Annotated in this window: 106 protein-coding genes, 2 tRNA genes and 1 other annotated feature (2 of these 109 cut by a window edge); of the genes, 85 read left to right on the forward strand and 23 right to left on the reverse strand. The window is 54.5% G+C overall.

The genetic code is table 11. The features are described from left to right. From MKY58_RS05720 to MKY58_RS05740, 5 genes are all read left to right on the forward strand, one after another. Positions 1-835, forward strand: the 3' portion of a protein-coding gene (locus tag MKY58_RS05720) for an NAD-dependent epimerase/dehydratase family protein (RefSeq protein ID WP_339323809.1). It extends 98 nt beyond the left edge of the window; only the last 835 of its 933 coding nucleotides appear in the window; its start codon lies off the left edge, out of view; its stop codon occupies positions 833-835. Then, positions 832-1,545 carry a glycosyltransferase gene (locus MKY58_RS05725; RefSeq protein ID WP_339323810.1) on the forward strand — a complete coding sequence of 238 codons (714 nt, stop codon included), beginning with the start codon at positions 832-834 and terminating at the stop codon, positions 1,543-1,545. The genes MKY58_RS05720 and MKY58_RS05725 overlap by 4 nt, the downstream gene beginning before the upstream one ends. A gap of 117 nt (positions 1,546-1,662) precedes the next feature. Further along, a complete protein-coding gene (locus MKY58_RS05730; protein WP_339323811.1) occupies positions 1,663-2,100 on the forward strand; it encodes a hypothetical protein in 438 nt (145 codons plus the stop codon). A 204-nt stretch (positions 2,101-2,304) separates the two neighbouring features. Beyond that, the gene (locus MKY58_RS05735) at positions 2,305-3,528 is read left to right on the forward strand and encodes a glycosyltransferase family 4 protein (RefSeq protein ID WP_339323812.1); all 1,224 of its coding nucleotides are present in this window, start codon (positions 2,305-2,307) and stop codon (positions 3,526-3,528) included. A gap of 37 nt (positions 3,529-3,565) precedes the next feature. Beyond that, a complete protein-coding gene (locus MKY58_RS05740) occupies positions 3,566-3,727 on the forward strand; it encodes a hypothetical protein (RefSeq protein ID WP_339323813.1) in 162 nt (53 codons plus the stop codon). 89 nt (positions 3,728-3,816) lie between these two features. On the opposite strand, the gene MKY58_RS05745 is transcribed toward MKY58_RS05740, so the two are convergent. Continuing rightward, positions 3,817-4,446, reverse strand: a complete 630-nt coding sequence (locus MKY58_RS05745) for a DUF1796 family putative cysteine peptidase (protein WP_339323814.1) — start codon at positions 4,444-4,446, stop codon at positions 3,817-3,819. 182 nt (positions 4,447-4,628) lie between these two features. Here MKY58_RS05745 and MKY58_RS05750 point away from each other — a divergent pair, with 182 nt between their 5' ends. From MKY58_RS05750 to MKY58_RS05760, 3 genes are read left to right on the forward strand one after another with little or no spacing between them, the layout of a single operon-like run. After that, positions 4,629-4,964, forward strand: coding sequence for a hypothetical protein (locus MKY58_RS05750; RefSeq protein ID WP_036714372.1), 336 nt, complete (start codon positions 4,629-4,631; stop codon positions 4,962-4,964). Positions 4,965-4,991: 27 nt separating this feature from the next. Next, the gene (locus MKY58_RS05755) at positions 4,992-6,053 is read left to right on the forward strand and encodes a glycosyltransferase family 4 protein (RefSeq protein WP_339323815.1); all 1,062 of its coding nucleotides are present in this window, start codon (positions 4,992-4,994) and stop codon (positions 6,051-6,053) included. 14 nt (positions 6,054-6,067) lie between these two features. Further along, a complete protein-coding gene (locus tag MKY58_RS05760; RefSeq protein ID WP_339323816.1) occupies positions 6,068-6,451 on the forward strand; it encodes a hypothetical protein in 384 nt (127 codons plus the stop codon). Between the two features lie 74 nt (positions 6,452-6,525). Here MKY58_RS05760 and MKY58_RS05765 read toward each other — a convergent pair whose 3' ends face one another. After that, entirely contained in the window at positions 6,526-7,440 is a 915-nt protein-coding gene (locus tag MKY58_RS05765; RefSeq protein ID WP_339323817.1) for an NAD-dependent epimerase/dehydratase family protein, read from the reverse strand. A gap of 215 nt (positions 7,441-7,655) precedes the next feature. On the opposite strand from MKY58_RS05765, the gene MKY58_RS05770 reads away from it, so the two are divergent. After that, positions 7,656-8,219, forward strand: a complete 564-nt coding sequence (locus tag MKY58_RS05770; protein ID WP_339323818.1) for a hypothetical protein — start codon at positions 7,656-7,658, stop codon at positions 8,217-8,219. 109 nt (positions 8,220-8,328) lie between these two features. After that, positions 8,329-9,324 carry a YhcN/YlaJ family sporulation lipoprotein gene (locus MKY58_RS05775; RefSeq protein WP_339323819.1) on the forward strand — a complete coding sequence of 332 codons (996 nt, stop codon included), beginning with the start codon at positions 8,329-8,331 and terminating at the stop codon, positions 9,322-9,324. 121 nt (positions 9,325-9,445) lie between these two features. Here the strand turns inward: MKY58_RS05775 and nagA are convergent, their stop codons facing one another. From nagA to MKY58_RS05810, 7 genes are all read right to left on the reverse strand, one after another. Then, positions 9,446-10,621 carry an N-acetylglucosamine-6-phosphate deacetylase gene (nagA, locus tag MKY58_RS05780; RefSeq protein WP_339323820.1) on the reverse strand — a complete coding sequence of 392 codons (1,176 nt, stop codon included), beginning with the start codon at positions 10,619-10,621 and terminating at the stop codon, positions 9,446-9,448. Next, complete coding sequence (gene nagB / locus MKY58_RS05785) at positions 10,618-11,343, reverse strand: glucosamine-6-phosphate deaminase (RefSeq protein WP_339323821.1); 726 nt, start codon at positions 11,341-11,343, stop codon at positions 10,618-10,620. Before nagB ends, nagA begins: the two co-directional genes overlap by 4 nt. Next, positions 11,340-12,224, reverse strand: coding sequence for a MurR/RpiR family transcriptional regulator (locus MKY58_RS05790; protein WP_339323822.1), 885 nt, complete (start codon positions 12,222-12,224; stop codon positions 11,340-11,342). The genes nagB and MKY58_RS05790 overlap by 4 nt, the downstream gene beginning before the upstream one ends. Positions 12,225-12,450: 226 nt before the next feature. After that, positions 12,451-14,307, reverse strand: coding sequence for an FTR1 family protein (locus MKY58_RS05795; RefSeq protein ID WP_339323823.1), 1,857 nt, complete (start codon positions 14,305-14,307; stop codon positions 12,451-12,453). 28 nt (positions 14,308-14,335) lie between these two features. Then, positions 14,336-15,628 (reverse strand): iron uptake transporter deferrochelatase/peroxidase subunit, encoded by a 1,293-nt coding sequence (gene efeB / locus MKY58_RS05800; RefSeq protein ID WP_339323824.1) that lies wholly within the window; start codon positions 15,626-15,628, stop codon positions 14,336-14,338. Between the two features lie 4 nt (positions 15,629-15,632). Next, a complete protein-coding gene (efeO, locus tag MKY58_RS05805; protein WP_339323825.1) occupies positions 15,633-16,505 on the reverse strand; it encodes an iron uptake system protein EfeO in 873 nt (290 codons plus the stop codon). Positions 16,506-16,695: 190 nt separating this feature from the next. Continuing rightward, positions 16,696-16,992, reverse strand: a complete 297-nt coding sequence (locus MKY58_RS05810) for a transposase (RefSeq protein WP_339323826.1) — start codon at positions 16,990-16,992, stop codon at positions 16,696-16,698. 213 nt (positions 16,993-17,205) lie between these two features. Here MKY58_RS05810 and MKY58_RS05815 point away from each other — a divergent pair, with 213 nt between their 5' ends. Beyond that, the gene (locus tag MKY58_RS05815) at positions 17,206-17,580 is read left to right on the forward strand and encodes a hypothetical protein (RefSeq protein ID WP_339323827.1); all 375 of its coding nucleotides are present in this window, start codon (positions 17,206-17,208) and stop codon (positions 17,578-17,580) included. Between the two features lie 262 nt (positions 17,581-17,842). Here the strand turns inward: MKY58_RS05815 and MKY58_RS05820 are convergent, their stop codons facing one another. Further along, a complete protein-coding gene (locus tag MKY58_RS05820; protein ID WP_036649309.1) occupies positions 17,843-18,067 on the reverse strand; it encodes a LuxR C-terminal-related transcriptional regulator in 225 nt (74 codons plus the stop codon). A gap of 358 nt (positions 18,068-18,425) precedes the next feature. Then, complete coding sequence (locus MKY58_RS05825) at positions 18,426-18,887, reverse strand: DinB family protein (RefSeq protein WP_339323828.1); 462 nt, start codon at positions 18,885-18,887, stop codon at positions 18,426-18,428. A 133-nt stretch (positions 18,888-19,020) separates the two neighbouring features. Here MKY58_RS05825 and MKY58_RS05830 point away from each other — a divergent pair, with 133 nt between their 5' ends. The 4 genes from MKY58_RS05830 (at position 19,021) to MKY58_RS05845 (ending at position 21,731) form a co-directional block, all read left to right on the forward strand. Further along, on the forward strand, positions 19,021-19,380 hold the full coding sequence (locus MKY58_RS05830; RefSeq protein WP_339323829.1) for a hypothetical protein: 360 nt from the start codon (positions 19,021-19,023) through the stop codon (positions 19,378-19,380). Positions 19,381-19,455: 75 nt separating this feature from the next. Next, on the forward strand, positions 19,456-20,205 hold the full coding sequence (gpmA, locus tag MKY58_RS05835) for a 2,3-diphosphoglycerate-dependent phosphoglycerate mutase (RefSeq protein WP_339323830.1): 750 nt from the start codon (positions 19,456-19,458) through the stop codon (positions 20,203-20,205). A gap of 113 nt (positions 20,206-20,318) precedes the next feature. Continuing rightward, a complete protein-coding gene (locus MKY58_RS05840; protein ID WP_339323831.1) occupies positions 20,319-20,663 on the forward strand; it encodes a DUF1904 family protein in 345 nt (114 codons plus the stop codon). A gap of 138 nt (positions 20,664-20,801) precedes the next feature. Beyond that, on the forward strand, positions 20,802-21,731 hold the full coding sequence (locus MKY58_RS05845; RefSeq protein WP_339323832.1) for a manganese-dependent inorganic pyrophosphatase: 930 nt from the start codon (positions 20,802-20,804) through the stop codon (positions 21,729-21,731). A gap of 202 nt (positions 21,732-21,933) precedes the next feature. Here the strand turns inward: MKY58_RS05845 and MKY58_RS05850 are convergent, their stop codons facing one another. Next, positions 21,934-22,116, reverse strand: a complete 183-nt coding sequence (locus MKY58_RS05850; protein WP_339323833.1) for a hypothetical protein — start codon at positions 22,114-22,116, stop codon at positions 21,934-21,936. Between the two features lie 280 nt (positions 22,117-22,396). On the opposite strand from MKY58_RS05850, the gene MKY58_RS05855 reads away from it, so the two are divergent. Both MKY58_RS05855 and MKY58_RS05860 read left to right on the forward strand, forming a co-directional pair. After that, entirely contained in the window at positions 22,397-23,293 is an 897-nt protein-coding gene (locus MKY58_RS05855; protein ID WP_339323834.1) for a TetR/AcrR family transcriptional regulator, read from the forward strand. 58 nt (positions 23,294-23,351) lie between these two features. Next, the gene (locus MKY58_RS05860; RefSeq protein ID WP_339323835.1) at positions 23,352-24,581 is read left to right on the forward strand and encodes an MFS transporter; all 1,230 of its coding nucleotides are present in this window, start codon (positions 23,352-23,354) and stop codon (positions 24,579-24,581) included. Positions 24,582-24,649: 68 nt separating this feature from the next. Here MKY58_RS05860 and MKY58_RS05865 read toward each other — a convergent pair whose 3' ends face one another. Beyond that, positions 24,650-25,111, reverse strand: coding sequence for a hypothetical protein (locus tag MKY58_RS05865; RefSeq protein WP_339323836.1), 462 nt, complete (start codon positions 25,109-25,111; stop codon positions 24,650-24,652). 313 nt (positions 25,112-25,424) lie between these two features. Between MKY58_RS05865 and MKY58_RS05870 the strand changes: the two genes are divergently transcribed. Continuing rightward, a complete protein-coding gene (locus tag MKY58_RS05870; protein WP_339325065.1) occupies positions 25,425-26,183 on the forward strand; it encodes a methyltransferase domain-containing protein in 759 nt (252 codons plus the stop codon). Positions 26,184-26,207: 24 nt separating this feature from the next. After that, a complete protein-coding gene (locus MKY58_RS05875) occupies positions 26,208-27,185 on the forward strand; it encodes an MBL fold metallo-hydrolase (RefSeq protein WP_339325066.1) in 978 nt (325 codons plus the stop codon). Between the two features lie 87 nt (positions 27,186-27,272). Here MKY58_RS05875 and MKY58_RS05880 read toward each other — a convergent pair whose 3' ends face one another. After that, positions 27,273-27,839 (reverse strand): phosphatidylglycerophosphatase A, encoded by a 567-nt coding sequence (locus MKY58_RS05880; protein ID WP_036713556.1) that lies wholly within the window; start codon positions 27,837-27,839, stop codon positions 27,273-27,275. A 259-nt stretch (positions 27,840-28,098) separates the two neighbouring features. On the opposite strand from MKY58_RS05880, the gene MKY58_RS05885 reads away from it, so the two are divergent. From MKY58_RS05885 to MKY58_RS05905, 5 genes are all read left to right on the forward strand, one after another. Next, complete coding sequence (locus tag MKY58_RS05885; RefSeq protein WP_339323837.1) at positions 28,099-29,169, forward strand: GerMN domain-containing protein; 1,071 nt, start codon at positions 28,099-28,101, stop codon at positions 29,167-29,169. 139 nt (positions 29,170-29,308) lie between these two features. Continuing rightward, positions 29,309-30,067 carry a ribonuclease PH gene (gene rph, locus MKY58_RS05890; protein WP_036713558.1) on the forward strand — a complete coding sequence of 253 codons (759 nt, stop codon included), beginning with the start codon at positions 29,309-29,311 and terminating at the stop codon, positions 30,065-30,067. 2 nt (positions 30,068-30,069) lie between these two features. Beyond that, positions 30,070-30,708 (forward strand): XTP/dITP diphosphatase, encoded by a 639-nt coding sequence (locus tag MKY58_RS05895; protein WP_339323838.1) that lies wholly within the window; start codon positions 30,070-30,072, stop codon positions 30,706-30,708. Between the two features lie 142 nt (positions 30,709-30,850). After that, on the forward strand, positions 30,851-31,303 hold the full coding sequence (locus MKY58_RS05900; RefSeq protein ID WP_339323839.1) for an ASCH domain-containing protein: 453 nt from the start codon (positions 30,851-30,853) through the stop codon (positions 31,301-31,303). A 57-nt stretch (positions 31,304-31,360) separates the two neighbouring features. After that, entirely contained in the window at positions 31,361-32,236 is an 876-nt protein-coding gene (locus MKY58_RS05905; RefSeq protein ID WP_339323840.1) for an endonuclease/exonuclease/phosphatase family protein, read from the forward strand. 53 nt (positions 32,237-32,289) lie between these two features. On the opposite strand, the gene MKY58_RS05910 is transcribed toward MKY58_RS05905, so the two are convergent. After that, complete coding sequence (locus MKY58_RS05910; RefSeq protein ID WP_339323841.1) at positions 32,290-33,087, reverse strand: histidinol-phosphatase; 798 nt, start codon at positions 33,085-33,087, stop codon at positions 32,290-32,292. Between the two features lie 144 nt (positions 33,088-33,231). On the opposite strand from MKY58_RS05910, the gene MKY58_RS05915 reads away from it, so the two are divergent. Continuing rightward, positions 33,232-34,092 carry an AraC family transcriptional regulator gene (locus MKY58_RS05915; RefSeq protein WP_339323842.1) on the forward strand — a complete coding sequence of 287 codons (861 nt, stop codon included), beginning with the start codon at positions 33,232-33,234 and terminating at the stop codon, positions 34,090-34,092. Between the two features lie 43 nt (positions 34,093-34,135). Beyond that, positions 34,136-34,561, forward strand: coding sequence for an L-fucose mutarotase (fucU, locus tag MKY58_RS05920; RefSeq protein ID WP_339323843.1), 426 nt, complete (start codon positions 34,136-34,138; stop codon positions 34,559-34,561). A gap of 171 nt (positions 34,562-34,732) precedes the next feature. Here fucU and asnB read toward each other — a convergent pair whose 3' ends face one another. Beyond that, positions 34,733-36,577: an asparagine synthase (glutamine-hydrolyzing) gene (asnB, locus tag MKY58_RS05925; protein ID WP_339323844.1), complete on the reverse strand. Its 1,845-nt coding sequence runs from the start codon at positions 36,575-36,577 to the stop codon at positions 34,733-34,735. 469 nt (positions 36,578-37,046) lie between these two features. Next, positions 37,047-37,343: a DUF4870 domain-containing protein gene (locus MKY58_RS05930; protein WP_036713566.1), complete on the reverse strand. Its 297-nt coding sequence runs from the start codon at positions 37,341-37,343 to the stop codon at positions 37,047-37,049. Between the two features lie 141 nt (positions 37,344-37,484). Here MKY58_RS05930 and MKY58_RS05935 point away from each other — a divergent pair. Further along, positions 37,485-37,558: transfer RNA gene (locus tag MKY58_RS05935), tRNA-Arg, on the forward strand. A gap of 1,305 nt (positions 37,559-38,863) precedes the next feature. On the opposite strand, the gene MKY58_RS05940 is transcribed toward MKY58_RS05935, so the two are convergent. Then, the gene (locus MKY58_RS05940; protein ID WP_339323845.1) at positions 38,864-39,775 is read right to left on the reverse strand and encodes a serine hydrolase; all 912 of its coding nucleotides are present in this window, start codon (positions 39,773-39,775) and stop codon (positions 38,864-38,866) included. A gap of 495 nt (positions 39,776-40,270) precedes the next feature. Between MKY58_RS05940 and MKY58_RS05945 the strand changes: the two genes are divergently transcribed. The 7 genes from MKY58_RS05945 to MKY58_RS05975 all read left to right on the forward strand — a co-directional run bounded on the left by MKY58_RS05945 (position 40,271) and on the right by MKY58_RS05975 (position 51,776). Beyond that, positions 40,271-41,038, forward strand: a complete 768-nt coding sequence (locus tag MKY58_RS05945; protein WP_339323846.1) for an alpha/beta hydrolase family protein — start codon at positions 40,271-40,273, stop codon at positions 41,036-41,038. An 11-nt stretch (positions 41,039-41,049) separates the two neighbouring features. Next, positions 41,050-42,006 (forward strand): ABC transporter permease subunit, encoded by a 957-nt coding sequence (locus MKY58_RS05950; protein ID WP_339323847.1) that lies wholly within the window; start codon positions 41,050-41,052, stop codon positions 42,004-42,006. A gap of 18 nt (positions 42,007-42,024) precedes the next feature. Continuing rightward, positions 42,025-42,927: a carbohydrate ABC transporter permease gene (locus tag MKY58_RS05955; protein ID WP_212948027.1), complete on the forward strand. Its 903-nt coding sequence runs from the start codon at positions 42,025-42,027 to the stop codon at positions 42,925-42,927. Between the two features lie 51 nt (positions 42,928-42,978). Beyond that, a complete protein-coding gene (locus MKY58_RS05960) occupies positions 42,979-44,577 on the forward strand; it encodes an ABC transporter substrate-binding protein (RefSeq protein WP_339323848.1) in 1,599 nt (532 codons plus the stop codon). 428 nt (positions 44,578-45,005) lie between these two features. Next, positions 45,006-47,165 carry a glycoside hydrolase family 3 N-terminal domain-containing protein gene (locus MKY58_RS05965; protein ID WP_339323849.1) on the forward strand — a complete coding sequence of 720 codons (2,160 nt, stop codon included), beginning with the start codon at positions 45,006-45,008 and terminating at the stop codon, positions 47,163-47,165. A gap of 118 nt (positions 47,166-47,283) precedes the next feature. Beyond that, entirely contained in the window at positions 47,284-50,646 is a 3,363-nt protein-coding gene (locus MKY58_RS05970) for a cellobiose phosphorylase (protein WP_339323850.1), read from the forward strand. A 143-nt stretch (positions 50,647-50,789) separates the two neighbouring features. Continuing rightward, entirely contained in the window at positions 50,790-51,776 is a 987-nt protein-coding gene (locus tag MKY58_RS05975) for a LacI family DNA-binding transcriptional regulator (RefSeq protein ID WP_339323851.1), read from the forward strand. A 73-nt stretch (positions 51,777-51,849) separates the two neighbouring features. Here the strand turns inward: MKY58_RS05975 and MKY58_RS05980 are convergent, their stop codons facing one another. Continuing rightward, positions 51,850-52,722 carry a TetR/AcrR family transcriptional regulator gene (locus MKY58_RS05980; RefSeq protein WP_339323852.1) on the reverse strand — a complete coding sequence of 291 codons (873 nt, stop codon included), beginning with the start codon at positions 52,720-52,722 and terminating at the stop codon, positions 51,850-51,852. Positions 52,723-52,894: 172 nt separating this feature from the next. On the opposite strand from MKY58_RS05980, the gene MKY58_RS05985 reads away from it, so the two are divergent. Together MKY58_RS05985 and MKY58_RS05990 are read left to right on the forward strand one after the other, a co-directional pair. Further along, complete coding sequence (locus MKY58_RS05985) at positions 52,895-53,608, forward strand: MBL fold metallo-hydrolase (RefSeq protein ID WP_339323853.1); 714 nt, start codon at positions 52,895-52,897, stop codon at positions 53,606-53,608. Continuing rightward, complete coding sequence (locus MKY58_RS05990) at positions 53,598-54,686, forward strand: AbrB family transcriptional regulator (protein WP_339323854.1); 1,089 nt, start codon at positions 53,598-53,600, stop codon at positions 54,684-54,686. The genes MKY58_RS05985 and MKY58_RS05990 overlap by 11 nt, the downstream gene beginning before the upstream one ends. 49 nt (positions 54,687-54,735) lie before the next feature. Here the strand turns inward: MKY58_RS05990 and MKY58_RS05995 are convergent, their stop codons facing one another. Further along, positions 54,736-55,704, reverse strand: a complete 969-nt coding sequence (locus tag MKY58_RS05995; protein WP_339325067.1) for an MraY family glycosyltransferase — start codon at positions 55,702-55,704, stop codon at positions 54,736-54,738. A 211-nt stretch (positions 55,705-55,915) separates the two neighbouring features. Between MKY58_RS05995 and MKY58_RS06000 the strand changes: the two genes are divergently transcribed. The 10 genes from MKY58_RS06000 (at position 55,916) to MKY58_RS06045 (ending at position 68,144) form a co-directional block, all read left to right on the forward strand. Next, entirely contained in the window at positions 55,916-57,364 is a 1,449-nt protein-coding gene (locus MKY58_RS06000; protein ID WP_339323855.1) for a stalk domain-containing protein, read from the forward strand. Positions 57,365-57,394: 30 nt separating this feature from the next. After that, positions 57,395-58,249: a phosphate ABC transporter substrate-binding protein gene (locus MKY58_RS06005; protein ID WP_339323856.1), complete on the forward strand. Its 855-nt coding sequence runs from the start codon at positions 57,395-57,397 to the stop codon at positions 58,247-58,249. A gap of 121 nt (positions 58,250-58,370) precedes the next feature. Beyond that, a complete protein-coding gene (gene pstC, locus MKY58_RS06010) occupies positions 58,371-59,300 on the forward strand; it encodes a phosphate ABC transporter permease subunit PstC (protein WP_339325068.1) in 930 nt (309 codons plus the stop codon). Beyond that, complete coding sequence (gene pstA / locus MKY58_RS06015; protein ID WP_339323857.1) at positions 59,297-60,178, forward strand: phosphate ABC transporter permease PstA; 882 nt, start codon at positions 59,297-59,299, stop codon at positions 60,176-60,178. The genes pstC and pstA overlap by 4 nt, the downstream gene beginning before the upstream one ends. A 256-nt stretch (positions 60,179-60,434) precedes the next feature. Further along, on the forward strand, positions 60,435-61,070 hold the full coding sequence (locus MKY58_RS06020) for a phosphatase PAP2 family protein (protein WP_339323858.1): 636 nt from the start codon (positions 60,435-60,437) through the stop codon (positions 61,068-61,070). Positions 61,071-61,221: 151 nt separating this feature from the next. Further along, positions 61,222-61,935: a FadR/GntR family transcriptional regulator gene (locus tag MKY58_RS06025; RefSeq protein WP_339323859.1), complete on the forward strand. Its 714-nt coding sequence runs from the start codon at positions 61,222-61,224 to the stop codon at positions 61,933-61,935. After that, on the forward strand, positions 61,928-63,148 hold the full coding sequence (locus MKY58_RS06030; RefSeq protein WP_339323860.1) for an MFS transporter: 1,221 nt from the start codon (positions 61,928-61,930) through the stop codon (positions 63,146-63,148). The genes MKY58_RS06025 and MKY58_RS06030 overlap by 8 nt, the downstream gene beginning before the upstream one ends. Before the next feature lie 165 nt (positions 63,149-63,313). Beyond that, positions 63,314-64,195: an AraC family transcriptional regulator gene (locus tag MKY58_RS06035; RefSeq protein WP_339323861.1), complete on the forward strand. Its 882-nt coding sequence runs from the start codon at positions 63,314-63,316 to the stop codon at positions 64,193-64,195. A 393-nt stretch (positions 64,196-64,588) separates the two neighbouring features. Then, positions 64,589-66,334 (forward strand): ABC transporter ATP-binding protein, encoded by a 1,746-nt coding sequence (locus MKY58_RS06040; RefSeq protein WP_339323862.1) that lies wholly within the window; start codon positions 64,589-64,591, stop codon positions 66,332-66,334. Then, the gene (locus MKY58_RS06045; RefSeq protein WP_339323863.1) at positions 66,327-68,144 is read left to right on the forward strand and encodes an ABC transporter ATP-binding protein; all 1,818 of its coding nucleotides are present in this window, start codon (positions 66,327-66,329) and stop codon (positions 68,142-68,144) included. The genes MKY58_RS06040 and MKY58_RS06045 overlap by 8 nt, the downstream gene beginning before the upstream one ends. 145 nt (positions 68,145-68,289) lie before the next feature. On the opposite strand, the gene MKY58_RS06050 is transcribed toward MKY58_RS06045, so the two are convergent. The 3 genes from MKY58_RS06050 to MKY58_RS06060 all read right to left on the reverse strand — a co-directional run bounded on the left by MKY58_RS06050 (position 68,290) and on the right by MKY58_RS06060 (position 71,520). Further along, complete coding sequence (locus MKY58_RS06050) at positions 68,290-69,414, reverse strand: glycosyltransferase family 8 protein (protein ID WP_339323864.1); 1,125 nt, start codon at positions 69,412-69,414, stop codon at positions 68,290-68,292. Positions 69,415-69,467: 53 nt separating this feature from the next. Beyond that, positions 69,468-70,346 (reverse strand): UTP--glucose-1-phosphate uridylyltransferase GalU, encoded by an 879-nt coding sequence (galU, locus tag MKY58_RS06055; RefSeq protein WP_339323865.1) that lies wholly within the window; start codon positions 70,344-70,346, stop codon positions 69,468-69,470. Positions 70,347-71,446: 1,100 nt separating this feature from the next. After that, positions 71,447-71,520, reverse strand: a tRNA-Arg gene (locus MKY58_RS06060). Positions 71,521-71,947: 427 nt separating this feature from the next. On the opposite strand from MKY58_RS06060, the gene MKY58_RS06065 reads away from it, so the two are divergent. From MKY58_RS06065 to MKY58_RS06255, 39 genes are all read left to right on the forward strand, one after another. Further along, entirely contained in the window at positions 71,948-72,793 is an 846-nt protein-coding gene (locus MKY58_RS06065) for a hypothetical protein (protein WP_339323866.1), read from the forward strand. 141 nt (positions 72,794-72,934) lie between these two features. Continuing rightward, entirely contained in the window at positions 72,935-74,260 is a 1,326-nt protein-coding gene (gene tig / locus MKY58_RS06070) for a trigger factor (RefSeq protein WP_339323867.1), read from the forward strand. 387 nt (positions 74,261-74,647) lie between these two features. Then, complete coding sequence (gene clpP / locus MKY58_RS06075; protein WP_036712979.1) at positions 74,648-75,238, forward strand: ATP-dependent Clp endopeptidase proteolytic subunit ClpP; 591 nt, start codon at positions 74,648-74,650, stop codon at positions 75,236-75,238. 12 nt (positions 75,239-75,250) lie between these two features. Further along, on the forward strand, positions 75,251-76,507 hold the full coding sequence (clpX, locus tag MKY58_RS06080; protein WP_160045113.1) for an ATP-dependent protease ATP-binding subunit ClpX: 1,257 nt from the start codon (positions 75,251-75,253) through the stop codon (positions 76,505-76,507). 122 nt (positions 76,508-76,629) lie between these two features. Continuing rightward, positions 76,630-77,727: a flavodoxin-dependent (E)-4-hydroxy-3-methylbut-2-enyl-diphosphate synthase gene (ispG, locus tag MKY58_RS06085; RefSeq protein ID WP_339323868.1), complete on the forward strand. Its 1,098-nt coding sequence runs from the start codon at positions 76,630-76,632 to the stop codon at positions 77,725-77,727. A 214-nt stretch (positions 77,728-77,941) separates the two neighbouring features. Beyond that, complete coding sequence (lonB, locus tag MKY58_RS06090; RefSeq protein WP_339323869.1) at positions 77,942-79,717, forward strand: ATP-dependent protease LonB; 1,776 nt, start codon at positions 77,942-77,944, stop codon at positions 79,715-79,717. Between the two features lie 90 nt (positions 79,718-79,807). Further along, entirely contained in the window at positions 79,808-82,144 is a 2,337-nt protein-coding gene (gene lon / locus MKY58_RS06095; protein ID WP_339323870.1) for an endopeptidase La, read from the forward strand. A 17-nt stretch (positions 82,145-82,161) separates the two neighbouring features. Then, on the forward strand, positions 82,162-82,794 hold the full coding sequence (yihA, locus tag MKY58_RS06100) for a ribosome biogenesis GTP-binding protein YihA/YsxC (protein WP_036712987.1): 633 nt from the start codon (positions 82,162-82,164) through the stop codon (positions 82,792-82,794). A 347-nt stretch (positions 82,795-83,141) separates the two neighbouring features. After that, positions 83,142-83,729 carry a non-ribosomal peptide synthetase module gene (locus MKY58_RS06105; protein ID WP_339323871.1) on the forward strand — a complete coding sequence of 196 codons (588 nt, stop codon included), beginning with the start codon at positions 83,142-83,144 and terminating at the stop codon, positions 83,727-83,729. Between the two features lie 333 nt (positions 83,730-84,062). Further along, positions 84,063-84,461: an adenosylmethionine decarboxylase gene (gene speD / locus MKY58_RS06110; RefSeq protein WP_036712991.1), complete on the forward strand. Its 399-nt coding sequence runs from the start codon at positions 84,063-84,065 to the stop codon at positions 84,459-84,461. 136 nt (positions 84,462-84,597) lie between these two features. Next, positions 84,598-85,122 carry an S-adenosylmethionine decarboxylase gene (locus tag MKY58_RS06115; protein WP_339323872.1) on the forward strand — a complete coding sequence of 175 codons (525 nt, stop codon included), beginning with the start codon at positions 84,598-84,600 and terminating at the stop codon, positions 85,120-85,122. A 265-nt stretch (positions 85,123-85,387) separates the two neighbouring features. Then, positions 85,388-86,782, forward strand: a complete 1,395-nt coding sequence (hemA, locus tag MKY58_RS06120; protein WP_212947994.1) for a glutamyl-tRNA reductase — start codon at positions 85,388-85,390, stop codon at positions 86,780-86,782. Between the two features lie 22 nt (positions 86,783-86,804). Continuing rightward, positions 86,805-87,626 carry a cytochrome c biogenesis protein CcsA gene (ccsA, locus tag MKY58_RS06125; protein WP_339323873.1) on the forward strand — a complete coding sequence of 274 codons (822 nt, stop codon included), beginning with the start codon at positions 86,805-86,807 and terminating at the stop codon, positions 87,624-87,626. A 7-nt stretch (positions 87,627-87,633) separates the two neighbouring features. Continuing rightward, complete coding sequence (locus MKY58_RS06130) at positions 87,634-88,281, forward strand: NAD(P)-dependent oxidoreductase (RefSeq protein ID WP_339323874.1); 648 nt, start codon at positions 87,634-87,636, stop codon at positions 88,279-88,281. A gap of 2 nt (positions 88,282-88,283) precedes the next feature. Further along, complete coding sequence (gene hemC / locus MKY58_RS06135; RefSeq protein WP_339323875.1) at positions 88,284-89,240, forward strand: hydroxymethylbilane synthase; 957 nt, start codon at positions 88,284-88,286, stop codon at positions 89,238-89,240. Between the two features lie 12 nt (positions 89,241-89,252). Then, complete coding sequence (gene cobA, locus MKY58_RS06140; RefSeq protein ID WP_212947981.1) at positions 89,253-90,806, forward strand: uroporphyrinogen-III C-methyltransferase; 1,554 nt, start codon at positions 89,253-89,255, stop codon at positions 90,804-90,806. 35 nt (positions 90,807-90,841) lie between these two features. Further along, on the forward strand, positions 90,842-91,843 hold the full coding sequence (hemB, locus tag MKY58_RS06145; protein ID WP_036712994.1) for a porphobilinogen synthase: 1,002 nt from the start codon (positions 90,842-90,844) through the stop codon (positions 91,841-91,843). 26 nt (positions 91,844-91,869) lie between these two features. Further along, positions 91,870-93,168 (forward strand): glutamate-1-semialdehyde 2,1-aminomutase, encoded by a 1,299-nt coding sequence (hemL, locus tag MKY58_RS06150; RefSeq protein WP_339323876.1) that lies wholly within the window; start codon positions 91,870-91,872, stop codon positions 93,166-93,168. Continuing rightward, positions 93,165-94,070: an RluA family pseudouridine synthase gene (locus tag MKY58_RS06155; RefSeq protein ID WP_339323877.1), complete on the forward strand. Its 906-nt coding sequence runs from the start codon at positions 93,165-93,167 to the stop codon at positions 94,068-94,070. Before hemL ends, MKY58_RS06155 begins: the two co-directional genes overlap by 4 nt. A 136-nt stretch (positions 94,071-94,206) precedes the next feature. Further along, entirely contained in the window at positions 94,207-95,529 is a 1,323-nt protein-coding gene (locus tag MKY58_RS06160) for a LysM peptidoglycan-binding domain-containing protein (RefSeq protein ID WP_339323878.1), read from the forward strand. Positions 95,530-95,721: 192 nt separating this feature from the next. Then, positions 95,722-96,018, forward strand: a binding site (T-box leader). 82 nt (positions 96,019-96,100) lie between these two features. Next, on the forward strand, positions 96,101-98,767 hold the full coding sequence (locus tag MKY58_RS06165; RefSeq protein ID WP_339323879.1) for a valine--tRNA ligase: 2,667 nt from the start codon (positions 96,101-96,103) through the stop codon (positions 98,765-98,767). Positions 98,768-98,841: 74 nt separating this feature from the next. After that, on the forward strand, positions 98,842-100,218 hold the full coding sequence (locus MKY58_RS06170) for a folylpolyglutamate synthase/dihydrofolate synthase family protein (RefSeq protein WP_339323880.1): 1,377 nt from the start codon (positions 98,842-98,844) through the stop codon (positions 100,216-100,218). A gap of 4 nt (positions 100,219-100,222) precedes the next feature. After that, the gene (gene murC / locus MKY58_RS06175) at positions 100,223-101,590 is read left to right on the forward strand and encodes a UDP-N-acetylmuramate--L-alanine ligase (RefSeq protein ID WP_212952652.1); all 1,368 of its coding nucleotides are present in this window, start codon (positions 100,223-100,225) and stop codon (positions 101,588-101,590) included. A gap of 190 nt (positions 101,591-101,780) precedes the next feature. Continuing rightward, positions 101,781-103,016 (forward strand): SPOR domain-containing protein, encoded by a 1,236-nt coding sequence (locus MKY58_RS06180; protein WP_339323881.1) that lies wholly within the window; start codon positions 101,781-101,783, stop codon positions 103,014-103,016. Positions 103,017-103,185: 169 nt separating this feature from the next. Further along, on the forward strand, positions 103,186-103,428 hold the full coding sequence (locus tag MKY58_RS06185; RefSeq protein ID WP_036713008.1) for a DUF4321 domain-containing protein: 243 nt from the start codon (positions 103,186-103,188) through the stop codon (positions 103,426-103,428). Positions 103,429-103,454: 26 nt separating this feature from the next. Then, a complete protein-coding gene (locus MKY58_RS06190) occupies positions 103,455-104,057 on the forward strand; it encodes a Maf family protein (protein ID WP_036713011.1) in 603 nt (200 codons plus the stop codon). Positions 104,058-104,098: 41 nt separating this feature from the next. After that, on the forward strand, positions 104,099-104,788 hold the full coding sequence (gene radC, locus MKY58_RS06195) for a DNA repair protein RadC (protein WP_339323882.1): 690 nt from the start codon (positions 104,099-104,101) through the stop codon (positions 104,786-104,788). A 39-nt stretch (positions 104,789-104,827) separates the two neighbouring features. Beyond that, the gene (locus tag MKY58_RS06200; RefSeq protein WP_036713014.1) at positions 104,828-105,862 is read left to right on the forward strand and encodes a rod shape-determining protein; all 1,035 of its coding nucleotides are present in this window, start codon (positions 104,828-104,830) and stop codon (positions 105,860-105,862) included. Positions 105,863-105,918: 56 nt separating this feature from the next. Further along, the gene (gene mreC / locus MKY58_RS06205) at positions 105,919-106,791 is read left to right on the forward strand and encodes a rod shape-determining protein MreC (RefSeq protein WP_339323883.1); all 873 of its coding nucleotides are present in this window, start codon (positions 105,919-105,921) and stop codon (positions 106,789-106,791) included. Then, positions 106,791-107,321 carry a rod shape-determining protein MreD gene (gene mreD / locus MKY58_RS06210; RefSeq protein ID WP_212952642.1) on the forward strand — a complete coding sequence of 177 codons (531 nt, stop codon included), beginning with the start codon at positions 106,791-106,793 and terminating at the stop codon, positions 107,319-107,321. Before mreC ends, mreD begins: the two co-directional genes overlap by 1 nt. Positions 107,322-107,398: 77 nt before the next feature. Further along, a complete protein-coding gene (minC, locus tag MKY58_RS06215; RefSeq protein WP_339323884.1) occupies positions 107,399-108,055 on the forward strand; it encodes a septum site-determining protein MinC in 657 nt (218 codons plus the stop codon). A gap of 5 nt (positions 108,056-108,060) precedes the next feature. Further along, a complete protein-coding gene (gene minD / locus MKY58_RS06220; RefSeq protein WP_339323885.1) occupies positions 108,061-108,855 on the forward strand; it encodes a septum site-determining protein MinD in 795 nt (264 codons plus the stop codon). A gap of 257 nt (positions 108,856-109,112) precedes the next feature. Then, the gene (locus tag MKY58_RS06225) at positions 109,113-109,628 is read left to right on the forward strand and encodes a DUF2179 domain-containing protein (protein ID WP_036713021.1); all 516 of its coding nucleotides are present in this window, start codon (positions 109,113-109,115) and stop codon (positions 109,626-109,628) included. 504 nt (positions 109,629-110,132) lie between these two features. Next, positions 110,133-111,302 (forward strand): betaine/proline/choline family ABC transporter ATP-binding protein, encoded by a 1,170-nt coding sequence (locus MKY58_RS06230; RefSeq protein WP_212952640.1) that lies wholly within the window; start codon positions 110,133-110,135, stop codon positions 111,300-111,302. 1 nt (position 111,303) lies between these two features. Next, positions 111,304-111,963, forward strand: coding sequence for an ABC transporter permease (locus MKY58_RS06235; RefSeq protein WP_339323886.1), 660 nt, complete (start codon positions 111,304-111,306; stop codon positions 111,961-111,963). A gap of 41 nt (positions 111,964-112,004) precedes the next feature. After that, a complete protein-coding gene (locus MKY58_RS06240) occupies positions 112,005-112,907 on the forward strand; it encodes a glycine betaine ABC transporter substrate-binding protein (RefSeq protein WP_339325069.1) in 903 nt (300 codons plus the stop codon). Between the two features lie 16 nt (positions 112,908-112,923). After that, complete coding sequence (locus tag MKY58_RS06245; protein ID WP_339323887.1) at positions 112,924-113,622, forward strand: ABC transporter permease; 699 nt, start codon at positions 112,924-112,926, stop codon at positions 113,620-113,622. Between the two features lie 188 nt (positions 113,623-113,810). Beyond that, complete coding sequence (locus MKY58_RS06250; RefSeq protein WP_339323888.1) at positions 113,811-114,644, forward strand: M23 family metallopeptidase; 834 nt, start codon at positions 113,811-113,813, stop codon at positions 114,642-114,644. Beyond that, positions 114,637-115,343, forward strand: the 5' portion of a protein-coding gene (locus MKY58_RS06255) for a M50 family metallopeptidase (protein ID WP_339323889.1). 160 nt of this gene lie beyond the right edge of the window; 707 of the gene's 867 nt are visible here — the first part of the coding sequence; the start codon lies at positions 114,637-114,639; its stop codon lies off the right edge, out of view. Before MKY58_RS06250 ends, MKY58_RS06255 begins: the two co-directional genes overlap by 8 nt.

The following is a 115,343-nucleotide window of genomic DNA, read 5'->3' on the forward strand; positions in this document are numbered from 1 at the left end:
CATGCAGGTCGCCGGCATCGTGCGGCAAACCCAGGCACTCCCGGCCATCGACGGGGTAAGATACTATACCTGCGATCTGATGGATAAGGGGAAGCTTGAAGAGCTTGCCCGGCAGATCGCTCCCGACTATGTCCTTCATCTCGGGGGGAAAAACTCGGTCCCCGAATCCTGGGCCGATCCGCTGCTCTACATGGAAACCAACGTGCTTCCGACGCTTTATTTGCTGAATGCCCTTCGCCCGTTTCCGGCGTGCCGGGTACTGATCGCCGGAACGAAAGCCGTGTTCAGCCTCACCCCTCCTTATCGGCCGCCCCATCCGTACAGCTTAAGCAAAAGCCTGCAGAAGGCGGCCGTCATGTCCTGGAGCTGCCTCTTCGGGCAGCCGGTCATGTTGGCGGAGCCGTCGAATTTGATCGGACCCGGGCCGTCGACGGGCTTTTGCGCTTTGCTGGGCCGCTACATTGCGGCATGGGAAAGAGGAGAGGCGATGAAAGCCTTCCGCATTTCGTCGCGAGCCTCGCGGCGGGATTTTCTGGACGTCAGGGATGCCGTCAGGGCTTACGGCATCATGCTTGAAAAGGGAACGCCGGGAGAGGTCTACACCGTCGCGTCGGGCAAAGAACGCACGCTTGAGGAAATAGCCGTTTTGTTCATGAAGGCTTCGGGGAGCGATGTCCCGGTCGAGTGGGGGGATGAGGACGATTCCATCAAGGAGCGGGATTCGCAGGTTCCGATGGGCTTGGAATCGCTCGGCTGGAAGCCGTCCATTCCGATCGAGAGGTCGATAACGGACATTCTTCAATATTTCCGCACCGGAGGGGGAGGATCCAAATGAAACCGCTGGTTACGATCGTCATTCCTTTTTACAACGATCCTTACGTGGATCAAGCGGTGCAAAGCGCGCTTACGCAATCGTACAGGCCGATCGAAATTATCGTCGTCGACGACGGTTCGACGATGCATGCCGACCGGTTAGGTCCGTACATGCCGTATATCCATTATCTAGGAAAGGCCAACGGCGGCACCGCAAGCGCATTAAATCACGGAATCCGGTATGCTTCGGGGGAATATGTCGCATGGCTCAGCTCCGACGATATATTTTACCACGATAAAATCAACCGCCAGATCCAGTTTATGCTGGAACGGGGGGCGTGGATATCCCATACCAACTTCGATTATATCGATAGGCAAAGCCAGATCGTACAGCATCGTGCCGGTTTCGCTTTTCACGGGACGGCGGACTTTTACCGCACTTTTCTGATCAACAATCCGGTCAACGGTTGTACGGTGATCATGAAAAAAGAACTGTTTTACCATATCGGATTGTTTAACGAGTCCCTCCCTTATACGCATGATCTGGATTTATGGATCAGGGCGATCCAGGCAGGCATATCGTTCCCGTACCTCGATGAGGCGCTGGTCGGTTACCGTTGGCACGAAGCGATGGGCACGCTTCGGTATCAGGATCTCATTCGGCAGGAATATGCCATGACGCAGGAACGCGTCCGGAACGCGATCCATCCGATTTTGTCGATTATGGGATAATATCGAATTCTACTGCTTCTCCCTTCTTCCGGTTTTGTATGAATAGACTGGATGGTTCGTCCATGCATGATGCGAAACTCTAGCATAATCTATGGATGAAAGGAGGGAGAATTCCTTATGCCAAACCGTTTGATAGATAGCCAGATTTCCCAAAACGTCTCCACCGCAGGTGCAGTCAGCATCCCTGCCAGCACAACCCCTGCTTTGTTCGGCACGCTTGGCTTGAACACAGCCGCCGCAGGGCCGAATCTTTCCGTTCACTTCACGGCAACCGTTACGTTGAGCGCTGTCGTTGCCGTCCTAGCTCCTGTAACCATTACGATCTTCCGGGTGGTTGACGGGGTATCCACTCTCATCTATTCCGCTACCGAGTCGCTGCCGGTAGGCACGTTGCTTCTGACGACCGACGTCATTACCGTAACGGGCATCGATTTGTTGACGACGAACCCTGGATTTGTCGTCTACCAGGCCTTCGTCAGCATTCCTGGAGGACTGACGGTCATTCCGAACCGGGTAGGGCCCGAAAGCTTCGAAGCCGTGGCCTACTCCGACTAATTCAACGGCGCTTAAACGAACTGGAATCACCGGAAATGATGTTCCGGTGATTTTTTTGTCCGAAATTTCCGAACATTCCGCGTGAGGGGGTTCAAGAGTCGTGTCCCGGCGCATCGTTTTCCAATATAGTATATTGTCGGCATCGTCCATTAAACCATCAATGAGTCCGGCTCCCGTCGCCGGATCCCATGGGAAGGAGAAGGCATGAAGATACTGCTAGCGACATACTGGCTGATTCCCCATGTCGGCGGAGTATGGAAATACATGACGCAAATCCAGCAGCGGCTGGAAGCCATGGGACATCAGGTGGATCTGCTCGGAAACAGCCCGGATTACGCCAAATTCCATATCATTAACCGCGGCCGCGAAATCTCCAAGGAATGGATCCGCCCGCTTGTGGTCACCAAGCTGGCCAGGGAGTACGCGCCCTTGCTGCATGCGGATCCCCTCATTCACTATTATGAGATAGACCGCTATATGCTGGAGCTTTCGGCCGCGTGTTTCGGGCTGGATCAATATGACATCATCCATACCCAAGATATATTTGCGGCCCGCTCGCTCGCCCGGGTGAAGCCTGCACACGTTCCGTTGATTTCGCAGGTTCACGGCTCCGTTACGGGGGAGCTTCACAACCATTTCCGGATGAACCCGCAGCTCGGCATCAACGAGCATTCGCCAGCCTGGAAGTATTTCCCTGCCGTTGAATCTCGCGGCGCTGCGTCCGGAAACGTTACAATCACGTCGACGCAGTGGCAGAAAAACCTGCTCGTCCGCGATTTCGGCATTCCTGAACATCGCATCAGCGTTTTCCAATACGGCCTGGATGCCCAGGAATTTTGGCATAAAGCCCATATGGGAACGGATGTCAGCCGGCCGCCGGATAAAAAGGTGATCATCTGTCCGGCAAGGCTGTCGTTCGTCAAGGGGATCGATGTGCTGATTTCGGCGCTCGGCATCCTGAAAAGCATGAGGCAGCAGGATTGGGTGTGCTGGATCGTCGGAGACGGCGATAAAAGGGAGGAGCTGTGGAACCAAACCCAAGCTCTGGCATTGCAGAACAACGTGGTGTTTTTCGGCGAGCGCCATGATATACCGGCCCTGCTTCTGCAATCGGACATTTTCGTTCATTCCTGCATCCAGGATAATCAGCCGTTTTCAGTGATGGAGGCACAGTTCGCCGGCTTGCCGGCATGCGTGTCGAATGCCGGAGGACTGCCGGAGATGGTGGAACATGGCGCGACCGGCCTGGTTTCCCCGGTGAAAGATCCGCTTACGCTGGCACAGCATCTGAATACGCTGCTAGGAAACGATGAATACCGGCGCATGCTCGGTCAAAATGCGGCGCGCTGGGGACAGCAGCACTGGTCGCTCGATCAGATGATTTCCAGGCTATTGAACGAATATGCGAGGGTAGCTTCAGGAGCATAAACGGCCGAACCATGAGCCAAGGAAGGGAGGAGACGACGTGTCTGAGCCTTATATGGTCATCGGCGATTTGTATAACCGGATTTTTGCCGTGCAATCGTCCCATGTCGATCTGATGGTGAATTATGCGGTGTGGAACCGGATTTTCGAGCAGCTTCCAAAAAATTACACGCTTCCGGATTTGGAGGTTTTGACTTTCTAAACCATTGAACAAACAGGGATCCAGAGCCAAAAAAAGGGCCGCCCAATTCGGCATGTCACGTGTCCGGATCGGCGGCCTTCATCGATTCTTCAGCGAGTGGATATATGAATTCCGCTTAATATTTGTCCCCATAAGTGATCATTTCCCAGCCATTTATCGGCGTTCGGCAATTGGATGGAGCAGACCTTTTCAAGCGGCCAGTCCAGTTCCACGATGTCGTTGACAGGGGTATGGTTAATCAGCAGCACCCGAAAATCATGCGCGACAAGACTCGATAAAACCTCCTGGAGTTCTTTGGCTTGTTCGAACGTGCCTTCCGTGCGAATGAACAAAATTTTACGGCTGGTTAGCATTTTTTCCATGAACCGCTGCACGCGGCGGTCATATTTGGCTTTTACGTAAGGATAAGCTTCAAGATTGGGCGGGAAGTTGTTGTGGGTAAAAAAGTCGTGATTCGACAGAAAATCGTAATACGTGTCGCGCACCAAATAAAGCTGCTCGCTGACTTTATTTTCAACGACGAGGTTGTTGTAGACCATGAAATGGGCGAATCGGTTCCTTAAAAGGCGGTTCACGTCGGATAGGTTGTAAGTCGCCATCCAATCGATCGGACCGGCATAATTTCGCAGGCCGAATTTTTCGAGCTTCATCGCGGCGAGGCATAAGTCTCCCAAACTGAAAATCGCGTCGTAGGATCCTTTGAGATCGGCAACCCTCATATTCTTTCATCCTTTCTTCCTAAATTGCGATTCGCAATATAGTAGATGCGAGATCCGCTTCTTTCGCTTGTATTCTCGCTTATTCCCGGAAGAATAGGTTTGCGGCGGGCGTTAAATGCCCTTCCACTTGGAGCGCAGCCACATAGGATAGGATTAAGACTTGACTTTCAGGAGGAAAGGTTATGTCCATATTACGGCTAGAAGCCGCTCCTTTTGCACCGATCGACTCTACGTATATCCAGTCCGTCGATCTTGAAATATGCAATGTCGGTACGGAAGGTTTTGAGATGCTTGTGCATGGCTACGGCGAACAGGGACTGTTTTACGTTCAGTTGATCCATGTCGGTTCGGGCAGCACGGTTCCCCTTTATCATATGATGACGGAGCATAAGCCTTTTCAGCTGGTGCTGGTGACGAACGTCAACGATTATACGCATACCGCAGTGACCGTTAGAGTCCGCAACCAAGGCAACCTTGTCGCTTTGTTTACCCAGGAGGACATGTTTCGAATGATCTGACCGTTAAGACGCAAAGGAGGGGATGCCATGAACGTGCTGTTTGTGTTTTACGTGCCGAGCGGCGGCATGGATACGTTGAATCGGCTTCGCTGCAAAGCCCTTGCCAGATACGGTATCCATGCTTCCTGCCTTTACTTCCATTGGGGGGCGGGGGTGCAAAATAACGACGGGGTCCCTATGTACATTACGAACAACGATGAAGAGATCCGGGGAATTCTGGCCGCCGGGAATTACGATGTCATCGTCGTCACGACGGATCACAAAAGCTTTCCCCGCTTCAGGCAGCTGGGATATACGGGAAAGCTTGTACTGGAAATTCAGGGGTACGGCGCCAAGGAATATGCCCGCCAGCAGCTGATCGAAGCCATTCCTTACGTGAACACGTACGCAAGTGCGCTGCTGAATCCGAGCACCCCGCATATTGCCGCTTTGTTTCGGGAACTGTTTCCGAATATTCCACAGTATAATTTCCCCAATTTTTTTGATTCCGAGAGCTTTACCTACCGGCCGGGACCGATTCCGGAACGTCCGGTGATCGCATGGCTTGGACGCATGGAAGACAATAAAAACTGGAGGGAATTCCTTCATATCGGCTATCAGATGTCTTTCTACGTTCCCGATTTGAAACTTTGGGTTTTCGAAGACCCCAACTTGTCGATTCCCCATGAACGCGAACAGTTCGATTCCGTGGTGCATCAATTGGGACTTCATTCGCGTTTAATCATGCATTCGAACGTGCCAAACCATCAGATGCAGCATTATTTCTCGGCCATAGGCGATTCGGGCGGTTTCGTGTGCAATACATCCAAGGTGGAAGGCGGCCCGTTATCGGTCCTCGAAGCCATGAGCTGCCGCTGTCCGGTGCTGGCGACGAATTCCGACGGGGTGGCTCTTTGCATCCGTCATAACGAAACCGGCAAAAATTATACGCTTGGCAATATTGCGCAAGCCGTGCAGGAGGGGCTGGACTTGATGCATAACGCTCCGCTGAGGGAAAACATCCGAAGCGGCGCGTTAAAACGGGTGCAAACGGAATTCAACCCGCATCTGTACTGCGTGCGTTTTATTGATATGCTGTATCACATTTGATGGGAGGAATTCGCGTGACGGCAAAATACAACACCAGGGTGGGGGCGGCAGCGGGAACCTTCATGCCGTTTACGGTCGGTCCCGATGAGATTGTCCTGACGGGAGTCACATTGGAAGGAATCGCCGAGGGCGACCGCGTGATTTTGGATATCGACGTATCCTGGCTGAAACCGATGTGCGATCTGGGAGAGCTCGAACTGATGATTCGAAGGGACGCTCCGGACGGACCCATCATCTATTGGACGATGGAAACCTGCTATGCCCAGGCCCGTACGAGGGAAGAATGCGTTTTGGCGGGCGACGGCACCATGCGCCATTTTTTCCTTACGGCCCGCTCGGTCGAACATAAAGCGCAGCTTGCCGCGTATTATTTGGAAGGAACGGTAGATGCTCCGTAAAGACGAATAGAATGATACGGATCAAGCCGACTCCGGCTGCCATCAGCCGGGGATCGGCTTTTTTTGCATTCCCTTTACCGGAAAAAGCTTCGGTACGTCAGCTGGAGTCCTTCCTCGATGCCGTATGCCGGCCGCCAATTTAAATGCGCCAAGGCTCGAGCGTTGGACAAGCGGCTGTGGCGGATGTCTCCTGCCCGGTCCGGACGATGGACGCAAACGGTTTTTTGGCCATGGTGCAGCCGAAGAAGCTCAACCAACCGATTGACGGAGGTCGCTTGGCCGGTGCTGACATGAAGGATTTTCCGTTTCCCTGACGTTTGGGCCGCTGCCAAGGCGGCGACGACATCTTGAACGTAAATAAAATCCCTCGTTTGTTCCCCGTCCCCATTGACCGTTAAGGGCATGCCTTGCCGGAGCTGGTTCAGGAAAATGGACACGACGCCGCCTTCCCCTTTCGAAGTTTGTCCGGGACCGTAGACGTTCGCGAACCGCAGGACGGTCCAATCCAGTTCGAACAATTCGCCGTACAGCCGGACATAATGCCCCGCCGCATATTTGGATAATCCGTAAAACGAGATGGGAACGGCGGGGTCCGTTTCCTCCAGCAAATCCTTTTGCAGATTCCCGTAAACGCCCGAGGTGGATGCAAACACGAATTTTCGGACTCCGCCTTGGCGGCAGGCCTCCAGCATGTTCAGCGTACCGAGCACATTGATTTCGGTGTCTTCCCGCGGATGCTGGATGGAATGCTGCACATCCGCTTGTGCCGCTAAATGAAACACGGTATCCGGCTGAAGCGCAACGATCGCCTCAAAAGCGGCAGGCAAGCGAATATCCTCCTGATGCAAGGTCGCGCCTTGAGGAACGTTCCCCGCCTTGCCAGCCGACAAATCATCGATGACATGTACCCGATGCCCCATATCGATCAAATGACGTACTAGATGCGAGCCGATAAACCCGGCACCGCCCGTCACTACCACCGTCGTCATGTCATGACCTCCTTAAAAGGCTATAATCATGAGATATCGTATGTGGCAGCGGCATCATTGGCATTAGGCATTGTCCCGATTTCGATCTGGCGCCGGGCATCTTGGTGAAAGAGGTAGTAAAAAGCTTCCAACGGGGTAATATGTGAATGACATCTTTTTGCCGGGGCCGAATCGTTCATGCATGCAAAATACGCCATGCGAAAGGGGAAAGTTAGATGAAAAAAAGGGTTTTGGCGCTTATCGTTGCGCTTGCAGCCATTCTGATCGCCGGCATTGCGTATTTCTTTCGCCCCGATCAAACCGAAGCGCCCGGTAAGCCGGATTCTGCGGCCGGACGATCCGATTCCCTTCCGGTCTGGGTAGATCCGCAAGACGTGACGGCGGTCGAATGGGAGGGGAAAAGAACGTCATGGCTGCTGCAGCGTACCGATTCCAACGATGAGGCAGGGGAAGGGGGGTGGTCGCTTAACGGCAAGCCCGCAGCGGAATCCGATGCCATGCGGGTGCTGTCGCAGATGAACTTGCTTTGGGCCAAAGGGGCGGCACAAAAGCAACCGGTTTCTTCATTAAAAGATGAAATAATCGACTCTACCGTGACCGTTGCCGGCATGGCTAAGACGGAAGAAACCGTGTATTTGATCGCCGCAGAACCGTCAGATCCGGACAGGGTATGGATCATTCCGCCGGGGGCATCTTTTGCTTACCCTGTATTTGTCAAGGATTTGGAGTTGCTGGAAGGGGCTGTCGACAGGCTCAAATCTGCAGCTCCTTCGGCCTGATGCTGCCGCCCAAAGGCCTTCAGGATGCCAAATCCTTTCAGCATAGCGCGTTAAGCGCGAGGTCATCCTAAACGATGTTACTACATTAATTATAACGGAGGATGAACTCATGATACGATCCAAAGCCATTAGTCTTTCCGTATCCGCCGCACTGATCGTCAGCATGGCCGGATTGGCCGGCTGCGGCACGAGAGAACCTGCCAATACGAACGTGCGCACCCGCAACGTTCATGACGGGCGGATGCTGGATACCCGGGACGGCAGACTGAACGTCAACTCTTTGAGAAACGGCAACCGTTTTTCCACCTACAATACGGACGGAAACTTCGGCACGCGAAACGCAAGACATGACCTGTCGAACCTGACTTCGGCCCAGGACGTTGCGGATAAAGTGGCTGCCTTGAAGGAAGTGCGCACGGCCAACGTCCTTAAGGCAGGCAACAGCGCGTACGTGGCAGTCTCCCTGGAACACGGCGCACAAGCCAATCATGCCACGGACGGCACCCACGGCCGTTTCCGCAATAACAGCTTCGGCACGATGAACCACGGCGCCAGCGGCAGCAACAGCAGCTTTAACACCGGCGCGGCAGGCGTGAATACCCGCGGTTTCAACGGAGCGGCAGGAACTAACGGCATGGGGACAACCGGCAGGGGCGCAACAGGCGCTGGCACAACCGGTACAGCAGGAACCGGAACCGGCGGCAACTTCCGCGGATATACGACGAGCGCCGGCGAACCGATCACGAGAAACAACGGTTTTAACGCCACTACGCCGGGAACGGCCGGCACAAGCGAAACCTATTCGCAAAATTATAACGTAAGCAACGACGTAAAAGACAAGATCACGAAGATCGTTCAAAAAGCCGATCCAAACATCACCAATGTTTATGTATCTGCTAATCCTGATTTTGTCCAACGCGTCAGCAATTATGCAACCGATGTGAGAAACGGCCATCCGATCGGCGGCATGGTGAATGAGCTTTCGACGATGATCGAACGGATTTTCCCGACGAATACAAGCACGACCGACCATCGCTTAACCCCGATGGGCACGACGCACAACGCTCCCGGCAAAACGCCTGCAGGCAGACACATGACGCAGTAAAAACCAAACACAAAAAGCAGCTTTGCGCATCATTGCGGGCTGCTTTTTGGTGTTTTCGGAAGGGCGGCATAAAAAATGACGCCGGCGATCCAGCGTCATTTTTGTTATGGGATGGAATTCATTAAAAGACCTGGCGTCCGCGTACCCAAACGCCCTGAATGTTCAAACGCTCATCCAGCATCAGCACATCCGCCTGCTTGCCGGCTTCGAGCGTCCCGGTCCGGTCTTCGATGCGAAGGCGTTTCGCCGGGTTGTAGCTGGCGATGCGCGAGGCATGCTCGACGGTCAATCCTACGGTTTCGACGAGGTAACGGAAACCTTTGATCATCGTAAGCGTGCTGCCGGCCAGGCTGTTCGACTCGCCTTTCAATATCGCGATGCCGTCCTTTACTTCTACGGGCAAATCGCCGATCGTATAATCGCCGTCCGGCATGCCCGCTGCGGACATCGCATCCGTAATCAGGATCAAGTTATCGTTTGTTTTCACTTTCGTCAAAATCGAAATGCACGCCGGATGCACATGGATGCCGTCGGCAATGATTTCGGCATGAATCCGGTCGTCGCTGAGCACCGCCCCGGCCGTGCCCGGCTTGCGGTGATGGATCGGCGTCATGGCGTTGAACGTATGGACGGCCTGGCGGAGACCGGCTTCTACCGCCGCTTCGACTTCCTCGTAAGATGCATCGGTATGGCCGAGAGCGGCGTTGATGCCGTGTTCGCTCATCCAGGCGATGGCCTCAAGCGCGCCTTCGCGTTCGGGAGCAAGCGTGACCTGTTTGATAAGTCCCGGATACTGTGCCTCCCAGGCTTCGAGCCATTCGACGTTCGGATGGACGATATGCTCGGGATTTTGGGCTCCGGGCCACTTCGGGCTGATGAAAGGCCCTTCCATGTGAACACCTTCAATCACGGCATAAGGCATATCCTGCTGCCTATACTCGTGGACTTCCTTCAGCACCTTGTCGATGGATGCTTTAGGAGCCGTCATCGTGGTGGCAAGCATGGCGGTCGTTCCTTGGGAACAGTGGAAGGAGGTGATTTTGTCGAGCTCCTCCTTGCCGGAATACATAAAGTCTTCGCCGTTGCCGCCGTGAACGTGGACATCGATGAAACCCGGCACGAGATATCCTTCCGTTTTTTTGCCGGGATTCAGATGATGCAGGTGGTCCGGCAAATGCTGCACCTCGCCGGCATAAAGAATGGTGCCTTCATGGATGGCGACGACGCCGTCCTCGATGACGTTGCCCGGCACGACGACTTTACCGTACAACAATTGTCCTGAAGTTTCGCTCATCATAATAACCCTCCAGCTCCTTGATCCAGCAGCACGACGACGTTCGGATGGCATTGCAGAAGCGATGCCGGGCATTGGGACGTGATCGGCCCTTTCAAGGCGCGTTTGACGATTTCCGCCTTGTCTTCGCCGCGGACCAGCAGCAGGATTTGTTTGGCTTTTAAAATGCTACCGACGCCCATCGTGATCGCTTGCGTCGGCACGTCGGCCAAAGACGGGAAAAAGCGGGCATTGGCCGTGCGCGTTTTTTCCTGGAGCTCGACGACATGGGTGCCGCCGATCAGGCTTTCGCCCGGTTCATTGAACCCGATGTGACCGTTGTGCCCGAGTCCAAGAATCTGCAGATCGACCGGGCCGTTTTCTTCGAGCATGGCGTCGTATTTCCGGCATTCCTCCTCGAGGTCGGCGGCGTTGCCGTCAGGCACGTGCGTATTCTCCATTTTGATGTCGATGTGGTTAAAAAGCTTTTCGTTCATAAAGCTGCGGTAGCTCTCCGGATGCCCTTCAGGCAGGCCGACGTATTCGTCCAGGTTGTAGGTGGACGCTTTGGCGAAGCTGACCAGCCCCTGCCGGTTCATTTCAATCAGGCGCTGGTAGATGCCGATCGGCGAACTGCCCGTCGCCATGCCGAGAACGGACCTTGGTTTCGTATGAAGCAGGCTGGCGATGAGACCCGCACCGGTCGCGTTGAAGTCGGCCTCATGCTTGAAAGTATAGATGTTCATGCTTTTGAATAACCTCCTCTTGTTTTGCGGTAGTTCCGGACGTTGTGATAGGACTGCTCCAGCTTGGGAACGTATTGTCCGAACTGCTCGCTGCTCATGCCCATGAAAAGAATGTCAATGATATGAAGCTGGGCGATCCTCGAAGCCATGTCGCCTCTTCGCATGCCTTCCTCCAGGGAAGAAACGAAGAGGGGGATATCGGCCATGGATGCCAGCGTGTTGCTGCCGTAAGAAGTGAGCGTGATCGTTGCGGCGCCGCTGTCTTTGGCGCAGGACAACGCGCTGATCGTCTCCTCGGTCTCCCCGGAATAGGAGATGGCGATCGCCACGTCCCGGTCCGTCAGGGTCGACGCCGAAGTGATTTGCATGTGGGGATCGGCGAATGCGGTGCAGTTTTTCCCGATCCGGATCAGCTTCTGGTAAAAATCGAGCGCCACGACCGACGACGTCGCCACGCCGTACAAATCGATCCGCTGCGCATCGCACAGCAGCCGAATGGCTTGCGACAGCCGGTTCATGTCCAGAAGCTGCGTCGTATCCCGGATGGAGGTCAAATGATTGGCTTCCATCGCTTCGACGATTTTGGATAACGGATTGTTGGCCACGATGTCCTGGTAAGAGGAAGCCTGGTTTCGTTCCTGCAGTCCCGTGTGGGCGAGTTCCGCCGACAGCTTGACCTTCAAATCGGGGTAGCCCTTCAGATGGAACACCTTGCAGAAACGGGTGACCGTGGCCGGACTGGTTCCGCATTGCTCGGCCAGTTCCTTGATCCCCATATGGACCACCTGGGCCGGGGAAGAGAGAATAAAATCGGCGATCCGGCGTTCCTGCGGGGACAGCTTATCTTTTTCCTGCGCCAGCGCATATAAGAACGGAGCCACGAAAGGACCTCCCTTTTGTACGACTTCATCCGAAGACGAGGTGTGAAAATTATTTTAATATTTATTTTTGATTGCAAGAAAATTATTTTTATCTCCCTCCCATCATAGGTCAAAAGTCTTCCGGTGACAAGGGGGGAACGGGATTTTTCAGGGCCGGTATTTTTTAAGAAAAAGAAAAAACCCGCGTTCGCGTGGAACTCGGGTAATAGGGCGGGTAAAGTTGTTGTTATTGGACGTTTCCGGCGCTGACGCGGGATTTTTTCGATCGGCCGATTTCCTGCCGCAGCACCTGCCAAATGATGTAGGCCAAAATGACCATTTGCGGGATGAACGTTTCCCACGTCGGATACATGCCGAGCCAGGAAACGGAAGGCAGCGACGGATCCGAATGGGCCGACAGTCGGCCTGCCACCTGAAGCGAATGAATGCTGTCCCCAAGGAAGCGGAACACGAGGTAATAAATCAGCAGCGTCGCGACCAGGAAAAAGGCCCGGATCGGCAGCGCAGCGCTGAGCGCGATGATGGCATAACCCAATACCGCGAGAATGGCCAGCGCTATGACGACGCCGAGGATCAGCTGAAACATCGGCATCGACGGTGCCATGCCGACGTAAAAAATCGTCGTTTCGGCACCCTCCCTTACAATGGCCAGCAGGGCTACGGCAAACAGGGACCATAGGCTGCCTTTCGCCAACGCCTGGTCCATTTGCTTGCCGACATAGCGGTTCCAGGCTTTGGTGTTCGATTTGTTGTGCAGCCATTGCCCGACGGTGATCATCATGACGACGGCGACCAGTCCGGTAATGCCTTCGATCAGCTCGCGGGCGCTGCCGGAAGCGGCTTTGGATATCGTATAGGTCAACACGACGGCGAGCAGCAGCGACAGCGCCAAACCGGTTCCCGCGCCCGACCAGATGAATTTCCGCCCTTCGGCGTGGCCGCTTCGTTTCAGGTAGGAAAGCAGCGCGGCAATGACGAGAATGGCTTCCAGCCCTTCCCGGAGCAGCACGAGCGCGGCGTCCCAGGCGGTATAGCTGTGGCTGCCGGCAACCTCCGCCAGGGAGGACTGCATGTTTTCGATAACTTGGAGCGCTTCCTGACTGCGGGGAGGCGTCGAAAGAAGGTAACCGGACACCTCGGACATCTGATTTTCCACTTGGGTATACAAAGATGGGGAAGACACCCGGACCTCGCCTTCCACGGCGGGCCAAGACGCGATGAATTGGTTCATGCTGTCCGCGGCTTGGGCGGTTTGGCCGTCCGCGGTTTGCTTGCGTGCCGTCTCCAGCACGCCCAGCAGGTCGGACAACGAATGGATGCTTTCGTTGCCGTCGCCGGCCAGCTGGACTTTTCCGTTTGCATAATCCGTCAACAGCGCAATCAGCTTGTTCATTTGCTGTACGGCCTGGTCTTCGCGGACGGGATCCGCTTGCAGCGCGATGCGCACCAGGCTGATTTGGGTTTCAAGCTGCCCGTAGACGACAAAGTTGTCGCTGCGGATCGGCGTCTCGCTTTTTGGCCAGGCATCGACGATGTTTTGATAGCTCGACTTGGCTTTGGCCCAATCCTTTTGCTCCATGGCGGCAAGGCTTTCCTTAGCAAAAGGAAGCAGCTTTGCGGCCGATTCCGCACCGCCGGAAGTTGGGCGGCCGCCTTGCCGCTGGCCGGAAGCGGCCTCGACGTAAGCGTTGACGGCTTTGGCTAGCGCCGACAACGCCTGCTTGGCCCCGGCATCCTCCTGCCGGAGCTTCGACTCGGCCTCGGCCAGGGCCGCATCGACCCGTGCCGTCAGGTCGGCCAAATCCTTGCCGCCGTTTTGCTTCAAGGCGGTCCAATCCGTTTTAAACTGTTCCAAATCTGTGGACGCTTCTTTCCACTGTTGTTGACCGCTTTCCACCAGCGCGCTGCCGACGGCGGGGAGGAGCCGGTCCAGGGTGGAGGTTTGACCGGTTTCGGCAAATGCCGGGGCCGCCACCAGATGGAAAAACATCAGGATGGCGAGCGCCAACATGGCCGTCATGCCGGGTTTGCTTCGGCGGCTGCGTTTTATGTTCGTCTGGTCGTCATGGCGTATGGACCGCATTGGCATTAGTCTCCTTCAAAATCAATTGTTAAAACAAGGTATCCCCGATGTACCCTCCTTGGGCGGCTCCGGGGAAGCAGGCAAACGCGGCGCTGCCCACGTGCAAAATGTATTCGTTCAAGCGGTCGCTTTTTGCCAGTTTTTGCTGCAGGGGGACGAATTGCTTGAACAGGTCCCGCTGATAGCTGATAAACAAAAGCCCGGCGTCGAGCTGACCGGTTTTGATGTCCATGCCTCCGGAATAAGAGTAGGAGCGGCGGAGAATTTGAATGGAGCCGTCGCCCCTCGCCAGCGCGACATGGGAATCCCGGGGGATGTACGGTTTGCCGCTTTCGTCCGCGGCATTCAGATCGACCGGATCGAATTCGTTTTTCGCGCCAAGCGGAGCCCCGCTGGAACGGTAACGGCCAAACGTCTCCTCCTGGTCTTTCAAGGTGGATCGGTCCCATACCTCGATGCGCATACGGATCCGGCGGACGGCCATATAACTTCCTCCAGCCATCCATGGGGCTCCGTCGCCGCTTTGCGCCCATACGATCCGGTTCATTTCCTTTTCGTCGGCCACTTGGGGATTGGCGGTTCCGTCCTTGAAGCCGAGCAGGTTGCGCGGCGTGCTTCCCGACGGGTCGGCCTGGTTCGTCCGCTGAAAGCCTTCCTGCACCCAGCGCAGGACCGCTTTTCCGCGCGCGATTCTGGCCAGGTTGCGCACGGCATGGAATGCGACTTGCATATCGTCCGCGCATACCTGCACGCCAATGTCGCCACCGCACCACTCGGGTTCGAGCTGATCCCCGTTGAATGCGGGCAGTTCTTTGAAGGTCGGCGGCTTTTTCGCGGCCAGGCCGAACCGGTCGTCAAACAGCGAAGGCCCTGCGCCGAACGTGATCGTAAGCCGAGAAGGGCTGAGCCCGGCCGATTCGCCGGTGTCGGTCGGCGGAAGGTTGCCATTGCCGCTTTCCTCGCCCACCGGTTGGCCTGCGGCCATCGCCGCGGCGGCGGCGGTCCAGGCCTGGAACAGCTTTTTCAGCGATGGCGCGCCGCTTGTGGTCACGTCAAAGGCTGCAAAGCAGATGAAGTTTTGCGCAGGCGTGATGATGCCGGCTTGGTGCGCTCCGTAAAAAGGAATGGAGTCCTCCTCTGTGGAGACGGATCCAGCGGCTTTCGTCTTGCGCTTGTTCTCCGTCGTCAGCAGCGTTCCGATCGCGCCGCCGCCGAGAAGAAGGCCAAGACCGCCGGTACCCGCCAAACGAAGGACATCGCGGCGGGTCATCGGTTTTTTCAGGATAGAATCGTCGTTTGATGGCTGGTGCTTTTCCGGCATGTCGCTACACTCCCAAAATCTTGCCCATATTGGACAGCGGTTCGGCCAATGCGTCAAGGTTTTGGCTCAGCTTGCGGATTTCGTCCTGCTTCAATGCCGTGTAATCGACGTAACCGTCGCCTTTTTTGAACGCATTCAGCTCTTTCTGCAAGGCGGCAAAACGCGTTTCGATTTCTTTTTCCAGCTCCGCGTCTTTTTTCGCCAGTTCGGGCTTCAATATTTCATAAATTTTCTGCGCCCCTTCAACATTGGCGGCAAAATCGTACAGATCGGTATGCGAATAAAGCTCTTCCTCGCCGGTGACCTTGGAGGAGGACACTTCATTCAGAAGCTCCACCGCGCCGGTGACCATCAGGCTGGCATCCAGATCGATCGTTTCGATTTTGGCGCGCAGCAATTGGGCGTCCTTCAGCAGCTGGTCGGCGAACCCTTCCGTTCCGGCCGTCGTTTTGTCTTCCCACAGCGCCTTTTCGATCCGGTGGAAACCGCGCCAGTCGGCGGCGTCGACGTCATTCACCCGCGCATCGATATTCGGGTCCAAATCGCCGAGCGCTTCGGCTACCGGTTCGATCCGTTCATAATAAGCGCGCGCAGGGGCATACAGCTTTTTCGCCTCTTCCAGCTTGCCGGCTTTGACCGCAGCCGTGAATTTTTCGGTCTCCTTGACGAAAAGATCGCACTGTTCGACCGCAAAAGTCCGGTATTGTTCGACGCTGGCGGAAAAGTCGGCCGCAGGGGCCGTTTTCGTTTCAGCGGCCGCAGGCGCAGCAGGCGTCGCGGACGCGGGATCGGCGTCCTGGTTTTTTTGCTGCCCGCATCCGCTGAAGAGAAGGGAAGCGGCGAGAATGCCGGTTGGAAGAATGACGTTGTACTTCAAGAAAAAGCAGCTCCTTTTATATGGAAGTTTTGATTTTGGTTATAATTGATAATGATTCTCAGTTATATGCATGGATTAATAATATAGAGGCTCGGGATTGCTGTCAATACATATTTTTTGGCTAAACATGCGGCGGGCCCGCAAAAAAGCCCTCGCTGCATACATGCAGCCAGGGCGGGGGGAGAGCCGATCATCGGCGACGCATATGGACCCATAACCCGGCAAGCATCCGGTAGGGGACGTATAACCCGAGGTAAGCACCCGCAACGAGAAACCACGAGTTAAGCAGCAAATGGTGGACGTCCGTGGTCAGAACGGTCCCATGGAGGATGTTCCGGTACACATCGGCCGCGAGGATGGAACCGGTGATATAAAAAGATAGCAGCGCGAGCAAACTCCATATCCAACGGAACCCGCGGTTTAACGCAGCCAGGACCGCCATAACAAACGGAACCGCAATAAAGCCGGCGATCAGCCAAAACAGCAATGCCGTGCACCTCCTTCAAGAGTCTATTCTCGGCAGGCGCGCAGCGGTTTAAACTCCCGGCTCCCGGGAGAGAAGCCCGCTCGATCACGGCATATTCTATGAAAACAGAGGTGAAAATATGAAAAAACCATCATTTTCATTGGATCGTTTGTCTTATACCGATTTATGAAACCCGAATAGAATATATCAATCTTTGAAAAGGAGTTGATATATTTGGCAAACCGTGATGTACGCCTTGCCCTTTGGTCCGGCATCAATTTTTCGGGCCGCAGAATTGTATTGAGACGTGGAGGTGTCGCAGTCCGGGATCTTGGAGCGTTTCGTTTTGACAACGTGCTTTCCAGCTTCCGTCTAAGAAACCGTGTGCAGCCTTCTCAAGTTACGCTTGTTTTGTTCTCGCAGGTGAATTTCCGGGGAGCTTTCCGCGTGTTCCGCGGCAGCCAAAACGTAGCCAACCTGGGTACCTTCAACTTTGATAACGTCACGTCTTCGCTCATTTTGGTCGGCCGCAACCTGACGAACGCCGAGATTGCCGAAATCCAAAGAACAGGCAGACCGCCTCAAGACATTCTCATCGTAAGACAGTAATTGCAGCACAAAAAAAGGGTGCCCTTGCGGCACCCTTCCTTGCGTGAAATGAACCGGATGATGTTCGTTTTCGACGTTTGAGCGGACATCTTTCGGCCCATTTGTGCTTATGGCCGTTCCCATCAAAGGAAATAACGAATCCTGCTTCTGGGCTGGTCCCGCAGCTTTGCAACAAATAGGAACGACAAAATAAAGAACCTCCTGTCATTCCTTCCTCATAAGGAAGACATGCTACAGAAGGCCAAGGCATTTGAGGGCTCGATCAGATCTTTAATTCCCCGAGCTTGATCAGCTCGACGACGGCTTGAGAACGGCCTTTCACGTTCAGTTTCTGCATAACGTTGGAGATATGGTTCCGCACCGTTTTCTCACTGATAAACAGTTGACCGGCGATGTCACGGGTCGTTTTATCCTGAACAAGCAGTTCGAACACTTCACGTTCACGGTGAGTCAATAAAAATTTGCTCTTATGATCGTTCCCCTTCAATGGTGTCACCCCTCCTTGCTCGGGTTTGTATGGTATAACAAGGTAAAGGGATACAGTCAACTCATATTATGTAAGGTCCGGGGCAATGGTGTCGTTGTGGCCAAAAAATGGGCTTGCGCCGTTCAATACCGCCGCAAGCTACGATAAGACGATTCATAATATGTAAAGCAAGATCAGAAATCCCCCGAAACAAAAAGAAAAATAGAAAATACTGTAAAAACCGATTTACTAAAAAGACGTGCTATGTAATAATATGGATACCAAAAATACCCTGCTTTTTGGAAAGCCAGGGTATTTTAGTCTTTTATATGATTTCAGAGGGCGTTGTTCGGATGTCGGCTGGATGGCCGCACGCGAATTACGCAAGCACTCGGAGCATGGCGTTGATCATGCCGTAATGGTAGTTTTCGTGCCCGAGGTTCACGATGAACGCTTCGCGGACGGTTTCGGCTTTGGCGAAATTTTCTTTGACCGCCAGCGGTTCGTCAAGTTTCCCTTCGAAGGTGTCGGCCACAAGCTTGCATTGTGCCGTCAGCTCTTGAATCAGCGTATCCCAAGCGGGAGGTTCGCCGTTCCAATCGGCCGGTTTCGTTCCATTGCCGAAAAAGGATTGGTAATTTTCAGGCACGACGGCATCCTTGCCGGCAAAACGGAACAAAATGCCGCTGGTGACGGTCAGCAGATGCCCGAGCTGCCAATGAATGTTGTTGTTGAAGCCTTGGGGGACAAGCATGCGTTTGTCTTCCGGAAGTTGTTCAACCTTGCTGATGATCGTGTTGCGGTTTTTCTCCATCAGCGCGAATAAGTAAGCGTCTCTCATGTGATGTTCCTCCTTACGATATGTAACCTCCATTCAATTTTACAGTAGACGGGCATGCAGAGCAACCGATGGCCCCGCGGGAGGAAATAACCTTATTTAAGCGGATTTTTTTGGATAGGAAGGAAGAAGCGATTTGGATCAGAAAAACAATGTATTTATGTTGGTATTAAGCGGCATCATGATGATTGTCGTCATTTGCCTGGTCATTATGATCGTCAAGCCGCAGCCGGACGCTGCGTCCCATTTTACGGGAAGCATGGAAACCTACGCGCATGGCATCAACATTCCCAGTTTTCCCGACGAGATGAACATCACGACGAAAGGGGAGCAAATCGTATCCCTCGGCGCCAACCGTTTCGCCGTCATCGACAACAATCCCGATTCGAGCAATCACGGGACGATTCTCATTTACGAATATGACGAAAAGGCGCGCAAGATCCATTTTCTCGCCTCCGAGAATTACGTCGCCCGCATGAATCAAAGAACCGAATAACGGTTAAATAATGAAGATGGCCCATCACGGCCCATTGCAGCGAATAGCTGCGTCAGCAAGGGAGGCATGCTTGAGATGTACAAGGTCGTATTGGTAAGGCACGGGGAGAGCGAATGGAACCGGGAAAACCGGTTCACGGGTTGGACGGACGTCGACCTGACGGAAAAAGGCGTCCGCGAGGCGATCAAAGCGGGGGAACTGCTCAAAGCGCTTCCGTACGAAATCGACATTGCATTTACGTCGGTTCTCAAAAGAGCCATTAAAACGCTGGATTACATACTGGAGGCAAACGATCTGCTTTGGGTTCCCGTCCGCAAAAGCTGGAAGCTCAATGAACGGCATTACGGCGCGCTTCAGGGGTTGAACAAGGACGAAACCGCCCAAAAATACGGGGAGGAGCAGGTGCGGCTGTGGCGCAGAAGTTATGACGTGCCCCCGCTGAAAATCACCGCCGAAGACGAACGCTATCCGAAAAACGACCGGCGATACGGGAAACTCACCGACAAGGAAATTCCGCTCGGAGAAAGCCTCAAGGATACGATCGCCAGGGTCGTGCCCTATTGGGAAGCGGAGATCGTCCCGCGCATCAAAGCCGGTGAACACGTGCTTGTCGTGGCCCACGGCAACAGCCTGCGGGCGCTCATGAAAGTGCTGGAAAACATCGGCGACGAGGAGATCGTCGACCTGAACATCCCGACCGCCGTGCCGATCCTGTATGAGCTGGATGACGATTTAAAGCCGCTGAACCGGACGTTTCTCGGCGACCGTGAACGCGTGCAGGAGAAAATCGACGTGGTGGCCAACCCGTCCAAAATTATGGAATAACGTTGGCAAGGAGGGGTCCCCCGTACGGGAGGTGACTCCTCCGGTGTTTTTGTGTTACGGTATATAGTGCCTAATGCGCAGTAACACCAACTTCAGGAAAGAAGGGAAATGCAGTGCCTTTTGTCAGATTTACGGGGTTCGAAAAAAACGTGGTGGAGGCCGTCTCGCCCGCGATCGTCGAAGAAATGGCAGCCATCGCCAACATTCCGCAGGAGATCGTCAAAATCGAGCTTTTGCATGTGGAAAAAATCACAAACAGCCCGCAGTCGGTTGAAATCTATATGTTTCCGAGAGAACAGGAAAAGCATGACGCCATCGCCAAGATGATCGACGGGCATTTGAAGCGCCACGGCTTCGACCGCGCGCATATATTTTTCGTTTTGCTGCAGCATTCGCTGTATTATAAGGAAGGCGTGCCGTTAAGCGAAATTCCGAAAAAGACCGTTCCCGAAGCCTGACCCGCCGATTTGAAATAAATCTCTGTAAAGGAATTGGAATATTAACGAATTACCGCTATAATCGAAGGTAGAAACGAAGACATTTCTGGAATGTCAGTACTTTATTACATCAATAATCAATAAGGAGCAATGAAACTCATGGCCAAAACTTTGATTTTCGGACATAAAAATCCGGATACGGACACGATTACTTCAGCGATTGTTTACTCCTATTTGAAAAACCAGCTCGGATTCGACACGGAAGCCGTGCGTTTGGGCAATGTAAACGGCGAGACCCAGTACGCGCTGGATACGTTCAAGGTCGAAGCTCCGCGCCTTGTGGACAAAGTGGCGGGCGAAGCCGGCGAAGTCATTCTCGTCGACCATAACGAACGCCAGCAAAGCGCCGACGACATCGACCAAGTACGCGTGACGGAAGTCATCGACCACCACCGCATCGCGAATTTCGAGACAAGCCATCCGCTTTATTACCGCGCGGAGCCTGTCGGCTGCACGGCCACCATCCTGAACAAGCTGTTCAAGGAAAAAAATGTCGCGATTCCGAAAGAAATCGCGGGACTGATGGTATCGGCGATCGTATCCGATACGCTCCTGCTGAAATCGCCGACCTGCACGGACGAAGACGTGGCGGCTGCCCGCGAGCTTGCCGACATCGCCGGCGTCAGACTGGAAGAATACGGCCTTGACATGCTGAAAGCCGGTGCGGACATGAGCAGCAAAACAATTGCCGAACTCATCTCCCTCGATGCGAAAGAATTCCAAATGGGCAGCCACAAGGTGGAAATCGCTCAGGTGAACGTCGTGGACACGAACGATGTCCTTGGCCGCCAAGCCGAGCTGGAAGACGCCCTGAACGGCATCATCGCCCAAAAAGGCCTCGATCTGTTCGTCTTTGTCGTCACCGACATCCTGAACAACGACTCCGTCGCCCTGGCGCTCGGCAAAGCCGCTTCCGCCGTGGAAACGGCATACAACGTGAAGCTGGAAAACAATACGGCCGTGCTGAAAGGCGTCGTATCCCGCAAATCGCAAATCGTGCCGGTTTTGACCGAAACGCTCAGCAAATAATCAAGATTGAATCATGGCAGGCGCTTGTCCCATCGGCGGGACGGGCGCCTTTTTCAAGTGCCCGGGCCCCCGCGCAATGCACCCGCAAAGGGCCGTGGCCAAGATCCTTTATCGGAATTTTTTTCATGAAAAAACCTGTTCATGGCTGAACAGGTTGGTTTGATAAGTTCTGCCGTTCTGGTTGAAGGGATTGGCATTAGGGTTACTGGTCTTCGTCTTCCTCAGAATCTTCCTCGGAATCTTCTTCGGAATCTTCGTCCTCATCGTCGGAATCAAATTCGATTTCGGATTCGTCTTCCTCTTCTTCGTCGTCTTCCTCGACGTCTTCGATTTGAGACTCTACCTCTTCGTCGGACAGCAGCAGTTCTTGTTCAAAGTTTTCCATTGATTAATCCCTCCATTTTATACACTTGAATCGTAAGTGCACTTTCAATATATCATTTGTCTCTCAAAACGTTTGTCGGAAGATGTGGCCGAAAACGGATTATTTTCCGCTATTTTCTGCCAGAAATCGGGTCGCTTTAAACCCTTGTCGAAATTGAAAACTTTCTCTTGACGGGGAGGAAGCGAACGGTTAAAATCTCGATAAAACTATATCGTTCAGTTGCAAAACCATATAGTTTTTTCGAGGGCGGCAAGAAACCAAGAGGAAGTGAAAACAAGCCATGTCCATTGACCGTAAACAGGAGATTATGGATGCAGCCATCCATATTTTCGCCCGGAAGGGATTCAACGGTTCAACCATGCAGGATATCGCCGAGGGTTGCGGCATGTCCAAAGCGACGCTGTACCAGCACTACAAATCGAAAGACCAGCTATTGCTGTCCATTTTCCATATGATCAACGACCGGCTTTACGTCAAACTTCAGGCCAGCATGAACCGCGAACACGGCGATTCGGCGGACAGCCTGAGACAGCAGATCGAGCTGCAGCTTCGCGAATCTTTGGCGAACCGGGATTTGATCCGGATGCTGATCACGGAAAACCCGAATGCGTATACCGAAGAGGTCGTGAAAGCGTCGGGCTCGATGCGCGCGCGGATGATCCGGCACTTCGAGCAGATGTTCAAACAAGTCTACGGGCCGGAGATCGAGCCGTATGCGGTGGAATTGGTTTTTTCGATGTTCGCTCTGCTGGAGCAGTTCAGCGTGCTGATCATCCTGGAAAACGTGGCGATCGACATTACCGAGCTGTCCCGTTATATATTGAAGCTGCTGGGATATATGGCGGAAGGGTTGATGGGCGATAACGGCGTCAAACCGATCCTTGGCGTGCATAACTACCCCGAATATTTGCTGTGCGAAATGCCGGAGCCTGAGACGGACAATGTGGAAAACCTGATTTGCCGGTTGTACCGTAAAGCCGATTGCCTAGGGGAATCGGGAAAAAAAGAGCAGGATATCCGCAATTCGATCCTGATGCTCGACCATGAGCTGAAAAGCTCTTCGCCTCGGCGCATAATCGTGCAGGGGATGCTGCATAACCTGCTGCAGGTCGGGGCGCTCTCGGAGCTTGCCGGCCGCTTGGCCGCGCTGCCCGGCATCAAACGTTATTTAGATTAGAGATGCAAGGATTTAGAGAAAGAAAAATCCGTAACGAGGAAAAGGAGAACTATACTTCATGTCATCCGGTTCAAAAATAAACAGGTCGCTGTACGTACTGATGATTAATATGTTTATAGCCATGCTGGGCATCGGGCTGGTCATTCCGATTTTGCCCAAACTGCTGGAGGATTTCCACGCCGGGGGAACGGCTGCGGGATATTTGATTGCCGCCTCGGGACTCACGCAGTTTCTGTTTTCGCCGCTGGCCGGTGAATGGGCCGACAAATACGGCCGCAAGCTGATGATCGTGTTGGGGCTGGCCTTGTTTACGGTCTCCCAATTTATGTTTGCCGTCGCCAGCGTCATGTGGATGCTTTACGCTTCCCGTTTTTTGGGCGGCATCGGCGCCGCGATGATGATTCCGGCCATGATGGCTTACGTCGCGGACAGCACGACGGAGGAAACGCGCGGCAAAGGTTTGGGGCTGCTTGGGGCAGCGATGTCGCTCGGCTTTGTGATCGGCCCGGGCATCGGCGGTTTTTTGGCGGATCTCGGCCTGCGCGCGCCGTTTTACATTTCGGCTCTCGTGGCGGCGGTCGCCACCGTCCTGTCTTTTTTCATGCTGAAAGAAACGCTGTCGGTGGAACGCCGTCAGGCAGCCAAAGCGTCGCAGCAAAAACGCGAAAGCATCTTGAAACAATTGGTCGCTTCCGTGAAGGCGCCGTATTTTATCTACTTGATTCTCGTATTTACGCTGACCTTCGGTCTCGTCAATTTTGAGGCGGTCTTCAGCTTGTACGTCGACAACAAATATGCGTATACCACGAAGGAAATTTCCGTCATCATCACGGTCGGATCGCTCGTCGGCGTCGTCATTCAAGGCGCGGTGATCAACAAGCTGCTGCTTCGTTTCGGCGAAAACAAGCTGATCAACGTGTCCTTCCTGGTGTCGGCAATGATGATGGTGTTGATGCTGCTTTCGGGCAACTTCTGGTACAACATGCTGCTCATCCTCATCTTCTTCACGTTTACGTCCATCATGAGACCGGCGATCAACACCGCTTTGTCCAAAATGGCCGGGCCTGAGGAGCAGGGATTCGTCATGGGGATGAACAACGCCTACATGAGCCTTGGCAATATTTTTGGGCCGGCGCTCGCCGGCATTTTGTTCGACGTTCATATGAATCTGCCGTATTCCTTCGGGGCCGTCATTTTGGTGCTGAGTCTTGTGTTGTCTCTGACCTGGGGCAAAAAACTTTCGAGCATACGCAAGCAAAAGCTGGAGACGGCCGGCACGCAGGGGTAACATAAAAATAGACTTTATTCATGGCAAAAAAGCCCGGACTGTTCCGGGCTTTTCGTTTTGATATAGGATTAATCCAAGCTTTTGGACTCGATCGTCCGGAATATGGTTGAGTACGTCGTTTTGACGTTGGTTTCGTTTTCGGTGTCATTGTACAATCCGAATCCCCAATGAGTTTCTTCCCCGCCAGGGGGATGATAAATTCCGAAGGCAAATTGGTTGCTAAAAGCATTCGGAACGTCATCATAGCTTAATTCCTCTACGGTGTATGCAGCGATCAATTTATCCAGTTTAATGAAGATAAAAGGAATGTTCTCCGCTTTGAACGCTTTTTTATTTTTCGGTTCCGAGGCCTCGCGAAAATAATCCTTCATAATAAAGACGGCGTCGAACCGCGATGGCAGCTGCTCCGGATTTTTGGCCATCTCCTCCAGCCCTAAAGGCACAAAAGAGACGTTTGTTTCCCTCACTTCAGGCGCTTCTCCGATGATGCCGATGGTTAAGGGCTTTCCTTCGTAAAGCGGTCCGTTCATCGTGTTACGATCGGCGCATCCTCCCAATAGAAACACACAAAGAAGCAGGAGCAGCCAACATTTTTTCGTTTGAATAAATATCCCTCCGCAATTTCATCGATATGTATCTATAACGTTTTTTGTCGCCCGATGTTACGCCTGAACGGCCTGCAGAACGAGCCGTTTTCGCCTTGGCAAGATCGGGAAGATGCATTAAGCTGAATGGTAGGATGCGAGCGGGAGCCATTTTTTGAAGATCCGGCCGCCTGGGTACAATATGATCAACCGCGGTTAAGTAATACATAAACTGCTATCGTCTCAGGAGGCCGCCATGATCAAAGACTGGTATGAAAAAAGTTTCGGAGAAGACTATCTGCTCGTTTATAAACACCGGGATGCGGAGGGCGCGGCCCGGGAGGTCAAAAAAATGATCTCCTGGCTGGATTTGCCTCCAAGCGCCCGGGTGCTTGATTTATGCTGCGGAACCGGCCGCCATGCGCTTGCTTTGGCAGACAGTGGCTACCGCGTGAGCGGCGTCGACCTGTCGGACGTGCTGCTCCGCGAAGCGCGGAAATCCGACGACCGCGGGCGCGTCGAGTGGCATCAGGCCGATATGCGCCGCCTTCCGCTTGACGGAGGCTTTGACGCGGTGCTGAATTTGTTTACGTCCTTCGGCTATTTCCGCGAGGACGGAGAGCAGCTGAAAGTGCTGAGGGAAATTTACCGGATGCTGAAGCCCGGAGGCCGGTTCATCATTGATTTTATGAACTCCCCGTATGTCCGCTCCCATCTGGTGCCGGAATCAGAGAGGGAGGCGGAGGGGCAGCGGATCGTCGAAAAACGCCGCATCGAACGCGATTTCGTCATCAAAGACATTACGATTACTCCCATGCAAGGGGATGGCGCTCAGCGCCAGTATCACGAACGCGTCAAGCTGTATACGCTGGAGCAGATGAAGCAAATGCTCTCGGATGCCGGTCTTGCCGTGGACGAAGTCCATGGCGGATACGACGAAGACGAAGGCTACGAGGAGCACACATCCGAGCGGAAGATCTTCGTCGGACGCCGCCCGCAAAGCTCCAAGCAAGCGTGAAAAGAGGTTTAATCCAAAGTGAACATGCCGGAGATAACGGATCATTTAAACGGAATCATTCAAGTCAAAATAACGATGTCCTTTCCGCTGCGCTGGGTAAACAGCTATTTGTTGCCCGGACCTGATGGGATGACGATCGTCGATCCGGGGCCGCGGACGCCCGGGAACGAGGAAGAATGGAAAAAAGCCTTTGCGGAGCTGGGGATCGGGCCGGCCGACATCCGGCAAATCGTGCTGACGCATCACCATCCGGATCATCTCGGCTGTGCCGGGTGGCTGCAGGAGCAGTCCGGTTGCCGGGTATGGATGTCGGAACGTTCTTACCGGGAGGCGCAGCTGATGTGGGGACCGGGTTCGACGATGAACCGGGATTTGCCGGCGCTGTTCCGCGGCCATGGCATGCCGGAAGAATGGGCCGGCCAGCTGGAAGCCCATCTGAACGGATTTATCCCGCAGGTTACCCCGATGCCCGAGGTCGCTTTTATCGATGCAAATCGGCTTTTGGTTATGGGCGGGCGCCGGTGGCTGCCGATGGAAACGGCGGGCCATGCTCCGGGGCATCTTTCCTTTTACCATCCGGAGACCGGCCATCTTATTTGCGGGGATGCCGTTCTGCCGCAAATTTCTCCCAACGTCAGCCTGATGCCGGGCAGCGATCCGGAGCCGCTTCAATCGTTTATGCAAGGGCTGCTGAAGCTGAAAACATTGGAGGTCTCTACCGCTTACCCGGGGCACCGCAACCCTTTTACGCATTTCGAAGAGCGGCTGGAGGCGCTGCTGCTGCATCATGAAGAGAGGCTTGCCAAGATGGAGCGTCTGCTGGAGGAAGCTCCCGCCACGGGGTTCGGGCTTTGCGTTTCGTTGTTTGGCACGAAGCTCGGCATTCACCAGATGCGTTTTGCGATGTGCGAAACGTTGGCGCATGCCCGGGAGCTTGAACGCAGAGGACGGATCGAATCATGGACGGGCGAAGGCGGCGGAATCTATTTCCGCCTTGCGTGATCCATACATCGAAAAGGAGCCGCCCCGGGGTCCAAGACCTTTCGGGACGGCTCTTTCTAAGTTCGCTCCGGCAGCGCCGGCTTGGTTTTAATCCTCGGGCAGCTCCGGTTCGGGCTCTCCGTTTTGGCGTTCGCGTTCGGCTTGTTTCCGGTGCGCGATCCGGCTGCTTGCCGCCGCGGCAATCGCGCCGACGATGTCATCCAGGAACGTGTTTGTTTCGCCGGTGCTTTTGTCGTTCAAACGTTCCAGGATACCCGGCTTCAGCTTGTCGATGTAACCGTAGTTGGTGAAACCGATGCTGCCGTACACGTTAACGATGGAAAATGCTAATATTTCGTCCACGCCGTACAAACCTTCGTCATTGACCAGCATTTCCTGCAGCGGGGAAATCAGCTTGCCTTCTTCGGCGAGCACGTCCAGCTGGATGCCGGTCAGCACCGCGTTTTGCACCTCGCGTTTGGCAAGAACCTTTTCCACGTTGTCCAAGCATTCCTGCATCGTCAGATCCGGATAATATTTGTTTTGCAGGAGCATGACAAGCTCCGCGATTTCTTCCACTTTGACGCCCCTTTTATGCAGCCATTCCCGGGTAGCGCTGGCTACCTTCCGGCTGTTCAGGCTGTAAGGTATTTTTTCGTTGTTCGGATCACTCATCTTATCCCCCCGCTGTATGCTTATCGTAATAGTACGATTGTACGTCCCTCCCTAGGGTTTGTCCAGTTTTAACCAATTATGTATTCGGTCCGGGCTTTTTTTATACTTTTCCGGCCTTTGTCGGGGCACCGCGCAAATCCTTAAAGGAAGGCCCTGTTTTGCCGCGGATTTTTATTTGGACCGGCTGTTATTTTTTGCGGCAGGGGCTCGTATACATGGTAGTACAAACTGTACAAAATGATTAGGAGGAACCATCAATATGACGAAGGCTAAAAAAATTCGCGGCATTTCGGTTGCCGGATTGCTGGCTGTACCTGTGTTGTTGTCCGGATGCAGCCTCTTTGGTTCACAATCTTCCATGGACATCGACAAGCCGCCGGTCGACATCGAGCAGCAAATGCTGAACATGGCGAACGGCCCGGCCTCGACGAACAACGGGGAGCAAACAGGTCCCAAAACAACGGTCTATTTGGCCAACGATAAAGGGCTGCTCGCCCCCGTGTCGCTCGGCATCCCCGAAGCCAAAGACCAGGACAGCCTGAAGCAGGCGCTTACGGCGCTTGTCTCGGGAGGAGCCTATTCCAAATACGTGCCTAAGGGATTTGCGGGCATCCTGCCGAAAGGAACGGAGATTACGCAATTGTCGGTGGACAAGGAGCAAAAAACGGCAGTCGTGGAATTCAACGGCGCGTTTAACCAATATAATCCGCAGGATGAGCGCAAAATATTGGAGGCCGTCGTTTGGACGGCAACCGGATTCCCGGGCGTGCAAAAAGTGGAGCTGTGGGTCGAAGGCCAGCGGTTGACGGAAATGCCGCAGAACAAAACGCCAATCAATCAGCCGCTCACGCGGAGCTTCGGCATCAATCTGCAAAAATCCGACGGCGCCAGCCTGACGAATTCGACGCCGGTGACGGTCTATTTTTCGACAATTACGCCGGACGGCACCTATTCTTATTACGTCCCCGTCACGCGGCTCGTGCAGCCCGGGCAAGACAAGGTAAGCGCGGCGCTGCATGAGCTGATTGCCGGCCCGCAGCAAAACGACGGCCTCGAGATGGTCATGACGCAAGGCACTTCCGTGGATTCGGTGAAAACCGAAAAAGACGGCACGGTGACCGTTTCGCTGAAGGACGACATGTTCGCAAAAGAGGATCCGATTCCGGATGAGCTGCTCCAATCCGTCGTGCTGACCGTGTCCGAAAACGCCAACAACGCGAAGGTCAAAATCGACATGAACGGACAGACCCGCATTACAGGCATCAGCGATACCCGGGATTACAGCAAGCCCGTTTCCAAACCCGAGTACATCAATGAGATTCCGCTGTAAGCGCCTTTCCGGGGTGCTTTTATGCCGACACTTTGATAAAATAAAACTTGCTATCGTATAGATGGGCTGAAAAACGGCCGAAAAGCCGTCTTCAGCCCGTTCTATATCACAGGACGCGCAAATGTAGGAGGCAGAAAACATGAGATCAAACGGACGCGGCGAAAGCCAGCTGAGGCCGATGAATTTAACAGTAAACGTGAACAAATACGCCGAAGGCTCCGTGTTCATCGAAATGGGGGACACGAAAGTATTATGTACCGCAACGGTAGACGAGAAGGTGCCCCCGTTTTTGAAGGGACAAGGCAAGGGCTGGGTAACGGCGGAATATTCGATGCTTCCCCGCGCGACGCAATCCCGGAACCAGCGGGAAAGCGCCCGCGGCAAGCTCACCGGCCGGACGATGGAAATTCAGCGGCTGATCGGCCGGGCCCTTCGCTCCGTCGTTGATCTTCGCGCACTCGGCGAGCGGACCATTACGCTGGATTGCGACGTGATTCAGGCCGACGGCGGCACCCGGACGACTTCCATCACCGGCTCCTTCGTGGCGCTGGCCATCGCCGTAAGCAAGATCGCGGAGCAGCACAGGCTGCCGGCGTTTCCGATTACGGACTTTTTGGCTTCGGTCAGCGTCGGCATCGTCAACGGCGAGCCGATGTTGGATCTGAATTATGAGGAAGACTCGACGGCCAAGGTGGACATGAACATCGTGATGACCGGCGGCGGCGCTTTTGTCGAGCTGCAGGGGACCGGCGAGGAAAGCCCGTTCACCCGCCAGGAGCTGAACCAGCTACTGGAGCTTGGGGAACGGGGGATATTGCAGTTGATCGAGAAACAAAAGGAAGCGCTTGGACCGATCGCCCTCATGATTGGCTCGGGCCAATCGGGAAGAGAGGTTTAGGAATGAAGCTGGATCAAGATCTGATTATCGTCGCGACCCGGAACCAGGGGAAGGTTAAGGAATTTGAGCATGCTTTCGCGAAACTCGGCAAAAAAGTCCAAAGCATGTTCGACTATCCGGAGCTGCCGGAGGTCGTGGAGGACGGCGAAACCTTTGCCGCCAACGCGCTGAAAAAAGCGAAGACGGTCGGGGACGCGCTTGGCCTGCCGGTACTCGCGGACGATTCCGGCCTGTGCGTGGACGAGCTGGACGGGCGCCCGGGCGTCTATTCGGCGCGTTTTGCCGGGGAACATGCGACGGATCAGGAAAATAACGAAAAGCTGCTGCGGATGTTGGAGGAGAAAAAAATGGGCGACGATACGCAGCAGCCGCTGCTAAGCACGGCCCGTTTCGTCTGTACCCTCGTCCTGTACGACCCGGCAACCGGCGCCCACCTCGAAGCGAGCGGGGACGTCGACGGCTGGATTACGGACGAGCCTGCCGGATGCGGCGGATTCGGTTACGACCCGCTTTTTTACCTGCCGGAATACGAAAAAACGATGGCCGAGCTGTCCGTGGAGGAAAAGCAGGCCATCAGCCACCGGGGGGCCGCTTTGCGGAAATTGATCGGCATGCTGCAGGAGCAGGAATCGAAGGTTTAAGCCGGCGTCATAAGTTTAAAGCGTAAAGGAACCACGGCGAGTCGGGTTTGCGGCTGCCGTGGTTTTTTTTGCGCATGGACATGGCCGGCATGATATGATTTGACCATAGAGCTTTTTCAAAGCATGGGAGGTTAAGGAACGCATGAACGAAGCAGCGCAAGCGTATTGGAATGAATATTGGGACAAGCGGGGCGGGGACAAACCGGAGTCGGTAAGCGCCTGGCCGTTCGGAGCCGATCCGGATCAGCTGGCCGGGCTGGTCATTAGCGGGATCAAAACGGCAACCTGTTCCGCACTCGCCTGTTATGAAGCCGAAGGGGAGCCGCTTCCCGCGGTCGGCGATTACAGCATTATTTTGAATGCCAAGAATCTGCCCGTCGCCATCATCCAAACCGTCGAAGTCAACGTGATGCCGATGAATGAAGTTCCGGAGGAATTTGCAGCGGCGGAAGGCGAGGGGGATCGGACGTATCGGTATTGGCGGGAGGTGCATGAACAATTTTTTACGAAAGAGCTGAACCGGCTTGGTAAGGCATTCTCGGACGACATTCCGCTCGTATGCGAACGTTTCCGGCTGGTTGACGTCAAAAGCTAATGTCCCTATGATGGGGAAGATTGGAATGAAAAATCGACATTGATTGGAGTGAGGGGAATGTCTGCAGAGAAAGCGAACCTGGAACTTGACCTGCGCTGCATGTCCTATAACATCAAAAACGCGTACGATCGGGAAGGCGAAAACGTATGGGGCAGCCGCAAGGAGCTGGTGGCGGGGATCATCCGTTTTCACCGTCCTGATCTGGTGGGCATGCAGGAGGTGCTGTACGAACAGCTGGAGGATTTGCAGGCGCTGCTGCCCGAATACGGCTGGATTGGCGTAGGCAGGGAGGACGGCGACAAAGACGGCGAGTTTTCCTGCATCTTTTATCGCAAACAAAGGCTCAAGCCGCTGCGCCAAGATACCTTCTGGCTGTCGGAGCGTCCGGAGGAACCGGGTTCGCTTGGCTGGGACGCCGCTTGCAGAAGGATCGTGACATGGGCTGAATTTCAGGATGGTTATACCGGCAAGACCTTCCTGCACTTGAATACCCATTTTGACCATATCGGCAAGGTGGCCGTCGAGCGAAGCGCCCATTTGATCGTGGACCGGATCAAGGAGCTGGCGGCGGATCGGCCGGCCGTGCTGACGGGCGACTTCAACGTGACTTCCGATTCGGTGCCATACCGCGTCCTCACCGGCCAGGGGCAGCCGGAGCCGGCTATGCTGCGGGATGCAGGCCAAGAGGCGGATTATCGGCATTTCGGGCCAGCGTTTACGTTTCAGGGGTTCGATTCCAGGGAAGTGGCCGCCCGCATGTTTCCCAAGTTTTTGCAGCCGCAGGCTGAACATGGGATCGAATTCGAAAGCCCGATCGATTTTATTTTCGTTGCCGGCCCGGTGCGCGTGTTGAATTACGGGGCGATCGCGGATCATCAGAACGGGAAAATGCCGTCGGACCATTATCCGGTCGTGGCCGACGTGCGCATTTAATACGGCTGGAATGGGCAAGGCGTGCCGCAGGGGCACGCCTTTTCGTTTTTCGCTTACCGTTCCAACGGCAGCATGATGCGTTTGCGTTTTTTGAACACGGCCCATTCCCGGTAACCGATGTCGTAGAGCTGCCGGGCGACGGCTTCAAAATGTTCGCCGACGCGTGCCGGTTCATGGGCATCGGAACCGAAGGTGACTTTGACGCCGTAATAAAACGCCCTCTCCAGCAGGTCGGGGCCCGGAACCCACAGGTCGTCCGACGAATTGATCTCTATGGCGACGTCGTGGGCGGCAATGGTGCGCAGCGTGCGTTCGGCGGCTTCCGTATAAAGGTTGGAATACCCCGGGAAGTACCGGTTCAAGGCGTCCACATGTCCCAAAATATCGAACAGTCCCGTTTCGGCTGAGCGGGAGATGTAGTCGTAGTAGCTGTTTTTCAGTTCGAGCTTGCCCGCTTCCGTCAGCCGCTCCCAATGCTCGGCATCGTACAGGCTGACCCCGGCGAAATCATGGACGGAGCCGATGATGTAATCCAGGGAATAATCATTCAGCACCTTCCGGTATACGTCCACCGAGCCGGGAATAAAGTCGGCTTCTACGCCGAGAAGCACCTCGATTTGCCCGGCAAACTCCCGTTTCAGCTCCAGCACTTCGCGAACGTATGCGGGAAACTCCGATGTTGCCATGGATGCTTCCGGGGCAGGGTGATCTTCCTTTTCGGCGAAAAACGGCGTATGGTCCGAGATGCCGATGCAGGATAAACCGTTGCCGACGGCAGCCGCGATATAATCGCGAATATGTCCATGGGCATGCCCGCACCGGGCGTGATGCGTATGAAGGTCGAATTTCATGATGATACCTCCGTTCCTGAATTTGTTCGTCTTGCCACTTACCATAGCGCATGATACGATCATTTTCATTACAAATCTTCGCCTTGATTAGAGTTTTTCTACATATCTTGTCATCGACGCTAGGAAAGGGGGGCAGCGGCCGACATGGAATTTTACGAAGCTTCGCGGTTTTACATCGACAGGGAAAGGAAAAAGCGCTCCAGCATGCCGTCCCGGCATTACCATAACGGATACGAAATTTTTTATCTGGTTTCCGGCGACATCTGTTATTTCATCGGCGATCGGGCCTATCAGGCCGTCAGCGGCGCGCTGTTCGTCATCGATATGAACGAGATTCATAAACTGGTGAATGCCGGCGGGGCAAGCTTCGAGCGGGTGACGCTGGAGTTCAAAACGGAGTTTTTGGACGATCTGTTTTCGGAAGGAATGCCCGTCGACGTCATGTCGGGTTTTAGCCGCGGACTGCCGTTCATTAAGCTTTCCGTGCAGGAGCGGGGGCTGGTTGAACGTCTTTTTGATCACATGATCCGTGAATTTACGGAAAAGCCCGAAGGATACGAGTCCTGCCTGAAGACGCTGCTGTATCAGCTGCTGCTGTTTATCCGCCGAAAAACGAATGCCGCATCCGCGGAGCAGCCGCTGGTCCATTCCGTCCGCAATAAAACGTTCGAGATCGTCGATTATATCAACCGCCATTATCAGGAAAAGCTGACGATCGCGGATATTGCGCAACGTTATGGCATCAGTCCGTCTTATTTTTGCAAAACGTTCCGCCAAAGCACGGGATATACCTTTACCGAATACGTGAATCATGTGCGCATCAAGGAAGCGAAGGGGCTGCTGGCGGCGGGGAACGACAAAGTGGCGGTGGTGGCCGGCCAGGTCGGTTTCGAGAGCCTGACGCATTTCGGAAGGGTATTCAAGGAAGTGACGGGCATGTCCCCGCTGAAATACCGCCGGCAATATTGTTCCATCCGGGGAGGAATGCCCGGTTCGACGTCGTAATTAGTAGGGGATGTGATGTGAAGGACATAAAGGAGGCTTCCTCATGCTGAAAGGGATATCCCCGCTGCTGTCCCCCGAGCTGCTGAAAGTTTTATGCGAGATGGGACACGGCGACGAAATTGTGTTTGCGGACGCGAATTTTCCCGCCGTTTCGACGGCCAAACGCCTGGTCCGCGCGGACGGGCACGGCATTCCCGAGCTGCTGGCGGCGACGCTGGAGCTTTTTCCGCTGAACCGCTATTTGACCCATCCCGTCATGCTGATGCAGGTGACCCCCGGCGATCCGGTGGAGACCCCCGTCTGGGACGTGTACCGGGGCTTGGTGGATCGGGTCGAACAAGGCATCGAATTTGCGGAAATCGAACGTTTCGATTTTTATGAACGCGCCAAAAAGGCTTATGCGGTGGTGGCCACCGGGGAAAAGGCGCTTTACGGCAATTTGATTTTGTCCAAAGGGGTTATCGGTTAAAGCTTTTCTTTCCTATGCAAGTCACTTTCACATCTTAGAAACGGCAAAACGGCAAAACGGCAAAAAGCCCGTTCCGGCGAACGGGCTTTTTTGCATGGAGCGCCATGGAGGCGTAACCTCCGATCCCAAACGGATACGATGTCGAATGAAGCCTGGTGGCGTCGGCGTTATTTATTTGATCGATACATGATAGGTTTTCAGCCAATGGTTGACTTGGGCCAAATAAGCGAACAATTGCGGACCGGACATCAGCTGGCCGAACCAGGGCAAATGCGTTGACGCTTCGGGGGAAGCGGCGATTTCGCGGATTTTATTCCGGTCGATGAGGGGAAGGATCGGCGATGACGGGTCGTCGAGAATGTCCAGCACCTGCTGTTTGACGGCGGCCAGGAAATCGGGGTTATGGGTTTTCGGGTAAGGGCTTTTTTTGCGGTACAACACGTCTTCCGGCAGAACGCCTTCCAGCGCTTTGCGTAAAATGCCTTTTTCGCGGCCTCCGGTCATTTTCATGTCCCACGGGATATTCCACACATATTGAACCAGTCGGTGGTCGCAATACGGTACGCGGACCTCCAAGCCAACCCCCATGCTCATGCGGTCTTTGCGGTCAAGCAGCGTCGGCATGAAGCGGGTAATGTTCAAATAGGACATCACGCGCATTTGCGCCTGTTTGCCTGTTTCGCCGCGCAGTCTGGGCACTTCCCGCACGGCTTCGGCGTAACGGTCCCCGAGGTATTCGAGCGGCCGCGTCCACTCGCGGATTTCGGGGGAAAGCAGGCTTGCGCGCATGTCGGAGGCGACGGCCCACGGAAAAGTGCCCGAATTCAGCATGTCATCGCGGTGAAACCACGGGTATCCGCCGAAAATTTCGTCCGCGGCTTCCCCGGAGACGGCGACGGTGGCGCCATTTTTGATTTCCCGGCAAAACAGGTACAGGGAACCGTCCACGTCCGCCATGCCGGGCAAATCCCGCGTCAAGGTGGAGTTGTTCAGCGACTCGATCAGCTCCGGCGTGTCGAATTCGATGAAATGATGCCTTGTGCCAAGCTCTTCGACCATGCGCTGAATCCACGGAGCATCGGCTCCCGGCTGAAAGGCGTGGGATTTGAAATGTTTGTCGTTGCCGACGTAGTCCACCGAATAGGTATCCATCCGTCCTTGCCCCGTCCGGTTGTAATACTGCACGGCAAGCGCCGTCAGCGCGCTGGAATCGAGGCCGCCGGAAAGCAGCGTGCATACCGGCACATCGGAGACAAGCTGCCGCTCCAGCGTATCTTGAAGGAGCTCGCGCAGCCGCGCGGCGGTCGTTTCGGTATCTTCTTCGTGCCGGTAACTGTCCAGCTTCCAGTACGGATACGTGCGTAAACCTTGGCGGCTGAATATCATCGCGTGCCCCGCGCGCAGCTCCTGGATGTCGCGGTATACGCCTTGCCCCGGCGTACGTGCCGGTCCGATGATGAAAATTTCCGCCAAACCTTCCGGCCCGACGACCGGTTCGACTTTGGGATGCTGAAGCAGCGCTTTGGGTTCGGAGCCGAAGATGAACGTGCCGCCGATCAGGCTGTAGAAAAACGGCTTGACGCCTAGCCGGTCACGGGCCATGAAGACCTGTTCCCGCACGCTGTCCCAGATGGCAAAAGCAAAAATGCCGTTAAACTTGTCGACGCAAGCAGGCCCCCATTCGATGTAGGAGACCAAAAGAACTTCCGTGTCGCAATTCGTCCGGAAGTGATGTCCTCTTTTTCTCAGTTCCTGCTTGAGCTCGGCCGCGTTGTACAACTCCCCGTTATATACTATGGTGTATAAATCCTCATCATCGTATACAAGCATGGGCTGTGCCCCGTTTTCCGGATCGATGACGCTGAGCCTCCGATGCCCGAAGGCGCAGGGGCCCGAAATCCAGGTTCCCGAGGCATCCGGTCCCCTTGGTGTCAAGGTTTCCGTCATTTTTACGAGAGTCTGCGAATGCTGCGTCAAATCGCCGCTCCATTCAATAAAACCGGTTATTCCGCACATGACGGATCATCCTTTCTTTTGCAAATTCCTCATTTTCTGAAAGTGATACAGTTATATGCCGAAGAAGGGCATAAAATGTCTGTCCGGGCGCAGGTCGCCGCCAGAACTTGTCACAAGAAGCGGGATGATGTCGCGGGATGGAACGGTTATTTTCGCTGCCGTTTGCCCAAGAAGAGCTGTAAGGCGAGCCAGATATTGAAGGTCATAGCGGTTTGCATCCCATCCCATACTATGCTTAGGGGGGTGAGCGTAAGTGGCAACGACGTACAAAAAGACGAAAGGCAACAAGTATGCCCACCAGACTGAATTTGCTGACGAAGTCCTGAGTAAAAACGACAGAAATTTGGCTGTGCCGCAAAACCCAAGACGATTTGGCAATAAGTAGGTACCCCTGAAAACGCAAAAACCTCCGGGCGATCGGAGGTTTTTGGGTTGGATAATGTTACATATAATGGAAGGGATTTTTCGGCTACGCGTATTCGCGAAGGACTTGAATGCCTTTGACGATGTTGTAGATGAACGTTCCGAAGTAGATGATGATGAACAAAATGATATATCCAAGCACCGAGCCTAAATGCTCCGCGCCGAACGTAAGAAAAAGCAGCGGTAAGGCAGCGACGAAAGGAAGGATGTGCGAGATCAGCGCCCGTTTCGAATGCATGGCGACATACGAATCTTCCCTGCATGCGATCCAGATGATAAGGGGGAGGAGAAACGGTGCGAAAAAGATGCTGAAATACGATAAGGCCGACAGCAATTGACGCATTGCAAAAACTCCTTTGACGTGGGTTTGCTGTTATCATATTACCCCGCGAAGATGGCGATGATTCATTTTAAAAATTTCCCTTTGAATTTTTCGAGAAATGCGCTATAATAATAAACGCATCGCTTTTCTATTACATAACAAGTCCCAGTAGCTCAGCAGGATAGAGCAACGGCCTTCTAAGCCGTCGGTCGGGGGTTCGAATCCCTCCTGGGACGTACAAAGCCACTCATTGAGAGTGGCTTTTTTAATTTCCGAGGGATTCGAACCGGGTTCGTCGGAGCATTAACATCGGGAGCATCAGCTTCGCAGTCAGCCCGAAGGGGTGTACCCCGACCTGGAACGGGTGCCACTCATTGGAGTGGCTTTTTTAATTTCCGAGGGATTCGAACCGGGTTCGTCGGAGGACAAGCTTCGGGAGCATTTGCTTCGCAGTCAACCCGAAGGGGAGTACCCCGACCTGGGGAGGGAGCCACTCGTTGCGAGTGGCTTTTTAAAATTCCGAGGGATTCGAACCAGGTTCGTCGGAGGACAAGCTTCGGGAGCATTTGCTTCGCAGTCAACCCGAAGGGGAGTACCCCGACCTGGGACGGGTGCGACTCGTTGCGAGTGGCTTTTTTAAATTCCGAGGGATTCGAACCGGGTTCGTCGGAGGATAAGCTTCGGGAGCATTTGCTTCGCAGTCAGCCCAAAGGGGTGTACCCCGACATGGGACGTGTGCCACTCGTTGAGAGTGGCTTTTTTAATTTCCGAGGGATTCGAACCGGGTACGTCGGAGGATAAGCTTCGGGAGCATCAGCTTCGCAGTCAGCCCAAAGGGGTGTACCCCGACATGGGACGGGTGCCAGTCGTTGCGAGTGACTCAGATTGTCGAGAAATCCACGTCTTGGAGACGCCGGGTTTCTCTTTTTTTCTTTGCAGTTGCTAAAAAGCCAAAGCAAAGCCCCTTAAAAAAGTTGTCTGATTTACTATTGACAGTCCAGTAAAAAGACCATTGAACGCAAAGATATATAAGGAACCATGAAGACCAATTGATTGTGAGGAGATGTAGGGAATCGAGGGTACAATTGGACGCGAAGAGTTGTAGTCAAGGTGAGGAGGCAAGTCAAAGTAGGGAAGTAAATTTCTAACGATTGCCACAGCGGTTAATGCCGGGAATATGGAGGTTATGCTATTTTAACGGTTCTGGTTGACGTTATTTGGGCATTATGGTGGAACTTCTTATGGTAATCTTGCAAATAACCCCATTGGTAACCGTTAGAACTTACAGAGAACCATTTGAAGCCACATAGGCGCTGTCACAACCGTTAGAATTCGAGAACAGCTTACGCGCAGTGATCCACTTCGTCGAACGAAATGTTCATCGCACCACCCCCTTTCGGAAGGGTGCGCCCACTCAAGGCGTGTATGTACGCCCCATATTATACTGTATACCGCTTATCTATAGCCGCATCCGCAAAGAAGCCAGCCGAAAATCCGGCTGGCTTCTTAGCAACCCGCTGCAAAATCCTCATTTCTCCCCATTACAGCTGCGGCAAAATTTCCGCCCATACGGCATCAAGAATCCCTTGAATGTCGTCTTCCTCGCTGTTGACCGCGATCACGGCGTTTTTGCCGGGAATCACCACGCACAGCTGCCCGTGCGCGCCGTCGGCACGGTAAGCGTCATGCCTGCACATCCAGAACTGGCAGCCGTAACCCTGGCTCCAATCCGGGCTGCCCTCGTTGTCGATCTGCTTGCGGGTCGCAAATTCGATCCATTCCGCGGGAACCAGCTGCTTGCCTTCCCACATCCCTTTTTGCAAAAGAAGCTGCCCGAACCGGCTGAGCTCCTCGTTGCTGATGGAAAGTCCCGCACATCCGAGCGTTACGCCAAGCGGGGAGGTCTCCCAACTGACGTCCTTTATGCCAAGCGGCTCGAACAGGCGGGGCGTCAAATAATCTTTGACAGTTTCGCCGACAGCGGCTTGCACCAGGGCGGAGATAACGAACGTGTCGCCGCTGCTGTACGTGAATTTTTCCCCTTGAGGCCTGTCCAGCGGCAAGGACATATAATATTTCACCCAATCCTTTTCCTGGAGGGACGCTCTTTCTTCGGCCCACAGCGGGGGCGAATCATGGCCCGAAGACATCCGGAGCAGATTGTACAGCGTCAGTTCCCCGGGCTGCATGTCCGGGGGCGCGCCAACATGCCCTCCGGCATACTGCGGAAAAAAATCTTGAAGCTTTGCGTCGAGGGACAGCTTGCCTTCGGCAATCGCGAGCCCGACCGCCATGCACGTAAAGGATTTGCTCACCGAGTGCTGCAGCCGGCGCTCATCCCGGGTCAAGTCCCATGCCGCGGCAGGCGCTCCATGTTGAAGCACGCGCGCCGAAAGCACGTTTAAACGTTGGCCCGATACGCGATCCACGAAACCGGATAACGATATAGACATGTTAAGCCTTCTTTCTTCTTCATAGAAACGTTTCCATGATATTCTTTTAAACTAGAATTTATTACAAGAGAATGCCCCTGTCAACTTCGCACAGGCAATCGCTTTCCTGCTGAAATCAAGACCAGAAATGGATCGTTTTAGTAGAATGATGAACATTCCATGTCATGGAAAGAGGTTTTAGAAAAAGATAGTTGACATGAGGTGACAAGGGGATTATGATGTTATCGAAACGATTCGAATGAATCGCTTACAAACAAAGAAAACGGTCTATACGAAATACTGGAACGATGGATTGCTAGAGGCTCTAAGGTCGAACATTACAGGAAAATAGGCATTATTTGGACGTTTAAGGGAGAGGTTTGAGCATGAAAGAAACGTTTCGCCAAGTCGTCCGAGATTTTTGTCGAATTTTGCAAGTTTAATCAATGACGAAAGACAATAAAGCCAATTTTGCAACTGTATGTTATAAAAAGACGCGATTGAAAGGGGTTACATATGGCGCATTTAACGATTGATACCGGCTCGCCTGCCTTGCGGATGACCACCAACATTCATGTCATCTCGCCCGTCGATGCCGGCGTTCCGGCAAGCAGCACGCTTTATCTTCTTCACGGGGCCGGGGACAACGCCAGTACATGGCACCGCCTGACGACGATCGAGCTGTATGCGGCCAAATACGGCTGCACGGTCATCATGCCGGAAGCCAACCGAAGCTACTACACGGACATGGAATACGGTCTCGAATATTTCCGCTACGTGACGCAGGAGCTTCCGGACCTTTGCGGCCGGCTGCTCCGGCTGAACGAGGATCCCGGAAAAACCTACGTGGCCGGCTTGTCGATGGGCGGGTACGGTGCTTTGAAATGCGCCCTGACCTATCCGGACCGGTATGCGAAAGCGGTATCCTTATCCGGCGTTACCGATATCCAAAAGCGACTCCGCGATCCGAACATGGAAGCGGGGATGGCGAAGGAGATGCAGGCGGTATTCGGACCGGACCTTCAGGTCAAGCCGGACCAGGACTTGTACTCGCTGGCTGCGAAACGTATCGACGAAGGCGGGCCGCTCCCTTCGGTCCTTTGCTGCTGCGGAACCGAAGATCCTTTTATCGGGATGAACCGGGAGTTCGCCGATTACATGCGGAACACGCCGTTCGAATTCGCGTATGTGGAAGGCCCGGGAGCCCATGATTGGCTTTTCTGGGAAAGGCACCTGAAAACGGCTTTCGACTTCCTGTTCAACGAAAAGAAATATGTAGAGTGAGGCGATGCAAATTGAAACCCGCAGCCTTAGGGCCTGACAAAAAATTACGAGCGCGTTCCGCGACTCCTTGGTACAAGGAAATCTGGAAGCACCGAATGACCTATACCCTGCTGATTCCCGGCCTGGTTTGGTTGATTTTGTTCGCTTACCTGCCGATGGGCGGTCTGTCGCTGGCGTTCAAGCACTACAAGGCCAACGAGGGCATTTGGGGAAGCCCTTGGGTCGGCTTCGAAAACTTCAAATACGTCTTCCGCGATCCAACCTTTGCGCAGGCCGTGTGGAGAACGCTGTACGTCAATATCATCAAGCTGGTCATCACGTTCCCGTTCCCGATCCTTCTTGCGCTGCTGCTGAACGAGCTGCGGATGCGCAAAACGAAAAAGCTGTTCCAAACGGTATTTACGTTTCCGCAGTTTTTGTCCTGGATCATCGTTTCCGGGATCGTCATCAACGTGCTTTCCTACGACGGATTGCTGAACAGCGCGCTGCAGCTGATGGGGCTGCCTACGATCAACTTCCTGGGCTCGGAAAACATGTTCCTGCCGATGCTGATTCTCACCGACATCTGGAAGTCGACCGGCTGGGGCGCGATCATCTTCCTGGCGGCCATTTCCGGCATCGACCAGGACCAGTACGAATCGGCCCAAATCGACGGCGCTTCGCGGATGCAGCAAATTTTCAAAATTACGCTGCCGAACATTCTTCCGACCGTTACCGTCATGTTCATTCTTAACGTGGGCGGTTTGATGTCCGCCGGCTTCGACCAGATCTTCAACTTGGCGAACGCAGCCACGCAAAACGTGTCCCAGGTGCTCGACGTATACATCTACCGCATTACGTTCCAGTCCTCGACGGACTTCTCGTTCTCGACCGCCGTCAGCTTGTTCCGTTCCCTTGTGAACATGATCCTGCTGCTGGCCGCCGACCGAGTGGCTAAAATGATGGGCGGAGACGGCTTGTTCCGCTAGGAAAGGAGTGAATAACAGATGAGTACCGCTACCGCAAAACGGCATAAATACCGGATCGGCAAAATGACCTTTCTCGACTATGCGCTGCTGGTCGTCCTGATCATATTGTCCTTGATGATCCTCATCCCGTTTATCAACGTGATCGCGATTTCGTTCGCTTCGCAAAAAGAATACGCCGATAACCCGATGATGCTGTTTCCGAAGCATCCGACGCTGGACGCTTATAAGGCGTTGTTGAATGACGGAAGGATTTTGACGGGCTTCTGGAATACGATCAAAATTCTCGTCGTCGGGCTGCCGCTCAGCTTGTTCCTGACAAGCACGATGGCCTACGGCCTGAGCCGGGACAAATTTCCGGGCAAAAAGCTGATCTTTTTCCTGGTTCTGTTCACCATGATTTTCAACGGCGGGATCGTGCCGCTTTACCTGGTCATGAAGTCGCTTCACCTGACCGGTACCTTGTGGTCCGTCATCCTGGTGGGCAGCTTCAGCGCCTTCAACATGATCCTGATGATGAACTATTTCCAAGGCCTCCCGGAATCGCTGATGGAATCCGCCAGACTCGACGGAGCCGGGGAATGGAAGATCCTGTTCTCCATCGTGCTGCCGCTGGCCGCGCCGATCATGGCAACGATTACGCTGTTCTACGGCGTCGCCTTCTGGAACGGATGGTACGACGCGATGATTTTCCTGCGAAAGGCGGAGATGCTGCCGCTGCAAAACGTCCTAAGAACGATCATCGTCGAATCCTCGACAAACGTTTCGAACGCGTCCAGCGTGGACGCCCTGAACAAATCCGGTTTTTCCACGGGAATGAAGATGGCTTCGGTTTTCGTATCGATGGTGCCGATTATGTGCTTCTTCCCGATGCTGCAAAAGCACTTCGCCAAAGGGGTGTTGACAGGGGCTATCAAGACCTGATTACACAATAGATTTTTAATTGCAAAAATCTGATCAAAGTGGGGGAAAAACATGAACACCAAAAAGCTGCTTAAACCTCTCCTGGCCGTCGCGCTGTCGGCGGTTATGGTGACGGTCACTGCCTGCTCGAAAGACTCGGCATCATCCGGCGGCAACGAAAAAGACGCGGACGGCAACTACAAGGACAAGCTGAAAATCTCCGTCGCGCAGACGACCGAAGTGAAGGACGGCGTGCTGGACAACGAATTCCACAAATATTGGATGGACAAGTTTAACGTCGAGTGGGATTACAACTACGTGCAATGGGATTCCTGGCCGGAAAAACTCCGCCTGTGGATCAACTCCGGCGACCTGCCTGACGTGGCAAGCTGGAACTACGTGCATGGCGATTTCATGAATTACGTGGACCAAGGACTTTTGTACAAATTCCCGGATGACTGGAAGGAACGCTGGCCGAACGTAGCCGCAGCCTACAAGCTGACGGGCCTTGGCGACAAACTGGAAGAGCTGACGGGGGGCACGTACATTCTGCCGAAACCGGTCTACTACCAAAACAAACCGGCCGACCCGCTCGTGAACCAAATCGGCGTCATCGCGCTGCGCAAAGACTGGGCGAAAGCCGTCGGATTCGAGCTGAAGGACGCATACACGACAAGCGAGCTGATTCATTATGCCGAGCTGATCAAAGAGAAGGATCCGGGCAAACTGGGCTCCAAGCTGGTTCCGATGTCTTATAACGCGGACGATGCCCTGACGAACATCATCATGGCCAACAGCGAACACTCCCGCGTGGAATCCGCATTCTACAGAGGCGAAGACGGCAAATTCCATTGGGGTCCGGCGGATCCGGAAACGTTGACCGGCCTGAAGCTGATGCAAAAAGCGTATAAAGAAGGCCTGCTGAATCCTGAGTTTTACACATGGAAAAACAACGAAGGCACCGACAACTTCAGAGTCAAAGGCGTAGCCGGCATCATGTCCCTCGGCGGCCTGGCTTCGTACAGACAGGATCTGGACAAAAACATGCAGAAAAACCTGGGCGTCAGCAGCGACGAACTGGTCCACACGGCCATCGTTCTCGGCGATGACAGCAAATACCGTAACTTGGAGCAGGTCAATTTCTGGTCGTCCCTGATCTTCTCGCCGAACATCAGCCAAGAGAAGTTTGAACGCATCATGGACATCCTCGATTACTCGACAAGCAAAGAAGGACAATTGCTCGTCAACATGGGCTTCGAGGGCAAAGATTGGAAATACGACGACAAAAACGAGCTGGTCAGCCTGCTTCCGGAAGGAACGACGCTCGAAGACAAATATCCTGCGCGTTTTGAAGGCCTGTATGTCCTGGGCGACGACTTCAGCGTCGTGAACCCGGCGATCAAAAAGGAATACCGCGACCGTGCCGTGCAGCTTTTCCAAGAAAAAGCGAAACTCGGCAAAGAAGGCGGCAAGCTGGCGACTTACGATTGGGACGTACAGCTGTATGATTCCAAAGCAAAAAGCCAAGCAACGTTCGAATATCAAAACGAGTATGCCAACCTGATTCTGCAAAGCGGCGATCTGGAAACCAACTGGAAGAAATGGGTGCAAAGCAAGCAATCCCTCGTTCAACCGGTGCTGGATGAATTGAACAGCAAATTCGCCAAGTAAAGATATCTCTAAAAAGGACGATGGGCGAGGGGGTTGACCTTGACCCCAAACCTCCGTCCGTTAACCCGGTGTGCAGCATTAGGGTGCAGCCGGGTTCTTCTCTTCATGACGGCCGGAAAGCCCTCTATTTTCCAGCAGGGACGGCGGGCTTCCGGCCTCGTGAAAGAGACGAAGTCATCCCATCTCTTCTGATTGAGGAGTTTGCACAAGCGGATGGAAACAAAAATCTATCCGTCCTGCCCGCTTCCGGGGCGGCGGATGTTGCGCAAGCTCCTGAGAAAGAAGAAAGAATGCCGGAGTCTCCCACGGCTCGCGGCGTTCTATAAATCTTTCATATATAATGAAGCAATTTTCGGCCCAGGCGCCTGTACAGCAAAAAAAGAGAAAAAACCCGCTTGAATGTTTGAGCAGGTAGTGGAGGGAACTGTATGGATATTCAGCAATTAAAAGGCCTTATACAACAAATGACGCTGGAAGAGAAAATCGCTCAATTGCTTCAGCTTACCGCCCATTTTCACGAAGGTACGGACAACGAAGGTCAAGTGACCGGACCGATGGAGGAAATGGGAATTACCGAGCCGATGGTTACCGGCAGCGGTTCCGTGCTTGGCCTTTCCGGGGCGCAGGCGGTCATCGACGTGCAGCAATCGTACCTGAAAAAAAGCCGGCTGGGAATCCCGCTGATGTTTATGGCGGACGTCGTGCATGGTTTTAAAACGATTTTCCCGATCCCGCTCGCCATCGGCTGCTCCTGGGATTTGGAGCTGGCGGAGAAAAGCGCGGAAATCGCCGCCAAAGAGTCGGCCGTATCCGGCATTCACGTGACGTTTGCGCCGATGGTCGATCTTGTGCGCGATCCGCGCTGGGGAAGAGTCATGGAAACGACCGGAGAGGATCCTTATCTCAACGGATTGTTTGCCCGCGCCTTCGTAAGGGGTTATCAAGGAAGCAATCTGAAAGAGGAAACCGACCGGCTGGCGGCTTGCGTGAAACACTTTGCGGCTTACGGCGCGCCGGAGGGCGGACGGGACTACAATACGGTCAACATGTCCGAGCGGCAGCTGCGTGAGCAATATTTGCCGGCCTATAAAGCGGCGCTTGACGAAGGCTGCGAAATGGTCATGACATCGTTTAACACGGTGGACGGCATTCCGGCGACCGGCAACGAAAAACTGATGCGCGGCATTTTGCGCGACGAATGGGGATTCGACGGCGTGCTGATCTCCGACTGGGCGTCCATTCGGGAGATGATCGCGCACGGCGCGGCCGAAGACGACCGCGAAGCGGCATACCGGGCGATCCGGGCCGGCGTCGACATCGAGATGATGACCCCTTGTTACGTCCGCCATTTGCCGGAGCTCGTGGAGAGCGGCAAGGTGGACGAAGCGCTCATCGACGAAGCCGTATTGCGCATCCTGCGCCTGAAAGACAAACTCGGACTTTTTGAAAATCCGCTTCGCGCGGCAGACCCGGGGCGCGAGAAGGAAATTCTTTTATGCGAGGAACATCGCCGGGTTTCCTATGAGCTGGCTGCCAAATCGAGCGTTCTCCTCAAAAACGACGGCGTGCTGCCGCTGCGAAAGGATGCCCGCGTCGCCTTGATCGGCCCGTTCGCGGAAAGCAACGATATCCTCGGCTGGTGGTCCTGCGTAGGGGAGAAGGAAGATGCGGCTCCGCTCGCTTCGGCGCTCAAGGAACGTTTCGCCGGAACCCTTGCCGTCAGCGAAGGCTGCGGCATCGACAGCATGACGCCGGAGCAGCTGAAGGCGGCGCTCGAAACGGCCCGCAGCGCCGACATCGTCGTGTTGGCCCTGGGCGAAGAATCCGCGATGAGCGGCGAAGGCGGCTCCAGAACGAACATCCGCCTGCCTCAGGCGCAGCTCGAGCTGGCGGAGCAGCTGAAGGCGCTCGGCAAGCCGATGGCAGCCGTCATTTTCAACGGCCGTCCGCTTGATTTGCACGGTATATTCGACGAGGCCGATGCGGTGCTTGAAGCCTGGTTCCCGGGCAGCGAAGGCGGGGCGGCGATCGCCGACATTTTGACCGGCCGCGTGAACCCGTCCGGGCGTCTGACGATGTCCTTCCCGCAATCGGTGGGCCAAGTGCCTGTATACTACAACCATTTTAATACGGGACGCCCGATGGATCCTTCCAAATCGGACGAACGTTACGTATCCAAATATATCGACAGCCCTAACGATCCGCTGCTGCCGTTCGGGTTCGGCCTTTCGTACACGAGCTTCGAATACAGCGATTTGACCCTGTCGAGCCCGGAAATGAAGGCGGATGAACAGATCACGGTGCAAGTGAAGGTAACCAATACGGGAGAACGGGCCGGAATCGAAACGGTTCAATTATACGTTCGCGACGTGGCGGGAGAGGTCGTCCGTCCGCTCCGCGAGCTTAAAGGGTTTGAACGATTGGAGCTTCAGCCGGGAGAGAGCCAAACCGCCACCTTCACGTTGACGGAAGAGCAGCTGCGGTACCACCATTCCGATCTCGGTTTCGCAAGCGATCCCGGTTCCTTCCGGGTATTCGTGGGGGCGAACAGCCGCGACACGCTGGAAGCGTCCTTTAAGCTGGTTTAATCGAAACAGGTGAACGTGAATGAAGGCGGACCGTGCGAGGGGCCTGACGGCCTCTCCGGCACGATCCGGACACCGCGCTCGCAGGTTTATTTCAAGGGTTAGGAGGAATTAACAACATATGACAGCCACGATTACGAACTCTAAGCTAAACATCCAAGCGGGTGATTTGAGCTTTACCTTTTGGGAAAGCGGCGATTTGCACCAGGCTCTAAGCGGCCAAACCATGATAAACCAACTGGTGGCAAGCCCGATCGAAGGAGCTTTGAATAACCTGTACCTGCGTATTCACCGCGAGTCGGGCATTTCGTTTTACCCTCTGCTCGGCATCCGTTCCCAAAGCAAAGTAAGCGCCGGGCAACGCCGGATTCTTTGGGAAGGCAGCGCCGACGGCGTCGAATACCGCGTGACTTTTGCCGTGTCTCCGCTCGGCGTCTGGTTCTGGGACGTGGTGGCCCGGGGCGAAGGGGTAAGCATCGACATCATCTACGGACAGGATCTCGGCAATGCTGACATCGGGGCGGTGCGCAGCAACGAAGCCTATTTGTCCCAATATATCGACCATACCGTTTTCGAGGACGATGATTTTGGTTACGTCGTTTGCTCCAGACAAAACATGCCGCAAAGCGGCGGCGCGTTCCCTTATATCCAGCAAGGCGCCTTGACGCGCGCTACCGGCTATTCGACGGACGGCTTTCAATTTTTCGGCTTGTCCTACAAGGAAACAAACGTGCCTTCCTGTCTGAGCAAGGCCGGGCTGGCCAATGAAATCTATCAATACGAGTTTGCTTACACGGCGCTGCAATCCGAGCGGGTGACGCTTGACGGCGAAGCGCGGTTCGTATTTTACGGCCTGTTCAAAGAAAACCATGCGGCCGCAGTAACCGAGCTCGAGTATAAAGCCGAGGTTCAGCAGGCTTGGGAGGCTTATTTGGCCGAAGGCGAAAAGGACACGCTGCGGCAGCTGCCTGCCGTTCGGTTTAACGGAACCATCGGCGAACCGCTGCAAACCCTCTCCATGTCGGCGGAGGAAATCGATGCGCGTTTCCCGGAACATAAGAGACAACAGGAAGAACGCGAAGGCGGACAACTCCTTTCGTTTTTCACGGATTCCTATGAACATATCGTATGCAAAGAAAAAGAATTGCTGGTTGAACGTCCGCACGGCCATATTTTGATGAGCGGGAACAACATTGAATTCGGGGCAACGGTCATCACCACCACGTCTTACATGTACGGCATTTTCAACTCGCATCTGGTTGTGGGCAACACGAATTTCAACAAAATGATGAGCAACGCCCGAAACGCGCTAAACGTGCCGAAAACGGCCGGACAGCGGATTTACGTCGAAGTGGACGGGCAATACCGGCTGCTGACGATGCCCTCGCTGTTCGAAATCGGCTTTAACTATGTGCGCTGGTATTACAAAACGACGGGCGACATGCTGGTCATCACGAACTTTACGACCGTGGACACGCCGGAAGTGCGGCTGAACGTTCGTTCCGAAAGCGGTAAGGCGTATCGTTTCCTCGTGACAAGCCAGGTGACGATGAACGTCAATGAATACGAAGCGCCGGTTCGCATGACGAACGAAAACGGCGTCCTTACCTTCTTCGGCGGGCAGGATGACATCCGCAAGGAAGCCTACCCGAACTTGCAATACCGCATGCGGCTGGATGGCGCCGCGGCCGAGATCGGCGACGAGACCGTGCTTGCGGAAGGCGTACCGGCCGGCTGCGCGTCGCTCTGCACGATGCAAATCGAGGCAACCCGCGAGTGGACCCTGACGGTGCAAGGTTTGCTGAACGGCGAACACATTCCGGCCGAAGACAAAAACGCCGAGGAAGAGATCGCCAAATATCGCGATTTCTACCGGGAGGTCATGAACGGATTCCGCCTTACCGGCGGGGACGGAACCGAGGGCGCCGACTTCTTCAAAGTGAACGCGCTGGCTTGGTGGTACACGCATAACATGCTCGTCCATTATTCGGTTCCGCATGGCCTGGAGCAATACGGCGGCGCGGCATGGGGAACGCGCGACGTGTGCCAGGGACCGTCGGAGTACTTCATGGCCACGCAAAAATTCGGTCAGGTCCGGGATATTTTGCTTACCGTATATTCCCATCAATACGAGGATGACGGAAACTGGCCGCAGTGGTTCATGTTCGACCGGTATGCCCCGGTGCAGCAGGAGGAGAGCCACGGCGACATTATCGTCTGGCCGCTCAAGGTGCTCAGCGATTATTTGACGGCTACGCGGGATTACAGTATTTTGAAGGAAAAGGTTTCCTATACCGTTAAAGGAAGCTTCAAGTTCACGGAACAAACCTACACGCTGCTCGAGCATGTGCATAAGGAAATCGGCTACATCCGCAGCCACTTCCTGCACGATACGTATTTGTCGTCTTACGGCGACGGGGACTGGGACGACACCCTGCAGCCGGCGAACGCCCAGCTCAAGAAATACATGGTCAGCAGCTGGACGGTGGCCCTGACGTACCAGACGTTTACCCAGCTGTCCGCGGCGCTGCTGGCGGAAGAGCCGTCCTTTGCGGCGGAGCTGCAGGAAATGGCGGACGGCATCAAACGGGATTACCACCGGTATATGCTGCAAACTGACGTTATTCCGGGATTCCTCTACATGGAAGACCCTGCCGACGCCAAGCTGATGCTGCATCCGACGGACACCGAAACGGGCATCCAATACCGCCTGCTGCCGATGACGCGCAGCATGATCGCGGAACTGCTCGATCCGGAGCGGGCAAAATCGCATTACGCATTGATCAAGGAAAAGCTGTTCTTCCCTGACGGCGTTCGTTTGATGAACCGCCCCGCCCAGTACGCCGGAGGCGTCAGCACGCATTTCAAACGGGCGGAGCAGGCTTCGAATTTCGGACGCGAGGTTGGGCTTCAATATGTCCATGCCCACATCCGGTTCATCGAAGCGATGGCGAAGCTGGGACATGCGGACGACGTATGGAACGGGCTTAACGTCATTAACCCGGTGGGCATCCGCGACGTCGTGCCGAATGCGGAGATGCGGCAGAGCAACGCGTATTTCAGCAGCTCGGACGGCAAGTTCAACAACCGCTACGAGGCGCAGACGCATTTTGACGACCTGCGCAGCGGCAAGGTGCAGGTGAAAGGCGGATGGCGGATTTATTCCAGCGGTCCGGGGATTTACATGAACCAGCTGATTTCGAATGCCCTCGGCATTCGCCAGGACCAAGGCGGACTGACGATCGACCCTGTGCTGCCGGCATCGCTGGACGGAATGCATTTCGATTTCGAATACGACGGGGTGAAGGTTACCTTCGTTTATCATATATCCGGCGCTTCCGTCAGCCGCGTGACGCTAAACGGCAATCCGCTCCAGGCGGAGCGGGTGGCCAATCCTTACCGCGAGGGCGGCTTGCGCATCAGCAAGGAAGCCTTTGAGCAGGCGATGAAGGACGATCATAACGTCGTTGAAATTTTTATGTAAATTTTTAGGCGATCTTAACGGATCGCCATTTTCCATAGGATCCAATTCATCCAAGAATGAACGGGATTTTGCGGGAAAGGGGCGCCAGCAGGCGCCTCGCCTGCGAAATTCCCCGGCGAACAACGATAAGGAGCGAGGACAAATTGGTAAGTATAAAGGATATCGCTAAAAAAGCCGGAGTCTCCATTTCAACGGTATCTTATGCCCTGAACGGCAGCAGCAAGGTGACGGACGAAACCAGCGCGAAAATACTGCAAATCGCCAAAGAGCTGAACTATGTTCCGAACGCCGCTGCCAGAACGCTGAAAAAACGGGAGACGAAAATTCTCGGCGTGTTCCTGACGGACTTCAAAGGGGATGTGTACGGGGAACTGCTGGACGGCATGAAGGAGGTCTGCAACTCGCAGGGTTACGACCTCATCGTCTGCAGCGGCAAGCAGTCCCACCGCATGCTGCCGGAGCGCTTGATCGACGGCGCGGTCATACTGGACCATACGTTCTCCAGCGAGGAACTGCTGAAGTACGCGGACCGCAACCATAAAATCGTCGTGCTCGACCGCGAGCTGGATCATCCGAACATCAATCAGGTTTTGCTCGACAATAAGGCCGGGGCGACCTTGGCCACCGAATATTTGGTGGAGCAAGGCCATAAAAAGATCTATATCGTATCCGGTCCCGAAGGGTCCTTCGACTCGATCCAGCGCATGAAAGCCGTCAAAATGGTTGCGGACCGGCGCAGCGACATCGAATGGATCGAAATTCAAGGCGACTTCAAAAAAAGCGGGGGCGAAAAGGCCGCCGAACAAATCATGCGGGAGTATACGGAACCCGTCGCGGTGTTTTGCCTGAACGACGAGATGGCGATCGGCCTGTGCAACCGGCTGGCCGATACGGAGTTCCGGATCGGCGAGCAGATCCATTTGATCGGTTTCGATAATATCGAGCTGACCCGGTATATGCAGCCGCGGCTGGCCACCATCGACTATTCCAAACGGAAATGGGGGGCGCTCGCGTCGGAGCAGCTCATCAAAATCATTTCCGGCGAAAAAGTCGAGCATGAGCGCATCTACGTAACGCTCATCCAAGGCGAATCCGTGGGGAAGCCTTCCGTAAAAGGCGCATCCCGTTAACATTAAAATGACCCGAATCGAGGCAAACCGTCCATGGTCCTCGTATTCGGGTCATTTTGCTATGGCTGTTCGTTCAAAACATAAAGCTGAGCTGTTTGGCATAGGCGCCGACGGCGGGATTATTTTCGAGAAAAGAGACATACACGTGGAGCAGCGTAGGATTGGGGTCCGGCCGCTCGAACTCCTGCTTGAGCAACCGGATCACGTCCTGCAGCTCCTTTCGCTGGTGTTCGGCCATCGGGAGCTCGTCCAATTGGTCCTTCAACGAATCCAAAAATTCCTGGACGTATTCCTGCACCGCGGCAGGGTCGGCCGGATGAAGTTCGTTCACGTAAACGCTGTGCTCGTCCATCACCGGAGCGGCGTCTTCTTCGAGCATGTCGCGTACGACGGCATCCATTCGCTGCTGTATAAAACGTGCAAGCTCCGAAAGCGGCTGCCGGACGACCTTCTGTTTGGCATAAGCCAGATACTCCCTCAGCATGCCCCTGAAAATGGTAACGACATCCCATATATGCTTCCCGATTTTTTCGCCGTAGGCCTCAACAAAAAAGTCCCGGTGCAGGTTGAGCAGCATCGTTCTTTTCCTTTTCCATGCAAGGATGAAATTCTCATGATCCTTCACGGGCAATTCCTTGAATTCGCTCGTAAAATAATAGTTTTCAAGCATGTAGCGCAGCTGAAATTCGATTTTCCGCCGCAGTTGTTCCTTCGGATCGGGGCAAGGCTCAAGATCCAGTTCCTTCGCCTTGGCGAACATGGTCTGATGGCAGGCCTCGAACACCGCGGTAAACAGATCCTCTTTCGAAGGAAACAGCTTATAGATGCTGCCTTTGGCCATGCCGCAAGCTTCCGCGATGTCCTTCATCGAAGCCGCGACGTAACCCTTTTCCTTGAATATTTCCATGGCTGTATTCACAATTTGCTGTCGTTTCAATATCTCCATGACGCCCACCTCATTTTGTATTTTGACATGACGGCAGAAGAAGGTCAATGATGGCGATTGACGAATAGAACTCGAGAGTCATATAATGGACTCATGGGTTTTTAATATTATTGGGGAGGTGAACCAAAGCGATTCGCTTTGGACGTCAATGAAAATAGCTGCAGGATTAACGATGTTGAATCTATCGGACGAAAGCGCCGGCATGGTATTCCATCCGGTGGTGATCGGGGAAGACGGTGAATGGGTGTTGGTGGATACCGGGCTCCCGGGGCACTACGAGGCGATCAAGGAGCTTGTGCGGCAGGAAGGCTACACGTCGCCGGCGCCGGCCGCCGTCGTGTTGACGCATCAGGATCTTGATCATGTCGGGTCGCTGCCGCAATTTATCGCGGCTTCCGGCGAAACATTGAAAGTATACGCCCACGAGGAAGACCGTCCGTATATCGACGGCGAGCTTCCTTTGCTCAAGATGCGTCCCGGGATGGAGGAAATGCTTCAAAAAATGCTGTCGGAACAGACGTATACCGATTTTCGGCGGGCGTTTTCCCGGGAAACTCCTGCCCACGTGACGCATACTTTCGTGGACGGTGACGTGCTGCCGTTCGGCGGAGGCCTGACGGTCGTTCATACGCCCGGGCATACGCCGGGCCATACCAGCCTGTACCACGCGAACAGCAAAACGCTGATTGCGGGCGATGCACTCATCGTTCATAACGGCGAGCTTCACGGTCCGGTGCCGCAGGCCACTCCGGATATGGATACGGCGCTGAAGTCGGTTCGTAAATTCAAGGATTATGATATTGAAACCGTGATTTGTTATCATGGCGGGGTATTTAAAGGGGATGTCCAAAAACGGATCGATGAGCTGACCGCCCATGTCCGCTAACGGGTTCCGCCTGCTCTATACATTGGTGCTTGGCATTATCGGCGGATTTGCGTTCAAGTGGATCCACATGCCCGTCCCGTGGCTGCTCGGCCCGATGATCGTGACGCTGATCGCATCCAAAGCGATACGGAGGATCAAGCCGGTATGCCCGACCGCCGTCCGCAATAGCGGCATGATCATCGTCGGCTACACGATCGGGCTGGCGTTTACGGCGGAGACGCTGCGTCAGATCGGACGGCAGCTGCCGTCCATGGTTCTGCTGACGGTCCTGCTGCTCTTAGGCAGCCTCGCCATTGCGGCGCTTGTGTCGAAACTGTCCGGCGTACCGTTTCCGACGGTGCTGATGGGCAGCATTCCGGGCGGCTTGACGCAAATGGTTTCGCTGGCGGACGACATCGAAGGCATCGACATTACGGTCGTCACTTTTTTGCAGGTGTCGCGCCTGATGATGATTATCTTTTTTGTGCCGCTGCTGGTGTTCAGCCCATTTTTTGGGGGAACCGGCGGTCGCGAAACGGCTGCCGCGACGCATGCCGCCTCCTCTGCAGGGTGGGACGGACTGTTTCCGCACGTGATTGGTTTTGCGGTGTTATGCACGCTTTTTGCCGTGGTCGGGCAGCGGATCAAATTTCCGACGGCTTATCTGCTCGGCCCGATGATCGCAACCGTCCTGCTGCAATTATCGGGGTATGCTGGACATGCGCTCCCCGCCGTCGTCCTGAACGCCTCGCAGCTGGTCATCGGCGTGTACGTCGGGATGCTGCTCAAACCGGAGCAGCTCGGGAACAAGCTGCGGATCATCGTTCTCGCGGCGTTCAGCGGGGTGCTGCTGATCCTTTGCTCCATCGGCCTGAGCCTGCTGTTTACCCGTCTTCATGCCGTCTCGTTCGTCACCGCCTTTTTGGGCCTTGCCCCGGGCGGGATGGATCAAATGGGCATCATCGGCAAAGAGGCCGGAGCCGATCTGTCGGTTGTCATTTGCTATCAGCTGTTCAGGACATTGTTTATCTTCCTGGCGGTTCCGCCGCTGCTGAAGGCGATTTTTCGGTCGATGCTGCGCAAGCGGTCGCCTGCGTAACACGAAAAAAAGCTCCATGCCTGTTTGCAGGCATGGAGCTTTTGGCTGTTTACGAAGATTTGCTCAGCAGCATTAAAATGATGGACGAAAGCGACAGGCAGGCGCTGATCAAATAGATGAACAAGACGGCCTGCTTCGGGCTCAGCCCCCAGGACAACAGCCGGTAGTGAATCTGGCTTCGGTCGGCCTTGTATACCGGTTTTCCGTTCAAATAACGTTTGATGATCACGTAAATGTTGTCGAAGATCGGCACGCCGAGCGCCAGCACCGGAACCAGGATCGAGATGACGGTAACCTGCTTGAAGGCCCCGTCCAGCGCGATGATGCCGAGCATGAACCCGATAAACGTGGCACCAGCGTCCCCCATGTAAATTTTGGCCGGCGGTTTGTTGTACTTCAAGTAGCCGAGCGCCACCCCCACGAGGATGATCGCCATGATCGCCGACTGCGTCTGACCTTTGGAAATCGCGACGATAAACAAGGTCAGCGCGGAAATGCCGGCTACGCCTCCCGACAACCCGTCCAGTCCGTCCATAAAGTTGATGACGGTCGTGACCCCGAAAATCCAAAGGATGGTCAGGATGAACTGGAGCCACTCAGGGAATACGATCATATGCCCGGCAAACGGAATCGTCACCCCGACGAAGGAGATGCCGGAGAAGTAGACGATCACGGCCGCTCCCACCTGCACCACCGTTTTCGGCAGCGCCGGAAAGTCTTTGCCGCGCGTTTTGTACCAGTCGTCCACCATGCCGATGCCGAGGATGAGGAGCGAACCGGCGATGATGCCGGCCATTTCCGCGTCCCAATGACGGCTCAGGATGAGGTACGGAATCATGAATCCCAGGAAAATGGCGATGCTCGCCAAATGGGGGACAGGTTCTTTATGAATTTTCCGGCTTGTCGGCCTGTCAACGAAATCGACCCGGATGGCCAGCTTTCGCAGGGGAGGAATCAATGCCAGCACGATGACAAGCGATAAAATAAATGCGATTACATACACGTTTTTGGCCTCCATCACTTCAGTTAACAATGGGTTAACACAAAAAGTCCCATCATTAGCCATGTTTCTTGGAAAAGCTTTATTTTTAACTAGGATAATACCTATTTTTCCAAATGACAACGGTAAATATTTTATGTTTCCATAACATACCAATCAAACCAATCTAACAAATCTATATGAAAATAGACCTAGATTCACCGAAGCGAAGAAAAAAGAGAAGAAAAGGGTGAGCGATTTGAAAACCAATAAAATGCTGCAGACCATTGCCGCAGCGGCTTTCGTGACGGCCGCGCTGTCGGCGGGAGCGCCGGAGGCCAAAGCATTGCGGGCGCAGGACCAAAGCACTGCATCCCAAGTCTCACCGGCCAAATTCGCGGTAGCGAGCGAAAGCATCCGCGTCAACGGCCAAAACATGACCGTCTCCATGCTGAAAGCCGGAAACGGGAAACTGATCGCGCTGGGCGATCTGGCTAAAATGTACGGCGCTGCCGCAACTTCCGCCAAGGGCCTCATCACGGTAAAGACCGGCAAAAACGGGCATACCCTGCAGCTGCAATCGGGTTCCAAGACCTTCAAGCTTGACGGCGAAGCACGGACCTTTACGGCCGCTCCCGTCATTCAGGACAATCGTGCTTTCGTTGAGCTGAACCCCGTAGTAGCCGCTCTGGGAGGCGAAGTCATCGTTGGCGGGGATACGCTGCAAATCCTGACGGCGGGGAGAATCGAGGGAAGTTTCGCTTCCGTTTCTTTCGACGCCAAAGGCCGACTCGTCGCCTTGAAGGAGGATGCCGATCCGGCCCAATTGTACAGCCTCAGCTCCGATTACAGCTCACGTTTATTATTTTCAAATCCGAACGCGTCGAATATGACAATTTCTCCGAACGGCGACCTCGCCGCATACACGGACGACACCGGACAGCTGTACCTCGTCAGCCTGAACGGCGGAGAGCCGTACAAGCTGGGGGCGGACACCTCCGTGAAGACAGATCTGGCCTGGACGGCCGACGGCAAAAAAATCTATTTCATTCAGGGGGACAAACAGGAAAAAATCTCGTGCGTCTCCGTGGACACGGGTCAAATCACCGAAATTTTGGCCGACAAGGTCGAAAATAAATCCGAGGTCCGCGTTTCGGCCGACGAGAAGAAAATCGCTTATATCGTCACCGCGACGGGCGTTGCGCAAAACGACAAAGAGAGCACGGAAGATTCCCTCAAAATCGATTATTCCGGCGCTGGGGAGCAGATCTATACGTTGGATCTCGGCGTGAAGGACGCCAAACCCGCAGCGCTGACGGCCTCCGGGGACAACAAACTGTATCCCGCCTTCCTGGGCAATGGCAGCGTGGCGTATTTGAGCGCCGATCCGGAACAAGCGAATGCCAAAGGAACGATCAAAGCCGTTTCCGCAAGCGGCGGTACCCGGGATTTGATCACGGACGCGGACTTCTTGCTCAGCGCTACGAGCCCAAGCGGCCAGTTGGCTGCAGCCGGCGTGGCTGCAGACGGAAGCTGCAAGGTCTATGCCCTGGTATCAGGCGTCAAAACCGAAGTGTACGCCACCAAGGCGGACGTTACCGGCCTTGCCATTTCGGAAGACGGCACCCGCGTGGCCGTCGTCGCGGACGGCAAAGTGATCTTGGTTCAAAACGGAAGAATCGACCAGCTTACCAAATAATTTGCTTCATATCGAGAGGAGATTATACGTATGAAATGGTTCAAAAAAATGTCGCTTCTGGCCGCAGCCTCGCTTGTGGCTGTATCCACCCTCGTCGGCTCCGCTTCGGCGGCTTCGGGATTGTCGGGCAAAATTACGATCAACGGTTCGACGGCGCTTCTTCCTTTGACGCTGCAAGCAGCCAAGGAATTTCAAAAGCTGAACCCTAAAGTTAAAATCGCCGCTTCCGGCAAAGGCTCCGTGACCGGACCTCAAGCCGTGAAAAAAGGCATCGCCGATATCGGCGCCTGCGATTGGGACGCCAGCATGGACGTCCCCGGTTTCAAAGCATTTGACGGCCAAGTCGCCAACAAAGTTGCAGTCATTCCGTTCGCAACGATCGTGAACAAAAACGTGAAGGTCAACAACCTGACGACCGAGCAGCTGAAAGGCATTTATTCTGGCAAAATCACCAACTGGAAGGAAGTCGGCGGAGACAATGCGGACATCGTCGTCATCACCCGCGCTTTCGGCTCCGGCACGCGCGTCAACTACCAGGCCAAAGCGCTGGGAGGCGGCGACATCGTGAAAAAGGACAAAAACTACAAGGAAGTCGGCTCCAGCGGCGACATGAAAACGGCCGTGGCGACGACGCCGAACGCCATCGGCTACATCGACCTGGTATACGTGAACAGCGACGTAAAAGCCGTCAGCTTCAACGGCGTGGCCCCGACGACCGACAACGTCATCAACGGCACGTACAAAATTTGGGCGTATGGTTATTACATGACCAAAGGACAGCCGACAGGCGCGACGAAAGCGTTCATCGAATACGTGCAAAGCGCGAAGTTTCAGCAGGGATCGCTCAAAAAGCTGAAATTCATTCCGATTTCGGCGATGCGCTAATACCGTCAGCGGTACGTGATTGATGCCTTAACCCTTAACAAGGAATATCGAGCGGCCAGCCCTGATCACGGGGCTGGCCGCTTTATGGGAGGAAACCTGAGTGAGCACCTCTGCCCGGCCAATGATGCCCGATAAATCGGGTTCGCTCGCGAAGCCGGCGGACGGACGGTTCGGCCGTTACGTTCGAGCCCGTTTCGCGGATCGGTTGTTTAAGTATTATTTCCTGTTCAGCATTTTGGCCCTCTGCTTCGTGCTCGGGCTCGTCATCTTTTTTATCGGCAAAACGGCGTTATTGACCTTCGCCCATATTTCCCTGGCCGACTTTTTCCTGTCGTTCGATTGGACGCCGGAAAACGACAGCTTCGGGGCGGCCGGCATCATCGTCAATACGTTATCTTTGACGGCGCTGACGTTGGCCATGGCGGTGCCGGTTGCGGTCGGCATGGCCGTGCTGATCGCCGAAATCGCTCCGAAATGGCTGCGGAACATGATGCGTCCGGTGCTGGATCTGCTGGTCGGCATTCCGTCTATCGTCTACGGCTATCTCGGCCTCACGGTATTGATTCCGGTCCTGCGCCGGATGAGCGGGGAAAATTTGGGCGACGGGCTGCTTGCCGCTGCTCTGGTGCTTGCTCTGATGGTGCTTCCGACCATTTGCCGGATCAGCGACGAAGCGATTTCGATGGTGCCGAAGAAGTACCGCGAAGCGGCGTATGCGCTTGGATCGACGCGCCTGCAGGTGACGATGAGGGTCGTGATTCCGGCGGCGGGGCGGGGAATCGTCGCGGCCGTGATTATGGGGATGACCCGGGCGATCGGGGAAACGATGGCGGTCGTCATGGTCATCGGGAATACCGCGCAGCTCGCCACGACGTTATTCACTCCGGCATCCGTCCTGACGAGCAACATCGTCATGCAAATCTCCAACGTCGAATTCGATTCGACCTGGAACTACGCGCTTCATATGATGGCCTTGCTGCTGCTGGCCATTTCGTTCCTGCTCATCCTGTTGATCCGTTATCTTGGACGGAAGGGAAGTGACCAAACATGACGCCAACGGCCCAAAGCCGCAAAATGCAAAGGTCGCTTGCGTATAACAAGCTCGCCACGGCCGCCTTTTATGGATTGGGGGAGCTCGTGCTGCTGCTGATTTTTTGGCTGTTGCTTACGATTCTCGGCAAAGGGCTCCCCGGCCTGACGCTGGATTTTTTGAAGAAAGTGCCCGAGGATATCGACCCGGGGGGCGGCATCGGCCCGGTGTTGTTCAACTCCTTCTACATTTTGTTTTTGTCGCTGGTCATTTCGATTCCCATCGGGGTCGGAGCCGGCATTTACATGGCGGAATACGCGCCCGAAAACAAGCTGACCGAGGTGCTCCGCATCTGCGTGGAGAGCTTGTCATCCGTTCCGTCGATCGTTTTTGGCATGCTCGGTCTCGCGATTTTCGCCGAGTATTTCCAAATCGGCTTGACGATCCTGGGCGGGGCGGTCAGTCTTGCCTTCCTCAATTTGCCCATGCTGGCCAGGGTGACCGAAGAAGCGGTCCGCGCCGTGCCCCATGACGTTAAAAATGCTTCCTATGCGCTCGGAATGACCCGGTTCCAATGCATCCGTACCGTCGTGCTGCCGATCGCGCTGCAGGGCATCATAACGGGCATCTGCCTGGTAGCAGGCCGCGCCTTCGGCGAATCGGCCGTCATTCTGCTCACGGCTGGCCTCAGCACGTCGGGCGAAATGTGGGATTTCAACCTGTTTGCGCCCGGCGAAACGCTTGCCGTCCATCTGTGGTACGTGCAGTCGGAAGCGATCGTGGAAGATGCCGCATCGATCGCGCAGCGGTCCGCGGCCGTGCTGGTCGTCGTCGTTTTGCTCATCAACCTGCTTTTCCGCATTCCGCTGTGGATCAACAACCGCAAACTAAAACGTTAGGAAGCATTCAGGAAGCCTTCGTGCCTGTAAGGTACGGGGGCTTTTTTTTGCGTTTTGCGCGCGATAATCATTCGGAACCGCCGAAAAGCACGAAAACTTCACGAAATATCTACATTTATCGGTGTTGAATGATGGCGGATGGCGGAGTACAATGAATCAGTGAGTTTTGGATAAAAGCGGTTGTCCGATGACCCGATTTCGAAATTGGAAAGGTATTGATCCCATGTCTTGGCTAAAAAACAGGATCCCTAGGCCGATGCAACGCTGGGCTCCTCTTTTATTGATGCTTGTTTTTCCCGTGCTCGGGAGCCTTTATCAACTGGTAAACCAGCCGACGGACAACGTCTATTCGCTTGTCACGCCATTGGACCAGGCAACGCCGTTCATTAAATATTTTGCGCTCCCGTACGGAGTCTGGATTTTTTACATCTATGTGTGCATCGTGTATTTCTTTTTCAAGGACCGGCCGTCGTTCTACCGTTCCATCTTGTTGTACACGGTCTGCGCCCTTACGTGTTACGTCATTTATCTGGTGTTTCAAACGACCGTGCCGCGGCCCGTCGTCGTCGGGGACGATCCGTTTGCGATGCTGATGCGGTTCATTTACAAACGGGACCAACCGTTTAACTGTTTTCCGAGCATTCACTGCTTCTCCAGCTACATGGTGATGCGGATGATATGGCATAGCCCGGCGCGCAACCGCAAAAACGCCGCTTTGATCACCGGCATGTCGCTGCTTATTATTTTATCGACCTTGTTTATCAAACAACACGTCATCATGGACGTCATCGGCGCGATCGCTCTTGTCGAAATTTACAATTTTCTGTTCATCAAGCTTCCTGCCCTGCATAAAAACAAAGTGGCGGCGGAACGCCGAGAATTGCAGGCATAATAGGATCCATTTCTTTGAAAAAGGCTGCTTTGAAAAGCGGTCTTTTTTTTGTTGTTTACATCGGATTTTCGAAATTTTTTCTGGAAGATAGCATGGATATGAAAATAGTGTTATAATCGAACCAAACATCCGATGTTTGGAGGAATTGCCGATGACACTTCAACGCCCGACGAAACAAACGTTGGTCGAACAAATCGCCGCCCAGCTCGAGCGGCTTATCGAAGACGGGACATGGCCGGTCGGCGAACGCATTCCCGCGGAACCCGAGCTCGTCAAGGAGCTTGGCGTCAGCCGGAACACGATCCGCGAAGCGATTCACGCGCTGATCCATGCGGGCATGCTCCGGACAAGGCAGGGGGATGGAACCTATGTGTGCTCTGCCAGCAGCTTGGCGCCGGCATTGACGCGGAGATTGGAACGGTCGAAGCTGAGCGAAACGCTTGAAGTCCGGTCGGCTTTGGAGCAGGAGGGAGCTCGATTGGCGGCGCTCCGGCGTACGCCCGAGGATATCGTCCGAATCCGTTCGGCTTATGAGGCATGCATCCGTGCGGAAGCTGCCGGGGATATCGAAGGTTACATCCGGGCGGATTACGAATTTCACAAAGAGATGATCGCGGCCGCGCATAATTCGATTTTGAGCGACCTGTACGATTCCATCAGCGAATCCGTCCGGCAGGTGGTGAGTTACGGCAGCAGCCACCTGTGTTTGTTGGAGCTTCATTCGGAGCTGAACGCCCGGCTGATCGAAGCCATCGTCGCGCAGGACGAAAGCCGATCGGCGGAGGCTGTCCGCGACTATCTTGACGCTTCGCGCACCGTATTGCTAAAAGAGATACAAGGGGGAAACAAAACACATCATGAATAACGCAACCGAAACGAAATTTCAACAAAACACCGATCCTGCCGCATCCACCGGCGTGAAGGCGGCGGTGCTGCTGCTCGGGATCGTCATGATCGCCACGACGCTCCGGTCCCCGATCACGGCGGTGGGACCGCTGATCGAAACGATCCGCAGCGATATGGGCATGTCCCACACGCTTGCCGGATTGCTGACCACGTTTCCGCTTCTGGCCTTTGCGGTCATTTCTCCGCTCGCACCCAAAATTTCGCGCAGCTGGGGGATGGAGCGGACGTTGTTTCTCGGCGTTTTCGCCGTGACTGCGGGCGTGTTATTACGCTTTATTCCGTCGCTGGCCGCGTTGTTTGCGGGTACCATTTTGCTTGGCGTCGGCATCGCGCTCAGCAACGTGCTGCTTCCAAGCTTGATCAAACGGGACTTCCCGCTGCGGACGGGCGTCATGACGGGGATTTATTCGGTATCGATGAACATTTTTGCGGCGGTGGCTTCGGGGATCAGCGTCCCGGTCGCTTCCCATCTGCATTCGGGGTGGCGGGGATCGCTCGTCATGTGGGGCATCTTTTCGGCCATCGCGATGCTGGTCTGGCTGCCGCAGCTGCGCTCCCGCCATCAGGCGGGCGAGGCGCAGGTTTCGGGCAAAAGCGGCGTTTGGGGCTCCAAGCTCGCTTGGCAGGTCACGATCGTCATGGGACTGCAATCTTTCGTATTTTATTCCGTGGTCGCCTGGCTGCCCGAAATTTTGACCGAACGCGGCATGAGTCCTTCGACGGCAGGCTGGATGCTGTCCCTGTTGCAGTTGTTCAGCGTGCCAGTTACGTTTATCGTGCCCGTGCTGGCAGCCAAATTCAAGAACCAGCGTTTGCTTGTCTTCCTTACGTTCCTGTGCTTCATGATCGGATTCTCGCTGCTTATGACCGGCGTCGCGGCGCTGGTGCCTGCCGCCGTCATTCCGATCGGCATGGCGACGGGGTCCGCTTTTGGCCTGGCCACGATGTTTTTCGTGCTTCGCACGCATCATTCGCAGCAGGCAGCCGAGCTGTCCGGAATGGCGCAATCGATCGGCTATTTATTGGCCGCGGTTGGCCCGCTGCTGTTCGGATTCGTCCACGACGTAACCGGAAGCTGGACGGTAGCCATCATCTTGCTGATGGCGGCCGGCATCATCTATATGCTTGCGGGTTGGGGAGCCGGAAGCAATCGTTATATCGGAGATAAATAATGAACGACGGCAGCCCGGAAGAGTAACATCTTCATAAGGGCTGCCGTTTATTCTAGAGACAAACGCGGGTCTCGGCTGACCAGGAGCCCCTGCAAAACGGTGCATGGATTGTCGGATGCCCGTTTCTTGATCCTGTTAGTATGAGATTAAAGGAGGTCATAACCAATGGATATGCTGCAAAACTTGAACCGGGCGCTCCGGTACATCGAAGAGAACCTGGACGGCGACATCGACTATCAAGAGGCGGCGCAGCTGGCGTTGTGCTCGGAATATCATTTTAAAAGAATGTTTTCGTTCCTGGCCGGCATTTCGTTGTCCGAATACATTCGGCGCAGGCGCCTGACTTTGGCAGCGATCGACCTGGCCGCCGGAACAATGAAGGTGATCGATGCCGCCGTCAAATACGGGTATCATTCGCCGGATTCGTTCGCCAGGGCGTTCCAGCAGCTGCATGGAATCGCCCCGTCGGAGGCGCGAAAGCAAGGGCGTCCGCTGAAAGCATTTCCACCCATGACCTTCCGTTTATCCATTGAAGGGGGAGAAGAAATGAACTATCGTTTGGAGGAAAAAGAGGCATTTCGAATCGTGGGGCTCAAGAAAAGGGTCCCGATCAAGTTCAGCGGCGTCAATCCGGAAATCGCCTCCATGTGGGCCAGCCTGGACGAAACGACGATTACCCTGCTGAAAAGGCTGTCCAACGTTGAACCTCAGGGGCTGATCAGCGCGTCCGCGAATTTTTCGGAGGGCCGCATGGAAGAGCAGGGCGAGCTTGATCATTACATCGGGGCGGCCACAACCGCCGAATGCCCTGAGCATCTGTCGATGCTGGAGGTGCCGGCCATGACGTGGGCCGTGTTCGAAGCGGTCGGTCCTTTTCCCGAAACGCTGCAATCGGTATGGGGGCGGATTTATTCCGAATGGTTCCCGTCTTCGGGGTATGAAGCCGTTGAAGGCCCGGAACTGCTGTGGAACGAAAGCAAGGACACTTCCTCGCCGGCATTCCGGAGCGAAATCTGGATTCCCGTCGCCAAAAAAACGGCGGTGTGATCCCTGATCGTCACCTTGAAACCTTGTGATGGATGAAAAAAAAGGACTTCCCCTGCATGGAAGGGATGGGCATGCGCCCGCATTCCTTTCCTGCGGAGCGCGGGTCCTTTTTTGTTTATTCGTCGCCGCTATCCTATTTGAGTCGCACACGAATCCGGGCTGCGGCCGTATGCATGCATGCGTGCCCTCGATTCCTCTTTCTAAGAACATTCGCGAATAGAGCGTTTTCATAAGCCGTAAATTTTTTTTGCCGCGAAAAAACCGAGCCGCCTCAACGGTTTGCGGCCGCGTCACCGGCTTGGCGGCGGCCCGGATTTTTTTAATTGTGCTATATTTTAGGTGAAGAATCGATAAGGGAACATAACACATCCAGCATGAGGAGGGACGACCATTTTGAAAAACTTTGAACTTCTCACCCGCTATCTGAAGGAAAACAAGCTGCTCTACTTGATCGCCGTGCTTCTGATCATTTTATCCAACGTAGACCAGTCCTTGCTTCCCCAGATGCTGGGAAAGGTAACGGATGGGCTGAAGGACGGGACGCTGGGACGGGACGGAATCATTCAGTACAGCCTGATCCTGCTGGCCATCGCGGTATCCTACGGGGTGATGTTCGGGCTGGGGCAGTATACGATCATGAGGCTCGGACGGCGGTTCGAGTTTTTGACCCGCGGACGCATTTTTGCCCAGTTTTCCAGGTTGAGCGAGGATTTTTTCTCCAGGCAGGGAACCGGGAAGCTGCTCAGTTACGTGATGAACGACGTCACCTCGGTGCGCGAGGCGATCTCCTTCGGCGTGACGCAAACGACCAACGCGGTGTTTATGGTGATTTCCTGCGTGGCGATGATGCTCATTACGGGCATTCCGATCACGTTGATCCTGGTCAGCGTCGGTCCGCTGGTGGCGATCCCGTTTCTGGTCATCTATTTCGGCCCGCGAATCCGGGAAAGGTCGATGAAGGTTCAGGAAAATCTGGCGACGATGACCGAATCGGCCGATGAGCAGATCGGCGGAATCCGGGTCACGAAAACGTTCGCCATTGAGGAGACCGCCCAGCGGAGATTTGACGGCACCGTGGACGGCGTCCGGGAAGCGCAGCTGCGCTTGGTGCGGATGTCTTCGTTGTTTCAGGTGATATTGCCGTTTCTCGGGGCATTGTCCCTGGTCGTGTCGCTGCTGGTCGGCGGGTACATGACGATTCGGCATCAGCTGTCCCTCGGCAGCTTCGTGGCGCTGACGTTTTATTTAAGGATGCTAATGGGACCGCTCCAGCAGATCGGCAACGTCATTAATATGATGCAGCGTTCGGGCGCGTCGCTGGAACGGGTGAACCGCCTGCTGGCGGAGGTGCCGAGCGTCCGGGACCATGATTCGGCGATCGAGCTCAGCTCCATCGGCGATATCGAAATCAGCCATTTGGATTTTGCGTATCCCGGCGCTTCGGGCAAGGCGCTGAAGGATGTCAGCTTTACGATTCCCAAAGGACGCACGATCGGCCTGATCGGCCGGACCGGCAGCGGCAAGTCCACCCTTGCCAAGCTGCTGCTTCGGATCTACGAACCTCCCGCAGGCAGCATCCGCGTGAGCGGCGAGGACATCAGGGAAGTATCCCTGGACACGCTCCGGCGCAAAATCGGCTATGTCCCGCAGGACGGCTTTTTGTTCAGCACCGACATCGCGGACAACATCGCGTTCAGCGACCGCTCGGCGAATATGCAGCAAATCCGCAGCGCAGCGGATCAGGCTTTGCTGCTGGACAGTGTGAACACATTCAAGGAGGGTTTCCAGACCAAACTGGGCGAACGGGGGTTGACCCTTTCGGGCGGACAAAGGCAGCGGGCCAGCCTGGCGCGGGGCCTGATGAAAAAGCCGGAGCTGCTTATTCTCGACGACAGCATGAGCGCGGTGGATACGCTCACCGAGTCGGGGATTTTGAGGAATTTGATCCGGGAACGGCGGGGGAAAACGACCCTGATCATCGCTCACCGGATCAGCAGCGTGCAGCACGCGGACGAAATCATCGTACTGGACGAGGGGCGCATCGTGCAGCGCGGCAGCCATGAGCAGCTGATGGCCCGCCGCGACGGATTGTACGCCTCCTTGTACCGGATGCAGCAGGAGGGATTGCAGCATGCCTAATTCTTCGGCGGCCGCGACGGCCGGCAGAACGACGTCCCATGAACAGAAAGGCAAGTCGCTGGATGCGTTTAAACATGTCTTCAAATATGCGGGGCCGCATAAGCTGACGTTTGCCGCCATTTTCGTTTGCGCCCTGCTGGGGATTTCGGCGGATTTGGTGCAGCCGTATCTCGTCAAAATCGTCATTGACGACCATTTGGCCAAAGGCCGGGCGGAATTCGGATACATCGCGATGATGGCCGGCATATACTTGGGAATCTCGATCGTCAGCTTTTTGTTTTCCTATTTGCAAAACAACCTGCTGCAGTTTGCGGGACAAAGCATCGTGGCGAAACTCCGGAAAGATTTGTTCCATCATATCTCCAAAATGTCGATGTCGTATTTTGATAAGGTCCACCGCGGCAGTCTGGTCACGAACGTATCCAGCGATACGGAGACGATCAGCCAATTTTTCACGCAGGTGCTTCTCAGCCTGATCCGCGACGGCATGACGCTTGTCCTCATCATTTACTTCATGTTCCGCCTCGACGCGACGCTGGCATGGTATTCGCTGACGATCCTTCCGGTCATCGGCCTCGTGGCCTTCCTGTTCCGGCGCCATCTCCGCGAAGCTTACCAGGTGACCCGCAGCCGCCTGTCGCGGCTGATCGGCTTTATCGCCGAAAACCTGTCCGGCATGGGGCTGATCCAGGCCTTCCGGCAGGAAGAGGAGCAGACGCGCCGGTTCGATGAGCATAATCAGAGCTATTGGGAAGGCAATATGCGGGAGGTGCGGGCCAACGTCCTTTTTAACCGGACCTTCGATATTTTGGGCAACCTGGCTTTGGTGCTGGTCGTCTGGCTCGGCGGCATGGCCGTGTTCGACCATGCGGTCGAGGTGGGCGTTTTATACGCTTTTACAAGCTATATCCGCCAGTTTTTCCAGCCGATCAACCAGATTACGATGCAATGGAACACGTTTCAATCGACGATGGTGTCCATGGACCGGATTTGGAAAATATTCAGCACCGAGCCGGAGGTCAAAGATCCGCGGCCCGAACGCAAAGCGGAATTGAAGGCCGATACGGCGCTCGGCAAGGTGGATTTTAACCATGTGACTTTCGGATATAACCCGGCGGACCCGGTGATTCCCGACTTGGATCTTCATTTGACCGCAGGCGAGATGGTCGGCATCGTCGGAACGACGGGGGCCGGCAAAAGCACGCTGATCAGCTTGCTGAACCGTTTTTACGACGTCAACCGGGGCAGCATCCGGATCGACGGCGTCGATATCCGCGACATCCCGCAGCGGCAGCTGCACCGTCTGGTCGGTTTGATCCAGCAGGAGCCGTTTCTGTTTTCGGGCAGCGTGCTGGATAACGTAAGGCTTTTCCAAGAAGACATCACCCGGGAGCAGGTCATGGAGGCCTGCTGTCAGGTCGGCGTTCACGACATGATCATGCGGATGCCCCAAGGTTACGATTCGAAGCTGTCCGAAAGGGGAAGCGGGTTGTCGGCCGGCGAGCGGCAGCTGATCTCCTTTGCCCGGATCATGGTTTTTGAGCCGAAAATTCTCATTCTGGACGAGGCCACGGCACATCTGGATTCCCAGACCGAACAGCTGGTGCAAAACGCCCTGCAAACCGTATCAGAAGGCCGGACGACGCTGATCATCGCGCACCGGTTATCGACGGTCATGCACGCCGACCGCATCCTGGTCATGAAAAACGGCCGGGCGGTGGAGGAGGGCACGCATGATGAGCTGATCGCCATGCACGGCTATTACGAGCAGCTGTACCATCACGCAAGGCAGGCGTCGGAGGAGGAATGATACGGGACTCTTTCGTTTTTCCTTCAAAAAAAGAAGCCGTTTCCGGTACGACCGGAAGCGGCTTTTATGTTGGATCGGGCCCGGTCAGCAGCTTTAGGGAAGGATTGTATGCATCACTGCTTCCGGCCTTTGACCCGGATGTTCGTTACCTCAAGACCAGGAAAGGAGGGGCAGGCATTTTGGAAGACCAAAGGATATGGTTCGGGCCCTGTTTTTTGCTTCGAATACGCCCGTGGTAGATCCGGGGAGCCATTGCCGTTCTTTTCGATTTTCGCCGTGTACCCGGAGCCTGGGCATTCAAGGAAAAGCGTATCGTTTTGAGACGTTTCGTTCCCGCAGGTTTGATTTTTCTTACCCGTTTGGTTCTTTGCATCGGCCGGCGTCTTTCCAAACGCTTCTTCCGGTTTCTGGGTTTTGCCAAGTCATATCTTCCATGGGCGCCAACCCTTCTTTTTTTGATTGTTCTAGGTGTTGCCGGCGGGACAACCGGCGTTTTCCAAGGGGTCAGACCGAGGAGTTCCTGATACAGGCCGTATCCTTCGGACTGGGGATCCCACATTTTTGTATCGCCGGCGAAGTGGACAATTTTGTTGTTTAAGTCCTGCCCGCTGCCCGGGAGAAAGAACGAGTTAAATCGCTCATCCAGCAGGAGGGAATTTCCTCCGAACACATGATTCAATGCATCCTGATCCGGCATGGTCGTTCCGGGATAGCTCCGCCAAAAATGTAACGTCTCTTCATACCAGTTCATTTTTTGGCGTATATTGTTCAGCGCGAATACAAGGACCCCGGAATTAAAATAGGTTTCCGGATTTAGCCCATAGGTCATGACGAGTCCTGCAATGCCCTGGATCCCCTGGTCGCGGACCGCCGCCAAATAATAGCCGTTCAAATCGATATTCCACAGTTCCGCAATGTCCATATTCACTAAAACATCGCAGTCCAGGTAAATAACCTTATCCGCTTGGATCAAGGACGGCAACAGCAGTCGGTACAAGCTTCCCCATGTCCAGCGGTCCAGCGAACCTGTTCCCGATAATGCCTCAGCCATTTCCGGAGGAATAGTCACCGGATAAAATTGGATATTGTTGTTGAATCCGGAAACCAACTCCGTCAGCCGGTTCTTGTTTTCTTCCGTTAATGTCTCGTCATGGAGGATATGAACGTTGACCGGAGAACCCGTATGGCGGAAAACCGATGCGAGAACCACGCCGGCATGCTCCGAGTAGCTTCCATCTTTATCGTTAAAAGCTAAAGCCAATTCGATCATCTGGTCCCTCACCTCTCCCTAAATCATTTTTAATCAGTGCTTTTCGCAGGCGTTTATTCCGGATGGTTGTCTTTCAAAAGCCGGGTGATTTCGTCCAGAAGGTCATGCTTCAGGTTTTCCCGTTGCCCCGTCATGTTCAATATCGCTTTTAAATAACCGAGCGGATCCCCTACGTCATGCCAACGGCCGTCGATTTCGCAGGTGTATAAAGCCTCCTTGGCCAACAGCCGGTTTAAAGCGTCGGTGAGCTGGATTTCGCCTCCGACTCCCGGCGCCTGATTCTCCAAAACATGAAAGATGGATGGGGTTAAAATATACCGGCCGACAATGGCCAGCCGCGAGGGCGTAGTACCTGCCGGAGGCTTTTCGACTAACCGGTTCACGTAAGCGAACGACTCGATCAACGGCTTGGCATCCGCGATTCCGTAGCTCGAAACCTTGTCTGCCGCCACGGTCTGCACCCCCAAAATCGAGGTTTGAAACCTTTCAAATCCTTTGATGAGCTGTTTTAAGGCCGGGGGCTCCGCCTCGAAGAAGGTATCTCCGAGCATAACGGCAAAAGGCTCATCTCCGACAAATTTTCTGCCGACGCTTATGGCATGCCCAAGTCCTTTGCGTTCCGATTGGCGGATATAGTGAATGTCTGCTTTCCCCATGAATTCCCTTACCTTGCGAAGGTCCTCGAATTTTCCTTTTTGCTCCAAATAATATTCGAGCTCATGGGCAAAGTCGAAATGATCTTCAATGACCTTCTTTCCTTTTCCGGTGACGACCAAAATTTCCTCAATTCCGGAAGCGGCGGCTTCTTCGATGATAAATTGGATGGTGGGTTTATCGATGATCGGAAGCATTTCCTTGGGAATTGCTTTTGTGGCCGGAAGAAACCGCGTTCCAAAACCTGCTGCCGGAATGATCGCTTTGCGTATCTTCAAGCGGTCCTCCTCCTTTGACGCAGTGATATTTGATCCATTATATTCTCAAAGGCACTTAGAATAATGGACACTTGTCTAGTTGTGCAAATAATATTGAATGGCGCGTCCTTTTTAACGAAAAAAGCCACTCCAATGAGTGGCGTGTAACGACTCCGACGAACCCGGGTTCGAATCCCTCGGAAATTAAAAAAGCCACTCCAATGAGTGTTTTTGTTTCGGAGCTGAGGAATGAATCTTGCAAGTGAGGCGGGTCCAGCACTGGGAGCGGGGCCTCGACGTATAGGGGAGGAACGGAGAGCACCACGGAGTTGCTATTTTTCGTTAGGGGTAGAACGTGTCGCAGATAAGCATCTATAGAATGACGTCGGTAACAAGCATTTTAGCAGATAAGGGTAGGCAGACAAGCGTCGCCGGGCAGTTCATGGAGAAATTCATCATCCTCTGAAATGTCTACGGAGGCACAAACAAGATTTGATCACTGCGCGTAAGCTGTTCTTAAATTCTAACGGTTGTGACAGCGCCTATGTGGCTTAAAATGGTTCTCTGTAAGTTCTAACGGTTACCAATGAGCTTATTTGGAAAATTATCGTATGAAACTCGGCCAAAATGCCCAAATAACGTCAACCAGAACCGTTAAAAGATCATAACCTCCATATTCCCGGCATTAACCGCTGTGGCAATCGTTAGAAATTTACTTCCCTACTTTGATTTGCCTCCTCACCTCGACTACATCTCCTCGCGTCCAATTGTACCCTCGATTCCCTAATCTCCTCACATTCAATTTTTCTCCATGGTCCTCATATCTCTTTGCGTTCAATGGTCTTTTTACTGGACTGTCAATAGTAAATCAGACAACTTTTTTAAGGGGCTTTGCTTTGGCTTTTTAGCAACTGCAAAGAAAAAAAGAGAAACCCAGCGTCTCCAAGACGTGGGTTTCTCGACAGCCTGAGCCACTCCAATGAGTGGCTTTGTACGTCCCGGGCCGGGATGCAGCCCACCGGGCTGACTGCGAAGCGGAAGCTTGCGAAGATGACGCTCCGACGAACCTGGTTCGAATCCCCCGGAAATTAAAAAAAGCCACTCCAATGAGTGGCTTTGTACGTCCCAGGAGGGATTCGAACCCCCGACCGACGGCTTAGAAGGCCGTTGCTCTATCCTGCTGAGCTACTGGGACATAAAAAATTTCAAGCAAGAAATATCATAACATATGGACAAGAGTTTTACAATATGAAATTGATATAAATTAGCAAAAAAATTTAGGGTTAAAATCATTATAGAAGAAATTTTTCCATAACAGGGCATGATCATTATGTTCTATAATATGTTCAGTCCATCCAAAAAGAACGGCACCTTAGGCTCGGCATCGATTTGGAACGCAATTCTTTTCATTCCGGCATCCTTTTACCCAGCATGATGAAAAATCGCATCGATTTCCGGCCGTTTTTTTCATGTGCGGCAGGGTTATGCTATAATCAACAATTAATTGAGGCTAAACGGACAGAAAGGAGGAATCCCCTATCAACGAATCCGAATTCCCCGTAAAAGACAACATCATCCTCTTTCCAAAGACGCTCGACTTCTATCAGATTCAGCTGACGGTCATGCTGGAAAACGAACGGTACGGGGAAGCCATGGATCTTTTGCGTTTTTTGCTCCAGTGTCAGGGGCAGGATCAGCGGCATTACGACGAATGGCGCGCGCTGCTGGAATGGCTCGAAGCCGCCTTTCCCCATTCGGGGCAAGGAAAAAAGGAACCCGGAGATGCGGAAGAGGCCGCAGAAGAACCGAGCGAGGACGACATGAAACGGCAGAACGTCCGGGCCAAGCTTGCGGAAGACCGCTTTTATGCCGATAAGCTGCTGCATACGGCCCAGCAGGAACCGTTCAGCGAGCAAAATCTGCTTGCCCTTGAGCAGCTTTCCTATCTCGAAGGCGCAGATATCGACCAAGCGCTCGTGGATTGGCTGCAGAGCCGGCCCTTGCATCCGCTGCTGCAATTCCGCGTCCTGCAGACGCTGCGCAAACGCGGGACGCAGGGAAGCATCGAACTGCTCCGCGGGCAGGAGCGGGCCGACATCGACCTCGAAGCCGTGCCGCTGAGTCCCGAAGAGTTTCCGCCCCAAATCGGGCTTATTACGGAACGGGTAGCCGAACAAACGGAAGTACAGGAGCCGACGCTCTATTATTTTGCGCAGGAGATGTGGACGCAGTTTATTATGGCCATATACGGAACGGACGACTACCATTCCATCGTCGACGAACATGATGACGAAACGATCGACATCTGGGCGGCCGCGCTGCACCAGATCGTATCCGAAACGCTGACGGGCAGCCGCAGCGACGAGGACATCAGGCATTTGTACGGCGTGACCGACACGATGCGCTTTCGTTTTGAACAGGCATATCGCACGATGAGACAGTTTGCGGCCGCAGGAACCGATACATAGAAAAAACAGGAAGCCCTGCCTGAAGACTTTGCCTTAGGGATGCCCTTGAAAAAGGGTACAATCTTGTTTATACTATAGTGGTTATTCTGTGCGTGTTAAACCAATGACCATGTGAAATATTTTTGGAGGGGAAAGCATAAAATGAAAGCAACCTGGGAAAAAATAGAGAAGAACCTTGGCGTTCTTGAAGTCGAAGTCGAAGCGGAACGCGTATCCGAGGCTCTTGACAAAGCCTTTAATAAAGTAGTCAAAAAAGCGAGCGTGCCTGGATTCCGCAAAGGCAAAGTGCCGCGCCCGATTTTCGAAGCGCGCTACGGCGTGGAAGCTTTGTACCAAGACGCGATCGACATCCTTCTTCCGGAAGTTTACACGGAAGCCGTTAACGAAACGGACATCTTCCCTGTAGACCGCCCTGAAGTCGAAATCGACCAATTCGCCAAAGGACAAGCCTTCAAGTTCAAAGCCAAAGTAACGGTTAAACCTGAAGTTACGCTCGGCGCATACAAAGGCGTAGAAGTGCCTGTGGAAAAAGTCGAAGTAACCGACGAAGAAGTGAACGAAGAATTGAAACGCCTGCAAGAGCGTCATGCGGAACTCGTTGTGATCGACGAAGGTGCGGCTCAAAACGGCGACATCGCCGTTATCGACTTTGACGGTTACGTGGACGGCAATCCGTTCGAAGGCGGCAAAGCAGAACGTTATTCCCTCGAGCTTGGAAGCGGCACGTTCATTCCTGGATTCGAAGAGCAGGTTGTCGGCATGGCAACGGGCGACTTCAAGGACGTTGAAGTTACGTTCCCTGAAACCTACCATGCGGAAGAACTGGCCGGCAAACAAGCCGTGTTCAAAGTGAAAGTTCACGAAATCAAACGCAAACAGCTGCCTGAGCTGGACGACGAATTTGCCAAAGACGTCAGTGAATTCGAAACGCTGAACGAATACAAAGAAGATCTGAAAAAAGAACTTCTTTCCCGCAAGGAACAAGAAGCTAAAGGCAAAAAAGAAGCTGCAGTCGTAGACAAAGTTTCCGAAAACGCCGAAGTGGACATTCCGCAAGCGATGATCGACAGCGAAATTCAAAACATGATGCGCGATTTTGACAACCGTCTTCGCAGCCAAGGCATGAACCTTGAAATGTTCCTGAGCTTCTCCGGCCAAACAACGGCCGATCTGCAAGAGCAAATGAAGGACGACGCCGAAAAACGCGTTCGCAACAACCTCGTTCTCGAGCAAATCGCCAAAGAAGAGAACATCGAAGTGACCGAAGAAGACATCAATAAAGAACTCGAAACGATGGCTGAAGCCTACAAACGTTCCGCCGACGAAATCCGCAACATTTTGGCGGCAAACGGAACGCTGGGCAGCCTGCGTGAAGAAATTTCGCTTCGCAAAACGGTGGATCTCCTCGTTGAAAACAGCAAGGAAGTCGAAGCAAGCGAAGCGCCTGCTGAAGAAAAAGCAGAATAATTTCCGCAAAGAGCATAACCCATCTGAAGGCATGGCATCTTGTCGTTACGCTTTCGGATGGATCCATAGAGATAAGGCACGTATATTCCATTGCGTGCCTTATTTTTAACTAGGATTATCCATTTTATTCATAAACAATGTATAAAATGGATATTATTCACTCTTCGGCCGGAATGATGAGGAGATGCATGGAGGCGGATCATGCAACATCCTGATACATACAAGCGTCAAAGCCTATGGAAGGGCTATTTTTCCTGAACGGGTTCATACACTGTACTGCGGGTTATAAAGTGAAAAATGACATCAAGCTTTGAACATGTTAGAATAATGCTGTAAGCCTGAATGGATGCACGCATTACATCTTTAAACGGAAAAGAGGTTGGACACATGAGTCTGATACCTATGGTTGTAGAGCAAACCAGTCGGGGCGAGAGATCTTACGATATTTACTCCAGATTGCTGAAGGACCGCATCATTTTCCTCAGCAATGCGATCGACGATGATGTAGCCAATCTCGTCATAGCACAGCTATTGTTCCTTGCTGCCGAAGATCCTGAGAAGGATATCCATTTGTATATCAATTCTCCCGGTGGTTCGGTTACTGCAGGGATGGGTATATACGATACGATGCAATACATTAAACCTGACGTATCCACCATCTGCGTAGGCATGGCGGCGAGCATGGGCTCCCTTCTGCTGACAGCGGGTGCGCCGGGCAAACGTTATGCTTTGGCCAACAGCGAAGTGATGATTCACCAGCCGCTGGGCGGAGTTCAAGGGCAGGCAGCCGACATCCAGATTCACGCGAGCTGGATCATTAAAACGAGACAAAAGCTCAATCAAATATACGTGGAACGCACAGGTCAGCCCCTTGAAAAAATTGAACGCGACACGGATCGTGACTTTTTCATGAGCGCGGAGGAAGCGAAAGCGTACGGTATCGTCGACGAGGTTCTCACTTCACCGATTAAATCTTAAAGGGGTGTTTACATGTTTAAATTTAACGATGAAAAAGGGCAGCTGAAATGCTCTTTTTGCGGGAAATCCCAGGAACAAGTCCGCAAACTTGTTGCGGGACCCGGTGTTTATATATGCGATGAATGCATCGAGCTGTGCACGGAGATCGTGGAAGAGGAGCTCGGTCATGACGAAGAGCTGGATTTGAAGGACATTCCGAAACCGAAGGAAATTTGCGATATCCTCGACCAATACGTCATTGGCCAGGAACAAGCGAAAAAGTCGCTGTCCGTTGCCGTTTATAACCACTACAAACGGATCAATACCGGCAGCAAAATCGAAGACGTCGAGCTGCAAAAGAGCAACATTCTCCTGCTCGGTCCTACCGGTTCCGGTAAAACGTTGCTTGCCCAAACGATGGCCAAAATTTTGAACGTGCCGTTTGCGATCGCGGACGCAACGTCCCTCACAGAAGCCGGTTATGTCGGCGAAGACGTGGAGAACATTTTGCTGAAGCTGATCCAAGCTGCGGATTACGACGTGGAGAAAGCCGAACGTGGCATTATTTATATTGATGAAATCGATAAAGTCGCCCGCAAATCCGAAAATCCTTCGATTACGCGCGACGTTTCCGGAGAAGGCGTGCAGCAGGCCCTCCTCAAAATTCTTGAAGGCACGGTCGCTTCCGTTCCGCCGCAAGGAGGACGCAAGCATCCGCATCAGGAATTCATCCAAATCGATACGACGAACATTTTGTTCATCTGCGGCGGTGCCTTTGACGGCCTGGAGCAAATGATCAAACGCCGGATCGGCAAAAAAGTCATCGGCTTCAACGCGATGGGCGAAAACCAGAAGGACCTGAAACCTGGGGAATACCTCGGCCTGGTGCTTCCGGAAGACCTGCTGAAATTCGGCCTCATTCCGGAATTCGTCGGACGTCTTCCCGTCATCTCCACGCTGGAGCCGCTGGATGAAAAGACGCTCGTGCGCATCCTTTCCGAGCCGAAAAACGCGCTGACGAAGCAGTACCAAAAGCTGCTTGAAATGGATAACGTCAAGCTGACCTTTGAGCCGGAAGCCCTCGAAGCCATCGCCAGGGAAGCGATCAAGCGCAATACCGGCGCCCGCGGCCTCCGAGCGATCATCGAAGGCATCATGCTGGACGTCATGTACGAGGTTCCTTCCCGCGACGATATCAAAGACTGCGTCATTACGGAGCAGGTCGTGAAGGAAAAAATCGTCCCTGAACTGCTCAGCAAGAAAGAGAATAAACAAGAGGAAAGCGCCTAAGCCCGCAGGGCAGCTACGCACCGTTTTCCGAAATTCATTGCCGGTTCTCCACTTCCGCCCCTTAGGCTGCCAACGCCAAAGGGGCAGGGGTGGAGTCTTGGCGTTATGGGAGAGAACAAACCATGTTTTTGAGACAAGATACAAGACCTGTAAAAGTCGGTAATTTGACGATCGGCGGCAGCAATGAAGTCGTCATTCAAAGCATGTGCACCACCAAAACCGCAAACGTCGAAGCGACGGTTGCCGAAATTCTCCGCCTGGAGGAAGCCGGCTGCCAGCTCGTGCGCGTGACGGTCAACAACAACGAAGCTGCCGAAGCGATCAAGGAAATCAAAAAACGGATTCATATCCCGCTTGTCGCGGATATTCATTTTAACTACCAGCTCGCGCTTAAAGCGATCGAAAACGGCATCGACAAAGTCCGGATCAATCCGGGCAACATCGGCAGCCGCGAAAAAGTCGAAGCGGTCGTAAAAGCGTGCAAGGAGCGCGGCATTCCGATCCGCATCGGCGTTAACGCAGGTTCGCTCGAAAGCCATTTGCTGGAGAAATACGGCTACCCGACGCCGGAAGCGATGGTGGAAAGCGCCCTGTACCATATTGGAATTTTGGAAGACCTCGATTTCCACGACATCATCGTATCGCTGAAGGCATCCGACGTGCCGATGGCGATCGAAGCTTACCGCCGGGCGGCGGAAGTCATTCCGTATCCGCTCCATCTGGGCATCACCGAATCGGGAACGTTGTTCTCCGGTACGATCAAAAGCTCGGCCGGCCTCGGCGCCCTTCTGGCGATGGGGATCGGCAGCACGATCCGCATTTCGCTTAGCGCAGACCCCGTCGAGGAAATAAAAGTCGCCCGGGAGCTGCTTAAAGCGTTCGGCCTCATCTCCAATGCGGCGACGCTCGTTTCCTGCCCGACCTGCGGCAGACTCGACATCGATTTGTTTTCGATCGCCAACGAAGTCGAGGCTTACATTTCGAAGCTGAAAGTACCGATCAAAGTTTCGGTGCTCGGCTGCGCGGTAAACGGTCCGGGGGAAGCGCGCGAGGCGGACATCGGTATCGCCGGCGGACGCGGGGAAGGACTCCTATTCCGCTACGGGGAAATGATCCGCAAAGTTCCGGAAGCGGAAATGGTGGACGAACTGAAGAAAGAGATCGACGAAATCGTAAAAGTATACGAGGAAACCGGAAAAATTCCGGGACGCAAGCATTAAAGCTAGAACCAGGAAGCCGCATGGCCTTTTTTCGAAAAGGCCATGCGGCTTTTTTTTTTGCGGATTTTGCGAGAATATAAAAATATCCCCATAAATCCGTCCGATTTGCGTTTACGCAGGTGTGAAACGGCTATACTACCATGTATCAGGCCAACCCGTAGGTACAAAAAAGATGGGGAATCTGGCCATGGAAGAGAAACGGGAGGGTTTTGACATGAATTTAAGCATGATCATGATGTTGGTTCAATTTTTCTTTGCCGTCATCATCGGCATCTATTTTTGGAATTTGCTGCGCGGTCAAAAGACCAACCGCACCGCCGTCGACCGGGAATCCCGCAAAGAAATGGATAAGCTGCGGAAGCTGCGTTCCATCTCGCTGACGAAACCGCTGGCCGAAAAAACGAGACCGCAGTCGCTTCAGGACATCGTCGGGCAAAAGGACGGTTTGCGCGCATTAAAAGCCGCCTTGTGCAGCGGCAATCCGCAGCATGTCATTATATATGGACCGCCGGGGGTCGGCAAAACCGCCGCAGCGCGCGTCGTGATGGAAGAAGCGAAACGCAATCCGGCATCGCCTTTTAAACCCGACGCCAAATTTACGGAAATCGATGCGACGACGGCCCGTTTTGACGAGCGGGGCATTGCCGATCCTTTGATCGGCTCCGTGCATGATCCGATATACCAAGGGGCCGGCTCGATGGGGGTGGCGGGCATTCCGCAGCCGAAGCCGGGAGCCGTGACGAAAGCCCATGGCGGGATTTTGTTCGTCGACGAAATCGGGGAATTGCATCCGATCCAAATGAATAAGTTGTTAAAAGTCCTCGAGGACCGTAAAGTGCTGCTCGAGAGCGCATACTACAATTCGGAGGACAGCAATACGCCTGCGTATGTCCACGACATTTTCCAAAACGGGCTTCCTGCCGATTTCCGTCTTGTAGGCGCAACGACGCGTTCCCCGCATGAACTCCCGCCGGCGCTTCGCTCGCGCTGCATGGAAATTTATTTCCGTCCGCTGCTGCCGGACGAAATCGGACGGATCGCGGAGGACGCCATTCAGAAAATCGGGCTCAAGCCTTGCCCGGAGGCGGTCGAAGTCGTGAAGCAATACGCGACGAACGGCCGCGAAGCCGTCAATATCATACAGCTTGCTGCCGGCCTTGCCCTGACCGAAAAAAGGGATTCGCTGGCCGCTTCCGATGTCGAGTGGGTAGCCAGCAGCAGCCAGCTTCAGCCGCGTCCGGACCGCAAAGTGCCCGACCGGCCGCAGGTCGGCCTCGTGAACGGCCTTGCCGTATACGGCCCGAACATGGGGGCACTGCTTGAAATCGAAGTGACCGCCGTGCCGGTTGCTCCGGGAAAAGGCACGTACAACATTACCGGCGTCGTCGAGGAAGAGGAGATCGGTGGCAATTCCCGCACGCTGCGCCGGAAGAGCATGGCCAAAGGTTCGGTCGAAAACGTGCTGACCGTGCTTCGTTCGATGGGGCTGAGACCAAGCGACTACGACTTGCACATCAACTTCCCGGGCGGCACGCCGATCGACGGGCCGTCCGCGGGGATCGCCATGGCAACGGCCATCATGTCGGCAATCAAAGGCGTGCCGGTCGACAACCGGATCGCCATGACCGGAGAAATCAGCATCCACGGCCGGGTCAAACCGATCGGCGGCGTCATCGCCAAAGTCGAAGCTGCATTCCAGGCCGGGGCGACGACCGTCATCATACCGAAAGAAAACTGGCAGACGCTGTTTGAAGATATGGAAGACTATCGCGTCATCCCGGTCGAAAACGTACAAGAAGTGTTCCTCCACGTATTCGGCACGGAACTAAAGCCGGCGGCTGCCGAAGCAATCGTGCAGGCGCAGGAAGAGCCGGCCGAAGCCTTGGAAAAAAGCGCATCCCCCGAAATGTTCCCGCAAGCCCCCGCCGCTTCGTTTTTGCAGGCCAAGCCGGGCCGCCAGGGACAAATCAGCGATGCGGGCAGCTGTTAAGCATGCCGAATGATTGGTGTTTTCTGTGAACATTTGCTAAAATAAAACCGGATGTGTATAACCTGAGAACGGCTGGAGGTGCAAAAGCAAATGGGGCTTAGTAAAGCGAAAGGCCGCCGTTTTCCGTTATTGCCTTTGCGTGGCCTTCTGGTCTACCCGAGCATGGTACTGCATCTCGATGTAGGCCGGGAGAAATCGGTCAAGGCTCTGGAAAAAGCGATGGTGGACGATAACTTGATTCTCCTTTGTTCTCAGTCCGAGGTGAACATAGAAGAACCAACGCATGACGATATTTTTCGCATCGGCACGGTTGCCAATGTGAGACAAATGCTCAAGCTCCCGAACGGCACGATCCGTGTCCTTGTGGAAGGCATGGAGCGCGCCGAAATTATACAGTATACCGACAACGAGGAATATTACGAGGTCCTTGCGCGGGAGCTGCATGAGGAAGACAGCGGCAATCCGGAAGTGGATGCTTTGATGCGCACCGTCCTGGGCCAATTCGAGCATTATATCAATTTATCGAAAAAGGTGACGCCCGAGACGCTTGCCGCCGTAAGCGATATCGAGGAGCCGGGACGTCTCGCCGACGTGATTACCAGCCATCTGTCGCTGAAGATCAAGGACAAACAGGAAATTCTGGAGACGATCGACGTCGGGAAACGGCTTGAAAAGCTGCTGGATATCCTGAACAACGAGCGGGAAGTGCTGGAGCTCGAACGCAAGATCAATCAGCGGGTCAAAAAGCAGATGGAAAAGACCCAAAAGGAATATTATTTGCGCGAGCAGATGAAGGCGATCCAGAAGGAGCTCGGCGAGAAGGAAGGGCGCGCCGGAGAAGTCGAGGAGCTGCGCGAGCAGATGGCGAAGCAAGAGCTTCCCGAGCGGGTGAAAGAGAAGGTCGAGAAGGAAATCGACCGGCTGGAGAAAATGCCTGCAAGCTCGGCTGAAGGCGGCGTCATCCGCAACTACGTCGATTGGCTGCTGGCGCTCCCTTGGAGCACCAAAACCGAAGACGATCTCGATATCCATAAAGCGGAGCAGGTTCTGAACGAAGACCATTACAGCCTGGATAAGCCGAAGGAGCGGGTGCTCGAATATTTGGCCGTGCAGCAGCTGGTCAAAAAAATGAAAGGGCCGATCCTTTGCTTGGTGGGTCCTCCGGGCGTCGGCAAAACGTCGCTTGCCCGTTCCATCGCCAGATCGCTGAATCGGAAGTTCGTCCGCATCTCGCTGGGCGGCGTCCGCGACGAAGCGGAGATCCGCGGCCATCGCCGCACTTATGTCGGCGCCATGCCGGGGCGGATCATCCAAGGAATGAAAACGGCAGGCGCGTTGAATCCGGTCTTTTTGCTGGATGAAATCGACAAGATGGCGTCCGATTTCCGGGGAGACCCTTCGGCCGCGCTGCTGGAGGTGCTGGATCCGGAACAAAACAACACGTTCAGCGACCATTTCATCGAAATTCCTTTCGACCTGTCGCAGGTGATGTTCATTACGACCGCCAACGCGATTCACAACATACCGCGGCCGCTGCTCGACCGGATGGAAGTGCTGAACATTCCGGGGTACACCGAGCTTGAAAAATTGCAGATCGCCAAACGGTACCTGCTGCCGAAGCAAAAGAAGGAGCACGGCTTGCAGGATGAGCAGCTGCAAATCGGCGAAGATGCGCTGCTGAAAGTCGTCAGGGAGTATACCCGCGAATCGGGCGTCCGCAATTTGGAGCAGCAAGTGGCAGCCCTTTGCCGGAAAGCGGCCAAAAAAATCGTGTCGGGCGAATCGGATGCGATAACGATCGGGGCGGACGATGTCAAGGAATACCTTGGCGCACCGAAGTTCCGTCACGGCGTAGCCGATCTGGAAGACCAGATCGGCGCCGTCACCGGACTTGCTTGGACCGAGGTGGGCGGCGATACGCTGGTGATCGAGGTCACGGTGGTGCCGGGTTCCGGCAAGCTGACGCTTACGGGCAAACTCGGCGACGTGATGAAGGAATCGGCCCAGGCTGCATTCAGCTACACGCGCAGCAAGGCGGCGGAGCTCGGGATCGACCCCGACTTCCATGAGAAAAACGATATTCACATTCACATTCCTGAAGGAGCCATCCCGAAAGACGGCCCGTCGGCCGGCATTACGATCGCGACCGCCCTTATTTCGGCTCTTACCAAAAAACATGTTTCCAAGCATGTGGCCATGACCGGAGAAATCACGCTGCGCGGCCGGGTGCTTCCGATCGGCGGGCTGAAGGAGAAATCGCTTGCCGCGCACCGCGCCGGCTACAAAAAAATACTGCTCCCGAAAGACAACGAACGGGATCTTCGCGATATTCCGGAAAGCGTCCGCGACGAAGTGGAGTTCGTTCCGGTGTCCCATATGGACCAAGTGCTGAAACACGCGCTCGTGGAGCAGACGGAAGTGCACTAGAGAGGAACTAATATACGATGAAAGTAACCCAAGCTGAATTTGTGATCAGTGCCGTCGGCCCTGACCAATATCCAGTGGACGCCTTGCCGGAGATTGCTCTGGCAGGGCGTTCCAATGTAGGCAAATCTTCATTGATCAACCGCATGATCAACCGCAAAAATTTGGCCAGAACTAGCTCGACCCCGGGCAAAACCCAGCATTTAAACTATTACCGCATCAACGAGGAACTGTATTTCGTCGATTTCCCGGGTTACGGGTACGCCAAGGTCTCGAAAACCCAGCGGCAGGTATGGGGGAAAATGATCGAAAAGTATTTGCTTGAGCGGGAGACGCTGAAGCTGGCGCTGCTAGTGGTGGATCTCCGCCATCCGCCGACCAAGGACGACGAGCTGATGTACGACTGGCTTAAGCATTATGACATTCCGGTCTGCGTCGTCGCCACAAAGGCCGACAAAATCCCGAAAACGCGTTGGCAAAAACATGTGAAACAAATGAAAGACGCGTTGTTGCTGCGTAAAACGGATGCCTTTATCATGTTTTCATCGGAAACGGGAGTCGGACGGGACGAGTTGTGGGCGCATATTGCATCCGCGGCGGGCCTAGGGCAAGAAAAAGCCGAGGCGCCGAAAACGGAGGAAACTTCCGAATAACGGAAAATGCGAAAGCGGGTTAAACCAGATATTTTAGGCGCATGGCGTAGGGATTGGGACCTTATCCGGCAGGAAAGTGAGCATCCCGTAAAAAGTCTGCCCAAAAATCCGGTTTAATCCGTTTTTTTATGAAATATGAAGCAAATTCATGGTTCCGCCTGCAAGCAATCGTTTTGCGATGTGCTGTATAATAATACTAAGGAATGGATTCGACGGTAAAAAATCCGGGATTCGAAACCATGACGCAAGCCGTTTTTGACGGAAATTTTTGTTCGGATTATGGAATCCCCCGTTCATTTCGATGTGAAGGATTCTATGGTCATTGACAAAGAATTGAGGAGATTTTTATGGCTCAGCGGTTAGCCACGGAGTATGTCAAAGCCACTCTGCAAATGACGGAGCTTCAATTGAACCAGTTTATGCGTTCGGCTGAATGTTGCCACATGCACGCCATCGTGAAAGTGCTCGGCAGCGGAGGACAAGAAATCGTGCTGGTGGACGAAAGCGGCGAGGAGGTTCATTTCCCTCTCGAAAGTAAGAATGGCCTGTACTTCTGCGTGCTGTCATGCCGCTTGGTGAATCCCCGTTTGACGAACCTGGTGCGCAAGCTGTTCACCTCATGCAAAGGGAGCGGCATCGTAAACCGGATTTATAGAGGATTCACAATGATGTATTATTATGAACAGGGTTCCGTCCGCAAGATCGAGGAAGTGACCGCTTCCCATCGCAAGCCGGTGTATGAATACAAACATACCGCAGGCGAACTGCAGCGGGTGTATCAGCTGAACGATGTCGAGCAGGAAATTACGCGGCTGTATCAGGACATCGATTACTGGCTGGATCAACGGAACAAGGCGGAGACAGGCGAGGAGATCGCCCGCATCGACGAAAAGCTGCGGCTCGGAGCCGCAAAATGGTTTGCATTAGAAGCTTGATCCCATACACAGAAACCGGGAACCCTTTCGCATAAGAAGGGGTTCTTTTTTTGGCTTTGATTCTGGTTTGCGCCGGGCGGGAGAGTGAAAGGATTGTCCGGTTTTACCCTTGAAAAATAAGGAAAAAATAAAACCTCCTGGAGCGAAAAAAAGTATTGCAATTCGCCCGGAGAGATGTTATTTTTAATCTCGTTGAAAAGAATATATTAGGAACCAGGATTCACTCAGGACATTGAATGTTGCGAGAGATTATTCCCTCGGGAAGTGAATGACGTAGGTCCTAGCGGATGAAATTTTCAAACATTTTATTCCTAGGAAGGGGGAAACCGGAAGATGGAATATTCAACTTTCGGAAGACACGTTGCTGTTGATACTTGGGGAGTCGACTTCGACATGCTGAACGACGCAGAGTTTTTGCAAGCCCAGCTGGTTGAAGCTGCGGAGACATGCGGCGCGACCGTAATGTCGGTACAATCCAAGCAGTTTGAGCCTCAAGGAGCGACAGTGCTTGTTTTGCTGTCAGAAAGCCACCTCTCGATTCATACGTACCCCGAGAGAGGATTTGCAGCGATCGATTGCTACACCTGTGGCGAAACCGTCGATCCGCAATTGGCAATCGATTACCTGGTATCCGTATTGAAGCCCGAAAAAACGTATGCGAAAAAGCTTGTGCGCGGTCTGGGCGAATTGAAGGTGGAAACGCCGGAATTCAAACAAGCCGAGCTGGTGTAAAAGGCCGCTGCGCTAATGAACGATAATGATCATAACCATGGAGCCGTCCTCCATGGTTATTTGTTTTGCGCGTCCCCAATATACTTTAAAGTATGGAACAAGCTTCATATGATGCTTGAAGGGGGCTTTGCGACGAATGAGAAGACGGAATGCAAGGGATTTATTGTTTATCGGCCTGACGGCGCTGCTGCTCCTGGTTCTTGTGATCCAGGGTTACCGGATGATGCGGCCGCAAACGGAACATGCGGATGCGGAGCGAATGCTGTACGAGGTGGCGCTATTTCAGATGCAGGTCCTGAACACTTCGCTTTTGGACGCCGCGGACAGCGGCGGCACGAACGACCTGAACGCGCTGAAGCTGGCGGCTTATTCGGCTGCCTTTACCCATGACAGGCTTGTCAACGCGGTCGGCAAGGATCGTCTTTACGCGTTCCCGGCCATTGGCGGCCTTGTGGACGCCATTACGTCCTGGCAGATCGGAGGGAACCGGCCGCTGCGGGAAGAGGAGAAGGAGCTGCTTAAGGAATACAGCGGGATTTTTTCGGGAGCGGTGCAGTCCTATCAGCAGCTGCTGAGCGACGGCGGGCAAGTCATTTCCTCGAAAAACGACGATCTCAAGAAAGCGGGCAAACAGCTTGCCGACCTGATCGACGGGAAATAAAGGGCTGGTCGTATAATCCCGAACAGTTTTTGGCAAGATAGTAAAATGCTCTAGGGTTAAGCTGTGCATTTTCATAAACATTTCATAAAATGATGCAGGGGCACTAGACAACTGTGCTATACTTAATATAGCAACTCGACAAAAACAGCAACCATTGGATTGCTGATGATTTAAACGGTTTGCGCGGGTTTCGAAAAGGGATTTAAGTCCTGACCTGCGCAACATTTGGTGTTTGAAACGAAAGCTTAGGCAGGTGAACATGTTAATGCATATCGTCGTTGTCGGATTGAACTATCGTACAGCGCCTGTAGAAGTTAGGGAACGTTTCACGTTCGAACCGAACGAACTGCCGGAAGCGCTCAGCCAGCTTATGCAGACGAAAAGCGTCATGGAAGGCGTCATCGTTGCTACGTGCAACCGTACCGAAATTTATGTCGTGGTGGACCGTCTGCACATGTGCGGACATTTTATCCGCAGTTTCATGGAGCAATGGTTCGACATTCCGCGCGAGGAATTTACCCGGCATTTATATATATATGAAGATGAACAGGCCATCTCGCATCTGTTCCGCGTGACCTGCGGACTGGATTCGATGGTGATTGGCGAAACGCAAATTTTGGGCCAGGTCCGTTCGGCGTTTTTGCTCAGCCAGCAGGAGAAAGCGACGGGCACATGGTTTAACATGCTCTTTAAGCAGGCGGTCACGCTGGGCAAAAGAGCGCATTCCGAAACCTCCATCGGGGAAAGCGCCGTTTCCGTCAGCTATGCGGCCGTAGAGCTGGGCAAACGGATTTTTGGCATGTTCGACGACAAAAAAGTCATGATCCTCGGAGCCGGGAAAATGAGCGAACTTACGGTGAAGCATCTGTACGCGAACGGAGCGGAAGAGGTCATCGTCGCCAACCGCACGCTTGCCCGGGCGGAGGAACTCGCCAGCAAGTTCAAGGGAACGCCGTGCACGATGGAACAGGCTTTGGGGCGGCTGCAGGAGGTCGATATCCTGATCAGCTCTACGGGAGCCAAGGATTACGTCCTGGATCGCGCGCAGGTCAGCGAAAGCATGAAAAAACGCCAGTCCCGCCCGTTGTTCATTATCGATATCGCGGTTCCGCGGGACATTGATCCGGCCATTGCCGATCTCGACAATGTCTTCCTGTACGATATTGACGACCTGGAAGGGATCGTGGAAAGCAACCTGGAAATGCGGAAGGCCGAAGCGGCCAAAATCGAAGTGATGATCCGCCATGAGATGGACGAATTCCAGCAATGGCTGAAAACGCTGGGCGTAAGACCGGTAATTCGGGCCTTGCAGGAAAAATCTTCGGCGATTCACGAAGAAACGCTCCAAAGCTTGTTCAACAAGCTGCCGGAGCTGGATGAGCGCCAGCGCAAGGTGATCCACCGTCTGACCAAAAGCATCGTCAACCAGATGATGCATGACCCGATCAACCGGATCAAGGAAATGACGGCAGGGAAAAACGGAAACGAGGCGCTGGAGTATTTCACGCAAATTTTCGCGCTCGAAAACGAGCTTGACGATGCCGGACAAACGAAGGAAGGCCTTCAGAACAAGCCCGGAACAACAAACGATTACAGCAGAGAAAAGCATGAACACAAACCGTTTGCCATTAAAGGAACGCTGACGCCAGCTGGCCTATAACCGGGTGGCAGGGGGAGTGGACATGCTCACTGGATTTTATGATGCAGCAATTTATATTTATGCCCTGAGCCTTCTGTTTTTTATCTCGGATTGCATTCGACGCAATCGGGCCGCGAAGCGGATGGGTACAGGGCTTCTTGCCGTTGTCGGCGTTTTGCAGGCGGGAGCGTTGTTTGTTCGTGCTTTCGAGGAACATGCGCTTCCGATTTTTACGCCGTTCGATTTTTTGCTTCTGCTTGCGTTCAGCCTTGTGGTCGCCGCTTTGATCATGAACTTGCTGCAGCGGGCGGAATTTGCCGTTTTGCTGCTGGGGATCATCGGTTTTGGCGTGCAGGTGCTGAACCGGCTGTGGTTTTCGCCCGGGAACAACCCGCTTAAGCATTGGGAAACCGTGCACGGGCTGCTGATCCTTCACATCACGCTCGCCAATCTCAGCTTCGTTGTATACACCATCGCGGCCGTGTTTGCGTTGATGTATCTTTTCCTTCACCGAAAATTGAAAGGAAAGAAATGGACGGACGCGGTCCGGCGTCTCCCCAGCCTCGAAATGCTCGACAAATACGCCTATTCGCTTGCGTTTGTCGGCACGCCCGTGCTGACGGTTTCGTTTATCGTGGCGGTGCTGTCGGTCGTTTCGGAGGGAAGGATCAATTTGCTGTTGGATTTGAAGGTGCTTGCGACGCTGGCGGGACTCTCGTTCTATTATTTTTACCTGTTCAAAAAACGTTCGCAGCAGCATACGGGCACGCTGATGGCCAAATGGCTTTTGGCGGGGTACGTATTTATCATCATGATTTTCGTGTTGAATTCATGGTCTGATTTCCATCGCTGGGGCGGGGAGTGAAGCTGACGTGAAAACGTACATGCCGGTCATGCTCGATTGCGAGGGCCGGGTCTGCGTGGTGGTTGGCGGCGGGCGCGTCGCCGAAAGAAAGGTAGGCGAACTGCTCGCCTGCTCGGCGCTGGTGAAGGTCGTCAGCCCGGAGGTGACGCCGGTTTTGCTGCGGCATCATGAGCAAGGGGAGCTGGAATGGATTCCCCGGGGATACGAGGCGGGAGATCTGGCGGGGGCGTTTATGGCCCATGCCGCCGCCGACGATCCCGAAGTGAACCGCCGCGTGGCGGAGGAAGCGAGGGCCAGGGGGATTTTGGCCAACGTCGCGGACCGTCCGGAAGCGGGGAACTTCATCCAACCGAGCGTGCTTCGGCGGGGGCGGCTTGTCATCGCCGTCTCGGCTTCGGGAGCCGGGCCGTTTGCCGCGAGCGCGATCCGGAAAAGGCTTGAGCAGGAATTCGGAGCAGAATACGAAACATATCTCGATTGCTTATTTGAAATACGAAAAACGGTCAAGGAACAGGTTTGCGATCCGGCAGCACGGCAAAAGCTGTTAAAAAAGGCTGGCGGACCGGAGATGCTTGAATCCCTGCGGCAGGATGGTTTCGGCCTGTGGAGCGCGGAGAGGATCAGGCAGTGGATCCACGACAACCAGGAGGAATAGGAATGCGGACAATCGTAGTAGGCAGCAGACAAAGTGCGCTGGCACTGACACAAACGGGACAGGTGATCGACGACCTGAAACGGCTATGCAAGGAGCATGGCTTCGAATTTGATTTCGAGGTAAAAAAAATCGTAACCAAAGGCGACCGCATTTTGGACGTCACGCTGTCCAAAGTCGGGGGCAAAGGGCTGTTCGTCAAGGAAATCGAGCAGGCGATGCTGGACGGCGAAATCGACATGGCGGTGCACAGCATGAAGGACATGCCTTCCGTCTTGCCGGAAGGGCTGGTCAACGGCGCCGTGCCGCGCCGCGTGGATCCGCGCGACTGCCTCATTACGCTGGACGGCAAAAACATCGACGAGCTGCCGCAGGGCGCAAAGGTGGGAACAAGCAGCCTCCGCCGCTCGAGCCAGCTTAAGGCATACCGTCCGGACCTGACGCTGGAGCCGGTGCGGGGCAATATCGATTCCCGGCTGAAGAAGCTGGAGACGGAAGGGTTCCAGGCGATCTTGCTGGCGGCGGCCGGTTTGCACCGGATGGGTTGGGAGGACCGCATTACCGCCTATATCCCGGTTGAAACCTGCTTGCCTGCGGTCGGGCAGGGGGCGCTGGGCATCGAATGCCGCGGGGATGACGCGGAGCTGCTGAAGCTGCTGGCCCTGTACAACGACAAGGAATCCGAGCTGACGGTCGCGGCGGAACGCAAATTTTTGGGCGTCCTGAACGGCGGCTGCCAGGTTCCGATCGGAGCGCATGCCGTATTGGCCAAGGCGCCGGAAGGTCATTCCCCTGCCGGACCAAACGTTATACAATTGACGGGCATGGTCGGATCCCCGGAAGGAGACGTCATCCTGAAGGAAACGATGTCCGGCACCGATCCGCTGCAGCTTGGGGAAGACGTAGCGCGGAAGCTGATTGAGCGGGGAGCAGAGAAAATTCTCGAACAAGCCAGGGAATAAGGGGATGAGGAGATGGCGGGAAAAGTATATCTGGTTGGTGCAGGCCCCGGCCACGCCAAGCTGATTACGGTAAAAGGGCTGGAGTGCCTGCAAAAAGCGGATGTGGTTGTCTATGACCGTCTTGCCGCCCCGCAGCTGCTGGGGGCCGTAAAGCCGGGAACGAGGAAAATATACGTCGGCAAGCTGCCGGACCGGCATACGATGAAACAGGAAGAAATCAACCAGCTGCTGGTGGATTTGGCGAAAGAAGGCCAGACGGTCGTCCGGCTCAAAGGCGGCGATCCGACGATTTTCGGACGCGTCGGGGAAGAAGCCGGACTGCTGAAGAAAAACGGAATACCTTACGAAATCGTGCCCGGCGTCACCGCTGCCATCAGCGTTCCCGCTTATGCCGGCATCCCCGTCACCCACAGGGAAATGGCTTCGTCGCTGTCGATCATCACCGGCCATGAAAGCCCGGACAAGCTGGACCGCATGATCGATTGGGAGCGGGTCACCCATGCGACGGGGACGCTCGTATTTATGATGGGCGTGTCCAAAATCGGCTATATCGCGGACCAGCTCATGCGGCACGGACGGCCCGGCAGCACGCCGGTAGCCTTGGTGCGGTGGGGGACGCGAGCCGAGCAGGAGACGCTGACCGGGACGCTTGCGGATATCGAGCAGCGGGTGCGCGAAGCCGGCTTCCAGCCGCCGGCCGTGATCGTCGTCGGCGATGTCGTCCTGCAGCGGGAGCAGCTGAAATGGGCGGAGTTTCTTCCGCTTTTCGGCAAACGGATCCTCGTCACCCGCGCCAGATCCCAGGCCTCCAGGCTGTCGGAACGCATCGACGAACTCGGCGGCGAATCGTACGAGTTTCCGGTCATCGAAACGGCGTATCCGGACGATCCGAAACGGCTGGATGAGATTCGGGACGCCCTCTCCCGGCTCGGAAGCTACGACTGGGTATTTTTTACGAGCGTGAACGGCGTCGAATATTTCTACCGCCATCTGCAGGAGCAAGGCCGGGATATCCGGGAACTGCACCGGGCGCAAATCGCCGCGGTCGGGCCGGCCACGGCCGATGCGCTGAAGCAGCGCGGGCTCGTTCCGGTAGAACTTCCCGGGCGCTTTCAGGCCGAAGGTTTGATCGAAACCCTCGGCAGCCGTTTGCAGCCGGGGGAGCGGGTGCTGCTGCCGCGCGGGGACTTGGCGCGGGCCTGGCTGCCCGGGAAGCTGGCCGAAATGGGGCTTGAGGTTACCGCCATAGATACTTACCAGACCGTCATGAGCCAAGATGAGGACGGGGAGCTCCTGAAGCTGCTTGAGGAAGGGGCCATTCACGTGGTGACCTTTACCAGCTCCTCGACTGTAACGAATCTGATCGCCAAGCTGAAGCAGATGGGCGTGCAGGATCCGGTTCGGCTGCTGAACAAAGCGGAGGCTGCCTGCATTGGGGAAATCACGGCCAAGACGGCCGCCGAAGCAGGGCTGCGCGTCAGCGTCGTAGCCGAACAGGCGACGATCGACGGTCTGCTCGAATCGCTTTGCTCATACCTGAACGCTTCGCATGAGCAAGCGCAATAAACTTCAAGAAAAAACGACACAGGAGGTCATGAATCATGAGTTTTCCGATAGTAAGACACCGCCGTCTGCGCCAATCCGCAGGCATGCGCAACCTGGTACGCGAAACCGTGCTGAACGTCAACGATTTGATCATGCCGATCTTCGTCACTTACGGCCAAGGAGTGAAAAACGAAATTTCCTCCATGCCGGGGATTTACCATTTTTCGCTGGACATGCTGAAGGCCGAAGTGGATGAAATCGTATCTCTCGGCATTCCGGCCGTGCTTTTATTCGGCATTCCGGAGACGAAGGACAGCGTGGGCACGTCGGCGTTCGTGGAAGACGGCATCGTGCAGGAAGCGACCCGTCTGATCAAATCATGGTATCCCGATCTGCTTGTCGTAGCGGATACCTGCCTATGCGAATTTACCGACCACGGCCATTGCGGCATGGTTCATACGTTCGAAGTGGACGGGAAAGTCCACGGCGACGTGATGAATGACGAGTCGCTCGAACTGCTTACGAAAACCGCCGTATCCCAGGCGAAAGCGGGCGCGGACATCATCGCCCCGTCGAACATGATGGACGGATTCGTGCAGGCGATCCGCGCCGGACTGGACGAAGCCGGATTCGAGCATGTGCCGATCATGTCTTATTCGGTCAAATACGCTTCGGCCTTCTACGGACCGTTCCGGGAAGCGGCGGATTCCGCGCCGCAGTTCGGGGACCGCAAGACGTACCAAATGGACCCGGCCAACGCCCGCGAAGCGCTGCGCGAAGCCGAAACGGACGTGCTGGAGGGCGCGGACATGCTGATGGTCAAACCGGCGCTTGCTTACATGGACGTCATTCGGACGCTGAAGGATCAGTTCGATCTGCCTCTGGTCGCTTACAACGTGAGCGGAGAATATTCCATGGTGAAAGCCGCCGCGCTTCAAGGCTGGATCAGCGAAAAGGCGATCGTCGAGGAAATGTTGACCGGCATGAAACGCGCCGGCGCCGACATCATTATTACGTATTTCGCCAAAGACGTTGCCCGCTGGATGCAGGAGCGCTAATTACTTAAGAAACGGGAGTGACTTTCATGAGTATGACTGGTAGACGGAAAGAAGAGGCTTCCCGCACTGCGTTTGAAGAAGCCAAACATTATCTACCCGGCGGGGTGAACAGCCCCGTGCGGGCATTCAAATCGGTGGGCCTGACGCCGATTTACGTGGACCATGCCCAAGGCTCGCGGATTTACGATATCGACGGCAACAGCTTTATCGATTATGTCGGCTCTTGGGGTCCTCTCATTATGGGGCATGCCCATCCCGAAGTCATTTCGGCCATCCAGGAAACGGCGGCGAAAGGCACCAGCTTCGGCGCTCCGACGCTGATCGAAACGGAAATGGCCAAGCTGGTATGCGAGCGCGTTCCGTCGATCGACGTCGTGCGGATGGTCAACTCCGGCACCGAAGCGACGATGAGCGCGATCCGGCTTGCCCGCGGATATACGGGGCGCGGCAAAATCTTGAAGTTCGAAGGCTCCTATCACGGCCACGCCGACAGCTTGCTGATCAAAGCGGGCTCGGGCGTGGCGACGCTCGGCCTGCCCGACAGCCCCGGCGTGCCGGAAAGCGTGGCGACGAACACCATTACCGTCCCTTATAACGATCTGGAGTCGGTAAAGGTGGCTTTTGAACGTTTCGGCGAGGAAATCGCCTGCGTCATCGTCGAGCCGATTGCCGGCAACATGGGGGTCGTGCCTCCGCTTCCGGGCTTCCTGCAAGGACTCCGCGACATTACGACCCGTTACGGCAGCCTGCTGATCTTCGACGAAGTCATGACGGGCTTCCGCGTGCACATCAACTGCGCGCAAGGGTTGTTCGGCATTACGCCTGACCTGACCTGCCTCGGCAAAGTCATCGGCGGCGGACTGCCTGTCGGCGCTTACGGCGGCAAACGCGAAATCATGGAGCAGGTCGCTCCGTCCGGACCGATCTACCAAGCGGGAACGCTCAGCGGCAATCCGCTGGCGATGGTGGCGGGCTACACGACGCTGAAGCTGTTGACGCCTGCGGTTTACGACCAGCTTGAGGAACGCGCGGCGCGGCTTGCGGCCGGGTTCGAGGCAAACGCCAAGGAGCTTGGCGTTCCGGTCACGTTGAACCGGGTCGGCTCGATGGTATGCCCGTTCTTCACGGAAGGACCCGTCGTGAACTACGATACGGCCAAAGCAAGCGATATCCAGCGTTTCACGAAATATTTCGGCAATCTCGTGGAGGAAGGCATCAGCGTGGCTCCTTCCCAATTCGAGGGCATGTTCGTGTCGGCGGCCCACAGCATCGAGGATATCGATGCGACCATCGCCGCCAACTACAATGCCCTGAAAAACCTGTGACAGCGTGGAGGCGCCGCGGCGAGTGGCTGGAGCTGACCCCGGGGAAAGCCCTGACCGGGGCGGCTGACCGGAATGAGGCTACGGTACAGTGGCTGCTGCAGACGCTGGGAATGCCGGAAAAGCTGCTTCGGCAGCTGCAGGCAAACAAAGGGATCGAATGGAGAGGGGACCGGCTGCGGCTGGCCCTCTTTCCCGTTCGTCCGGCAGGCATAAAGCCCGTATGGCGGGACTTGGAGGTGCTCTACGAGGACGACTTTTGCCTGGTCGTCCATAAGCCGGCGGGCATGAACATTCACCCGGACGGCCGAAAGGGCGAACCGGAGCCGACGCTCGATCATGCCGTCGCCGCCCATTACGAGATGCAGGGGGCAGAGATTGCCGTCCGTCATATTCACAGGCTGGACCAATACACGTCAGGTCCGGTGCTGTATGCCAAAAACGATTGGGCCCAGCTTAAGTTGGACGAGGATATGCGCCAGAAGCGCATCGCCCGCAGCTACGCGGCATTCGTGCACGGGGTGGTGCCCGCCGATTTGCATGTGATCGATTTGCCGATCGGCAAGGACCGCCATCACAAGCAGCGCAGACGCGTATCGCCAACGGGCCAACACGCCGTGACCCGCGTGCGCTTGGGCTGGGCGTACCGGAACGCTTCGCTGGTCCATTTGGAGCTGGAGACGGGCCGCACGCACCAAATCCGGGTGCACCTGAGCCATCTGGGACACCCCCTGCTCGGCGATGCGCTGTATGGGGGCAGCACCGCGCTCATCGGACGGCAGGCGCTTCACGGGGAACGGCTTGCCTTTTCGCACCCGTTTACGGGCGAGCGCATCGAAGTCGCCGATCCTTGGCCAAGCGATATCCGGCAGCTCGAGCAAAAGCTGCTTAGCCCCACAATATAAAATGTCGGCGCAAACCGCCGGACGCGCGCAAAAATGGAATGCCCTCCTGTTTGGAGCATATAGATAAAATGAGTAACGATTTTTGGGGCTCATGCCGTGAGCAGGCTCACGGTTAGAAATATGCCGAAAGGAGGACATGATTCTAGTGTTTGACCAGTCCTACGGTTTGCGTTTTGATATTTATGAACGGATTCATTTGACGGAAGAATTGCCGGGCATCGCCGAACTGGAAGAAGTGGAGCTCCTGCCCAATATCCAGGTCATCAGCCAGGATGAGCAGGTCGCGCTGCGCGGCCACCTGCTGCTTACCGGCTTGTACCGGGGGGACGGGGAGGAAGACGGGACGCAGCGGCTTGAGCATTTCATTCCCGTGGAGATTACGGTCCCTGCAAACCGCGTCACTTCGCTGGACGAAATATCGGTCGAAATCGAAAACTTCGACGTGGATCTTTTGTCCAAACGAAGCATGAACATTACCGGCGTCCTTTCGCTTCGCGGGATCGAGACGGCGGCGAGCGAACCGGAATCTTCATGGAATGCCGATGAATTTACCGTTGTACATGCGTCCGAGGATCCCGCGGAGGATCCGGTGCTTGCCGCTTTTTTGGAGGAAGGGGAGCTTGATGCCGATGAAGCGAAGGCCAGGGAACCGCACGATGAAGCAGCCGCGGACGAACAGGATGCGGAGGCATTTGCGACGGAAGGATTCGCTGCCGCTCCGAAGGCTGCGGGAAGCCCCGGCGATGCCGAAGCGGAGGCGGCTGAAAACGAACCGGCAGCCGTCAAGCGTCCTTCCGAAGAGGTGGCGCAGACGGAAGAAGAACCTGCGCTTGCCGCGTTACATACGGACAAGGAATCCGGGGAGCGCGGCGGAAAGGGCAAAAACCAGCCGAACGTTTGGCATTTCGAGCATGAAGACGAGTCGGAACTGCTGCATCCCGAAAAAACGGCGATCCAAGCGGATGAGGATACGGAAAAGGATCTCTACCTGACTTCCGTGGGTCAGGATCAGCCGTTTGAGCCGGCCTTCCCGTTCAGCGCTTTCCAAAGCGAGTCGGTTCCGCAGGAAGAAGCGCCGGATGAGCGGGAAATGCGGGTCGCGCTCGGCAGCAAGAAGGAAGCGGAGTCCGGCGAAAAAGAAGCGATCGGATTTTCTTCGTTGCTATCCTCCAGCCGCTCCCAGAACCAGCAGGAGCAGCAGGCTGCCCCGGAAGAGCCGAAAGCGGAGGAGGCGGAACGCGAGTCGTCCGCGAGCGATGATATTCAGTGGCAGAACCTCTTCCTCGGCAGCAGCACGGAGAAAAACCAGTTCCGCAAGGTGCGCCTTTGCATCGTGCAGCGGGAAGAAACCCTGGAGACGATCGCAAATCGCTACCAGCTCACCGCCCGCGAAATTTTGCTGTATAACCGCCTGTCCGAGCAGACCGTCGAGGAAGGACAGATTCTCTACATTCCATAAATTCGCGTTGACGACGCCCGGTGCCCGAATAAGCGCCGGGCGGTTCTTTTTTTTGTGCCTTCGCCAAAGGAACCGGTTTAAGAAACTTACATATGCTAATAATAAACGTTATAACGCCGAATGACTTTAGGCAACGACGCCGGTTATGTTGACTAAAACCCGCAACCAAGTTATGATGAGTATATATTTTGTTCAAGAACGATGATCGGGAATAGTAGGATGACATGCCCTTCAGAGAGTGGAATTGCTGCGCTGAGAGATTCCGCAGGATGCTGTTTCAACCGAAGTCGCCCGGGAGTTGCCTGCTTGATCCCGTCCGCTTTTTGCGCCGGGTTAGGGCATGGCCGGCCGCAGCCGTTATCTGCATGAAGTGTCGCGTGCATGAAGGCATCCGTCCCGGAGGACGGCCGCCAGAGAGATCTGGCTTAGAAGTTGCCCATGGCGCGAAACAAAGGTGGTACCGCGAAAGAACAGCCTTTCGTCCTTTGAGGACGGAAGGCTTTTTTGTTTTTCTTGCTAAGGATTGCCAAAATCCCGAAGAAAGCTGATCTTGTGATGGAGGAGTTAGAAAATGACAGAGCAGGACAACAAATTAACGACGGAAATGCCGACGACTTACGATCCGAAGGCTGCCGAGCAAAAATGGTACAAATATTGGATCGACGGCGAATTCTTTAAGGCGGGACAGCGCAAAGACGCAAAGCCTTACACGATCGTGATCCCGCCGCCGAACGTAACCGGCATGCTGCATATCGGGCATGCGCTCGATTTTACGCTGCAAGACATTTTGATCCGCACCAAGCGGATGCAGGGATATGACGCGCTGTGGCTTCCGGGCTCGGACCATGCCGGCATCGCCACCCAGACGAAAGTGGAGCAGAAGCTGCGCGAGGAAGGCGTTACCCGTTATGACCTGGGCCGGGAGAAGTTCCTGGAAAAGGTATGGGAATGGAAGGAAAAATACGCCGAAACCATTCACGAGCAATGGGCGAAAATGGGCTTTTCCCTCGATTACTCCAGGGAGCGGTTCACGCTGGACGAGGGATTGTCCAAAGCGGTGCGCGAAGTTTTCGTCAAGCTGCATGAAAAAGGGCTCATTTACCGCGGCAAACGCATCATCAACTGGGATCCGGCCGCCCGTACGGCGCTGTCGGACATTGAAGTCGAATATAAAGAGGTTCAAGGACATCTCTATCATCTTGCCTATCCGCTGAAAGACGGCAGCGGGCATATCACGGTCGCGACGACGCGTCCGGAAACGATGCTGGGCGACACCGCCGTCGCGGTTCATCCGAAAGACGAACGTTACAAGGACATGATCGGCAAAATGCTCGTGCTGCCGATCGTGGGCCGCGAAATCCCGGTCATCGCCGACGAGTACGTCGACAAGGAATTCGGAAGCGGGGCCGTTAAAATTACGCCTGCCCACGACCCGAACGACTTCGAGGTCGGCCTGCGCCATAACCTGCCGCAAATTACGGTGATGGACGAGACGGGCACGATGAACGACCAGGCCGGCAAATACGAAGGGCTTGACCGCAGCGAATGCCGCAAGCAAATCGTTCAGGACTTGAAGGAGCAGGGCGTTCTGATCCGGATCGAAGACCATGTCCATCAAGTCGGGCACAGCGAGCGCACCGGCGCCGTCGTAGAGCCGTATTTGTCCACGCAATGGTTCGTCAAAATGCAGCCGCTGGCCGAAGCGGCCATCGAAGCCCAGAAATCGGGCAAAGGCGTTAACTTCGTGCCCGAACGTTTCGAAAAAACCTATTTGAACTGGATCGAAAACGTTCGCGACTGGTGCATTTCCCGCCAGCTCTGGTGGGGCCACCGCATTCCGGCTTGGTACTGCGACGACTGCGGCGAAGTTCACGTGGCCTATGAAGAGGTCGCTGCATGCTCCAAGTGCGGTTCGGCAAACCTCCATCAGGACGAAGACGTGCTTGATACCTGGTTCAGCTCCGGGCTGTGGCCGTTTTCGACGCTGGGCTGGCCGGACCAAACCGACGATTTGAAACGCTACTATCCGACGGACGTATTGGTGACCGGTTACGACATCATTTATTTCTGGGTAGCCCGGATGATCTTTACCGCGCTTGAATTCACCGGCGAAATTCCGTTCAAGGACGTGCTGATGCACGGACTGGTGCGCGATCCGGAAGGCAAAAAGATGTCCAAATCGCTCGGCAACGGCGTCGACCCGCTGGATGTCATCGAGAAGTACGGTGCGGACGCCATGCGCTACATGATTTCGACGGGCAGCACGCCCGGACAGGATTTGCGCTTCCGCTGGGAACGCGTCGAGCAGGCCCGGAACTTCGCCAACAAGATCTGGAACGCTTCGCGTTTCGCGCTTATGAACCTTGAAGGCTTCACGTACGGCGACATCGACATCAGCGGCAACCTGAGCACGGCCGACCGCTGGATTTTGCACCGTCTGAACGAAACTTCCCGGGACATCACGCGTCTAATAGATGCCTATGAATTTGGCGAAACCGGCCGCTTGCTGTATAACTTCATCTGGGATGACCTCTGCGACTGGTATATCGAATTTTCCAAGCTGTCGTTGTATGGGGAGGACGAAGCGGCGAAAAAGACGACGCAATCGGTGCTTGCCTATGTGCTCGACCGTACGCTCCGGATGATTCATCCGTTCATGCCGTTCATCTCCGAGGAAATTTGGCAGCACCTTCCTCATCAGGGCGACACGATCACGCTGGCGGCTTGGCCGGAATATGATCCGGCTCTCGAAAATGCCGATGCGGCCCGCGAAATGTCCCTGCTGATGGACGTGATCCGCGCGGTGCGCAACATTCGTGCCGAAGTGAACGTGCCGATGAGCAAAAAGGTCGAGCTCATGCTTAATGCCGGAGACGACCAGGTGCTGCAAATCGTCAACCGCAACGAAATTTATGTACAGCGCTTCTGCAACACGTCGAGCTTCACGGCGGGAACCGGGCTTGAAGCGCCGGACAAGGCGATGACCGCCGTCGTCACCGGAGCCGAGCTTTACCTGCCGCTGGCGGGGCTGATCGATATCGATCAGGAAATCGCCCGCCTCGAAAAAGAGCTCAAGCACCTGAACAGCGAAGTGGAGCGCGTTGAAAAGAAACTTGGCAATCCGGGCTTCGTATCCAAAGCGCCAGCCAAAGTCATCGACGAAGAAAAGGCGAAAATGGCGGACTACGCCGAAAAACGGAGCAAGGTATTGGCTCGGATCGAGGAACTGAAGGGTTAAGTTGCTGAAGGAATCTGCCCCCGGGTGCGCCGGCATCCGGGGATCAAATAAATTTCAGAAGGTGAAAAACGGAAATGGGAGATCAATTTGAAGGCTTCTCTTCTTTGCGCACTTACGCGGAAGCCGCCGACTGGATTAACGGGCTGATCCCTTTCGGAATACGCCCCGGCATGGCCAGAATTGAAAAAATGATGGAAATGCTGGGCCATCCGCACCGGCGGCTGAAATTCATTCATGTCGCGGGTACGAACGGCAAAGGCTCGACCTGCGCGTTTTTAACCCGGGTGCTTCTGCAAAGCGGCTATACCGTGGGAACGTACACTTCCCCTTACATCACCAAGTTCACGAACCGTTTTCAATACAACGGCGAGGATATTCCCGAAGAAACGCTTCTGATGCTTGCGAATCGGCTGTACCCAATCGTTGAGGAAATTGCGGCGACCGAGCTCGGATCTCCGACGATGTTCGAGGTTTCGACGGCGCTTGCGATTTTGTATTACGCCGAGGAATGCGTGCCGGATATCGTCGTATGGGAGACCGGTCTGGGGGGAAGGCTGGATGTAACCAATATCGTATACCCGGTCGTGTCGGTCATCACGAACATCGGTATGGACCATACTGACATTCTTGGCGATACGATCGAGCAAATCGCTTTTGAAAAAGCGGGGATCATCAAACCGGGCGTACCGGTGGTCAGCTGCGTTCAGCAGCCGGAAGCCATCGAGGTTTTGCGCAAAAAGGCGGAGGAATGCCGCACAACGCTGTATTTGGCCGGGGAAAAATTTACGTTCGAATACACGGGCGACCACGGTTCGTATCAATCCTTCCATTTCAACGGCCCATTTCGGGAATACGATATTGAAATCGGCATGAAGGGCGAGTACCAGATTGCCAATGCGGCCGGGGCGCTGATGGCCCTGGAGGTTTTGCGCCAGTACATGGCTTTCGTCATGGAGGAAGAAGATATGTTAAAAGGGTTCCGGGGTACGGTATGGGCCGGGCGGATGGAAGAGATCTCTTCGAATTCCGCGCCGCGCATCGTGCTGGACGGAGCCCACAATCCGGAAGGTGCGGAATCCTTGCGGAAAAGCATCGAGCGGCACTATCCGCACAAACGGTTAAATTTGATGATGGGAATGCTGGCGAATAAGCATCATGAATCCTATTTGAAGCATATACTTCCTATAGTGGATACGCTTATCCTGACCGAGCCGGACTTCCGGAAAAAAATGGACGCTGCGGCGCTGCGCGATATCGCGGAGGGGCTGAAGCATTCCTACGGCAAACCGGATTTGCAGATCATCGTCGAACCGGATTGGAAAAACGCGCTGGAACTACTTAAGTCACGGACAGAAGCGGAGGATTTGGCGGTAGTATCCGGCACGCTTTATTTGATTTCGGATGTGCGGGCCGCTCTGCTGGGTCAATCCGATTCTGAAAAAGGTTGGTGAAAATCTGTTGAATTCTGAACATGTTCATTTTATCGGTATTGGTGGCTACGGGATGAGCGCCATTGCACGGGTTATGCTAGAAATGGGATACAAGATCACGGGTTCGGACGTGGCTTCCCAGGAATTAACGGAAAAATTGGCGGCCAAAGGCGCCAAAATTTATATCGGGCATACGGCCGAGCAGGTTCATGGAGCGGATTTGGTCGTATATTCGACGGCTTTGCCGAAAGACAACGTGGAACGCGTCGAAGCGGAACATCTGAACATTCCGATTCTGCACCGGTCGCAAATGCTGGCAAGACTGCTGAACGAACGCAAGGGCGTCGCGGTCGCCGGCGCTCACGGCAAGACGACCACGTCCTCCATGATCGCTTTGGTGATGGAAGAATGCGGCATCGACCCGACGTATATCATCGGCGGGGAAATCATGAACGTCGGTACGAACGCCAAAGCCGGAAAAGGGGATTTCGTCGTCGCCGAAGCGGACGAAAGCGACGGATCGTTCCTGCAGTATCATCCTTGGCTCGGCATCGTGACCAACATCGAAGCCGACCATTTGGAAAACTATGACGGCGATTTTGAAAAGCTGAAAAAAGCTTACGTTCAATTTCTGAATCAGATCCGCGAAGACGGCACGGCCGTCGTATGCGCGGACGACGATAACATCCAGGCGATCATTCCGGGCATCCGCTGCCAAGTGGCGACGTACGGCATCGACGCCAAGGACGCGGAATACACCGCAACCGATCTGGCGCTCGGAGACCGCCAAGTATCCTTTACGATGAACCATAAGGGCGAACCGCTCGGAACGGTGCAATTGTCGGTGCCGGGCCGCCATAACGTATACAACGCGATGGCAACGGTCATCTCCTGCCTGAAGGCGGGAATTTCGTTCGAGCAAATCGCCGGCGCCATCTCCAAATTCCATGGGGCGAAACGCCGGTTCCAAGTGCTGGGCGAAAAAGACGATATCCTCATTATCGACGACTACGCTCACCATCCAACGGAGATCGAAGCCACGATCAGTGCGGCCAAAGCGACGGGAAAACGGATCATCGCCGTATTCCAGCCGCAGCGCTACAGCCGTACCTTTTTCCTGCTGGATGCGTTTAGCCGCGCGTTCGGCGATGCGGACGAGGTCATTATTACCGATATCTATTCGCCGGCAGGGGAAAAGCAAATCGAGGGGGTACACTCCGCCAAGCTGGTCGAGCTGATCGTGCAAAACAGCAACAGCGGGGCCCGATATCTTCCCACGAAAGAGGATGTGCTGGCCGACCTGAAGCAAAGAATCAAGCCGGGTACCCTCGTGCTTACGATGGGCGCCGGGGACATATGGAAAGTCGGCTACCAGCTGGCCAAGGAGCTGTAGCCCTTCCAGGGCCGCGGCTTACATAGAAACAAAACGAAGAGGCCTTCCCATATGCAGCGTATGCTGCGTACGGGCGGCCTTTTTCTTTTGAGCTTCGATAACTTGCCCGAATTCATGATCCCCAGGCGGCATAAGTCCGGACAATCCGTCATATATTCCTTGTAATAGAGACAAGGGTGAGGTGTATGACGTGAACAAGGCGAGAATGACATTTCGCTTTAATCAGGACCCGCCGCGAGGGCTCGATGCCGGGCAGGAAACGACGAAAAAAGCGGAGCCAATGCTTAAACCAATGTCCGGGAGGGAAGCCGCGCCGGATCAGGCGGAAAACGGCTTGCCGCCGCGGCACGAGCCTATAGAGGACAGGCCCGAAAAAAAACTGCATGTCGTATCGGGACAAATGCAGGGGTGGTCGGATCCTTTTCACAAAGACGAGCCTTGGGATGAAATGATCTCGGGCTGGCCGCGGGAGGACGCAAAAGAGGAGCATCGGCGCGAAAAAACGGATGACGTTGAATTATATGATTCAGGGAGCAGCGGCGATCTTTCGGGAGAATGGCGGAATCTGGCGGATGAAGTGTATCCGGAGCTGGGGAACGTGTCCTACCGGCCGAGACGTCCGGCATCGCCCTGGAAAGTCATCGGCACGATTACGGGAGCCGTGGTTACGGGGGCATTGTTCGGCTTCGTGATTCTGTCGTTTTTCAAGGATGGCTCAGGTGGTTCAATCGTCCCGGCCAAGCCGGGTACGGAAAACGTGGCGGAAAGCTCCGGGGAGCCGGTGAAGGCTGCACCCGTCGCCGTTTCGGTGCAGGGGCGCTCGTATTACGTGCTCCAGTACGGCTTGTTCAGCACGAAGGAAGGGGCCGAGCAGGCCAAAAAGGAACTGGAGCAATACGGGCTTGCGGCGGGCAACGACCCGGATGAGGAGTACCGCGTGTATGCCGGCATCTCGACCGACCGCGAACAGGCCAAGCTGCTCAGCAGCCAGCTTAAAGACAAGGGAATGGACCTGTACGTTAAGGAAATCACGCTGCCGGCGGTCAGCGAGCTGAAATTCGCCGGGGATGCGAATACGGCGGGCCGCTATTTCGAAACAAGCTCCGAACTGGCATCGAAGCTGAGCACGCTGTCGGCTGCGCTGCTCAGCCAAGAAAAACCCGGGGCTTTAAACGCAAGCGAGCAGGCCGCCGTCACGGACATCCACAGCCGCTGGACCGAAGCGATGAAATCGTTCCAGACGGGGCTAAGCCGGGAGGATGAGCAGCTGGGGGCCCAAATCGAACAAACGATGAACAGCGCGGTTTCGGCTTTGACGGAATACAACCGGAACGCGAGCAAGGCGCTGCTTTGGGAAATCCAGTCCCGCATGATGCAGTACGTCATGCAGCAAAAGGAACTGATTTCCAAACTAGGAAAAGCGTAAATCTTTCTTTCCAAGGAGAATGCGGGTGTCCGACGACCGAAAATTCAAGTAACAGAGCCTATCCGGCATGGAACTGGAAATAGTTCCCCATGCCGGATTTCTGTTTGTATTGACGTACAAATAACCGTATAATAAATTGGGTGTCAAATTATGGCGAGGGAAGAGAAGGATGAAAAAGAACGTAGGTATACTGCTCTTGTTTTTGCTGCTTGGCTGGCTGGCGGGTGCCTGGATCGCAAAGGCCCTGGAACCTGTACAAGCCCTTTCCTTTCTGACTGCTTCAACACCAATCGAGTGGTCACCGCAAGCTAATTTGGACATTATCAGCTACGACATCACCATTAAATTTAAACTGAGCCTGCTGAGTTTAATCGGCATCATTGTCTCCGTGTGGCTGTATCGCAGGCTGTGAATGACAAGACAAAGGAGATCCTTCCATTGAAACCGAACCATTCGCGCCGGGTCGTCCTGGCATCTACCTCACCGAGAAGGCAGGAACTGATCGCTTCTCTACATATTCCGTACGAGATCCGTCCGAGCTATGCCGACGAACATACGCCAAGCGACTGGACTCCCCGGCAGATCGTCGAAGGTTTGGCGCTGCGCAAAGCGCAGGCCGTGTACGAAGAGATCGGCGATCCGTCGGAAAATGCCGTCATCGTCGGCAGCGACACGATTGTCGTTCTGGAAGATCAGGTGCTCGGCAAACCTGCGGACGATGCGGACGCTTTTCGAATGTTGAAATCATTACAGGGCAGAGCCCATCACGTGTATACGGGAGTCGCTTGCATCGATGCGGCCACGGGACAAAGGATGGTCCGCCATCGCATGACGCGGGTCGTCATGAAACCATTGTCGGATGCAACGATCCAAGCTTACGTCCAAAGCGGCGAGCCCCGCGACAAAGCGGGGGCTTACGGCATTCAAGGCCTGGGTTCCACGCTCGTGGAAGGCATCGAAGGCTGTTATTTTACCGTCGTCGGGCTTCCCGTTTCGCTATTAAGCGACATGCTGTCGGAATTTGGAATTGACGTTCTTTGAATAGGGAGCAAATTTTGGAGTAAAGGGAAAGTAGGGGAACTATGGAGCCGCATTTGTACATGCTGCGCGACATCCCCCATCAGGAACGACCGAGAGAACGCATGCTGCAGTATGGGGCGAGCGCCGTAAGCAACGCTGAGTTGCTTGCTATTTTGCTCAGGACGGGTACGAAGCAGGAGTCTGCCATCCATTTGGCGCAGCGCATTTTGCAGCAGGTCGGCAGCATGCGCCGGCTTGTGGACATGAGCGCCGAGGAATTGATGGCCATCAAAGGCATCGGCAGCGCCAAAGCCGTTCAGCTCAAAGCCGGGATCGAGCTTGGGCTCCGCCTGGCCCGCACCCGTATGGACGAACCCGTCGTCATCCGCAGTCCGCGGGATGCCGCGGACGTGCTCATGGAGCAGCTGCGTTATTTGCAAAAAGAACATTTTGTCTGTCTGTTTTTAAATACGAAAAATCATATTATTGCTCAAGAGACGCTTTCAATCGGGAGTTTGAATGCCTCCATCGTCCATCCGCGCGAGGTGTTTCGCGCCGCCATCAAGCGCAGCAGCGCTTCGATCCTGTGCGCGCACAACCATCCGAGCGGAGATCCGGCCCCGAGCCCCGAGGACATCTCGCTGACGTCAAGATTGAAGGAAGCGGGAGAAATCGTAGGGATTGAAGTGCTGGACCATCTCATTATCGGCGACGGGGAATTCGTCAGTTTGAAGGAGCAAGGCTTGATGTAATATAATAGTTGAGATTGACGAAGAAAGGGAGATTACAGCATGTTAGGGAGCTTCACGAAAGATTTGGGAATTGATTTGGGGACGGCGAATACGCTTGTCTATGTCCGTGGAAAAGGTATTGTTGTAAGGGAACCGTCGGTTGTTGCAATCCGTACGGATACGAAAAGCATCGAAGCGGTCGGCGAGTCCGCGAAAAAAATGATCGGGCGCACGCCGGGCAACATCCGTGCCATCCGTCCGATGAAAGACGGCGTCATCGCCGATTTCGACACGACGGCGACCATGATTAAATATTTCATCCGTCAAGCTCAAAAACAGCGCTCGATGTTCCAGCGCCATCCGAACGTGATGGTTTGCGTGCCGTCCGGCATTACGGCCGTCGAACAGCGCGCGGTCGAAGATGCGACGAAGCAGGCCGGAGCCCGCGAGGCCTACACGATTGAAGAACCGTTTGCGGCGGCGATCGGCGCCGATCTTCCGGTCTGGGAACCGACCGGCAGCATGGTCGTCGATATCGGCGGCGGCACGACCGAAGTGGCTGTCATCTCGCTCGGCGGCATCGTGACGAGCCGTTCCGTGCGCGTGGCCGGCGACGAAATGGATGAATCGATCATCCAGTACATTAAACGCCAGTACAATTTGATGATCGGCGAAAGAACGTCCGAGCAGCTTAAAATGGAAATCGGCTCCGCCCTGCCTCTGGAGCAGGTAGAGACGAGCGAAATCCGCGGCCGCGACCTGGTGACCGGCTTGCCGAAGACGATCACGATTACGTCCGACGAAATCAGTGAAGCTCTCTCCGATACGGTCAACGCGATCGTGGAAGCCGTGAAGGTGACTTTGGAGAAATGCCCGCCGGAGCTGGCAGCGGACATTATGGACCGCGGCATCGTGCTTACGGGAGGCGGAGCGCTGCTGCGCAACCTGGACAAGCTGCTTGCGGAAGAAACCGGTATGCCTGTCATCGTCGCCGAAAATCCGCTTGACTGCGTCGCCATCGGCACGGGCAAAGCGCTTGAAAACATTCATTTGTTCAAATCCCGCAGCAGCTCGGCCGTGCGTTCGAAGCGCTAAGCCGGAACTTGTGGGTCAACCCCTGATATTGGGAGAGAAATCAGTAGAGTAAGAGGGTGTTGAAACTGTTTAAGCTGCTTGGAAACAAACGCTTATTTGTCATTTTAATCGCCCTTGTTATGTTTATCGCACTGATGGGTTTCACGCTCGGACCAAGGGCAACGTTGTCCTGGCCCGAGAAGTTTTTGAGGGATACTGTCGGCTTTGTCCAAAACATCATTTATAAGCCCGCTGGATACGTAGCGGGCTTGTTTAAAGATATCGGCAATATGCGAGAGATGTACGAGGAAAATCAACGATTGAAAATTGCGCTGGCCCAGTATACGCGGGAAAAAGCGAAATTTAACTTAATGGAAGATCGTATTATGCAGTTGGAAAAAGATCTGCATTTTACAGAAGCGCAGAAGAATAAATACAATTATTCGTATCATATCGCGCAGGTAATCAGCGTTAATTCCGATACGGTAAATCGTACACTTGTGCTTGACCTTGGCGAAAGGGACGGCGTCAAAGTAGGGCAGTCGGTCATTTCCATCGATGGCATGGTCGGCGTCATTAGTCAGGTCAGCAACTTTACGTCGACCGTGAAGCTGATTACGGCCATGGACGCCAAAGATCCGAATTCGAACGGGATAGCCGTTACGTCAATGAATAACCACAAAACCTTCGGTGTCGTGGAAAGCTATGACGAGACGACGAAGACGCTGCTCATGACCCAGATCAAACAGGATGATCCGATTAAAAAGGGCGATCAGATCGTATCGTTGGGAGACACCGACAAATATCCGCGGGGATTGATCATCGGAGAAGTGTTAAGCGTGCAGGAAAGCAAGTTCGGCAAAACCAAAACGGCAACGATTAAGCCAGCGGCCGAATTCCAGGATTGGAAGCAGCTGTTCGTCGTCTTTACGCCGGAGGCACCGAAGTAATGAATGTGCGCAAGCAAGTTCTGCTGCTCCTGCTGTTTCTGTTGTTTATCCTGGAAGGTACTCTGATCCCGTGGATCCTGCCGGGTTCCTGGCAAAATATCCTTTCGCCGAATCTGGTATTTATCGTGTTGCTGTTTGTTTCGATTTATCATAACCGTCATACGGCTTTGGTTCTCGGCATCATATTCGGCATGCTCCATGACGTCGTTTTTTACGGCGATATGATCGGCACTTATTCTTTGGTGATGGGTTTTTCCACTTATATTATGGGCTTTATTTTCCGCGTACGGCGCGCCCCGATGCCCGTCATGATGACGGTCGTCATTCTGGGCAGCCTGCTGTTCGACAGCATGCTGTACGCCATCTACCGGCTGTTTTCGCTGACGCAGTTGACCTACGACTGGAATTTGCTGCATCACATTCTCCCCGACCTCGTGCTTCATTTCGTGTTCGGGCTTATCATTTACGTTCCTTTGCGCAAGCAGCTTGAAAAAATTGCTAGGCGGGAGACAAAAGAAAAGGCGGCATAAGTCTCGCCGCCATTTTTCTTTTCCGGCAGGAACTTTGCCTCTCGAAGGCGAAATGTAATGAGATAGGGGGGACAGGCATGGCAGTCAAATCGAATCATGTCACGATTAAGGGCATCAAAGATGGCCTGGTATTCCTGCTTGACGATGAATGCGAATATGAGGAACTGCTTGGCGAACTCCGCTATAAGCTGGAGCACAGCCATCAAAATATTTTAACCGGTCCGATCATCCATGTGGACGTAAAATTAGGATCAAGGCGGATTACGGAAGAACAGAAGCAGCGCATGCTCGACATTTTGAAACAAAAGGGGAACCTGCTTATCCGCTCGGTCGAATTTCCGGAACCGGAGCAGGCGCAAGTTCCGCCTTACAAAATCGTGTCCGGCATGGTAAGGTCCGGCCAAGTGCTTCGCCATGACGGGGACCTGCTTTTTTTGGGGGACGTGAACCCCGGAGGCAGCATCTTGTGCACGGGGGATATTTACATATTGGGGGCCTTGCGCGGCATGGCGCATGCCGGGATCGACGGCAACGAGGATTCGATTATCGCCGCATCCCATTTTGCCCCGACGCAGCTTCGGATCGCGGAACAAATCAGCCGTCCTCCCGATGAATGGGAGACGCGCGAAACCAGTATGGAATTCGCTTTTTTGCAAAACGGCGCCATGCAAATCGACAAAATCAGCAACATTGTACGCTTGCGGCCTGATTTTAACGTGTTTAAAGGGGTGTAGCACATATGGGAGAGGCTATTGTCGTTACTTCCGGTAAAGGCGGTGTCGGAAAAACCACCACTTCGGCCAACATCGGGACTGCGCTTGCACTGCTCGGCAAAAAGGTATGTCTGGTGGACACGGACATCGGCCTCCGCAATTTGGACGTGGTCATGGGCCTGGAAAACCGGATCATTTACGATTTGGTCGACGTGGCGGAAGGGCGCTGCCGTTTGAATCAAGCGCTTGTAAAAGACAAACGTTTCGATGAGCTGTATATGCTGCCGGCCGCCCAGACGAAGGACAAAAACGCCGTGTCACCGGAACAGGTCAAAGACATTGTTTTAGAGCTGAAAAAAGAGTATGAATACGTCATCATCGACTGTCCGGCAGGAATCGAGCAAGGATTCAAAAACGCCATTGCCGGCGCGGACAAAGCGATCGTCGTCACGACGCCGGAGAACGCCGCCGTCCGCGACGCGGACCGGGTGATCGGTCTCCTCGAGAGCTCCGAGATCGGTTCTCCGAAGTTGATCGTCAACCGCATCCGCCCGAATCTCGTGAAATCGGGGGATATGCTCGATATCGAGGACGTCATCCAGGTGCTGAACATCGATCTGATCGGGATCGTGCCCGATGACGAGCATGTCATCAAAGCGGCGAACAGCGGCGAGCCGACGGTGATGAATCCCGATTCCCGGGCAGCGATCGCCTACCGCAACATCGCCCGCCGCATTTTGGGGGATACGGTGCCGCTGATGCATTTGGATCAGAAAAAAGGCATGTTTTCGAAATTCAAAAAGATTTTCGGCATAGGCTGAATGTTGCCATGCTCCAACTCTCTCGTTATATAACGGGAGAGTTTTTTGTATTTCAACGGATATGGACCGGAGTAAGGCGCAAATGCCTGTTTCCCGGTCTTTTTTTACTTCAGCGGAAGATGGCGCCGCTTTTTTTCGGGACAAAAAATGAAAAAGAGGTATAACCGGGCTCCGAAAGAGGTTAAGTTACTGGAATAGGAGAACCTTCCGGGATAGCGGCCTCCCGGTCATCAGGTTTGTGAAAGGAGTGATCCGCCATGCTTGGCATATTGGCAGCCATTTTTATCATTCAAATCGTGTACGTCTCGTTTTTTACGCTGCGCATGATCTTGACGCTGAAAGGGCAAAAATATTTGGCGGCGGTGCTCAGCATGTTTGAAATTACCATTTACGTGCTGGGTCTCAGCATCGTCCTGAAATACGTCAACCAGCCGCTCAGCCTCATCGTTTATGCCGTCGGCTACGGGCTGGGCGTGCTTGTCGGTTCCTGGATCGAGGGACGGATCGCGCTCGGATACATCACGATGAAAGTCATCGTCAACGATCCGCAAAGCAACATGGCCAACGCGCTGCGGGACAACGGGTACGGGGTGACTTCGTGGATCGGAAGCGGCCGCGACGGACACCGGCTCGTATTCGAAGTGCTGGCCAAGCGGAAAAATCAGAAGAAATTGTACAATTCCATTCTGGAGCTCGACCCGAAAGCCTTTATCGTCGTGACCGAACCGGTGATGCTTCATGGAGGATTTTGGACCCGCGGCACTAAAAAATAAAACGGCGAAAACATGTTTCACTTTGGACCGAATAGGGTAATGAATGAAACATAAGACTGCGGATGCGCCTTCCTTTTTTCGTAGGAATGTACGGTGAATTCATTATCCGTTCGGGTCGGGGGAGAAGCACCAGATCTCGTGGAAGGCCGGAAAGCTGCGCCTATTGGCGCATGCTTTTCGTTTTCGAGCGACATTTACATAGCCGAGTCACAGGTGGAATGTTAAGGTATGCATTTCGAATGCCGTAACGAAGATTTTTAGGTTTGTTCATAAAGATAATGACCTCACGGTTTCCTCTTTGTTTTCCACCCCATCCATACATGCGCTTGACCTCTGTTTCGTTTTGGTTTTGTCTCTTGGCTTCCTATGCCTCCTTTGGTTTTCGGGGAGTTTTGCAAACTGGGAAGCCGAATCCAGCCTTCCTGACCGTTTTTTGCGTCCCCCGACGGATGATATGCCGAATGCTCCGCATAATATGGATAATGCTTGCAAAGGGGCGATTGAATGATAGTACTGGATCATGTGAACAAGGTTTACGATAATGGCTTTCACGCATTGAAAGACATTAACCTGGAATTCAAAAAAGGAGAGATTACCGTTCTGATCGGACCGAGCGGCTGCGGCAAATCGACGACGATGAAGCTGATCAACGCGTTGAACACGCCTTCCTCGGGCAGGGTGCTGATCGACGGCAAGGACATCTCGGGAATGAATCCGGTGGAACTGCGGCGCAATATCGGTTATGTCATTCAAAGCGTCGGTTTGTTTCCCCATATGAACATTTCCAGAAACGTGGGCGTGGTACCCCGCTTGAAAAAATGGGACAAAGATAAAATCGAACGCACGGTAAACGAACTGCTGGACATGGTCGGCCTCGACCATACGATCTACGGTTCGCGTTATCCGTCGGAGCTTAGCGGCGGTCAGCAGCAGCGGGTCGGCGTCGTACGTGCCTTGGCGGCGGATCCGGACATCATTTTGATGGACGAACCGTTTTCCGCATTGGACCCGATCAGCCGCGAGCAGCTGCAGGACGAGCTGATCCGGCTTCAGCAGGAGCTTCATAAAACGATCATTTTCGTGACCCATGACATGGACGAAGCGATCAAGATCGCCGATACCATCGTGCTGATGAAAGCGGGCGAGGTGGTACAGACCGGCAAGCCGGACGCGATTTTGCGCCATCCGGCCAACGACTTCGTGCGGAATTTTATCGGGCAAAAACGTCTTCAAGACGAAGGCGGAAGCGAAAGCACTTATCAAATCCCGCTCGTCGACGAAGTGATGATCACGAACCCGGTAACCGTATTCCCGAGCCGGGGGCTGGCCGAGGCCATCAAAGTGATGGAGATGAAGCGGGTCGATTCCCTGCTCATCGTCGACCGGAACAAACAGCTCCAAGGGGCGGTGTCCATTTACCGGGTGCTCGACCAATACGGCGAAGAAGGCAAAACGGTGGCCGACGTCATGCAGCCGGTCCGTTATTCGGTCGCGTCCGGAAGCACGCTTGCTCAGGCGGTGGAACTGATGGACAGCCATCAGCTCAGCAATCTTCCCGTCGTGGACAGCAGCAACCGTTTTCTCGGATTGATTACGAGGGGCAGCGTCGTCAAACATTTGGCCGAGGTTTACCCAGGGGTCGACCGCTCTGCCGCCGGCGGAGAGGGTGAGTGATATGAACGCGTTTTGGAGTTTTATCACGGAGCGGTATCCCGACATTTTAAAGGCGCTGCAGGAGCATCTGGCCATTTCGTTTTCGGCGGTCATCCTGGGGACGATCATTGCGGTACCGCTCGGGATTATCCTCGTATACAGCCGGGTCGGCTGGATCAACAGCATCGTGTTTTTCGTCGCCAACCTGTTCCAGACGGTGCCGAGCCTGGCGCTGCTGGCGATTTTGATCCCGCTGCTTGGGATCGGGATGAAACCTGCCATACTGGCGCTGCTTCTGTATTCGTTGATGCCGATCCTGCGGAACACGTACGACGGTTTTCATTCGGTCGATAAAGGCGTGCTGAATTCCGCCAAAGGGATGGGGTACAGCACCGCGCAAACCATCATGAGAATTCAGCTTCCGTTGTCGCTTCCCTATATCATGTCGGGCATCCGGATCACGACGGTCTACATCATCAGCTGGGCGACGCTTGCCTCCCTGATCGGCGCCGGCGGTTTGGGACAACTGATCGTATCCGGCCTTGGCGTCAACAAACCCGAGATGATCTTTATCGGCGGAATCGGCGCGATCCTTTTGGCCTTGGTCGCCGACGCGCTGCTTGGCCTGTTGGAGGGCTGGCTCGGCAGGCATTACCGCCAGACAAGGGAGTCTGCGATATGATGCGCCGGAGCAAAGATCCGAGCCGGAACAAGGGGGGCGTGATGAGACTGAAACGGATGAAAAAAACAACGCTGCTGGTTTTGTCGTGCATATTGGCCGGCCTGCTGTCTTCATGCGGGATTCAGGCCGACGTGACGATCGGGGCGCAGACGTTTACCGAAACGAAAATATTGGCGGAAATGTACAAGGCGCTGATTGAGGACCGTACGAACTTGAAAGTGGACATTATTCCCGACCTGGCGTCCAGTCCGCTGGTGTTAAACGCGATCACCAGAAACGACGTGCAAATGGGAACGCTCTATTCCGGAGAAATTTTTAATAACCATTTTCCGATCAGCGGTTCGAAGGAACGCGCCCAGGTTCTGAAGGAGGCCCAGGAAGGCTTCCAAAAATACTACAACCTGACCTGGATGAACCCGCTCGGCTTTGAAAATACGTATGCTTTTACGGTGCGCAAGGATCTGGCCGAATCCAAAGGTTACGCGAACATTTCCGACGTCAAAAGGGATATGGCGAGCATGAAGCTCGGCGTCGACACGACCTGGCTGGAACGGAGCACCGACGGTTATCCCGCGTTCTCCAAAGCGTACGGCATCAAGTTCGGCCAGGTGTTCCCGATGGAGATCAGCCTGGTGTACAGCGCGGTCGCGGGCAAGCAGGTCGACATCGTGCTGGCTTATTCCACGGATTCGAGGTTAAAGGCGTACAACTTGAAGACGCTGAAGGACGACAAGCAGTTTTTCCCTCCTTATGACGCGAGCCCCGTGCTGCGTACGGACCTGTTGAAAAAACATCCCGAAATCGAAGACGCGATCTCGCCGCTCATCGGCCATCTGGACGCGGATACGATGATCTCGCTGAATTACCAGGTGGACATCGAGAAAAAAAGCGAGCGGGAGGTTGCCATCGCGTATTTGAAGCAGCAGGGACTACTGAAAAGCTAAAGGAGGGGAAGAAGCAATGGAAAACAAACATTTGACTTTCATGGATTTTCTGTCCTACGTGTCCCGCAACAGCGGTTTGCTGTGGGAATATTTCATCCAGCACATCCTTATGGTCGTCATCGGCCTGGGACTGGCGGTCATCGTCGGCGTGCCGCTCGGCATCCTTTGTTCGAGAAGCCGCTGGGCGGCCAAAATCGTCTTGTTCATCACAAACATTCTGCAGGTGGTTCCGAGCCTGGCCATGCTCGTCGTGCTGATGCTTTGGCTGGGACTTGGGATGAAGACGGTGATGGTGGGGCTTTTCCTGTATTCGCTCAACCCGATCGCGCGCAACACGTACGTCGGGCTGAAGCAGGTCCCCGCAAGTTATCTCGAATCGGGAAGAGGCATCGGCATGAGTCCGCTGCAGCTGCTTCTCAAAGTCCGGTTTCCGTTGTCGCTGACGTATATCATGTCGGGTCTGCGGATCGCTGCCGTCATCGCCATCGGCGTCGTCACGATCGCTCCGCTTGTCGGCGGCGGCGGCCTTGGGCGGGAAATTTACGCCGGCCTGAACAGCAACAACTCGCTGCGCATTTTTGCGGGCGCCATTCCCGCCGCCGTGCTGGCCATCGTGGCCGACCTCGTGCTCGGCTATCTGCAGCGCAAAATGGATTTGGCGAAACGAAAATCGGCGGCGGCGCCGGCACCCGCCAAAGCGCAGAACATCGGGTGACGGCTTTAGAGCCAGCCGAGTCTTCAGAAGGAATCCCTTCGCGTCGAGGGGGTTCCTTTTTCGCTGGATCCCGGCCGCCGAACCCAGGACTGGAGCACCCTTCCGGCGCGCTTTCAGGCTTGTTCTAAATTCGGGACATCCCCTCATAAAATAGAATAAAAACAAGCCTCGAAAGGGGAACGCAAACCATGGACATCAAATCTTCCATCAAACAGCGCAGGGAAGAGCGCATCCGGGATCTTCTGCTTCGCGAGGAACCGGCCCCCCCGTCGCCGCAGCCCGTTCAGGAACAACCGTTATGGAACAAAGGCCGGCTGCCGGAGCCGCTTGCGCCGGAGCCCGATCCCGAGAAGGTCTGGAAAAAAGAGCATGCCAAAGGCGGCGGCCCGTCTTACCATAAATCCCGTTTCGTATCCGGTTTTATGTGGCGCGTATTTTTCAGCGTGATTATGTTTGGCCTGATCTGGGGCCTTTTCAAATATCCTCAGCCTTGGAGCATGAAAATCCAGGACTACGTCATGCAGTCGCTGAACCGCGAGATGGACTTCCAGGCGGTCGAAGCCTGGTACGAATCCCACTTCGGCGAAGCGCCGGCGTTTATCCCGATTTTCAAGCAAAACCAGACATCGCCGCTCAAAGTCAATGCTTCCAAGTCGCTGTATCCGCCGATGGAAGGCGATATCGTCCAATCGTTCGCCGTGAACTTGAAGGGCGTGGAGATTGCCCCGAAAAACGGAACCGGCTTGCCGCTTGACGTCAAAAGCGTGGAGACGGGCCGCGTCATCGACATCTCCGGCAGCGCCGAATCCGGCATCACCGTGACGATCCAGCATACCGGCAAGCTGGTGGTATCCTATGGGCATTTGGCCAAAACGCGTTTGCAAAAAAACGACTGGGTCGAAGGCGGGGACGTGATCGGCCAATTGCAGGCCGCAGCGGAAGGGGAGACGCCGACCTTGTTTTTGTCCATGAAGGAGGATGGCGACTACGTGGACCCGGCGGACGTGATTCCCATTGATTAACATCCGGGGCATCACGTTGTCGCTGCATCCTTTTTTTGTCATTCTGATGCTGTTTTCCGTCATGACGGGGCACTTTCTCGAGCTGATCGTCTTATTTGCGATCGTGTTCATCCATGAGCTGGGCCATCTTGCCGCCGCGCTGCTGAGCGGCGTCCGCATCCGCTCGGTTCAGATGCTTCCGTTCGGCGGGGTGGTCGAAATCGAGGACCATGGCCAGCTGACGGCCTGGAAGGAGATCGGCATCGCCCTCGCCGGACCGGCGATGAACGCGGCGATAATCGGCGGCGCGCTCCTGCTGCGCGAGGCCGGCTGGGGAAACGGCGCCTTTTTGTCTTATGTCGTTTACGGCAACGCCATGATCGCCGGCTTCAACCTGCTGCCGATCCTTCCGCTGGACGGGGGGAAAATCCTGCATGCCGCGGCCAGCCTGCTGTTTCCTTATCACCAAACGCTGCTCTGGTCCTCCCGAATCAGCCTTGCGGGCAGCGCAGCCGTTGTGCTGGTCTCGGTTTTTCCGCTTTTGCAGGGCGAAGCGAAGGTCCAGCTTAATCTGTTGATGATCGGCATATTTCTTCTCTATTCCAATTGGGTGGATTACCGCCATATCCCCTTCCGTTTTACGCGATTTCTCATGAACCGGGAGAGGGGGTACGACGCGGCCGCCCGGAAAGGCGGGTTTGCCCAGCCGATCATTGCCGA

The sequence above is a fragment of the Paenibacillus sp. FSL W8-0194 genome, assembly GCF_037969745.1.
Taxonomy (GTDB): domain Bacteria; phylum Bacillota; class Bacilli; order Paenibacillales; family Paenibacillaceae; genus Paenibacillus_AQ; species Paenibacillus_AQ cookii.

What these genes read in the sequence shown, in the direction of transcription:
- MKY58_RS05725 (WP_339323810.1), top strand. Translation starts at nt 832, where the DNA reads ATGAAACCGCTGGTTACGATCGTCATTCCTTTTTACAACGATCCTTAC.
- MKY58_RS05730 (WP_339323811.1), top strand. Translation starts at nt 1,663, where the DNA reads ATGCCAAACCGTTTGATAGATAGCCAGATTTCCCAAAACGTCTCCACC.
- MKY58_RS05735 (WP_339323812.1), top strand. Translation starts at nt 2,305, where the DNA reads ATGAAGATACTGCTAGCGACATACTGGCTGATTCCCCATGTCGGCGGA.
- MKY58_RS05745 (WP_339323814.1), bottom strand. Translation starts at nt 4,446, where the DNA reads ATGAGGGTTGCCGATCTCAAAGGATCCTACGACGCGATTTTCAGTTTG.
- MKY58_RS05750 (WP_036714372.1), top strand. Translation starts at nt 4,629, where the DNA reads ATGTCCATATTACGGCTAGAAGCCGCTCCTTTTGCACCGATCGACTCT.
- MKY58_RS05755 (WP_339323815.1), top strand. Translation starts at nt 4,992, where the DNA reads ATGAACGTGCTGTTTGTGTTTTACGTGCCGAGCGGCGGCATGGATACG.
- MKY58_RS05765 (WP_339323817.1), bottom strand. Translation starts at nt 7,440, where the DNA reads ATGACGACGGTGGTAGTGACGGGCGGTGCCGGGTTTATCGGCTCGCAT.
- MKY58_RS05770 (WP_339323818.1), top strand. Translation starts at nt 7,656, where the DNA reads ATGAAAAAAAGGGTTTTGGCGCTTATCGTTGCGCTTGCAGCCATTCTG.
- MKY58_RS05775 (WP_339323819.1), top strand. Translation starts at nt 8,329, where the DNA reads ATGATACGATCCAAAGCCATTAGTCTTTCCGTATCCGCCGCACTGATC.
- nagA (WP_339323820.1), bottom strand. Translation starts at nt 10,621, where the DNA reads ATGATGAGCGAAACTTCAGGACAATTGTTGTACGGTAAAGTCGTCGTG.
- nagB (WP_339323821.1), bottom strand. Translation starts at nt 11,343, where the DNA reads ATGAACATCTATACTTTCAAGCATGAGGCCGACTTCAACGCGACCGGT.
- MKY58_RS05795 (WP_339323823.1), bottom strand. Translation starts at nt 14,307, where the DNA reads ATGCGGTCCATACGCCATGACGACCAGACGAACATAAAACGCAGCCGC.
- efeB (WP_339323824.1), bottom strand. Translation starts at nt 15,628, where the DNA reads ATGCCGGAAAAGCACCAGCCATCAAACGACGATTCTATCCTGAAAAAA.
- MKY58_RS05825 (WP_339323828.1), bottom strand. Translation starts at nt 18,887, where the DNA reads ATGAGAGACGCTTACTTATTCGCGCTGATGGAGAAAAACCGCAACACG.
- gpmA (WP_339323830.1), top strand. Translation starts at nt 19,456, where the DNA reads ATGTACAAGGTCGTATTGGTAAGGCACGGGGAGAGCGAATGGAACCGG.
- MKY58_RS05845 (WP_339323832.1), top strand. Translation starts at nt 20,802, where the DNA reads ATGGCCAAAACTTTGATTTTCGGACATAAAAATCCGGATACGGACACG.
- MKY58_RS05850 (WP_339323833.1), bottom strand. Translation starts at nt 22,116, where the DNA reads ATGGAAAACTTTGAACAAGAACTGCTGCTGTCCGACGAAGAGGTAGAG.
- MKY58_RS05855 (WP_339323834.1), top strand. Translation starts at nt 22,397, where the DNA reads ATGTCCATTGACCGTAAACAGGAGATTATGGATGCAGCCATCCATATT.
- MKY58_RS05860 (WP_339323835.1), top strand. Translation starts at nt 23,352, where the DNA reads ATGTCATCCGGTTCAAAAATAAACAGGTCGCTGTACGTACTGATGATT.
- MKY58_RS05865 (WP_339323836.1), bottom strand. Translation starts at nt 25,111, where the DNA reads ATGAACGGACCGCTTTACGAAGGAAAGCCCTTAACCATCGGCATCATC.
- MKY58_RS05875 (WP_339325066.1), top strand. Translation starts at nt 26,208, where the DNA reads ATGCCGGAGATAACGGATCATTTAAACGGAATCATTCAAGTCAAAATA.
- MKY58_RS05880 (WP_036713556.1), bottom strand. Translation starts at nt 27,839, where the DNA reads ATGAGTGATCCGAACAACGAAAAAATACCTTACAGCCTGAACAGCCGG.
- MKY58_RS05885 (WP_339323837.1), top strand. Translation starts at nt 28,099, where the DNA reads ATGACGAAGGCTAAAAAAATTCGCGGCATTTCGGTTGCCGGATTGCTG.
- rph (WP_036713558.1), top strand. Translation starts at nt 29,309, where the DNA reads ATGAGATCAAACGGACGCGGCGAAAGCCAGCTGAGGCCGATGAATTTA.
- MKY58_RS05895 (WP_339323838.1), top strand. Translation starts at nt 30,070, where the DNA reads ATGAAGCTGGATCAAGATCTGATTATCGTCGCGACCCGGAACCAGGGG.
- MKY58_RS05900 (WP_339323839.1), top strand. Translation starts at nt 30,851, where the DNA reads ATGAACGAAGCAGCGCAAGCGTATTGGAATGAATATTGGGACAAGCGG.
- MKY58_RS05905 (WP_339323840.1), top strand. Translation starts at nt 31,361, where the DNA reads ATGTCTGCAGAGAAAGCGAACCTGGAACTTGACCTGCGCTGCATGTCC.
- MKY58_RS05910 (WP_339323841.1), bottom strand. Translation starts at nt 33,087, where the DNA reads ATGAAATTCGACCTTCATACGCATCACGCCCGGTGCGGGCATGCCCAT.
- MKY58_RS05915 (WP_339323842.1), top strand. Translation starts at nt 33,232, where the DNA reads ATGGAATTTTACGAAGCTTCGCGGTTTTACATCGACAGGGAAAGGAAA.
- fucU (WP_339323843.1), top strand. Translation starts at nt 34,136, where the DNA reads ATGCTGAAAGGGATATCCCCGCTGCTGTCCCCCGAGCTGCTGAAAGTT.
- asnB (WP_339323844.1), bottom strand. Translation starts at nt 36,577, where the DNA reads ATGTGCGGAATAACCGGTTTTATTGAATGGAGCGGCGATTTGACGCAG.
- MKY58_RS05930 (WP_036713566.1), bottom strand. Translation starts at nt 37,343, where the DNA reads ATGCGTCAATTGCTGTCGGCCTTATCGTATTTCAGCATCTTTTTCGCA.
- MKY58_RS05940 (WP_339323845.1), bottom strand. Translation starts at nt 39,775, where the DNA reads ATGTCTATATCGTTATCCGGTTTCGTGGATCGCGTATCGGGCCAACGT.
- MKY58_RS05945 (WP_339323846.1), top strand. Translation starts at nt 40,271, where the DNA reads ATGGCGCATTTAACGATTGATACCGGCTCGCCTGCCTTGCGGATGACC.
- MKY58_RS05955 (WP_212948027.1), top strand. Translation starts at nt 42,025, where the DNA reads ATGAGTACCGCTACCGCAAAACGGCATAAATACCGGATCGGCAAAATG.
- MKY58_RS05960 (WP_339323848.1), top strand. Translation starts at nt 42,979, where the DNA reads ATGAACACCAAAAAGCTGCTTAAACCTCTCCTGGCCGTCGCGCTGTCG.
- MKY58_RS05965 (WP_339323849.1), top strand. Translation starts at nt 45,006, where the DNA reads ATGGATATTCAGCAATTAAAAGGCCTTATACAACAAATGACGCTGGAA.
- MKY58_RS05970 (WP_339323850.1), top strand. Translation starts at nt 47,284, where the DNA reads ATGACAGCCACGATTACGAACTCTAAGCTAAACATCCAAGCGGGTGAT.
- MKY58_RS05980 (WP_339323852.1), bottom strand. Translation starts at nt 52,722, where the DNA reads ATGGAGATATTGAAACGACAGCAAATTGTGAATACAGCCATGGAAATA.
- MKY58_RS05985 (WP_339323853.1), top strand. Translation starts at nt 52,895, where the DNA reads ATGTTGAATCTATCGGACGAAAGCGCCGGCATGGTATTCCATCCGGTG.
- MKY58_RS05990 (WP_339323854.1), top strand. Translation starts at nt 53,598, where the DNA reads ATGTCCGCTAACGGGTTCCGCCTGCTCTATACATTGGTGCTTGGCATT.
- MKY58_RS05995 (WP_339325067.1), bottom strand. Translation starts at nt 55,704, where the DNA reads ATGGAGGCCAAAAACGTGTATGTAATCGCATTTATTTTATCGCTTGTC.
- MKY58_RS06005 (WP_339323856.1), top strand. Translation starts at nt 57,395, where the DNA reads ATGAAATGGTTCAAAAAAATGTCGCTTCTGGCCGCAGCCTCGCTTGTG.
- pstC (WP_339325068.1), top strand. Translation starts at nt 58,371, where the DNA reads ATGATGCCCGATAAATCGGGTTCGCTCGCGAAGCCGGCGGACGGACGG.
- pstA (WP_339323857.1), top strand. Translation starts at nt 59,297, where the DNA reads ATGACGCCAACGGCCCAAAGCCGCAAAATGCAAAGGTCGCTTGCGTAT.
- MKY58_RS06020 (WP_339323858.1), top strand. Translation starts at nt 60,435, where the DNA reads ATGCAACGCTGGGCTCCTCTTTTATTGATGCTTGTTTTTCCCGTGCTC.
- MKY58_RS06025 (WP_339323859.1), top strand. Translation starts at nt 61,222, where the DNA reads ATGACACTTCAACGCCCGACGAAACAAACGTTGGTCGAACAAATCGCC.
- MKY58_RS06030 (WP_339323860.1), top strand. Translation starts at nt 61,928, where the DNA reads ATGAATAACGCAACCGAAACGAAATTTCAACAAAACACCGATCCTGCC.
- MKY58_RS06035 (WP_339323861.1), top strand. Translation starts at nt 63,314, where the DNA reads ATGGATATGCTGCAAAACTTGAACCGGGCGCTCCGGTACATCGAAGAG.
- MKY58_RS06045 (WP_339323863.1), top strand. Translation starts at nt 66,327, where the DNA reads ATGCCTAATTCTTCGGCGGCCGCGACGGCCGGCAGAACGACGTCCCAT.
- MKY58_RS06050 (WP_339323864.1), bottom strand. Translation starts at nt 69,414, where the DNA reads ATGATCGAATTGGCTTTAGCTTTTAACGATAAAGATGGAAGCTACTCG.
- MKY58_RS06065 (WP_339323866.1), top strand. Translation starts at nt 71,948, where the DNA reads ATGCTGGAAAACGAACGGTACGGGGAAGCCATGGATCTTTTGCGTTTT.
- tig (WP_339323867.1), top strand. Translation starts at nt 72,935, where the DNA reads ATGAAAGCAACCTGGGAAAAAATAGAGAAGAACCTTGGCGTTCTTGAA.
- clpP (WP_036712979.1), top strand. Translation starts at nt 74,648, where the DNA reads ATGAGTCTGATACCTATGGTTGTAGAGCAAACCAGTCGGGGCGAGAGA.
- clpX (WP_160045113.1), top strand. Translation starts at nt 75,251, where the DNA reads ATGTTTAAATTTAACGATGAAAAAGGGCAGCTGAAATGCTCTTTTTGC.
- ispG (WP_339323868.1), top strand. Translation starts at nt 76,630, where the DNA reads ATGTTTTTGAGACAAGATACAAGACCTGTAAAAGTCGGTAATTTGACG.
- lonB (WP_339323869.1), top strand. Translation starts at nt 77,942, where the DNA reads ATGAATTTAAGCATGATCATGATGTTGGTTCAATTTTTCTTTGCCGTC.
- lon (WP_339323870.1), top strand. Translation starts at nt 79,808, where the DNA reads ATGGGGCTTAGTAAAGCGAAAGGCCGCCGTTTTCCGTTATTGCCTTTG.
- yihA (WP_036712987.1), top strand. Translation starts at nt 82,162, where the DNA reads ATGAAAGTAACCCAAGCTGAATTTGTGATCAGTGCCGTCGGCCCTGAC.
- MKY58_RS06105 (WP_339323871.1), top strand. Translation starts at nt 83,142, where the DNA reads ATGGCTCAGCGGTTAGCCACGGAGTATGTCAAAGCCACTCTGCAAATG.
- speD (WP_036712991.1), top strand. Translation starts at nt 84,063, where the DNA reads ATGGAATATTCAACTTTCGGAAGACACGTTGCTGTTGATACTTGGGGA.
- MKY58_RS06115 (WP_339323872.1), top strand. Translation starts at nt 84,598, where the DNA reads ATGAGAAGACGGAATGCAAGGGATTTATTGTTTATCGGCCTGACGGCG.
- hemA (WP_212947994.1), top strand. Translation starts at nt 85,388, where the DNA reads ATGCATATCGTCGTTGTCGGATTGAACTATCGTACAGCGCCTGTAGAA.
- ccsA (WP_339323873.1), top strand. Translation starts at nt 86,805, where the DNA reads ATGCTCACTGGATTTTATGATGCAGCAATTTATATTTATGCCCTGAGC.
- hemC (WP_339323875.1), top strand. Translation starts at nt 88,284, where the DNA reads ATGCGGACAATCGTAGTAGGCAGCAGACAAAGTGCGCTGGCACTGACA.
- cobA (WP_212947981.1), top strand. Translation starts at nt 89,253, where the DNA reads ATGGCGGGAAAAGTATATCTGGTTGGTGCAGGCCCCGGCCACGCCAAG.
- hemB (WP_036712994.1), top strand. Translation starts at nt 90,842, where the DNA reads ATGAGTTTTCCGATAGTAAGACACCGCCGTCTGCGCCAATCCGCAGGC.
- hemL (WP_339323876.1), top strand. Translation starts at nt 91,870, where the DNA reads ATGAGTATGACTGGTAGACGGAAAGAAGAGGCTTCCCGCACTGCGTTT.
- MKY58_RS06160 (WP_339323878.1), top strand. Translation starts at nt 94,207, where the DNA reads ATGATTCTAGTGTTTGACCAGTCCTACGGTTTGCGTTTTGATATTTAT.
- MKY58_RS06165 (WP_339323879.1), top strand. Translation starts at nt 96,101, where the DNA reads ATGACAGAGCAGGACAACAAATTAACGACGGAAATGCCGACGACTTAC.
- MKY58_RS06170 (WP_339323880.1), top strand. Translation starts at nt 98,842, where the DNA reads ATGGGAGATCAATTTGAAGGCTTCTCTTCTTTGCGCACTTACGCGGAA.
- MKY58_RS06185 (WP_036713008.1), top strand. Translation starts at nt 103,186, where the DNA reads ATGAAAAAGAACGTAGGTATACTGCTCTTGTTTTTGCTGCTTGGCTGG.
- radC (WP_339323882.1), top strand. Translation starts at nt 104,099, where the DNA reads ATGGAGCCGCATTTGTACATGCTGCGCGACATCCCCCATCAGGAACGA.
- MKY58_RS06200 (WP_036713014.1), top strand. Translation starts at nt 104,828, where the DNA reads ATGTTAGGGAGCTTCACGAAAGATTTGGGAATTGATTTGGGGACGGCG.
- mreD (WP_212952642.1), top strand. Translation starts at nt 106,791, where the DNA reads ATGAATGTGCGCAAGCAAGTTCTGCTGCTCCTGCTGTTTCTGTTGTTT.
- minC (WP_339323884.1), top strand. Translation starts at nt 107,399, where the DNA reads ATGGCAGTCAAATCGAATCATGTCACGATTAAGGGCATCAAAGATGGC.
- minD (WP_339323885.1), top strand. Translation starts at nt 108,061, where the DNA reads ATGGGAGAGGCTATTGTCGTTACTTCCGGTAAAGGCGGTGTCGGAAAA.
- MKY58_RS06225 (WP_036713021.1), top strand. Translation starts at nt 109,113, where the DNA reads ATGCTTGGCATATTGGCAGCCATTTTTATCATTCAAATCGTGTACGTC.
- MKY58_RS06230 (WP_212952640.1), top strand. Translation starts at nt 110,133, where the DNA reads ATGATAGTACTGGATCATGTGAACAAGGTTTACGATAATGGCTTTCAC.
- MKY58_RS06235 (WP_339323886.1), top strand. Translation starts at nt 111,304, where the DNA reads ATGAACGCGTTTTGGAGTTTTATCACGGAGCGGTATCCCGACATTTTA.
- MKY58_RS06240 (WP_339325069.1), top strand. Translation starts at nt 112,005, where the DNA reads ATGAGACTGAAACGGATGAAAAAAACAACGCTGCTGGTTTTGTCGTGC.
- MKY58_RS06245 (WP_339323887.1), top strand. Translation starts at nt 112,924, where the DNA reads ATGGAAAACAAACATTTGACTTTCATGGATTTTCTGTCCTACGTGTCC.
- MKY58_RS06250 (WP_339323888.1), top strand. Translation starts at nt 113,811, where the DNA reads ATGGACATCAAATCTTCCATCAAACAGCGCAGGGAAGAGCGCATCCGG.